Here is a 113,305-nt window from a genome sequence, read left to right on the forward strand (position 1 = left end):
CGGTCGCCCGCCTGGCCGGCCTGCTGGACGGCAGCCCGGACGAAGCACCGGCCGGCGGCCCGGCGGCCCCGGCCGCGGTGCCCGTTCCGGCGGACCCGGAGACCGAGCGGCTGCTCGCCGGCTTCGGGGCGGCCGGCCACCTCGGCGACCCCGACGTGTGGCCCGGCGACCGGCGCACCGTGCTCGTCCTCGGCGACGAGGAACTCACCGGCCCCCTCGCCGATTTCCTCCGCGCGGCCGGGGCGCGCCCCCGGAACGCGGAACCGCGCGAGGTCGCCGGGCTCGCGGACCCGCGGACGCGGCCGGACGCGTCCGCCGTCGTGTGGTGCCTGGACCGGCCCGTGCCCCCGGGGCTGTGGGACGACGCCGACCGCCTCCCCGCACGCGGCATCGCCTGGATCCGCTGCCACCGCGAAGGACGGCAGGCGTGGATCGAGCCCACGGCGGCCGCCCCCGGGGACGTCCTCGCGGCGCACGTGAGGGCCCGCCGCCTGGCGGCCACCCCCGCGCACCGCGAACTCGCCGCCCACTGGGCCGCCCGGCCCGCCTCCGCAAAGCCACCGACGGGCGGCACCGCCGCCGGCGCGTCGTTCGTCGCGGCGCTGGTCGCGTACCAGGTGCACGCCTGGGCCACCGGCCGCGACACCTCCGCGGCCCGGCCGGCGCCCTGCCGGCCGGACGCCGCCTGCGCCGCGTCGACCTGCGAGACCTGGAAGTCTCCGAGCACCCCGTCCTCCCCGTCCCGGCCGTCGCGCCCCTGCCCGCCCCGCCCGCATGAGCCCCGTCAGCACCACGGCACTGGCCGTCCGGGGAGCCGTCCTCGCCACGGACCTCTGCCTGCCCGACGGGCCCGGGCCGCACCCGGCCGTGCTCGTCCGCACCCCCTACGACCGGCGGGCCCACCACGCCGAGCTGCGCTCCTGGGCCCGGCACGGCTTCGCCGCCGTCGCCCAGGACGTGCGCGGACGCCACGGCTCGACGGGGGAGTGGCACCCCTACCGGCACGAGGCGCAGGACGGGGCCGCCACCCTGCGATGGTTGCGCGGCCGTCCCTGGAGCGACGGCCGGGTCGTCGCCTGCGGGGCCTCCTACGCGGCCCACTGCGCCCTCGCACCCGCCCTCGGCCCCCGGAGTGCCCACGGCTCCCGGACCGTCCACGGGCCGGGAGCCGCCGGACCCGCGCCGGCCGGCGCGGCCGGGCCCGCCCGGGGCCCCGACGCTGTCATCGCCGCCGTCCCCGCCCTCGGCCCGGCCGAGACCGCCCGCGAACCCTGCGGCGCGGAACGGCTGCACGCGCGGGCCGGCTGGTGGGCCGCCCACGGCGACCGCCCCGACAGCGACCCCGGCGCCCTCAACAGGATCCTCGCCGCCGACCCGCACGCCCTCGAGCACCTGCCGGTCGCCGACCTGCCCGGCAGGCTCCGGCTCGCCCTGCCGTCCTGGCCGCTGCTGTGGGCGGCCGGCAGGACCGGCGGCGAGGAGTACGCCGACGCCGCGGTGCCGCTGCTGGCCGTCGGCGGCACCCACGACCCCTTCGCGGCCGAGACCGTGGAACTCTGGCGGCGCTGGGCACGCGCACCGGCGCACCCGCCCGGCTGCTCCTGGGCCCCTGGGGCACGCGCTGACCGCGCAGCCGGGACCGGACGCGGGCGGGGGACACCGCATCGACCTGGGGCGGGCCTACGCGGAGTTCGCCCGGGCCACCCTCGCCGGCGCCCGCCCCGACGGTCCGGCCCTCCGGGGCGGGGCGTTCGCCCTCGGCGGCACCCCCGGGCACTGGCTCGACGCACGGCACTGGGACCCGGCGCCCGCCGAGGTGCCGCTCCTCGGCGGCCCCCTGCGGATGCGCGTGCTGCGCGGGGAGCGCTTCACCGCCGACCCGGCCGACCCCGTGCGCTCCGACCGCCTGGCCGTGCCCGCCTCGGGCACGGCCGACCGCTGCCTTGCCGTCTCCGCCCCGCTCGACGCGCCCCTGCACCTCGCCGGACCGGTCGCGGCAAGGCTGCACGGCACCGCGGACACCCCGCCGCCGACTGGATCGTCCGCCTGGTGGCACTCGGCCCGGGCGGCCGGGCCGCCCACCTCGCCACCGGCGTCGCCCGCACCACCGCCCCGCCCGGCACCGGGCGGGACGTCACCGTCCGGCTGGGGCCCGTCGCCCGGCGGCTGCCCGCCGGCGCCCGGCTGCGCGTCGAGATCGCCGGACACCACTTCCCCGCCCACGCCCGCAACCCGCACACCGGCGAGGACCCCGTGCACGCGAAGGTCCTGCACCCCTCGCGGCGGACCGTCCTGCCCGCGCGCAGCAGCCTGAACCTGCCCGTGCTCGACCCGGACACCGCCGCCCGGACCACCGCCCGACCAGCCCAGGAGGCATCCAGGTGACCCCGCCGCTCCCGCTCGACGCACTCGTCGACCCGGTGTGCGGACCGATCAGGTCCGTCGCCCCGGTCGAGCACCCCGACGGCACCCCCGCCCGCTACACCGCCATGACCGCCGACGTCTCCGACGCCCGGCGGCTCGGCGCCTGGCCCGCGGACCGGGTCTCCCTCGGCACCACCTTCGGCGACCCGCAGGGCGCACGGACCGCCGCGATCGCCGAGGCCGTGGAACGCTACTGCGGCAACCGCGTCCCGCCGCCCGGCGACCCCTGCGCCCCCGTCCGCACGGACGCCGACGGCCTCGCGGCCCGCGGCGCCACGCTCCTGACCCCGGCCGAACTCCCCTCCTGCGCCGACTGGCAGTACGACCGCCCCCGCTTCCCGTACCGGCGGTTCACCGGCTCCACCGAGGCCCTGTGGACCCCGGGCCGCGAACTCCTCCCCGACGGCGGGACCCGGGAGTGCTGGGCCCCGGTCTCCCTCACCCACCTCAACTGGCGGCAGGGCGGGCTGAAGTCCCTGCCCCGGACCCACCACCTGAACTACGCGGGGATCGCCACGGGCCAGGGCACGGACGACGCCGTCGACCGGGCCCTGCTGGAGATCGTCGAGCGCGACGCCCTCGAACTGTGGTGGCACCTGGACGGGCCGGCCCGCGGGATCGACCTCGGCAGCGTGCCGGGGCTCGCCGCGGACCTGGCCGGGTCGCCGCTGAAGGTGTGGGCCGTGCAGATGCCGTCGGAGTTCGCCCCCACGGCGGCGGCCCTGGTGCACGACGAGGAACGGGGCCTGTACGCGGCGGGCTTCGCCTGCCGGTACGACCCGGCGGAGGCGGTGCGCAAGGCCGTCCTCGAGGCGGTGCACACCTGGGTCTTCACCCAGGGCCTGACCGACGCCGACGGCTGGGTCTTCCGGGCGGTCGAGAGCGGACTGCTCGCCCGCGGCCTCTACCTCGACCACCGCGCCGACCGGCGCTACCTCGACGACGCGGGGGAGGACTTCGCCCGGGTGCGGGACCTCGGGGCGCACGTGCAGGTGTGGCTCGACGACCGCCTCGCCCCGCTCGCCCGCCGCTTCACCGAACCCGGCACCACGGTCCCGGTCGACGCGATCCCGCACGGCTCGCCGGAGCAGCTGCGCGCACGGCTCGCCGAGGGCGGCCACCGCGTCGTCACCTTCGACCTGACCACGCCCGACATCGCGGAGACGGCACTGCGCGTGGCCCGCGTCCTGGTCACCGGCCTGGTCCCCAACGCGCCCGCGGCCTTCGCCTACCTGGGCTGCCCGCGCTTCGCCGACGCGGCCGCGGCCCGCGGCTGGCGCACCACCGCACCCACCGGCCCGGGCGACTTCACCCTCGCACCGCCCCCGCACATGTGAGGCCGCCCATGACACCCTCCACGCCTCGGCCGGGCACGCCTCCCGGCCCGCACCGCCCCCCGCGCCGGCTTCCGAGGTCCCCGGGCCCGAGGTCCCCGGGCCCGGGACTCCCGGCCCGAGGGTCGGGAGGCACGGTCCCGGGGCCCGTGTCTCCCGGGAGCCTCGTCGCGCAGGCGCTCGCCGAGGTGCGCTCCGACCGGCCCGTGGGGCCCGACACCCCCGCCGGGCCGGCCCGCACGCGCTGGCCCGCACACCGCACCGGCGGCTGCGGCCGCCGCTCGGCGCGCCGGCCGCCCACAGCGGACAGGCGGCCCTGGAGGAGGTCCTGGCACTCGGCCTGGCCGCGCAGCCGCACGGCGACACGGCCGGGACCGGCAGCGCCCCCGCGCGGCTGCGTCCCGCCGCCTCCGCGGGCGGCCGACACCCCGTCAACGCACACCTGCTCGTCGGCCCCGGCTGCTCGGTGCCGCCCGGCCTCTACGCCTACGACCCGCTCGGCCACCGGCTGGCCCCGCGCGGTCCCGCGCCCGGGGACGCGGCACCCGGCGCGGTGGCCGTCCTGACCCTGAGCCCCGGGCGCACCGCCTCCCACTACGGCCACCGCTCCTGGCCGCTGCTCCTCCTCGACGCCGGCCACACGGTCGCGGCCCTCGTGCTCGCGGCCCTCGCACTCGACCTGCACGCCCCGGTCTGCCTCGACGCCGACGCGGCGCTCCTCGCCGCGGCCGCGGGACTGCCGCGTTCCGGCCGGTGGGACCGCACGTGGCCGGGCACCGCGCCCGAGTACCCGGTGGCCGCGGTCCACCTGGTGCCCCCGGGCGCCGGGCCCCTGCCCGGAGGCCCGCTCGCGTCATGGGCGGCCCTGCCCCTCGGAACGGCGCCGCGTCCCGGCCCGGCACCGCACGAGGAGGGCCGCCGGGCGGGGTTGGTGCTCGAAGCACTCACGACGGACGGGCCCCCCGGCACGTGGTGGCCGGCGCGCCCCCCGCGCGCCCTGTCCTCGGCCGGAGCGCTCCGCGCCGCGCTGCGCGTCCGCCGCAGCGCCCCGCCGCCCCTGGAGGGAGTGCCCGGGGACGAGGAGTTGGCAGCGGTGCTGGAAGCGGCGGTCACGGCCGCCCCGCAGTCGACCGCATGGTGCGCCGCGGTCGGCGGCGAGCGCCCGGGCCTGCTGGAACAGCGGCCGGAGGCCTCCCGTCCCGCGGCCACCGCGGCCACCGCGGCCACGGGCGCGCCCGACAGCCCGGACCCCGGCGGCGCGGCGGCGTCACCCGACTTCCGGCACCCCGACTTCCGGCACCCCGACTTCCGGCACCCCGACTTCCGGCAGCCCGGCTCCGGCAGCCCGGCTCCCGACGGCCCGCCCGCCCGCGGCGTGCCGGGCCCGGAGGCCGCCCTGCCGCCGGGGGCTGCGCCTGCTCGCGGAGGGCGAGGCCCGCCCCACCCTCGCCGTGTGGGCGGCGGGCCAGAGCTGGCTGGCCGACTGCGGCGCCGTGCTGCTCGCGCACGGCGTCCCCGACGACGCCCCGCCCCCACGTCCGCACCGCGCACCTCGCCGCCGGCTGTGCCGCGGGCTTCGCGCAGACCGTCGCGGGCGCGCTGGGCCTGCGCAGCCGGCCCGTCGGGTCGTGGCAGCGGGCCGACCTGGGGCGCGGCCCTGGGGCGCGAGCCCGCCGGGACGGGTCGTGCACGGCCTCGCATCGGCACGGGCCGCACGGGCCGCACGAACCGCACGGGCCGCCCGGGCCGGCGGCCCGGCGGCGAGGACCACGACCGCCGCCCGGGAGGCGAAACCCGATGATGCTCCACCCCGAATGCTGCGAGCGGCCCGTGCCGCGCCCGGCCCCCTGGCCGGGCCACCGGCCTGCTCCGCGCCTCACCGCGGGCCACGCGGCCCAGGCCGCGCTGCTCGCCACCGCGCTCGCCGACCTCGCCGCCGACCGGACCGACCGCCTGCCGTCCCTGCTCGCCGCGGTCCTGGCCGTGCTGGCGCTCAGGGCCGTGCTCACCGTCCGGCAGAAGGCCGCCGCGGCCGACGCCGGTGCGCACATCCGCATCCGGTTGCGGGACGAACTCCTCGCCCGGCTCGGCCGCCTCGGCGCTTCCACCGGGCCGGTGCCCGCGTCGGCGCGGTCCGCGCCACCGTCGTCGACGGCGTCGAGGGCGCCAACACCTACCTGTCCGCTACCTGCCCCAGTTCGCGGTGCTCTGCCTCGCCACCCCCGTCTGCTCGTGTGGATCGCGGTCCTGCAACCGGCCGCCGCCGCCGTACTGGCCCTGGCGGTCTGCCTCGCGCTGCTGGCCCCCGGCTGTGGGACCGGGCCCTGGCGGGCCGCAGGAGAGAGCACTGGGACACTACGAGCACCTGGCCGCCGACTACCTCGAAGCGCTCCCAGCATGCCCGCGCTGCGCGCCGCCGGTGCCGCGGGCCGCCGCCGCGCCCTCCTCGAACGCCGCTCGGCCGCGCTGCACAGGGCCACCGTCGCCGAACTGCGGGTCTCGCTCGTGGACACCGCGCTCACCGACCTGGCCGTCCAGGCCGGAACGGCGCGGCGGTCCTGCTGGCCTGCTGGTCGTCCGTCACCGGCAGGACGACGGGGACGGAGACGTACCTGCTGGTGCTGGCGTCCGAGTGCTTCCGGCCGCTGCGGGACCTCTCCCGCGAGTGGCACGCGGGCCACCTGGGCGTCTCCGCCGCCGACGGCATCGCCGCGCTGCGCACCGCCGAGCCGTCCGTGGCCGACACCGGCGTCCGGCACCCGGACCGCACGGCCGCTCCCGGGCTGGTCTTCGACGACGTGTCCTTCACCTATCCGGGAACGACAGCCCGGCCCTGGAGCACGTCTCCTTCACCTGCGAGGCGGGGCGGACCACGGCGGTGGTCGGCCCCTCGGGAGCGGGGAAGTCCACCCTGCTCGCCCTCCTGCAGCGCCACTACGACCGCAGGGCGGCGCCGTCCTCCTGGGCGGCACGGACCTGCGCGACCTGGCCCTGAGGGGCTGCGGTCGGCGGTCGCCGTCGTCTCCCAGGACACCTACCTCTTCCACGCGACGATCGCCGAGAACCTGCGCCTGGCCCGTCCCGGCGCGACGGACGAGCAGTTGCGCGCCGCCTGCCGGGACGCCGGGGTGCACCACGAGATCGCGGCCCTGCCGGACGCCTACGACACCGTGCTCGGGAGCGCGGGGCCACGCTCTCCGGCGGCCAGCGGCAGCGCCTGTCCCTGGCCAGGGCGCTGCTGTCCGACGCTCCGGTCCTCGTGCTGGACGAGGCGACGAGCTCGGTCGACGAGCACCGGGAGGCGCAGATCACCCGGGCGCTGCGCCGGGCGGCCCGCGGCCGGACCTGCGTGGTGGTCGCCCACCGGCTGGCCGCGGTCCGGCACGCGGACCGCATCGTCGTCCTGGACCGCGGCCGGGTGGAGGCGGTCGGCGGCCACCGGGCCCTCGCGGAGTCGGGCGGCACCTACGGGGCACTGGCCGGTGCGGACCTGGCGCCGTGGCGGGCCGCGTCCGGCGCTCCGCAGGGAGAGACCCCGGAGAAGGCCGTGGAAGAGACCGGACCACCTCCGACACCCCAGGGAGCACCATGACCGCCGAGCCCCGCGCCGCCGCCCCGCACGCCGCCGAGCCGCCTGCCGCCGGCCGAGGACGCGGCACGCTGCGGCGCCTGCTGCCCGCCGTGCTGCCGCACCGCAGGACCGCCGCGCACACCGCCGCCGCGTGCCTGGTCGACCAGGCGGCCTCGTGCTCCTCGTCACCTGGCTCGCCCACACCGTCGGCCGGGCGGTGACCGAGCGCACGGCCCCGGGGCGGGCACGCTCGCCTGCCTCGCCGGGCTCGTGCTGCTGCGCTCCGCCGCCACCTGGCGGCAGATGGACCTCTCCCACGACCTGGCCTACCGCATCCTCGCCGAGCTCCGGGTCCGCGTCTACGACGGGACGGCGCGCAGCGCACCCGCCCGCATCGCTGGTCGGCGCAGCGGCGACCTGGCCGCGACCGCGATGAGCGACATCGAGGCGCTGGAGTTCTTCTACGCCCACGCGGTCGCCCAGCTCCTGGCCTCCGCGGCCGTCTTCGCCGCCGGATCGGCCGTGCTCGCACGGCTGGAGCCGTGGCTGCTCGCCGCCGTCCTGCCCGCGGCGGGGGCGCTCGTGCTGCACACCCTCCTCGGCACCCGGGCCCGCACGGCCCGCGGCGACCGCACCCGGGCCGCCGCGGCCGCGCTGTCCGCGGATTCCGTCGACACCGTCGACGGAATCCGCGAACTGCTGGCGTACGGGGCGCTGCCCGGGCGCCGCGCCCGGCTCGCGGACCGGGGCGCCGCGCTGGCCGCCGCGCAGCGGGACGAGGCCCGGCACGACGGGGTGTTCGCCGCGGTCCAGGACGTCCTGGTCGCACTCGCGCTCGTCGGCGTGGTCGGCTGCGCCGCGCACCTGGGCGACGGCAGCCTGGGCGGGGCGTGGACCCCGGCCGTGCCGGCCCTCGCCCTCGCCGTCCTCGCACCGGTCGCCTCCTGCGCGGACGCCCTGCGGCAGGCGGGCACCCTGCGCGCCTCGGCGGCCCGGGTCCTCGCCGCAGCCGGGGCCCCCTGCAGCGCGCCGCCCGCCGTCGACCCCGTCCCCCTCCCCGCCGGACCGCTGGGTCTGCGCCTGCGGGACGTGCACTTCGACTACGGGGGGCGGCCCGTCCTGCGGGGGGTGGACCTCACCGTCCCGCCCGGCCGCACGCTCGCCCTCGTCGGCGCGTCGGGTGCGGGCAAGACCAGCCTCGCCCACCTCGTGGCCCGCTTCTGGGACCCCTCCCGCGGAACCGTCGAACTGCTGCCCGCCGACGGCGGCGACGCGGTGGACGTCCGGCGGGTCGCCGACGGCGAACTGCGCCGGGCCGTCGCCCTGGTCGGCCAGGACAACGCGCTCCTGCACGGCACGCTCCGCGACAACCTGCTGCTGGCCGCGCCCGAAGCCGACGAGGCGCTCCTCGACCGGGTGGTCCGCCGGTGCGGCGTCGACCGGACGGCGGCGGCCCTGCCGGAGGGCCTGGACAGCCCGGTCGGCGAGCGCGGCGCCACGCTTTCGGGCGGCCAGCGGGCCCGGATCGCCCTGGCCCGCGCCCTCCTGACCGGCCCCAGGGTCCTGGTGCTGGACGAGGCCACCGCGCACGTCGACGCCGCCGGCGACGCCGAACTGGCCGAGGCGCTCGCGGGGACCGACGAGGGCCGCACCACGGTGGTCGTCGCCCACCGGCCGGCGACGATCCGGCGCGCCGGGCACATCGCCGTGCTGGAGGGCGGGCGCGTCGTGGAGCAGGGGACCTGGGACGAACTGCGGGGGAGCGGAGGGGCGTTGGACCGGGTCCTCGGCGCCGTGGTCCCCGGCGCCCGCACCGGCGGATGAACGCGCCCGCCCGGGGCGCGCGCCCGGGCGGGCGCACCCTGCGGCCGGTCAGCACCCTGCGGCCGGTCCGGCCCGCCCGCGTCCGGCTTCTTCGCCGGGCGCCCGTCCGCCGGGGCGCCCGTCCGCCGGACGCCCCGGCATCGTGCGGCGGCGTGCCGGGCAGGAGATGCTGATCCGGGCCGCCCGCGGGCGGCTGCCGAACCGGCCGGGCACGGGGAGGGCGCGCGGGCCTGCTCCGCGTCTCCGTGCCGTTCCCGTGCCGCCACCGTGAAAGGAACCAGCGTGTCGTTGACCTTCCGCAAGAGCATCCGGATCCTCCCCGGCGTCCGCCTGAACCTGAACCGCAGGTCCTGGTCGGTCACCCTCGGCGGCCGGAGGGGGCCGCGCCGCACGATCAGCTCCACCGGGCACCGCACCACCTCCGTGGACCTGCCGGGGCCGTTCGGGTTCCGCCGCACCACCACCCGCCGCCGCTGACGCCCCTCACCGCCCTTCCCCGCCCGGTGAGGGACACCGCGCAGAGGCCCTCCGAACTGCCCGGTCCCGGATCCGGATCCGGGACCGGGACCGGACCCGGTCCTGCGCGGGCCGGACCCGGCCCGTCCTCCTCGGCGACGGCCGGGTCCGCGGCCGTCCGCCCGGTCCCGGGAGGAACCCCGCGCACCCCGACGCCGGGGCGGAAGCCGCTGCCGGACTCCGTCCACGGCCGATGTGAACCGGTCGCCGGTGCGCCGACGTGCGGCAGCGGCGGCACGGGCGGTTTCGCCGTGCGCGCAAAGCGCTTGCGGGGCCGGCCGGCCTCCGTACCCTCCCGGCATGAAACCACCTGCCTTCTCCGTCCAGGCCCAGCCCCGGGACGCCGCTTCCTGGACCGCTCTGGCCCGGCGCCTGGAAGCCGGCGGATACGATGCGCTGCTGACGGCCGATCACCCGGGCGCCACGGCCTCCCCCTTCGTCGCGCTGGCGGCCGCGGCGGCGGTCACCGAGCGCATCGGCCTCGGCTCCTACGTCTCCCAGGCGGGCGTCCGCGAGCCGCTGCTGCTCGCGTCGGACGTCGCCACCCTCGACCTGGTGTCCGACGGGCGTGCGCGTTTGGCACTGGGCGCCGGCCACACCCCGGCCGAATGGGACATGGTGGGGGAGGAACGCCCCGACGTCGCGGGGCGCGTCCGCCGCTTCCGGGCCGTGGCCGAGGCCTGCCGCGCGCTCCTCGCGGGCGAGACGGTCACCCTCGACGGCCCCGAGGTACGGGCCTCCCGGGCGCGGCTCACCGCCCCCCGCCCGGTCCAGCACCGGGTGCCCTTCACCTTCGGGGGCGGCAACACGGCGCTGCTGCGCTGGGCCGGGGCCCATGCTGACGTCGTGGGGCTGAGCGGGCTGGGACGCACCCTGCCGGACGGCTACATGCACGAGGTGCGCTGGAACGGCGCGGACATCGACCGCCAGGTCGATCTCGTCGAGCAGGGAGCCGCGGGCCGGGCCGACGCACCGGCCCGCGAAGCGCTCGTCCAAATGGTGGAGGTCACCGACGACGCCGAGGGCGCGGCACACGAGATCGCCCGGCGGCTCGACTGCGACGCGGCCGAGGTGCTCGCCTCTCCCTACGCGTGGGTCGGCACGGTGGAGGAGATCGCGGCCGCGACGGCCGAACACGAGCGCCGCTGGGGCATTACCCGCTACGTCGTCCGCGAGGCGCACCTGGACATGGTCGACCAAGTGCGCGCGCACTTGTCGGAGGCCGGTTCGTGAGCTGACGCCCTTCCCGGGCGGGGCGGGGCAGGGTGGGGCGGGGCCGGGGAAGAGGCTGCCTGCCGGTGCGTGTCCCGGCTGCTGCTTCTTCGCGGTCCCGCCGGTCCCGCCCTGCCCCGCCGGTCCCTCCAGGCCCGCCGGCCGTGTCGCCGGGGTCGGCTACGGCCGAGTGGGCGGCAGGGTGTCGCCGAGGGACAGCAGAAGCTTGCGGAGCAGTCTTTCCATCTCCTCGCGCTCCGAGGGGTCCAGGCCCTCGAGGAGGCGCCGTTCGTTGGCCACGTGCCCCTCGACCACGTGGTTGACGAGGGCGAGGCCCTCCGGGGTGAGCGAGACGAGGAGTCTGCGGCGGTTGCCCGGGTCGACCTCGCGGGTGACCAGGTTCCGGGCCACGAGCCGGTCGACGCGGTTGGTCATCGCGGCCGACCCGGCCATGGTGGCGGCCACCAGGTCCTTGGGGGACAGGGTGTGGGGCGGGCCGGAGCGGAGCAGCGTGGCGAGGACGTCGAACTCCCACGACTCCAGGCCCTCCGCGGCGAAGTGGTCCTTCAGGCCGCGTCCCAGGAGCCGGGAGGCCCTGGAGAGCCGTCCGATCACTCCCATGGGGGAGACGTCCAGGTCGGGGCGCTGCTTCGCCCACTGGGCCAGGAACCCGTCGACCGCGTCAGCCGTCATGCTCCCCAACCTTTCGACATCGAACTGTTTGACAGACCCTAGCATCCTGCCTAATGTCTCGATGTCTGAAAGTTCGTTGTCGAAATGTTTGGGGGCGAGCAATGAACCACCCGGTCCGTGTCTCGGTGGCGGAGGCCATCCGGTCCCGCCGCAGCATCCGCCACTACCGGCCCGATCCCGTCCCGCCGGAGCAGTTGCGCGAACTGCTCGATCTCGCGCTGGAGGCTCCCTCCAGCTGGAATTTCCAGGCCCGGTCGATCGTCGTGGTATCCGACGACGAGGGTCGCGAGGGCCTCACCAGGGCCACCGGCGGCCAGCCGCAGCCGCGCGAGGCGCCGGTGACGCTGGTGTTCGTCGCCGAGAGCGAGGCCTGGCGGCAGGACCGGTCCGACATCTTCGACCGGGCCCGCAGGAACGGGGCGTGGAGCGAGGAGTTCATCGCCGTGTCGGAGCAGGGGGCCCAGGAGTTCCAGCGCGGCCTGGCCGCCCGCGGCCTGCTGCGCGAGTACGCGGTGAAGGACGCCGTGATCGCCGCGTCCTTCTTCATGCTCGCGGCGGCCGGGGCCGGCCTGGCCACGTCCCCGATGAACGGGTGGGACGAGGACGAGGTCAAGAAGGTCATCGGGATCGACGGCCGCGACGACCTCGCCGTCGCACTGCTGGTCTCCGTGGGCACTCCCGCCGAGCGGCGCAGGCACCCCGGCCGCAGGCCCCGCGGGCGCAACGTCTTCCACCGACGCCACGGAGCCCGGTGAAGAGGCGCGGGGCCGTGCTCGACCCGGTCCTGACCTCCGTGGCCCCGGCGGTCTGGGGCAGCACCTACCTGGTGACGACGGAACTGCTGCCGCCCGGCCGGCCGCTCCTGGCCTCCGCCGCACGGGCCCTGCCCGCGGGGCTGGTGCTGCTCGCGGCGGGCCGCGTGCTGCCGCGCGGAGTGTGGTGGTGGCGCGTCCTGGCCCTGGGGGTGCTGAACATGGGCGCCTTCTTCTACCTGCTGTTCGTCGCCGCCTACCGCCTGCCCGGCGGCGTGGCGGCCCTGGTGATGTCGGTCCAGCCGATGCTGGTGCTGCTGCTGGGGGCCGTGCTGCTGAAGGAGAGGGTCCGGGCGGTCCAGGTGGCCGCGTGCCTGCTCGGCGCTCTGGGAGTGGCGCTGCTGGTCCTGCGGCCGCAGGCGGCCCTGGACACCGTCGGCGTCCTGGCCGGACTGGCGGCGGCGGCCTGCATGGCCTCCGGCATCGTGCTCACCAAGCGCTGGGGCCGCCCGGAGGGCGTGGGCGTCCTGACGTTCACCGGCTGGCAGCTGACCGCCGCGGGCCTCCTCCTGGCTCCGGCGACGCTGCTCGCCGAGGGACTTCCCGGACGGATCACCGCCGCGAACGTCGCCGGGTTCGGGTACCTGGGGATGGTCGGCGCCCTGCTCGCCTACGCGATCTGGTTCCGGGGCATCGAGCGCCTGCCCGCGTCGGCCGTGTCGTTCCTGGCCTTCGCCAGCCCCCTGGCCGCGACGGTCCTCGGGTACGTCTTCCTCGGCCAGGGACTGTCGCTGCTCCAGGCGGCCGGCGCCCTGGCGGTCGTCGCCGCCGCCTGCCTGGCCCAGACCGGACCGCGGCGGCGGACGGCCCAGGAACCGGCGGAGAGACGGACGGCCGGCCTCCCGTGACCGCGCGGCGCGCCAGGGCCCGGGGTCAGGGCACGGCGCGCCGGGTGCGTTCCGTCCCGAAGACGACGGACGCGTCCTCCAGCGCCAGGCTCAGCCAGGGCCTGCGGCCGGCGAGGTGCCCCAGCGGCCCGGACGGGGCGAAGGACCACGAGACGCGGGCCGCGTGCGGCCGGAAGGCCGCCCGGCTGCGGGCGCGGACCTCCTGCCCGCCGAGGCGCTGCAGCGTCGTGAGCGCCGCCCCCCACCTGCCGGGCGGCAGGCGGGCGCCGACCTCGGCGCGCAGCGAGGCGATCGGCGCGCCGTCCGCGTACGCCGCGGCACGCACCGCCGCACCCCGCCCGGAGCGGGTGAGGACGGCGAGGTCCTTGGGGATCGCCCACAGCTCCCTCCCTCCCGCGCGGGACTGCGGGCTGTCGACCCAGATGTGCGGCACGGTCACGGCGAGCCGACGGCCGTACCGGACCGGCACCGCGGTCAGCAGCTCGTCGTACTGCAGGACGCCGCCCGGTGCGTAGTGCGCGAAGGCCGCGGCCACCAGGGTGCTGCCGGCCACCGTCACCGGGCGGGCCCCGGCCGGGATCCTCGCGCCCACCGCGTCCGGCAGCGCGCCGGCCGGCACGCGGAAGAACGAGACGACCAGCGAACCGACCAGCCGCCACGGCTCCGCGGGGCAGAGGACGCCCGACGGGCCGGCGGCCCGGTCGTCGCGGGGTGCTGCGGACATCGGCGGCTGTTCCCTCCGGTCGTGGCCGTGCGGCGCCGGTCGTGGCCGTGCGGCGCGCCCGGCGTCACCGGACGCGGCCCCTGCCACCACGCGTACCCGCGGGCCGGTAGGTACGCACGGCCGCAGGCCGGGACGAGGGAACGGCCGCGGGCCGGGGCCGGCAGGGCGACGGGCGCGGGCCGCACACCGGGGCCGGCGGGGGGTGCGGCGGGGGCCAGGCGGGGCCGCGGCGGGCCCCGCTGCCGTTGCGGCCACGGGCGGGGCCTCGCACGATGAAGGCATGAGCACCGCCCGCCCCCCGGGGCGTTCCGCCTCCCGGCAGGCGGGAGCGCCGTGCGCGGCCGGAGCGCCGCAGCCGGACGGCGCCCGGACGCCTGCACCGCAGGCCGCCCCCCGAGTCCCCCGCACCCCCCGCACCCCGCGCCACGGACGCGGAACGGCCCCCGGCCACGGGGCCGCCGGCCCGCGGACGGCCACCGTCCGCGGCGTCCGTAACGTCCGCGGCGTCCGCGACATCCGTAACGTCCGCGAGCGCGGGGCGCGGGAGGCCGGGGGCGAGTGATGGGCTCCCTGGACCCGGTGGGGGCCACGGACGTCGAATCCCCCGCAACGGCCGCAGCCGCACCGCCCGGCCCGGCGGACAGACCCGCCGGGCCGGGCGGCCCGGCGGTTCAGAGCCTGCCCCCGCAGGAGGTCTTCGCGGCGCTGGGCACCTCCCCGCGCGGGCTCGCGCCCGAACGGGCGGCGGAGCTGCGCGGGCTCCACGGCACCAACGAACTGCCCCGCGCGGGCCGGCGCGGCGCCTGGCGGATGCTGGCGTCGCAGTTCACCGACCTGTTCGCGGTCGTGCTGCTGATCGCCTCGGGCATCACCTTCCTGGCGTACACCCTGGAGGAACCCCGGACCACGGGCACCCTGTACCTGGCGATCTCGATCCTGTGCGTGGTCGCCCTCAACGCGGTCATCGGCTTCGCTCAGGAGTACTCCGCCGAACGCACCGCCGAGGCGCTGCAGGCGATGGTGCCCCACACCTGCCGGGTCCTGCGCGGCGGGACGCCGGCGGAGCTGCCGGTTTGGGAGCTGGTGCCGGGGGACGTCGTCATGCTGGAGGCCGGCGACGCGGTGCCGGCGGACTGCCGCCTGGTCGAGGCGCACGACGTCGCGGTGAACAACGCGGCGCTGACCGGGGAGAGCGACGCCGTGGCCCGCATCGCCGAACCGGTGGCGGCCGGGCCGCCCCTGGAGGCGCGCAACCTCGTCTTCATGGGGACCGACGCCGTGGCCGGCTCCGGCAGGGCGGTCGTCCTCACCACCGGCCAGGCCACCGAGTTCGGCCGCATCTTCCGCCTCACCGCCGCGGCCCCGCGGCAGAAGACGCCCCTGCAGCGCGAGGTCGCCTCGATGGCCCGCCGGGTCTCGGGCGCGGCCCTGGCGATCGGCGCGGTCATGTTCGCGCTGCGCACGGCCGGCGGGCAGCCGCTCGTGCCCTCGTTCGTCTTCGCCCTCGGGGTGATGGTCGCGCTCGTGCCCGAGGGGCTGCCGGCCACCCTGTCGGTGTCGCTGGCCATCGGGGTGCGGCGCATGGCCCGGCACAACGCCCTGATCAAACGGCTGGTGGCGGTGGAGGCCCTCGGCTCCACCACCGTGGTGTGCACGGACAAGACCGGCACGCTCACCCAGGCGGAGATGACCGTCGTGAACCTGTGGGCGGACGGCTCCCGGCACGCCGTCACTGGCGTGGGATACGCCCCGGTCGGGGCGGTGGAGGACCCCGGGCCGGTGCTGGGGCTGCTGAGGGCCGCCGGCCTGTGCAACAACGCCCGGACGGTTCCGCCGAACGGCCGCAACGGGTGGCGTGTGCTCGGCGACACCACCGAGGGCGCGCTGCTGGTCGCCGCGGAGAAGGCCGGGATCGACACGGCGGCCGCTCAGGCCGCCGCCCCGCGCACGGCGGAGTTCCCGTTCGACTCCGACCGCAAGCTGATGAGCACCGTGCACGAGACCCCCGACGGCCACCTGGCCTGCGTCAAGGGGGCGCCGCAGGAACTGCTGGACCGCTGCGACCGGATCCACCGGGGCGGCGGGCCCCGGCCGCTGACCGGGGAGCAGCGCGCGGAGGTCCTCGCCGCGGGCGACGCCATGGCCGCGCAGGGGCTGCGCGTGCTGGCGGTGGCGCAGCGCAGCGTCGGCACGGCCCGGCCCGCGCAGCAGGAGGCGGAGTCCGGCCTGGTCCTGCTGGGCCTGGCGGGCATGCTCGACCCCCCGCGGCCGGAGGTCGTCGCGTCCGTCGACGCCTGCCGCCGGGCCGGCATCCGCATCGTCATGGTCACCGGCGACCACCCGCTGACCGCCGAGGCCATCGCCCGCCGGGTGGGCATCGTGCGCCGCCCCGACCCGCTCGTGGTCACCGGCGCGCAGATCGACGCCCTGGACGAGCACGGGATGGACACCCTCCTCGCCCGCCCCGGCGAACTCCTGCTGTGCCGGGTCAGCCCCGAGCACAAGATGCGCACCGTGGCCGCCCTGCAGCGGCGCGGCGAGGTCGTCGCCGTCACCGGCGACGGCGCCAACGACGCTCCCGCGCTCAAGCACGCCGACATCGGGGTCGCCATGGGGGTGACCGGCACCGACGTCGCCCGCGAGGCCGCGGACATGGTGCTGCTGGACGACTCCTTCGCCTCCATCGCCCGCGCAGTCGAGCAGGGACGGGCGGTCTACCGCAACATCCGCAAGTTCCTCGTCTACGTCTTCACCTCCAACGTCGGCGAACTCGTCCCCATCCTGGCCGCCACGTTCACCGGGTTCCCCCTGGTGCCCATCAACGCCGTGCAGGTCCTCGCGGTCGACCTGGGCTCCGACGTCCTGCCCGCCCTGGCCCTGGGCGCCGAGCGCCCCGAGCCCGACGTCATGGACCGCCCGCCCCGCCCCCGCGGCGAGCGGCTGTTCTCCTGGGAGGTCGTGCGGCGCATCCTGTTCCTCGGCGCCTTCCAGTCCCTGGGGGCGTGCGCCGTCTTCTTCTGGTACGTCAACGGCTCCGGGATCCCGTACGCCGACTTCACCGCGGACAGCCCGGTCTACCGCGAGGCGATCACCATGACCCACGCCGGGATCGTGCTCAGCCAGTTCTTCGCCTCCCTGGCCGTGCGCACCGACCGCGAGAGCGTCCTCCGGGTCGGCCTGCTGTCCAACCGCCGCCTGCTGGCCGCCGGGTTCCTGAGCATCGCCTTCATGGCCGCCGTCAGCTACCTGCCCGTGCTGCAGACGGTGTTCAACACCGCGCCGCTGGACGCGGTCCACTGGGCGGTCCTGGCCGCCTTCGGCGCCCTGCTGCTGGCTGCCGACGAGACCCGCAAGTGGGCCCTGCGCCACCGCGCCGCGCGGAAGGAGGCCGGACGGTGAGGGTGATCGTCGTCGGCTGCGGACAGGTGGGCTCCGCCCTCGCCGTCCGGCTGGCCGCCGAGGGCCACGACGTGCACGTCGTCGACCGCAGCCCCAAGGCCCGCCGGCTCCTCCCCGAGGCCTTCACCGGCCGCTTCCACGACGGCAACGGCTTCGACCGCACCGTCCTGGAGGGCGCCGGGATCGCCCGCGCCGACGCCCTCGTCGCGGTCACCTCGCGGGACAACAGCAACATCGTCACCGCCCGCACCGCCAAGGAGACCTACCGGGTCCCGATCGTCCTCTCCCGGGTCCACGACCCCCGCCGCGCCGACCTCTCCCACGAACTGGGCATCCCCACGATCGCCGAGGCCCACTGGGTGGTGCAGCAGCTGCACCGCATGCTGCTGCACCGCCACCTCGCGCCCGAACTCAGCTTCGGCAGCGGGGAGACCCTCCTGGTCCGCTCCCGGCTGCCCGCCCACCTGAGCGGCCGGCGGCTGTTCGACCTCGACGTGGACGGCGAGATCCGCGTCGTCGAGGCCACCCGCTCCGGCCGGTCCTTCCTGCCCGCCCGCACCACCGCGGCGGAACCGGGGGACCTGGTCACCTTCGCCGTCGCGGCCACCGCCCTGCAGCGGTTGCGCGGCTTCCTCGACAAGGAGCTCGGCACGTGAGAGTCGTCGTCGCCGGGGCCGGACGCCTCGGCAGCCAGACCGCCCGGGCCCTCGCTGCCGCGCACAACGACGTCACCCTCGTCGACATCGACGACGACCGCCTCGCCGCGCTCGCGGACCGCTTCCCGGCCCGCCTGGTGGCCGGGGACGCCGGCGACCCCGCCCTGCTCGAACGCGCCGGCGCGTACACCGCCGACCTGCTGATCGCCACCACCGGCAACGACGACGACAACCTCGTCATCAGTCTGCTGGCCAAACGCCGCTTCGCCGTCCCCCGGGTCGCGGCCCGGGTCAACGACACCGAGAACACCTGGCTGTTCGACCACCGGTGGGGCGTCGACACCGCCGTCCCCACCGCGGCCCCGCTGATCTCCCTCATCGAGGAGGCCACCGAGGCCGCCGACACCGTCGCCCTGCTGCGCCTGAGCAGGGCGGGCGTCACCGTGATCGAGACCGCCATCACCGCGCACTCGCGCACCGCCGGCCGGCCCCTCGCCGAGGTCCGCCTGCCGTCCGGGACCGTCGTCGCCACCGTCGTCCGCGGCGGCCGCCCCACCGTGCCCGACCCGCGGCTGCGCCTGGCCCCCGGCGACGAACTCCTCCTGGTCTCCCACTCCGCCACCGAGGACGAGGTCCGCGCCGCCTTCCAGTAGCCGCGTGCCGGCCCGCGGGCGGTCCCGGGCCGGCAGCGGCCCCCGGGGGAGGGACGGCGGGGCGCCGGGTGTCCCGCTGAACGGGCCGTGCAGACCTCTTCCGTCCCCGGGGAGCGCCTGCTACGTTTCAAACCAGAATTCATTTCATTTTTGCGAGCTTCTGCCGCCCTGGCGATGGATCCGGAGGCCCCGATGACACTCGTCGACTCGACCCAGCCCGTGACCGGAACGCCCGAAAAGGGCCCCCTCCCGCTGTCCATGGTCGAGCGCATGACGCTGATCATCGACGCCTTCGAACGCCGGTCCTCGCGGCTGACGCTGGAGGAGGTGGCGTGCCGCACCGGGCTGCCCCGGTCGACCGCGCACCGCATCCTGGACCAGCTCGTGCGCTGCCAGTGGCTGAACCACACCCCGTACGGGTACGGGCTGGGACGCCGGGTGCTGGGACCGGAGGGGCAGGACGGCCTGCAGACGGAGATCCGCACCGCGGCCGCCCCGCTGCTGCACGAACTCCACCTGCGCACCAACATGGTGGTGCACCTGGCGGTGCTGGACGGCGCCGAGGTGGTCTACCTGGACAAGGTGGGGGGCCGGTTCGCCAGCGGACTGCCGTCCCGGGTCGGCGGACGGGCCCTCGCCCACGCCACCGGCGTGGGCAAGGCGATCCTGGCCCGGCTGGAGCCGGAGCGCGTGGACGAGCTGCTGCCGGCCCGGCTGCCCCGGAGCACCGGCCGCACCATCGGCGACCTGGCCACCCTGCGGCAGGAACTGGACCGCATCCGGCGGCGGCACGGACTGGCCTTCGAACGCGGCGAGGCGTCCGCCGGAGTGGCCTGCGTGGCGGCGGCACTGCGCGGGCCGGAGGGGCCGGTGGCGGCCCTGTCGCTGTGCGGGGACGAGCGGACGGCCCCCCTGGAGCGGGTCGCGCCACTGGTGGTCGACGCCGCCCGGGAGGCGTCCCGGATCCTCTTCCCCGACGCGGGGACGGCCCGCCGGCCCCGCAGGGCGCCGCAGCCGCCGGGGCGCACCTGGTCCCCCGAGACCATGGTGCGACTGGTCTCCGCCGGCCACGACGACACGTGGATGTGACCGCCGCGGACGCACCCGGGACCCGCGCCGGCCGCGCCCCGCGCGGCGGCGCTCAGCCCCAGTGGTCGCCCCAGCCCCAGGACGGCGGCGGCAGCGTGCCGGCGTCGGGCTCGTCCAGGCCGAAGCGGCCCCGGTAGAACAGCATGGGCCGCCCGTCGCCGTCGGCCTCCAGCTCCAGCACCCTGCCGATCACCACGTCGTGGTCGCCGGCCGTGTGCACCGTCTCCACCTGCGCGTGCACCCGCATCAGCACCTCGCGCAGGGACGGCGTCCCCCAGCGCGACACGTCCCACTCCAGCCCCTCGTACTTCAGGCCCCGGCCGGAGCCGAACCGCGCGCAGACGTCGCCCTGGTGCTCGGCGAGCACGTTGACGCAGAAGCGCCCCGCGGCGCGGATCCGCGGCCAGGCCCGTCCCCGGTGGTCGGCGCAGAACAGCACCAGCGGCGGGTCCAGCGAGACCGACGCGAACGACTGGCAGGCGAACCCGACCGGCCCGTCCCCGTCAGCCCCCGTCACCACCGTGACGCCGGTGGCGAACCTCCCCATGACCGCACGCATCCGCGCGGGAGTGGGGATGCGGGGGTCCGCGGACTCCACCAGGGAGAGCGCATCGGTCGACATGCGGGTCCACCTCCGATCGCGGCCGCCGGCGGGCGCCGGCGGCGTCGTCCCACGAACGTAGGGCCCGGGGCGACGGCCGCCCCCGGGGCGGTCCCGTTCAGTGGAAGCGTGTTCAGTTCCGGGAGCGGGCCGGCCGCCCCGCCCCGCGGCCGCCCCGCCCGGTCCCGCTGATCGGGACGGCACCCGCGGCGCCCGCCGGGCCGGGGCTAGCGTCCCGGCACCGGCCGCGCACCGCACCCCGCGCACCGGCCCCTCCCGACCGTGCTTCCCCGACCGAGGCGGACGATGACGACTGACCCGAGCCACCAGGACACCCTCCGCGAGCTGGCCACGGACCGCGGCGTCCTGCGGTACCACGAGGCCGGCCAGGGCCCGCCGCTGCTGCTGCTGCACGGCTCCGGCCCCGGCGTCACCGGCTGGCGCAACTACCGCGGCAACCTGCCCGCCCTCGCCGAGCACTTCCGCTGCCTGGTGCTGGAGTTCCCCGGCTTCGGGGTCAGCGACCCCGTGGACGGCCACCCGATGGCGACGGCGCTGGACTCCGCGGTCCGCTTCCTCGACGGGCTGGGCCTGGACCGGGTGCGGGTGATCGGCAACTCGATGGGCGGCATCGTCGCCACCCGGCTGGCGATCGAGCACCCCGGGCGCGTGGAGCGGCTGGTCACCATCGGCGGCATGGGCAAGAACCTGTGGAGCACGGACACCTCCGAGGGCATCAACCTGCTGATGGAGTTCACCGAGAACCCCACCCGCGAGGCCCTGGTCCGCTGGCTGCGCTCCATGGTCCACGACCCGGCCCTGGTCACCGAGGAACTGATCGAGGAACGCTGGGCCCAGGCCACCGAGCCGGCCACGCTCGCCGCCGCCCGCAGGATGTACGGCAGGGCCGCGTTCGCCGCCCGCGCCGCCGCGGCGCGCACCTCCGACGCCACCCCCTACTGGGCGGAGCTCCACAGGGTGAAGGCCCCCACCCTGCTCACCTGGGGCCGCGACGACCGGGTCAGCCCGGTCGACATGTCCGTCCTGCCGATGCGCACCCTCCCCAAGGGCGAACTGCACGTCTTTCCCGACTGCGGGCACTGGGTCATGATCGAACAGAAGGCCGCCTTCGAAAGCGCCGTGCTCGCGTTCCTCACCCGCACCGACGAGAACGGGCACTGAACGATGAACCGGCCACCGAACCGAACCACCGGGCAGTCCCCGAACCGGGACTGGGACCACGAGGTCGACTTCCTGATCGTCGGCAGCGGCGGCGGGGGGATGGCCGCCGCCCTCAGCGCCGCCGACGCCGGACTGGACACCCTGATCGTCGAGAAGGGCCGCAAGTTCGGCGGCTCCACCGCGATCTCCGGCGGCGGTATCTGGATCCCGAACAACCCCACCCTGCGCCGCGCGGGCGCCGGCGACGACCCCGACTCCGTCCTGCGCTACCTGCGCGCCATCACCGCGGGCGAGGTGCCCGAGGCACGGCTCCGGGCCTTCGTCCACCAGGGCCCGGTGCTGATGGACATGCTCGACCGCAGCAGGCACCTGAAGTTCTTCTGGGTCAAGGGGTACGCCGACTACCACCCCGAGGAGGAGGGCGGCCGGCCCCTGGGCCGCACCGTCGAGGCGCGCCCCTTCAACACCCGCAGGCTGCGCGAGGACGAGGCCTTCCAGCGGCCCAACACCATGAAGGGCCCCCTGGGCCTGTGGGTGACCGCCAAGGACTACCACGACCTGGCCATGGTCAAGCGCACCTGGAGGGGCCGCCGCGCCTCCCTGGTCGCCGCCTGGCGGGTCTCCTCCAACCTGGTCGCCCGCCGCCACATGGCCACCGGCGGACGCGCCCTGGTGGCCCGGCTGCGGATGGCGCTCAAGGACGCCGGCGTACCCCTGTGGCTGAAGTCCCCCATGCGCGAACTGGTCCAGGACGCCTCCGGGGCGGTCACCGGCGCCGTCGTCGAACGAGATGGCCGCACCGTGCGGATCGGCGCCCGCCGCGGCGTGCTCCTGGCCACCGGAGGCTTCGACCACAACCAGCGGATGCGCGACGCCCACCTGCCCGAGGGCGGCACGGAGGACATCAGCGCCGGCGCCCGGGAGATCACCGGCGACGGCATCCTGGCCGGGCAGGCGGCCGGCGCCGCACTGGACCTGATGGACGACGCCTGGTGGATGCCCTCGGTCAGGCACCCGGCCGGCGCGGTGATCCCCCTGGTCTCCGAGCGCTGCATCCCCCCGTCGGTGATCGTCTCCGCCCGGGGCGAGCGGTTCACCAACGAGTCGGCGCCCTACGTCAACTTCGTCCACGACCAGCTCGCCGGCGGCCACGTCCCCGCCTGGTTCGTCATGGACGCCAAGGCCCGCTCCCGCTACCCGTTCGCCCAGGTCCTGCCCGGCGCGCCGTTCCCCGCCGCGTTCTACGACAAGGGCATCGTGCACCGGGCCGACACCCTCGCCGGGCTCGCCGACGCCATCTGCGTCCCCGCGGACGCCCTGCAGCGCACCGTGGAGCGGTTCAACGGCTTCGCCCGCGCCGGCCGGGACGAGGACTTCGGCCGCGGCGACAGCGCCTACGACCGCTACTACGGCGACCCCACCCTGAAGAACCCCAACCTGGACGAGATCACCAGGGCGCCCTTCTACGCCGTCCGCATCGAGGCCGGCGACCTGGGCACCAAGGGCGGCCTGGTGTGCGACGAGCACAGCCGGGTGCTGCGCCCCGACGGCAGCACCGTCCCCGGCCTGTACGCCACCGGCAACACCTCCGCCTCGGTGATGGGCCGCGAGTACGCCGGGGCCGGCGCCACCATCGGCCCGTCGATGGTCTTCGGCCACATCGCGGCCCGGCACGCCGCAGGCCTCCCGCACCCGCAGTGAGCTCAGGAGTACTCCCCATGCCCCACCCCCACGCGCTGCGCGTCCGGGTCGCCGAGGTGATCGCCGAGACCGCCGACGCCCGCTCGCTGGTCCTGCAGCCCGTCGACCCGGCCGACGCCGGCCGCCTCGTCCACCGCCCCGGCCAGTTCCTCACCCTGAGGGTGCCGACCCCCGACGGCGGCCGCACCGCCCGCTGCTACTCGCTGGCCAGCTCCCCGGAGGCCGGCGAACCGCCGAAGGTCACCGTCAAACGGGTCGCCGGCGGGATCGGCTCCAACTGGATCTGCGACGAGGTCGGGGAGGGGACGGAACTGGAGGTGCTGCGCCCCGGCGGCACCTTCACCCCCGCCTCCCTCGACGACGACCTGCTCCTCTTCGCCGGCGGCAGCGGCATCACCCCGGTGATGTCCATCCTCAAGTCGGTGCTGCACGCCGGCACCGGACGGGTGGCGCTGGTGTACGCCAACCGCGACGAGCGCTCGGTGATCTTCCGCGACGAACTGGCCGCCCTGACGGCCCGCGACCCCGACCGGCTCCACGTCGTCCACCTGCTGGAGTCCGTCCAGGGACTGCCCACCCCGGCCGTACTGCGCGCCCTGGCCGCACCCCTGACCGACCGCCGGGCGTTCGTGTGCGGCCCGGGCCCCTTCATGGACGCGGTCTCCGGCGTGCTCGCCGGACTGGGCGTGCCGGCCGGCCGGGTGCACGTCGAGAAGTACGCCTCCCTGACCGGGGACCCCTTCGCCGAACCGGAACCGTCCCCGGCCGGCCCGGCCGGGGACGCGGGCCCGGCCGGCACCGTCGAGGTGACCCTCGACGGCGGGACCACCACGGTGGACTGGCCGGCCGGCGCCACCCTGCTGGACACCCTGCTGGCCGCCGGCCTGGAGGCGCCGTACTCCTGCCGCGAGGGCGCCTGCAGCGCCTGCGCCTGCCGGGTGCTCTCCGGCGAGGTGGACATGGCCCGCAACGAGGTCCTGGAGAAGGAGGACCTCGACGACGGCTACGTCCTCGCCTGCCAGGCCACCGCCCGCACCCCGCGGGTCACCGTCAGCTACGACGAGTAGCCGCGCCCTGCCGCGTCCCGCGGGCACTCCCGCTGAGCGGGAACGGCACCGCCGCACCCCCGCCCGCACTGACAGCTTTGCACCGCACCCGGTGCGCACCGCGCCCGGCGCGCACCGCACCCGAAGAACACGGACCGAGCCCAGGAGGGCCAGATGCTGGACCCCGCGCAGCGCGCCGCAGCAGCCGAGCTGCTGTGGCACGCCGAGCAGGACCGCACCCCGGTGGACCCGCTGACCGACGCCTTCCCCGGCATCGACGTGACGGACGCCTACGAGATCCAGCTGGCCAACATCCGCCGCCGGGTCGCCGCCGGGGCGACGGTCCGGGGCCACAAGGTGGGCCTGTCCTCGGAGGCCATGCAGCAGATGATGGGCGTGGACGAGCCCGACTACGGCCACCTGCTCTCCGACATGGTCCTCGACCAGGACACCCCGGTGGACACCTCCCGCTACCTCCGGCCCCGGATCGAGGTGGAGATCGGCTTCGTCCTCGGCGAGTCCCTCCCCGGCGAGGGCTGCACCGAGGCCGACGTCCTGGCCGCCACCGAGTACGTCGTCCCCTCGATCGAGCTGATCGACAGCCGCATCAGGGACTGGCGGATCCGGCTGGCCGACACCGTCGCCGACAACGCCTCCTCCGCCGGAGTGGTGCTGGGCTCCGCACAGGTGCCGGCGGCCGACCTGGACGTCGCCGACATCGAGGCGGTGCTGTACCGGGGCGCGCAGGAGGTCGCCCGCGGCAACACCGGCGCAGTGCTGGGCAACCCCGTCACCGCCGTCGCCTGGCTGGCCCGCAAGGTCGCCTCCTTCGGCGTCCGGCTCGAGGCCGGGCACCTCGTCCTGCCGGGGTCGTGCACCCGGGCGTTCGACGTCCGCCCCGGCGACGACTTCCGCGCCGAGTTCGCCGGACTCGGCCCCGTTTCCGTCCGATTCACGTGAGGCGAGAACCAGTGACCAAGGCCAGTGCCGCCATCGTCGGTCCGGGGAACATCGGAACCGACCTGATGTACAAACTGCTCCGCTCCGACGCCATCGAGCCGCGCTGGATGATCGGCGTGGACCCGGACAGCCCCGGGCTCAAGCGCGCCGCCGACCACGGCCTGACCGCCAGCGCCGAAGGCGTGGACTGGCTGCTGTCCCGGGACGAGCTCCCCGACATCGTCTTCGAGGCCACCTCGGCGTACGTGCACCGGGCCAACGCCCCCCGCTACGCCGAACTCGGCATCCAGACGGTCGACCTGACCCCCGCCGCGATCGGCCCCGCCGTGGTGCCGGCCGTCAACCTGGGCGAGCACCTGGACACGCCCAACGTCTCCCTGATCACCTGCGGCGGCCAGGCCACCATCCCGATCGTGCACGCCGTCTCCCGCGTGGTGGACGTCGACTACGCCGAGATCGTCGCCAGCGTCGCCTCCCCGTCGGCCGGCCCCGGCACCCGCAACAACATCGACGAGTTCACCATCGCCACCAGCCGCGGCATCGAGCGGATCGGCGGCGCCCGCAAGGGCAAGGCCATCATCATCCTCAACCCGGCCGAACCGCCGATGCTGATGCAGGACACGATCTTCTGCGCCGTCCCCGCCGACGCCGACCGGGACGCGATCACCGCCTCCGTCCACCGCACGGTCGCCGAGGTGGCCTCCTACGTGCCCGGCTACCGGCTGCGCGCCGAGCCGCAGTTCGACGACCCCGCCCCGGGCAGCGGCGGGCGGGCCAGGGTCGCGGTGTTCGTCGAGGTCGAGGGCGCCGGCGACTTCCTGCCGCCGTACTCCGGGAACCTCGACATCATGACCGCCGCCGCGACCAGGGTCGGCGAGGGCTTCGCCCGGAAGATCACCGCCGCGCGGGCCTGACCCCGCCACCCCTCGCCAACCGCACACCCCACCAGGGAGACCCCTCCATGCCCTACAGCGCAGACCTGGACGTCCGGGTCACCGACTCCTCGCTGCGGGACGGTTCCCACGCGAAGCAGCACCAGTTCACCGTGGAGCACGTCCGCTCGATCGTGGCCGCACTGGACGACGCCGGGGTGCCAGTCATCGAGGTGACCCACGGCGACGGCCTCGGCGGCTCCTCCTTCAACTACGGCTTCAGCCACACCCCCGAGCAGGAACTGATCAAGGCCGCGGTGGAGACCGCGAAACGGGCCAGGATCGCCTTCCTGATGCTCCCCGGGCTCGGCGTGCGCGACGACATCCGCCGGGCCGCCGACAACGGCGCGGGCATCTGCCGCATCGCCACCCACTGCACCGAGGCCGACATCTCCGTCCAGCACTTCGGGCTCGCCCGCGACCTCGGACTGGAGACCGTCGGCTTCCTGATGATGTCGCACAGCCAGCCGCCGGAGGTGCTCGCCCGGCAGGCCCGCATCATGGCCGACGCCGGCTGCCAGTGCGTCTACGTCGTCGACTCCGCCGGCGCACTGATCCTGGAGGAGACCGGCGACCGCGTCGCCGCGCTCGTCGCCGAACTCGGCGACGACGCCCAGGTGGGCTTCCACGGCCACGAGAACCTGGGCCTGGGCGTGGCCAACTCGGTGATCGCCGTGCGCGCCGGCGCCCTGCAGATCGACGGCTCCACCCGCCGCTTCGGCGCCGGCGCGGGCAACACCCCGGTCGAGGGCTTCGCCGCCGTCGCCGAGAAGCTGGGCATCCGCACCGGCATCGACACACTGAAGATCATCGACGCCGCCGAGGACGTGGTGCGCCCCGTCATGGACGGCGAGTGCCTGCTCGACCGGCTCTCGCTGACCATGGGCTACGCCGGCGTCTACTCGTCCTTCCTCAAGCACGCCGACCGGCAGGCCCGCCGCTACGGCGTCTCGGGCGCCGAGATCCTCGTCGAGGCCGGCCGCCGCCGCCTCGTCGGCGGCCAGGAGGACCAGCTCATCGAGATCGCCGTCGGCCTGGCCGAACGGAACAAGGCCGCGGCCGGCGCCTGAACGGCAGCCCGGGACCGCGAAGAGACGAGGAAGAGATGGCCGACACGGTACTGGACAGGATCAACGCCGTCGCGGACGGGATCCGCGCACAGGCACCGCACAACGAGAAGCTGGGCAGGCTCAGCGACACCGCCGCCGGACTGCTCCGCGAGGCGGGCGCCATCCGGATGCTCCAGCCGAAGAAGCACGGCGGACTGGAGGTCCACCCCCGCGAGTTCGCCGAGACCGTCATGGCGATCGCCGCCCTGGACGGCTCCACCGGATGGGTCAGCGGCGTGGTCGGCGTGCACCCCTGGGAGATGGCCTACGCCGACCCCCGGGTGCAGGAGGAGATCTGGGGCGAGGACCAGGACACCTGGATCGCCTCCCCCTACGCCCCCATGGGCATTGCCCGCCCCGTCGACGGCGGCTACGTCTTCAACGGCCGCTGGCAGTTCTCCTCCGGGACCGACCACTGCAAGTGGATCTTCCTGGGCGGCCTGCTGGGCGACGCCGACGGCAAGCCGGTCCAGCCCGTGGAGACGCTCCACCTGATCCTGCCGCGCTCCGACTACGAGATCGTCGACGGCACCTGGGACGTCGTCGGCCTGCGCGGCACCGGCAGCAAGGACGTCGTCGTCCGCGACGCCTTCGTCCCCGACCACCGGGTGATCCCGTACAACAAGGTGGTCGACGGCACCGCGGCCAAGGAGGCCGGGCTCACCAACCCCGCCTACCACCTGCCGTTCTCCGCCGCCTTCCCGCTCGGCATCACCGCCGCCGTGATCGGCATCTGCGAGGGCGGCCTGGCCCACCACGCCGAGTACCAGCGCGGCCGGGTCTCGATCACCGGCACCCAGGTGCGCAACGACCCGCACGCGATGTACGCGCTCAGCGAGGCCGCGGCCGAGATCTCCGCCTCCCGCACGGCGCTGCTGGACAACATCTGCCGGATGTACGACCTGGTGGCCGCCGGCCGCGAGGTGACCTTCGAGCAGCGCGCCGCCGGCCGCCGCATCCAGGTGCAGGCCGCCTGGCGCGCGGTCCGCGCCCTCAACGAGGTCTTCGTCCGCTCCGGCGGCAACGGGCTGCGCATGGACAACCCGCTGCAGCGCTTCTGGCGCGACGCCAACAACGGCCTGGTGCACGCCATCCACCAGCCCGGCGGGGTCTTCCAGGCCGCCGCGCTCACCCAGCTGGGCATCGACCCGCCGCAGGGCCCGATGCGCTCGATGATCTGAAACGGGAAGGGCAGAAATGACCCACATCCGCGGACTGGGATACCTCAGGGTCCAGAGCCGTCACCTGGACCGCTGGCGCGAACTGGCCGTCGACGGGCTGGGCTTCGCGACCGGATCGGGCCCCGACCCCGAGGGGCTGTACCTGCGCATGGACGAACGCCGCGCCCGGCTGGTCCTGCTGCCGGGCGACACGGACCGCGTCCTCGCGGTGGGCTGGGAAGTGCGCGACCGGTTCGCGCTCGCCGAGGTCCGCCGCGCGGTCGAGGAGTCCGGCAGGACGGTGCGGGAACTGACCGCCGAGGAGGTGCGGGAGCGGGACGTGGAGGCGGCCGTCGCCTTCGAGGACCCGGCCGGCACCCGGCTGGAGGTCTTCTTCGGCCCCGTCCTCGACCACAGCCCGGTGATCACCGGCCTCGGCCAGCGGTTCGTCACCGACGGCCTGGGCATGGGCCACGTGGTGCTGCCCACCACCCGGCCGGAGGAGACCGTCGACTTCTACACCGAGGTGCTCGGCTTCCTGCCGCGCGGCGCCATCCGGGTCGGCGGCCCGGACGCCGACCCGCCGCGGCGGGTGCGCTTCATGGGCGTCAACCGGCGGCACCACAGCCTCGCCGTCTGCCCCGCTCCGCACGGGCAGGCCCCCGGCCTGGTCCACCTGATGGTCGAGGTCGACACCCTGGACGCGGTCGGCACGGCCCTGGACAGGGTGCGCAAGCTGGACTTCTCGATCTCCTCCACGCTGGGCCGGCACACCAACGACAAGATGGTCTCCTTCTACGTCCGCGCCCCCGGCGGCTGGGACGTCGAGTACGGCACCGAGGGGATGCTCGTCGACGAGTCCACCTACACCGCCGAGGAGATCACCGCGGACAGCTACTGGGGCCACGACTGGTCGGGCTCCGAACCGCTGGCCGCATTCGTCCCGCCGAAGAAGTGACACCGAGCCGGTGACACCGCGCCAGCACCGCCGCACCCCCCCGACGCGGCGTCACCGGCACCACCGGGCCGGATCCGGGACCTCCCGGATCCGGCCCTCTTCGCGTTCCGCCCCCAGCACCGCAGCACCCCAGCCCCCAGCCCCCAGCACCCCAGGACCGCAGGAGCAAAGGAGACCTCCGATGAACCGCAACGCCCCCGCCGCCCCGCGCGCGGCCGAGCAGGTGCAGTCCTACGACCACGAGGCCGACGTCCTCGTGCTCGGTTTCGGCTGCGCGGGAGCCGCAGCCGCCCACGAGGCCGCCGCGGCCGGCGCCGAGGTGCTGCTGATCGAGAGGGCCGGCGGCCCCGGCGGCTCCTCCGCCCTGTCCGGCGGGAGATCTACCTCGGCGGCGGGACCCCGGTGCAGCGGGCCTGCGGCTTCGACGACACCCCGCCGAGATGGAGGCCTTCCTCACCGCCGCCCTGGGCCCGCACGCGGACGGGGCCAAGATCCGCCTCTACTGCGAGGGCAGCACCGAGCACTACCAGTGGCTGGTCGACCGCGGGGTCTCCTTCAACGCCTCGCTGTGGGACGCTCCCACCTGGATGCCGCTCACCGAGGACGGCCTGATGTGGCTGGGGGAGAACAGCTGGCCCTTCGACCGGATCGCCAAGCCCGCCCCCCGCGGCCACCGCCCCGGCACCTCCTCCTTCGGCGGCTGGCTGCTGATGGAGAAGCTCTCCGCCGCCGTCGTCGACGCCGGCGTCGGCGTGCACACCGACACCCTCGCGACGTCGCTGGTCGTCGACGCCGGCGGCCGGGTCGTCGGCGTCGCCGCCCGCCGCTACGGCGAGGAACTGCTGTACCGCGCCCGCCGCGGGGTGGTGGTCACCACCGGCGGCTTCGTCGACAACGAGGAGATGCTCGCCCAGCACGCCCCGCAGCTCCTCGGCCACGACAAGGTCAGCGACGGACTGGACGACGGCAGCGGCATCACGATGGCCGCCGCGGCAGGCGCCGCCACCCGCAGGATGTCCGTGGTGGAGACCGCCCTGTCGGTGGTCCCCGGCCTGATCGCCCGCGGCATGCTGGTCGACGCGCTCGGCCAACGGTTCGTCAACGAGGACACCTATCCCGGCCTGATCAGCCACGCGGCGGTGCACCGCCGGCCGGGACCGGTCTGGACGATCGTCGACGAGGAGGGCTACGAGTCGCTCGACGAGCGCGAACGCTGGGGCGTGCGGCCGCACCACGTCGCCGAAACCCTGGCCGAACTGGAGAAGGAGACCGGCATGCCGGCCGGTTCCCTGCAGGCCACCGTCGCCGCCTACAACGAGGCCGCCGAACGCGGAGAGGACCCGTACTTCCACAAGGCCGCCCGCTGGCTGCGCCCGCTGAGCCCCCCGTACGCCGCGATCGACAGCCGGATCCGCTTCCACGCCGACCGGCCGGAGCGTGCCGGCAGCACCACCGGGGTGGCCGGCTTCACCCTGGGCGGCCTGCACACCACGGTGGACGGGGAAGTCCTCGACCTGGCCGGGCAGCCGATCGAGGGCCTGTACGCGGCCGGCCGGGCCTCCTCGGGGATGCACGGCGAGAACTACATCAGCGGCACCTCGCTCGGCGACGGCACCTTCTTCGGCCGCCGGGCCGGCCGGGCCGCCGCAGCGGCCGGCCGCTGAACCGCGCACCCGGAACGGCGAGGGGGCGCCGGTGTCGCAGGACACCGGCGCCCCCTCGCCGTGTTCGATGCGTCCGGGGCGGGCCGGCCCCTCGGCCGACCCGCCCCGGACGCTTCCGCAGCGGCCTCTCAGTAGCCTCTCAGCGGCCCGTCAGCCGCCTCGAGGCGTCCGCGTTGCGCTGCACCACCCGGTCGCGGGGGAACCCGCTGCGGGACTCGGCGGTCGACTGGTTGCCGCCCGCCACGTGCACCGGGCCGTGCGGCAGGTGCTCCAGGCCCTCGGCCGCCACGTCGTCGGGCTCGGCGACCTTCAGGCCCGGCAGGTCCATCCGCAGGCCGGCCCGTTCCATCGCGGGGGTGCGGGTCACCCCCAGGACCAGTTCCAGCACGTGCACGCCGTGCGGCTTCAGCTCCAGCCACAGTCCCTCGGCGAAGATCCGGCCGAACGCCTTGGCCGCCGCGTAGATGCTCATGTTCTCGTGGCCGAGGTAGCCGGCCAGCGAGCCCACCAGCATCAGGCCGCCGCGCCCCCGGGCCTTGAGCCGGGCCCCGAAGTGCCGGGACAGCTGCAACTGGGAGGTGATGTTGAGGTCGATGACCTTCTGCACGTCCGCCGGGTCGGACTCGACGAACTCGCCGCCGTGGGTGTTGGCCCCGGCGTTGAAGATCAGCAGGCCCACGTCCAGGTCGGCGGTGGCCTGCGCGATCGTCTCCGGGGCGCCGGGGGAGAGCAGGTCCAGCGACAGGGTGCGGACCTCCACGCCCAGCGCCCTCACCTTCGCCGCGGTCTGCTCCAGGGGCCCGGGCTTGCGGGCGATCAGCACCAGGTTGATGCCGGACTGCGCGAGGAGGCGGGCGAACGAGGCGCCCACCCCCTCCGAGCCCCCGGCGACGACCGCCCACGGGCCGTAGAACTCCCGATCGATCACCGGGCTCCCTCCTCTTCCTCTTTTCCTTCCCCGTCCGGGTCGGGAACCGTGATCAGTCCGTCCAGGGCCGCCCGCCGGATCGACTCCCGCAGTGCCCCGCAGGAGCCGGCCGAGCCGCCACCGGCCCCGCGCAGCTCGGCACAGCCGGCCCGGGAGGCCGCCGTCCACTGCACGCTGGTGTGCTGCCAGCTGTACTTCTCCACCTGCACCCGGCCGCCGCACCGGCCGCACTCCAACGGCTGCATGCCGCGCTCCTCCCTGCTCCCCTCCGCGATCAGGAGGCGCCGTCGCCGGCGGCAGCGGCCGCCGAGGCCTTGCGGGCGATGTTGTCCGCCACCTCCTGCCTCCAGGCCTCCAGCGGGCGGGTGGTGTCCAGCTCGTACTCGAACCGGTCGGTCATCTGCGGGGTGACGTCGGCGACGTCCACGTAGAACTGCTCGTACCAGCGGCGCAGCTGGTAGACAGGGCCGTCCTCCTCGCACAGCAGCGGGTTCTCGATCCGGGTCTTGTTCCGCCAGATCTCGATGTCCTGCTCGAAGCCCTTGGCGATGTAGTTGCCCATGCCCTCGGCCTGGCGGTCGGCGGCCTCGCCCGGCATGTGCTGCGACTTCTTCACCACGATGCCGTACATCAGCACGAACTTGTTCTCGGTGACGGGGTAGTGGCAGTTGATCAGCACCGACTCGATGTCCATCGTGTCGTACTTGTAGACCAGGTCGTCGATCATGAACGACGGGCCGTGGTAGGCGGCCATGGACGTGTTGCCCTGCAGCTGCGGCTCGCCGTCCTCGGCCGGCGGGCGGACGTCCACCCGGGACAGGCCCTCCTGGTACTGGGTGGCGACGTGCCCCTCGAAGACGTTCTTGAAGTACGTCGGGAAGGAGTAGTGGACGTAGAAGAAGTGCGCCATGTCCACGACGTTGTCGATGATCTCGCGGCAGTTGGTGTCCACCACAACGGAGTTCCAGACCCAGTCGCTCCACTCGTCGCTCAGGCCGCCCTCGATCCGCGGGATCGCCTGCTCCGGGATCGGCGGGTTGCCCTCCGGGTCGTGCCAGACGAACAGCAGCCCGTCCTGGTCCAGCGTCGGCCAGGAGCGGGTGCGGGCCCGCGGGGGCACCCGGCGCGAGTAGGGGATGCCCGCGCAGCGGCCGTTGCCCGCCCACCTCCAGTCGTGGAACGGGCAGGCCACGTTGTTCCCCTTGACGGTGCCCTGGGAGAGGTCGCCGCCCATGTGCCGGCAGTACGCGTCCAGCACGGAGATCTCGCCGTTCTCCCCCTGGAAGACGACGAGTTTCTGGCCGAAGGCGTGGACGGGGTGCGGCTTCCCGTCCTTGAAGGACTTCGACAGGCCCAGGCAGTGCCAGCCTCGGGCGAATCGGGTGGGAACCGTCCCGGCGTCGATGATGCGGACCTCGTCCTGCTCGGACTGAGTGGTGGTCACGGCCATCCGCTCCCTTCGTGTCTCGATCGCGCACACGCTAGGGCGGGCGCACGCCCCGGCGGCCGGACAGTCCCGCTGGCCGGGACGCGCGGTGCCGGTGCCGCCGGGGCGCAACTAGGTTCGCGGCCTGCCGGGACGGAAGAACTGCAAAGGACGGCACGGATGAGCAACCAGGTCTTGGAGTCGGTGCGGGCACTGCTCCCCGCCATCGCCGAGCGGGCGGGACGGACCGACGAGTCCGGACGGGTCCCCGACGAGACGGTCCGCGACCTCGCCGCCGCGGGCGTCTTCCGGATGCTCCAGCCCGGGCGCCACGGCGGACTGGAGGGCGACCCGGTGGACTTCTTCCGGGTGGTGCGCGAGATCGCCGCGGCCTGCGCCTCCACCGGCTGGGTGGCCTCGGTGCTGGGCGTCCACCCGTGGCACGTGGGCCTCTTCGACGACCGGGCGCAGACGGAGGTGTGGGGCCGGGACCGGGACACCCGGATCTCCTCCTCCTACGCGCCCGTCGGCCGGCTCGTCCCGGACGGCGACGGCGGCCACCGGCTCTCCGGCCGGTGGCGGTTCTCCTCCGGCTGCGAGCACGCCGACTGGGCGCTGCTGGGCGCGCTGGCGGTCGGCGCCGAGGGCCGCCCGGTGGACTTCCTGACGGTGCTGGTGCCCCGCTCCGACTACCGGATCGAGCAGGTGTGGGACGTGGTCGGGCTGCGCGGCACGGCCAGCAACGACATCGTCGTCGAGGACGCGGTCGTCCCCGCCCACCGGGTGATGCGCAACTACGAGCAGGCGCAGCTGCGCGGCCCGGGCCAGAAGGCCAACACCGGGCCGCTGTACCGGCTGCCGTTCGCCGCGGTGTTCACCCACGCCATCACCGCCCCGCTGATCGGTGCCGCGGCAGGCGCCCACGACCACTACACGGGCGTCATGAGGGAGCGGGTCCGGCTCAGCCTGGGCGGCGGACGCTTCACCGAGGACCCGTACGCGCAGGTCGCGGTGGCCCGCGCGGCCTGCGAGATCGACGCCGCCGTGCTGCAGACCGAGCGCAACCTCGCCGAGCTGGCCGAGTGCGCCGCCGCGCGGGGGCCGATCCCCGTCGAACTGAGGCTGCGCACCCGCCGCGACCAGGTCCGCGCCACCGAGCGGGCCGTCGAGGCCGTCGACCTGCTGTTCAGGACGGCGGGCGGGATGTCGCTGCGCCGCGGCCACCCCCTCGAGCGGGCCTGGCGCGACGTGCACGCGGGCAGCGTGCACGTGGCCAACGACGTCGAACGGACCCTGGCGATGTACGGCCGCAACGCCTTCGGCGCGACGGTGGAGGACCACCTGGTCTGACCGCGCGCCGCGGCGCGGACTGCGACGGACGGTGACGGGCGGCGGCCCGCAGCCCCGGGGAGGGGCTGCGGGCCGCCGCCCGTCACCGTCCGGCCCGTCCGGGCTCAGGCGCCCGGTGCGGGGCCGGACGCCAGGTGGCGCACCGCCGGTACGCGAACGCGTCATCATCGCGGTGCCCAGCGGGATGCCCGGCCCCGGGTAGACGGCGCCGCTGAGCGAGGCACCGGTGTTGCCGGCCGCGTACAGCCCCTCGATCGCGGTGCCGTCCTCGCGCAGCACCCGGGCGTCGGCGTCGGTGCGCAGCCCGCCCTTGGTGCCCAGGTCGCCCGGGAGGATCCGGGCCGCGTAGTACGGCGGCTGCTCCAGCGGCTGCAGGCAGTGGTTGGGGGTGGTCGCCCGGCGGTCCGCGAAGTAGCGGTCGTAGGCGTCCTCGCCCCGGTGGAAGGCGCGGTCGGCGCCCTCGGCGGCGAAGCGGTTGAACTCCTCCACCGTCCCGGCCAGCGCCTGCCCGTCCACGCCGATCAGCTCCGCCAGTTCGGGCACCGTGTCCGCCCGGACCCACGCGCCCGACTCCAGGCAGGCCTGCGGGTCCAGGTCGGGCACGCAGACGGCGGGGAGCCGGCCGCCGTACCGGGAGTCGAAGACGAAGTGGGCCGGGACGCGGTTGCCCGGGTCGGCGTTCAGCTCCCTGCCCATCCGGTCGTAGGGCAGCGACTCGTTGGCGAACCGCCGGCCGTCGGCGCCGACGAACAGGCCGCCGCGCAGGCCGAGCACGAACGACGGCGAGCCGTCCGGCTGCGGCGACACCGGGCACCACCATGCCTGGTCCATCAGCTCGGTGGCCGCCCCGACCGCCGTCGCGGCCCGGATCGCCCCTCCGGTGTTGCTGCCGTCCGGCGCCATCGACCAGTCGGCCGAGCCGGGAACGTTCCGGGCCCGGCGCCCGGCGGCGTCGCGCTCGAAGCCGCCGGCGGCCAGCAGCACGCCGCGCCGCGCCCGCACCGCCGGCACGCCGTCGGCCGTCACCGCCCGGACGCCGACCACCCGGCCGCCGTCGACCACCAGTTCCGTCACGTCGGTGCCGGTGCGCACCTCGCCCCGGCCGGTGCGGTGCAGGGCCAGCAGCAGCCGTCCGATCAGCGCCCGTCCCGCCGACAGGACCGGGCCGTTGCCCTGCCCGGCGCGGTCGAGGTCCACCGGCGGCCGGACCAGCGCGGCCAGCTCGCCCAGCTGTTCGGCGGGCAGGTCCCGGGCGACGAGGGAGCGCCCCAGGTCCAGGCGCCCGGGGGCGTCGAAGTAGTCCGGGAACGGCTGCCAGGCGAACTCCACGTCCGGGGTCGACTCCAGCATCTCCACCACGGCGGGCGCGGTGTCGACGAAGGCGTCCTGCCGCTCGGCCGTGCCCTCGCCGAGCAGCGACCGCAGGTAGGTGCGGGCCAGCTCGGTGGAGTCGGCGACGCCCTCCCGCTCCTGCACCCGGCTGCCGGAGCCAGCAGGCCCCCGGTAGGAGGAGGTGCCGCCGACCAGGGCGGTCCGCTCCAGCACCACCGTCTCCAGCCCTTCGAGGGCGGCCGTGCAGGCGCCGGTGAGCGCCCCCGCCCCCGAGCCCACCAGTACGTCGCATTCCGCGTCCCATGTCATCGGGGTCCCGCTCACCGTGCCTCCTGTGTCGTCCGTGGGCGTGCAGGGCAGACGCAACCGCACGGAGGGGGCCCGGGGCACGTCCGGTCCCGCTCACCGGAAGGGGAACTGGCGCCCGGCGGCCCGGAGGCGGTGGGATCACCTCCCGTGCGAACGCCCCGGGCTGTGTATTGTCGAGGCGTTCCGAACCCCGAGGGAGTGAGGCAGCAGTGGCCAGAGTCGCCGAGGGCCGGGCGGCGGCCGAACCCACCTCCGCCGAGCAACGGGCCCGCTACCTGCGGATCCTGGAGGTGGCGGCGGAACTCGCCTCCGACAAGGGCCTGGAGCGGTCCAGATGCACGAGGTCGCCAAGGGCGCCGGGTCGCCATCGGGACGCTCTACCGGTACTTCCCCTCCAAGACGCACCTGTTCGTCGGCGTGATGGCCGACCAGATGGAGCGCCTGTCGGAGCGGCTGGCCAAGCGCCCAGGGCCGACCTGCGGCCCGACGAGGCCGCGTTCGCGGTCCTGCAGAAGTCCACGCACGCCCTGATGCGGCGCCCGGCCCTCGCGATGGCGATGATCTCCTCGTCCAACGCGGCCAACGCGGCCACGGTGACCGACGTCGGCCGCATCGACCGCGGGTTCCGCAAGATCCTGCTGGACGCGATGGGCCTGGAGCACCCCACCGCCCACGACATCACGCTCCTGCGGCTGCTGCTGCAACTGTGGTACGGGGTACTGCAGTCCAGCCTCAACGGCCGCATCTCCATGCCGGACGCCGAGTCCGACGTCCGGCTCGCCTGCCGGCTGCTGCTGGCCGGCCTGTCCAACGCGGCACCGGGAAGCCCCCCGCCCGCCCAGGACTGACCCGGGCCTCCCTCGTCCTCCGCGCCCGCCCCCGCCTTCCCCGTCGCCCGCTCCTCCTGTTCCTCCCGGTCACCGGGAGCGGGAGCCCCCGCACCCGGGCCCGCGGCTAGCGTGCCCGGCGACCCGGGCTCCACCGGGCACGTATCGGGAGGAGAACCATGGCACGGCGTGTGGTCGTCACCGGCTCCGCATCCGGCATCGGGAGGGCGGCGGCAGACATGCTCCGCGCCCGGGGCGACCGGGTCGTCGGAGTGGACCTGAAGGAGGCCGAGGTGTGCGCCGACCTGTCCGCCCCCGAGGGGCGGCGGGCGGCACTGGAGGCGCTGACCGCGCTGTTCGGCGACGGACTGGACGCGGTGGTCGCCTGCGCCGGGATCGCCGAGCCGGTCCCGAAGGCCGTCGGCGTCAACTACTTCGGCGTCACCGAACTGCTCACCGGGCTGCGGCCGCTGCTGGCCCGGGGCACCGATCCGCGAGCCGTGACGGTGGGCTCCATCACCGTCACCCAGCCCTTCGACGCGGAGCTGGTCGAGGCGTGCCTGGCCGGGGACGAGCCGTCGGCGCTGCGGCTGGCGCAGGGGGCGGTCGAGCGCGGCGAGCAGCGCCGGCTCTACCCCTCCTCCAAGAACGCGCTGGTCCGCTGGGTGCGCCGCACCTGCGTGGCGCCGGGCTGGGCCGACGCCGGCATTCCGCTGAACGCGGTCGGCCCCGGCACCGTCCGCACCCCGATGACCGACTGGATCTTCGCCGACCCCGCGATGAAGGCGGTCATGGACGCGGCGGTGCCGATGCCGCTCAACGGCTACGCCTCGCCCGAGGCGGTCGCCAAGGCGCTGCTGTGGCTGGCGGCCCGGACAACACCCACGTCACCGGCCAGCTGGTCTACGTGGACGGTGGCGCGGAGGCCGTGCTGCGCGGCGACGCCGCGCCGTAGCGCCGCCGCGACGGCCCCGGGACCGTCGGTCCCGGGGCCGACGGGCGGATGAACCGCGGCGGCGAACCGTAGAGCGAAAAGGGCAGACCGGGCAGGTTTTCTGCGTTTTGCCCCCGGGGTCGGCCCGGGGTCGGCCCGCCGCTTCCTCACACGGTGAGGTTCTGCACGCCGGTGGTGTCCAGTTCCGCCACGCTGTAGGCCGCGTAGTTGTGGTAGGGGTTGCGGCCCTCGAAGTACGGGGTGAGCTGCTCGTCGAGCTCCGCGGGGGTGAAGACGCCGTCGGCGGCCTCGAACTTCTTCTCCACGGTGGGGGCGGCCATCAGCGCGACCATGTCGCCGTAGACCACGAACACCTGGCCGTTGATGCCGTCCGCGGCGGGCGAGGCGAGGTAGGAGACGAAGGCGCCCACCCGCTCCGGGGCCAGGATGTCCAGCCGGCTGCCGGCCGGGTCGTCGCCGAAGACGTGCTCCGTCATCCCGGTGCGGGCGCGGGGGCAGATGGCGTTGGCCCGCACGCCGTAGCGGCTCAGGCCCTGCGCGGTGGACAGCGTCAGCGCGGTGATGCCGGCCTTGGCCGCCGCGTAGTTCGGCTGCCCGGGGGCGCCGAAGAGGAACGCCTCCGACGAGGTGTTGACGACCCGGCCGTAGACCGGGCCGCCGGCCGCCTTGGAGGCGGCCCGCCAGTGCACGGCCGCGGCGCGGGAGACGGCCGCGTGGCCCTTGAGGTGGACCCGCAGGACGTCGTCCCAGGCCTTCTCCGTCAGGTTGAACAGCATCGTGTCGCGCAGCACGCCCGCGTTGTTGACCACGATGTCCAGGCTGCCGAAGTGCTCCACGGCGGTGCCCACCAGCCGCTCGCCCAGCGACCAGTCGCCGACGTCGCCCAGGACGGCGACGGCCTCGCCGCCGGCGCCGCGGATCTCCTCCACGACCTTGTGCGCGGCCTCGCCCATGTCGTTGACGACGACCCGTGCGCCCGCGGCGGCCAGCGCCAGTGCCTCGGCCCGGCCGAGGCCGCCGCCCGCGCCCGTGACGACGGCGGCCCGCCCCTCCAGGCTGACTGTTCCACCCATGGTTCGCTCCTGAGATGTCTCGGCGGGGCCTCGGCTGCGGGCACCCGGTGGCCGCGAAACTAGTATGTATTCTAATTTTGAGCAAGGGTCGACCCGGCCCGACGCATCGTGGAGGTGGAGCCGTGGGACCACTGGCAGGACTGGCCGTCGTCGAGATGGCGGGCATCGGACCGGGGCCGTTCGCGGGGATGGTGCTCGCCGACCTCGGCGCCGACGTGGTGCGGATCGACCGGCTGACCCCCGGGTGGGGCGGCACGCCGGACCCGGCCGCCGTCCGCGCCGACGTGGTCTCCCGGGGCCGCCGCTCGGTGGCCGTGAACCTCAAGGCGCCGGAGGGGGTCGAGCTGGTCCTGGACCTGCTGGCCGGCGCGGACGCCCTGATCGAGGGCTACCGGCCCGGAGTCATGGAGCGGCTGGGACTCGGCCCCGACGTCTGCCTGGAGCGCAACCCCCGCCTGGTGTACGGCCGGATGACCGGCTGGGGGCAGGACGGGCCGCTCGCGGACCGGGCCGGGCACGACATCAACTACATCTCGCTGTCCGGTGCGCTCGGCTCCGTCGGCCGCGCGGGGGAGCCGCCCGTCCCCCCGCTGAACCTGGTCGGCGACTACGGCGGCGGCGGGCTGCTGCTGGCCTGCGGCATGGTGGCGGCGCTGCTCTCCGTCGCCCGCGGCGGCACCGGGCAGGTGGTCGACGCGGCGATGACCGACGGCTCGGCGCTGCTCATGGCGCAGTTCTACGGCATGCGCGCGGCGGGCCTGTGGGGCGGCGAGCGGGGGACCAACCTGCTGGACACCGGGGCTCCCTTCTACGACGTCTACGCCACCGCCGACGGCGGCCACGTCTCGGTCGGCCCGATCGAGCCCGCGTTCTTCGCCGAACTGCTGGACCGGCTGGGCGCGGACGGCACGGACGGCGAGGCCGCCGCCGGACAGTACGACCCGGCCGCCTGGCCGGCGCTGCGCGAGCGGCTGCGGGCCGCCTTCGCGACCCGCACCCGCGACGAGTGGGAGGAGGTCTTCGCCGGGAGCGACGCCTGCGTGGCACCGGTGCTGTCGATGGAGGAGGCGCCCGGGCATCCGCACAACGCGGCCCGGGGGACCTTCGTCACCCGCGACGGCGTCGTGCAGCCCGCCCCGGCCCCGCGCTTCTCCGCCACGCCCGCCGAGGTGCGGCTCCCCCCGCCGGTCGTCGGCCGGCACACCGACGAGGTGCTGGCCGGTGCCGGTGTCACCCCCGACCGGCTGGCAGCCCTCCGGGAGTCAGGGGTCGTCGGCTGAAGCCGCGCCCTCCCGGGCGCTCCCGGCCAGTGGGACGAAGCCTTGTGCGGCGCGGGAACGCCCTCTAATTTTCGAGCCCCGACATGAAGCCCTGCGCGGCCCCGCGCCACCTTCCGGCCGCGTCACCCTTTTGAAGGGCCCCACCATGCTCCTCAATCTCGCCCATGTCTTCGAAGCGGTATCGGCCGCCGTCCCCGACCGGACGGCCGTGGTGTGCGAGCAGGACCGCCTCACCTACGCCGAGCTCGACGCCCGGGCCAACCGGCTGGCCCACCACCTGGCCGCGGCCGGTGTCCGGCCCGGGCAGCACGTGGCCCTGCACCTGCTCAACGGCGTCGAGTTCGTCGAGGCGCTGCTCGGCTGCCTGAAGATCCGGGCGGTCCCGGTCAACGTCAACTACCGCTACACCGACCGCGAACTCGTCCACCTCTACACCGACTCCGACTCGGTGGCCCTGGTGGTGGACGAGGAGTTCGCCGCGGCGGCGGCCGGGGCGCTGGACCGCTGCCCGCTCCTGCGCCGGGTCGTGGTGGTCCGCGGCCGGGGCGGCGCCGGCGCCGCGGCGCCGGAATGGCCGTCCGGCGTCCGGGCCGCCGACTACGAGGAGGCGCTGGCCGCCGCGAGCCCGGTGGCCGACTTCGCCGGCCGCAGCAACGACGACCTGTACATCGTCTACACCGGCGGCACCACCGGAAACCCCAAGGGGGTGATGTGGCGGCACGAGGACTTCTTCTTCGCCGCGCTGGGCGGGGGCAACCCGTTCGGTGAGCCGCACCGCTCCGCCGAGGCGGTGGCGGCCGGCGCCGCCGCGATGCCGGAAATGGGCTTCCTGGTCCCGATCCCGCTGATGCACGGTGCTGCCTCCTACACCCTCTTCACAGCCCTCTTCATGGGCTTCAAGGTGGTGCTGCAGCGGCGCTTCGACCCGGTGGACTGCCTGCGGCTGGTCCAGGAGGAGAAGACGTTCACCCTCGCCGTGGTCGGCGACGCCATCGCCCGGCCGCTGGCCGACGCGATCGCAGCCCACGGGGCCGAGTACGACCTGTCCGCCCTCACCCACGTCGCCTCCGGCGGCGCGCTGTTCTCGCGGAGCGTGCGCGAGGAACTGCGGCGGCTGCTGCCGAACGTCACGCTGCGGGACGGCTTCGGCGCCTCCGAGTCCGGCGTCGACGGCTCCGTGGTGGTGGGCGAGGACGGCCGGCCGCGGCTGACCGTCGGCCCCGCCGTCCAGGTGGTCGGCCCGGATTTCAGGCCCGTGGCACCGGGGTCCGGGGAGCCCGGCTGGGTGGCCCGCCGCGGCCACGTCCCCCTGGGGTACTACAACGACGAGAGGAAGACCGCCGAGACCTTCCGCACGGTGGACGGCGTCCGCTGGGTGATGCCCGGCGACATGGCCGTCGTCGAGGAGGACGGCTCGATCGTGCTGCTGGGCCGCGGCTCGCAGTGCATCAACACCGGCGGGGAGAAGGTGTTCCCCGAGGAGGTCGAGGAGGCGCTGAAGGCGCACCCGGCCGTGCTGGACGCGCTGGTGGCCGGGGTGCCCGACCCCCGGTTCGGCCAGCGGGTCGCGGCGGTGGTCGAGCTGCGCCGGACGCGCCCGAGCCGGGGGCGGCGGATCTGCAGGCGCACTGCCGGGGCCTGATCGCCGGCTACAAGGTGCCGGCCGCGCTGACCGTGGTGCCCTCCGTGGTGCGCTCGCCGAGCGGCAAGGCCGACTACCGGTGGGCGCGAAAGGTGCTGTCCGGAGAGCAGCAGGACTGAGGGGGTACCCGGCGGCCGTGGCCGTCGGGTATTTTTCCGCCCAATGAACTGAAATCAATTTCACCGATCTTGGAGAGAGTCGAAATGGCCCGAGCCGTCATCGTCGAAGCAGTGCGCACCCCCATCGGCCGCCGCGGGGGCGCCCTGGCCGGGCTGCACCCCGCGCAGCTGCTCGGCCTCGCCCAGCGCGGGGTGCTGGAGCGGGCCGGGCTGGCCCCCGAGGAGGTGGGGCAGGCCGTCGGCGGCTGCGTCACCCAGGCCGGGGAGCAGTCCAACAACGTCACCCGGGGCGCCTGGCTGCACGCCGGACTGCCGTACACCACCGCCGCCACCACAGTCGACTGCGCCTGCGGATCCTCCCAGCAGGCCGTCCACCTGGTGGCGGGCCTGATCGCCTCCGGCACCGTCACCGCCGGCATCGGCTGCGGCGTGGAGTCCATGAGCCGGGTCTTCCTGGGCAAGGCGCTCACCCCCGAGACCGGCAGCCCCCAGCCGCCCGGCTGGTCGGTGGACATGGCCGACCAGTTCACCTCCGCCGAGCGCATCGCGAAGAACCGCGGCATCACCCGGGCCGACGTCGACGCCCTCGGCCTGCTCTCGCAGCAGCGGGCCGCCGCGGCCTGGGCGGAGCGCCGCTTCGACCGCGAGATCCTGCCCGTCCGGGCCCCCGGCGCCGACGGCACCGAGACCACCGTCACCACCGACGGAGGGCTGCGCGAGACCTCCGCGGAGAAGCTGGCCGCGCTCAAGCCGGTGCTGCCCGACGGCATCCACACCGCCGGCAACTCCTCCCAGATCAGCGACGGCGCCGCCGCCGTGCTGCTGATGGACGAGGACCGCGCCCGCGCCCTGGGCCTGCGCCCCCGCGCCCGGATCGTCTCCTCCGCCCTGGTCGGCGCCGACCCCTACTACCACCTGGACGGGCCCGTGGACTCCACCGCCCACGTCCTGGAGCGGGCCGGCATGACCATGGACGACATCGACCTGGTGGAGATCAACGAGGCGTTCGCCTCGGTCGTCCTGTCCTGGGCCCGGGTGCACAAGGCCGACATGGACAAGGTCAACGTCAACGGCGGCGCCATCGCCCTGGGCCACCCGGTGGGCTCCACCGGTGCCCGCCTGATCACCTCCGCCCTGCACGAGCTGGAGCGCAGCGACCGCTCCACCGCCCTGATCACCATGTGCGCGGGCGGCGCCCTGTCCACCGCCACCGTCATCGAGCGCGTGTGAACCCCCCCGCCGACGCACGGAACCAGCACCACGAAGCCCTGTGAGGACGTCATGACCATTGGACTGACCGAGGAACACCGCGACCTGCGGGACTCCGTCCGCGGCTGGGCCGCCCGCCACGTCACCCCCGAGGTGGTGCGCGCGGCGGTGGACGCGGACACCGAGACGCTCCCCGGCTTCTGGCCGCTGCTGGCCGAGCAGGGCCTGCTCGGCCTGCACCTGCCCGAGGAGGCCGGCGGCGCGGGCTACGGCCTGGTCGAACTCGCCGTCGTCGTCGAGGAACTGGGACGCGCCCTGGTGCCCGGCCCGTTCCTGCCGACGGTGCTCGCCGCCGCGGTGCTGGACGGGGCCGGCCGCGCCGACCTCGTGCCCGCGCTCGCCGACGGCTCCGCCGTCGCCGCCGTCGGCCTCGGCCCCGGCACCCTGACCCTGACCCGCGACCCGGCCGGGCGGGCCGTGCTCGACGGGCAGTCCGAGTCGGTGCTCGGCGGCCACCTGGCCGAACTCCTGGTCCTGCCGGCGCGCGAGGGCGACCGGACCGTCTGGACGGTGGTCCGCCGCGCGGCCCTGACCGCCACCGACCTGGGCAGCCACGACCGCACCCGGCGCAACTCCCGCTTCCGCGCCGACGCCGTGGCCCTCGACGACACTGACGTGCTCTCCCTCCTCGGCGAGCGGCGCCCGCTGGACCTGGCCGCGGCGCTCTTCGCCGCCGAGGCGTCCGGCCTGGCCGAGTGGGCCACCGCCACCGCCGCCGAGTACGCCCGGGTCCGCGAGCAGTTCGGCCGGAGGATCGGCCAGTTCCAGGGCGTCAAGCACCGCTGCGCCAGGATGCTCGCCCAGGCCGAGCAGGGCCGCGCCTGCGCCTGGGACGCCGCCCGCGCCCTGGTGCCCGGCGCGGTCGCCGACCCCCGCGAGGCCGAGCTGGCCGCGGCGGTCGCCGCGGCCGTCACGGTGGACGCGGGCTTCGCCACCGCCAAGGACTGCGTCCAGACCCTCGGCGGCATCGGCTTCACCTGGGAGCACGACGCCCACCTGTACCTGCGGCGCGCCCAGAGCCTGCGGCTGCTGCTCGGCCCGTCCGCCGCCTGGCGCCGCCGGGTCGCCTCGCTCACCCTGGAGGGCGCCCGCCGCACGCTGGACGTCGAGCTGCCCGAGCACGCCGAGCAGGTCCGCGCCGAGGTCCGCGCCGTCCTGGAGCCCGCCCGCGAGCTCCAGGGCCCCGAGCGGCTCTCCTACCTCGCCGAGCACGGCTTCACCGCCCCCCACCTGCCGGCCCCCTGGGGCCGCGGCGCCGACGCCGTCACCCAGCTGGTCATCGCCGAGGAGATGCGCGCGGCCGAACTGCGCGCGGCCGACCTGGTCATCGGCGCCTGGGTGGTGCCCACCCTGATCAGCCACGGAAGCCCCGAGCAGCACCGGCGGTTCCTGCCGCCGACGCTGCGCGGCGACACGGTGTGGTGCCAGCTGTTCAGCGAGCCCGGCGCCGGCTCCGACCTGGCGGCCCTGTCCACCCGCGCGGAGAAGGTCGAGGGCGGCTGGAGGCTGAACGGCCAGAAAGTGTGGACCTCCATGGCCCGCGAGGCCGACTGGGGGATCTGCCTGGCCCGCACCGACGCCGGCGCCCCCAAGCACAAGGGCCTGTCCTACTTCCTGGTCGACATGAGGAGCGCCGGCCTGGACGTCCGCCCGCTGCGCGAGATCACCGGCGACGCCCTGTTCAACGAGGTCTTCCTCGACGACGTCTTCGTCCCCGACGAGCTCCTGGTCGGCCGTCCCGGCGACGGCTGGAAGCTGGCCCGCACCACCCTCGCCAACGAACGGGTCTCGCTCTCCCACGACTCCTCGCTCGGCAGCGGCGGCGAGGCCCTGCTCACCCTGGCCGCCGAGCACCCCGGGCCATGGACGACGAGCGGCTCTCGCTGCTCGGGAAGATCCTCTCCGACGCCCAGTCCGGCGGACTGCTCGGCCTGCGCACCACGCTGCGCTCGCTGTCCGGGGCACAGCCCGGCGCCGAGTCCAGCATCGCCAAGCTGATCGGCGTCGAGCACGTCCAGCAGGTGTGGGAGACCGCCATGGACTGGTCCGGGCCGGAGTCGCTCGACGGCGCCTCCGGGGAGGCGTTCGGCCGGCGGAACGCGACCTGGATGTTCCTCAACTCCCGCTGCCTGTCCATCGCCGGGGGCACCACCGACGTGCAGCTGAACATCATCGGCGAGCGGCTGCTCGGCCTGCCCCGCGACCCCGAGCCGGTCCCCGGCCCCGCCCGGTCCTGAACTCCCCAGGAGAGGAACCCCCCATGGACAGGACGTTCGTCATCGGCGTCGGCATGACCAGGTTCGAGAAGCCGGAGACCCGCGACTGGGAGTATCCCGACATGGTCCGCGAGGCCGTCACCGGCGCCCTCGCCGACGCGGGCGTGGAGTACGCGCAGGTGCGGCGCGCCGCCGTCGGCTACGTCTTCGAGCAGTCCACCGCCGGCCAGCGGGCGCTGTACGACATCGGCCTCACCGGCATCCCCGTGGTCAACCTCAACAACAACTGCGCCACCGGTTCCACCGCCCTGCTGACCGCCCGCGACTGGGTGCGCACCGGGCTCGCCGACTGCGCCCTGGCCGTCGGCTTCGAGAAGATGAACAAGGGCGTGCTCTCCCCGGGCGCCGGCGGCCTGCCCAAGGTCACCCCGCTCGACCGCCAGCTGGGCATCATGGTGGAGAAGTACGGCTGGGAGCAGTCCCCGATGACCGCCCAGCTGTTCGGCAACGCCGCCCGCGAGCACATGGAGCGGTACGGCACCACCGTCGAGCAGCTCGCGGCCGTCTCGGTGAAGAACCACCGCCACTCCGTCGACAACCCGTACGCCCAGTTCCAGGTGGAGTACACCCTGGAGCAGGTGCTCGGCGACAAGCCGATCCACGCCCCGCTGACCCGCAGCCAGTGCTCGCCCACCTCCGACGGGGCCGGCGCGGTGGTGGTGGCGAGCGAGCGGTTCGTCCGCGAGCACGGGCTGGAGGACCGGGCGGTGGAGATCGTCGGCCAGGCGCTCACCACCGACACCGGGGCGGCGTTCGCCGACCGCTCCGCGATCGACGTCGTCGGCGTCGGGATGACCCGCGCCGCGGGCCGGCAGGCACTCGCCGAGGCGGGCCTGACCGTCGAGGACGTCGACGTGATCGAGCTGCACGACTGCTTCTCCGTCAACGAGATCCTCACCTACGAGGCGCTGGGCATGTGCGAGGAGGGCAAGGGCGGTGAGCTGGTGGAGTCCGGTGCCACCACCCACGGCGGCCGGTGGGTCGTCAACCCCTCCGGCGGCCTGATCTCCAAGGGCCACCCGCTGGGCGCCACCGGCCTGGCCCAGGCCGCCGAACTCACCTGGCAGCTGCGCGGCACCGCCGGGGCCCGGCAGGTGCCGGGCGCCACCGTGGGCCTGCAGCACAACGTCGGCCTCGGCGGCGCCTGCGTCGTCACCGTCCTGCGCTCCGGCACCCTCACCCGGGAAGGCTGAACCACCGTGCCCATCGACGTCACCACCGCACTCGCCGCCGAACCGTCCGTCACCCGGATCTCCTGGACCGACCGCGACGTGCTGCTGTACCACCTGAGCCTGGGCGCCGGCGCCGCCGACGCCACCGACCCCGCCGAGCTGCGCTGGGCCTACGAGCGCGGCCTGCGGGTGCTGCCCACCTTCGCGCTGGTCGCCGGCCAGGGCATCTCCTCCGGCGCCGCCGGGCCCGCCTCCATGTCGATGCCCGGCGTCGACGTCGACCTGCGCCGCATCCTGCACGGCGGCCAGCGGCTCCGGGTCAACGGCCCCCTCCCGACGGCCGGGACCGCCACCGTCGCCTCCCGCGTCTCCGACGTGTGGGACAAGGGCAAGGCCGCCGTCGTCGTCCTGGAGCAGCGGGCCACCGCCGACGACGGCACCGAACTGTGGACCACCTCCATGCAGATCTGGGCGCGCGGCGAGGGCGGCTTCGGGGGCGACCCGGGGCCGGCCGCCGAGGCCGGGCTGCCCGACCGCGCCCCCGACCACGTCCTCACCTCGCCCACCGGCCCGCAGCAGGCCCTGCTCTACCGCCTCAACGGCGACCTCAACCCGCTGCACGCCGACCCGAAGTTCGCCGCCGCGGCCGGCTTCGACCGGCCGATCCTGCACGGCCTGGCCTCCTACGGCATCGTCTGCCGCGCCGTGGTCGACGGGGTGCTCGGCGGCGACCCCGCCGCGGTGCGCGACTACGAGGTGCGGTTCGCCGGCACGCTGCTGCCCGGCGAGACCGTCCGCACCTCGGTGTGGGAGGACGGCGACCGGCTCCACCTGCTGGCCGTCTGCCCCGAGCGCGGCGACGCCCCGGTGCTCACCCACGCCACGATGGAGGTCGCCCGATGAGCGCCACCACCGGTACCCCGCTGTCCGCCGTCTCCGCCGACGCGGCCGTCGACGCCGCCGCCGCGGCGGCCCGCAGGGTGACGGTCGCCCTGCTGCGGGCCGGGGGAGCCGCCCCCGGACTGGAGGAGATCACCGCCCGCCTGGAGGAGGTCGCCGAGCGGCTCGAGGCCGCCGCGCCCCCGCTGGACGAGCGCCAGGCCCAACTGTGGGAGGGAGGGGGCGCCCACCGCCACGACCCGGTGACCGGCACGGAGAACGCGATCGCCCCGCCGCTGGTCCTGCACGGCCAGGAGGACGGCTCCGTCGAGGGCACGGTCACCCTCGACCTGCCCTACCAGGGCCCGCCCGGCCACGTGCACGGGGGAGTCTCCGCGCTGCTGCTGGACCACACCCTGGGCGTGGCCAACGGCTGGGCGGGGACCTCCGGGATGACCGCCGAGCTGACCCTGCGCTACCACCGGCCGACCCCGCTGTTCGAGCCCCTGGTGGTGACCGGCCGTCAGGTCTTCGTCGAGGGGCGGAAGATCCGCACCGAGGGCGCCATCACGGCCGGCGGCAGGCTGTGCGTCTCGGCCGAGGGCCTGTTCATCGACAAGCACCTGCCCCGTCCGGGCCGCGGAGCCACCACCGGCTGAGCGCACCCGTGCACCCCGCCCGCGGCGGACCGGGGTGCACGACAAGTGGGAGGGCGGACTCCGCGATGCGGAGTCCGCCCTCCCACTTGTCTTTGCGCCCCCGTCGCCGTCCCGCCCGCCCGCAGCGGTTTCCCCCGGTCCCGGACCGAGGCCGCGCAGAGCGGTGTTCCCGGACCCTTGACCCCCTCCTGGCCGACTCCTAGCATCCCGTAGCAAGCGCTTGGTTGATGCGGGAACGACCCCTCCGAACCCGCCGGAGCGCCCTCCGTCGTCGTGCCCCGGGCCGGGTGGATCCCCCCTCCGTACGGCACGCGCCCCTTCACCACCCGCTGCGGTCGGACATCCGCAACCCATGACCCCGGTGCACCGCCGCGCCGGGAGGAGGAGGCTGGTCGTGCTGTACAGGAAAACGGTCCGGGGAGCGGCGCTGGTCGCGCTCCTGGCACTGACGGTCCCGGCGTGCGCCACCGACCGGGGCGGCTCCGACGCCGTGCCGGGCAACGCGGCCGGCGACTCCGCCACCGCCGCCGCCGAGAAGTTCGGCACCCTCGACTCGCCCTGCGGCGAGGGCGACGCCAAGGGCGCGACCGACAAGGGGGTCACCGACACCGAGATACGCATCGGCTACGGCGACGACCGCGGCTTCTCCCAGTCCCCGGGCCTGAACAAGGAGATGGGCGACGCGGTCGAGGCGCTCGTCGCCTGGTGCAACGAGCAGGGCGGCATCAACGGCCGCAAGGTCGTCGGCAACCTCCACGACGCCGCCATGACGCAGGCCAACACCGCCATGCAGGACGCCTGCAGGTCCGACTTCATGCTGGTCGGCCACGGCTTCGCCTACGACGGCGCCGCCGAACAGACCCGCATCGCCTGCAAGCTGCCCATGGTCCCCGGCTTCACGGTCAGCCCCCACGTGGCCAACGCCCCCATGTCCTACCAGGCGATGCCCTTCCCGGCCGACTACGTCAACACCGGCATCTGGCACAACGCCGTCAAGCTCTACCCCGAGCTGAAGAAGGGACTGGCCGTCGTCAACCACACCTCGCCGGCGCTGGTCTCCGCCAACGCCAAGTCCGTCGAGGGCTGGAAGTCGGCCGGCGTCAAGCCGCTGGACTGCGGGGTGACGCTCAACTACGCGGGCGAGTCCAGCTACGTGCCGTTCGCCGAGAAGTACAAGTCCTGCGGCGCCGACGGACTGTGGAACAGCCGCTCCGCCACCCCGTCGCAGTTCAACCTGCTGCAGGCCGTCGACCAGGTCGGCCTCGACCCGGTGCTGTTCTTCGAGGCCACCTGGTACACCGACGCCGTCGCCAAGTGGAACACCGCCGGACTGGCGGACAAGCTCCACGTCGGCATGCAGTACCAGCCCTTCGAGAACGCCTCCGAGGTCCCGGCCGTGAAGGCCTACACCGACCTGGTCACCGCCGAGGGCGGCAAGACCTCCCTGCTCGGCATGCAGGCCGCCTCCTCCTTCCTGCTGTGGGCCACCGCCGCCGAGCAGTGCGGCTCCGAACTGACCCGCCAGTGCGTGGTCGACAAGCTCTCCGCCGTCCACGAGTGGACCGGCGGCGGCCTGCACGCCGCCACCGACCCCGGGGCCAACCTGCCCTCCGAGTGCGTCGTGGTGCTCCGCCTCACCAAGAACACGTGGAAGCAGACCCGCCCCGCCGAGGCCGGCGAGTTCGACTGCGACGACTCCTACCTGTTCCGGCTCAGCAAGAAGAACTGGGGCACCGAGCTCAACAAGGACCGGATCTCCACCGAGTTCCTGACCGACGACGTGATCGAACCGCAGGCCTGACCCACGACCCGCAGCCGGGGGCGCGGCCGACCGCGCCCCCGGCCCTCGCCAAGGGTGTCCCCATGACCGCATTCATCACGTTCACCCTGCTCGGGCTCGTCCTGGGCGCCGTGTACGCGATCGCCGCCTCCGGGCTGGTACTGACCTACACCACGTCGGGCATCTTCAACTTCGCGCACGGCGCGCAGGCCATGCTCGGCGCCTTCCTCTACTGGCAGCTGCGAACCGGCTGGAACTGGCCGACCCCGCTCGCCCTCCTCGCCGTCCTGGGCGTCGCCGGCCCGCTGATGGGCGGCCTGATGTACGCCCTGGTCATGCGGGGGCTGCGCAACACCGCGGAAGTGACCAGGATCGTCGTCACCGTCTCCCTCATGCTGGGGATGCTCTACCTCTCCCAGTGGCTGTGGCACCCGGAGGAGCCCCGCGTCTCCGAGATGTTCTTCGGCGTCGACGCCACGGTCCCCGTCCTCGGCGCCACCCTGCGCGTGCACGAGCTGATCGCCCTGGCCACCGCCGCCGCCCTCGCCCTCGCCCTGCGGCTGCTGTTCACCCGCACCCGCACCGGGGTGGCCATGCGCGGCGCGGTCGACGACCCCGACCTGCTGCGCCTGAACGGCCACGACCCCGAGCGGATCGCCCTGCTCTCCTGGGCCGCGGGCTCCACCCTCGCCGTGCTCGCCGGCATCCTGATCACCCCCGTCGGCGGCGGGGCGCTGGAGGCCACCGCGCTCACCCTGCTGGTCATCGACGCCTTCGCGGCGGCGATGTTCGGCCGGCTGCGCAGCATCCCGCGCACCTTCGCCGGGGCCGTGATCCTCGGCCTGGCCGGCAGCTACGTCCTGGCCTACTTCCCCTCCGCCTGGTCGTGGACCAGCAACTTCCGCGTCTCGCTGCCGATGATCGCCCTCTTCGCCGTGCTGGTCGCGCTGCCCCAGGACCGGCTGCGCGGCGCCGCGGTGCGCACCCGGGAGCGCTACCGCGTCCCGTCCGTGCGCTCCGCCGCCGCCTGGGGGGCGGTGCTGGTCGCCTCCGTGGCGCTGCTGCTGCCCCTGATGGAGGACACCGCCGTCACCACCTCACCCTCGGCCTCACCTTCGCCGTCGTCGCCCTGTCCCTGACCCTGCTCACCGGCTACGCCGGCGAGATGAACCTGGCGGCCTGCTCCTTCGGCGCGGTCGGCACCCTGGTCGCCTTCCACACCGGCATCGCGGGCAGCGGCCTGGACTCCCGGCTCACGGTGCAGGGCGTGCTGCTGGGCGTCGCGGCGGCCGCCGTCGTCGGCGGCCTGGTGGCCCTGCCCGCCCTGCGGCTGCGCGGCCTGTACCTGGCGCTGGCGACCATGGCGTTCGGCGTCTTCCTCAGCACCATGGTGCTGCGCGACACCACCGAGCACCACGTCCTCGGCCACACCTTCACGATCTTCCCCACCGGCAGCATCACCGTGCCGGCGATCAGGGTCGGCCCCCTCGACCTGCGCGACGGCCCCGCCTTCCTGATCACCGTCGCCGTGCTGTTCGCGGCGATCGGCACCGGCCTGGTGGCGCTGCGCAACAGCGGCTACGGCAGGCGGCTGGTGGCCATGAAGGACAGCCCGGCGGCCTCGGCGATGCTGGGGCAGAACCTGGTCCGCCTCAAGCTCTCCGTCTTCGTGCTCTCGGCGGCCATTGCCGGCCTCGGCGGCATCCTGATGTCCAGCGCCCTGGGCGCGGTGGACACCGACACCTACTCCATCGTGGTCAGCCTCTCCCTGCTGATGCTCACCGTGGTGGCCGGCATCGGCTACGTCAGCGGCGCCCTCTTCGGGGGACTGCTGGCCGGCGTCGGGTTCTCCCTCCTCGTCACCACCTTCAACGACCTGGCCGCGGCCGACCCCGACCTGGCGGGCCTCTACCGGCTGCTCGGCCACCTGGTCACCGTCAGCCCGGCCCTGATCGGCGTCGGCGTGGGCCACAACCCCAGCGGAACCGTCCACCAGGTCGTCGAGGGCTACCGCTCGCTGCGCCGCGCCCGCCCGGTGCTCGTCGGCGGCGCGGTCCTGGAGGCCGTGCTCTACCTGCTCACCCTGTCCGGCGCGATGGACCGGTGGTGGTTCGGCATCCTCACCGTGGTGCTGGTCATGATGCTCCCGCTCCTCGGCCGGATGCTGATGCCCGCGGCCGTCCTCGGCCCCGAGGAGCACGCCCGCCAACGCCGCGCACTGTCGGAGCCGGCCGACGACGACGTGCCCCGGACCGAACGGGACCTGCGCGCCCTCGACCGCGCGCTGGGCCTGCCCGCCCCGACCACCGCCGCACCGGGAGTCCGCCGTGGCACTGCTTGAGACCCGCGGGATCACCGTCCGCTTCGGCGGCCGCACCGCCGTCGACGACGTCGGCCTCGGCGTCGCCCCCGGCACCGTCACCGGCCTGATCGGGCCCAACGGCGCCGGAAAGACCACCTTGTTCAACACCGTCACCGGGCTGCAGCGCCCCACGGCCGGCCGCATCCTGCTGGACGGCACCGACATCACCCGGCTGCCGCCCGCCCGCCGCGCCCACCAGGGCCTGGGCCGGACCTTCCAGCGCCTGGAACTGTTCATGTCCCTGTCGGTGCGGGAGAACGTCCGCGTCGCGGGGGAGATCCACCGCTCCGGGGCGCGCCGGAACCGCGGGGCCGGCGGCGGGGCCCGTCCCGACCTCGGCCGGGAGACCGACCGGGTGCTGGAACTCACCGGCCTGACCGACATCGCCGACCAGGACGTCTCCGGCATCCCCACCGGCCGCGCCCGCGTCGTCGAACTCGCCCGCGCCCTGATGGCCTCCCCCCGGGTGCTGCTGCTGGACGAGCCGGCCTCCGGCCAGACCGAGCAGGAGACCGGGGAGTTCGGCGAACTGCTGCTGCGGCTGGCGGCGGACGGCCTGGCGATCTGCCTCGTCGAGCACGACATCCCGCTGGTGATGAAGCTCTGCTCGACCGTCCACGTCCTCGACCGCGGAAGGCTGCTGGCCTCCGGGACGCCCGAGCAGATCCGGGCCGACCCCGCCGTCGTCGCCGCCTACATCGGCACCGAGGAGCACCCCCGATGAACCCACCGGACCCCACCGTGAAGAACCCCGCCGCGCCGGACCCCGCCGCGCCGGACCCCGCCGCGCCCGGGCCCCTCCTCGAACTGGCCGGGGTGCGCGCCGGCTACGGCAGCATCGACGTGCTGCACGGCGTCGACCTCGCGGTGCTCCCCGGAACCGTGGTCGCCCTCCTCGGGCCCAACGGCGGCGGCAAGACCACCACCCTCAAGGTCTGCTCCGGGCTGCTGCCGGTCACCGGCGGCGAACTGCGCCTCGCCGGGCGGTGCGTCAACGGCGCCCCGGCCTCCGCCCTGGCCCGGCTCGGCGTGTGCTCCGTCCCCGAGGGTCGCGGCGTCTTCCCCAACCTGACGGTCCGGGAGAACCTGTGGCTGGCCACCGGCACCGGCACCCCCCTCGCCGACCTGGAGGAGGCCGCCTACGGCCGCTTCCCGGTCCTGGGGCGGCGCCGCGGCCAGCTCGCCGGGTCGATGTCCGGCGGCGAGCAGCAGATGCTCGCCCTCGCCCGGGCCCTGGGGACCGACCCGGCCGTGCTGCTCCTCGACGAGCTGTCCATGGGGCTGGCCCCGCTCGTCGTCTCGCAGATGTACGACACCGTCGGCCGGCTGGCCGACGAGGGACTGACCATCCTGGTGGCGGAGCAGTTCGCCCGGGTGGTCCTGCCCGTCGCGGACTCGGCGGCGCTGATGCTGCAGGGCCGCGTCGTCCGGACCGGCCGTCCGGACGAGATCGAGGCCGAACTGTCGGCCGGTTACCTGGGAGGATGACCCATGCCCGTGGAAGAGCGACGTGAGCGGTTCACGACGGACGTCTCCGCACTCAGGCTCAGGACCGGACGGTCGCGCCGCGACGGCGTGCTGCGCGGCCTCGGCGCGCTGCTGATGGCGGCCGGCGTCGTCACCGCCCTCGTGGCGTACGCGGGCTCGCTGGCCCAGGAGGACCTGCGCGACATCGCCTCCTCCCAGGTCCTGGCCACCGCGATGCTCGCCCTCGCCGTCACCGGGGCCGCCCTCTACCTGGCCGCGGCGGTCACCGCGGTGCTGCGCCTGTCGCTGCTGCGCCTGCTGCACGAGGGCCGCGAGCAGACGGACCGGACCGTCGCGGCCCTCGAGGACCGCAGGCCCTGACCCCCGGCCGCCCGGAAAAACGCCCCGCCCGGGGACCCCAGGTCCCCGGGCGGGGCGCTGCTTGCCGTCCTGCGGGCCTGCCGTCCTGCGGGCCTGCGGGCGTGCGGGCGTGCGGGCGTGCGGGAGCGCCGCGGGGGGCCGGGCCGACGGCCGGCCCGGCCCCCCGCGGCGCTCACCGGCCGGTCACAGCGTCACGGCGCGGCGGACCACCTTGCCGGTGGCGTTGCGCGGCAGCCGCTCGGTGGTGACCTTCCACCGCGCGGGCACCTTGAAGTAGGCCAGCCGCTCCACGAGGAAGGCGCGCAGCTCCTCCTCCGTGGCCGGGGAGCCCTCCCGCAGCACCACCACGGCGGCCACCTCCTGGCCCAGGTCGGCGTGGGGGACGCCCATCACGACGCACTCGGCGACGTCCGGGTGCTCGTCCAGGGCGTGCTCGACCTCGGCCGGGTAGACGTTCTCGCCGCCGCGCAGGATCAGGTCCGAGCGGCGGCTGGTCAGGTACAGCATCCCGCCGCGCATCGTGCCGATGTCGCCGGTGCGCAGCCAGCCGTCCGGGCCGATCGCGGCCTCGGTGGCCTCCGGGTCCTCCCAGTAGCCCAGCATGTTGAACGGGCTGCGCAGGTGGATCTCGCCCTCCTCGCCCTCCGGCAGCACCTGCCCGAGCGGGTCGCGGACCTCGACGGAGACCGTGACCGTGGGGTACCCCAGTGTGCCGGGGAAGCGTTCGAGCAGGTCGGCGGTGGCGACGGCCGCCGAGGTGCAGGACTCGGTGAGGCCGTAGCTGTCCACCAGGGACCGGCGGGCCACCGGCAGGGCCTCCCGCAGCCGCTCCTTCAGCGCCGCCGAGGACGGCGCCGAGGCCAGCGCGAACGCGGTCAGGGAGGACAGGTCGTAGCGGTCCAGGCCGCCGTGCTCCAGCAGGCGGGCGGCCATGGTCGGCACCGCCCCCCAGTGGGTGACCCGCTCCCGCTCGACCAGCCGCAGCACCCGGTCGGCGTCGAAGGCGCCCTGGTACATCACCACCGTCGAGCCGGTGGCCAGCCGCGGCACCGCCAGGTTGTGCAGAGAGGCGATGTGGAACAGGGGCAGCGCCAGCAGGTAGCGGTTCGGGCCGGGCGCGCCGAGGGCGGCGGCCAGCGCGTCGTTGAGGCGGTGGTAGCCGATCACCGCCACCAGGTTGCGGTGCGAGTGCACGGCGCCCTTGGGCCGGCCCGTCGTGCCGCTGGTGTACAGGATCGCCGCGGGGTCGTCCTCGTCCACCTCGACCCGCGGCAGTTCCACACCGGGGTCCGCCGACAGCCGCGGCACGTCCTCCTCCATCGACAGCACCGGCACGTCCGCGCCCTCCAGCGCCGCGGCGCGCCGGGCGTCGGCGAACACCACCGACGGCCTGCTGTGCCCCAGCGCGTACGCCACCTCCCGCGGGGACCACCAGGAGTTGAAGGCGACAGTGACGGCGCCCAGGCTCTGCGCCGCCCAGAAGGCGATCACCCACTCGGGGCTGTTCGCCGCCAGCAGCGCCACCCGGTCGCCCCTGCCGACGCCGTGCTGCTCCCGCAGGGCGCGGGCCAGGGACGCCACCTGCGCGGCGTGCCGGGCGAAGGTGATCCGCCGGTCCTCGGTGACGATGTACTCGGCGTCGCCGTGGCGCACGGAGTCGGCGAGCACCCGGCCCAGGGATCGTTCGCGGTCGCGGAAGACGGGCATGCGCGTGCCGCGCACCTCCTCCTCGTGGATCTCGAACTCGCCTCCTGGGCCGGTGAGTCGGGCGAGCACCTCGGCGGGGCTGGTCTGCTGGGGCATTCGGACACCTCTCGGGCGGTGGCGTCTGCAGGGTAGGTGGCGGGAAGGTCTCACGCGCACGCCGGGGTCCTCCGGGCCGTTCCCGGTGAGCGGGACGCTGCGGGGCGGCCCCCCGCCGGGCCGGTTAGCGTCCGGCGCACAAGCACCGGAGCAGCACGGGACCACCGCTGCCGCCGGGCCGTGCCGTAGGAGGAGGCTCCCCGTGAACAACCCCGCCCCGCCGCCCGCAGAGGTCCCCGACCCGCTGGCGCCCGCCAGGCTCGGACCGATCACCCTGCGCAACCGGGTCATCAAGGCGGCGACCTACGAGGGGCTCAGCCGCAGGGGGCTGGTGACGGAGGAGCTGATCGAGTTCCACCGCCGCCCGGCGGCCGGGGGAGTGGGCATGACGACCGTCGCGTACTGCGCGGTCGCCCCCGACGGGCGCACCGACGCCCACCAGATCCTGTGGCGCCCCGAGGCGGCCGCCGGCCTGCGCAGGCTCACCGACGCCGTGCACGCCGAGGGCGCCGCGGCCTCCGCGCAGATCGGCCACGCCGGCCCGGTCGCCAACCCCAAGGCCAACAAGGCCCCGGCCCTGGCCCCCAGCCGGCACTTCCACAAGACCACCATGAGCTTCGCCCGCCCGGCCACCGCCGACGACCTCGCCCGGGTGGTCGCCGCGCACGCCGACGCGGCCCGCATGGCGATCGAGACCGGCTTCGACGCCGTCGAGGTCCACCTGGGCCACAACTACCTGGCCAGCTCCTTCCTCAGCCCCAGGCTCAACCGCCGCAAGGACGGCTACGGCGGCTCCCTGGAGAACCGCGCCCGCCTGTGCCGCGAGATCATGCGCGCGGTCCGCGACGCCGTCGGCGACCGGATCGCCGTCCTCGCCAAGCTCAACATGGACGACGGCGCCCCCGGCGGCTTCTGGCTCGACGAGGCGATCCAGGTCGCCCAGTGGCTGGAGCAGGACGGCACCGTCGACGCCCTGGAGCTGACCGCCGGAAGCTCCCTGCTCAACCCGATGTACCTGTTCAAGGGCGACGCCCCGCTGGAGGACTTCGCCGCCGTGATGCCGCAGCCGATCAAGCTGGGCGTCAAGCTCGTCGGCAAGTACATGCTGCACAGCTACCCCTACCGCGACGGCTACCTCCTCGAGGACGCCCGGCAGGTCCGCAGCGCCGTGAAGCTGCCGCTGGTCCTGCTCGGCGGCATCACCGACAAGGCGGTCATGGACCGGGCCATGGCCGAGGGCTTCCAGTTCGTCGCCATGGCCCGGGCGCTGCTGCGCGAGCCCGACCTGGTCAACCGCATCGCGGAGAACGGGCGCACCCGCTCCCTGTGCATCCACTGCAACAAGTGCATGCCGACCAACTTCACCGGTACCCGCTGCGTCGTCATCGACCGCGAGGGCCCCCGCGGCAAGGACTGGTACGCGGGCCGCACCACCGTCTGACCGACCCACGAACACCACCTGCGAGGAGAGACCCCCTTGGACCGCGACACGATCGCCGGCCTGCTGCTGGCACGGCTGGGGGACGACCGGCCGGGCGTGCGCACCCGCGAGCGGACCTGGACCTGGGACGAGACCGTGCGCGAGAGCGCGGCCCGCGGCGCGTACGCCTCCGCCCTGGGCGGCGACGGCCCCTTCCACATCGGGGTGCTGCTGGAGAACGTGCCCGAGTTCCTCTTCTGGCTCGGCGGCGCCGCCCTGGCCGGCGCCACCGTCGTCGGCATCAACAACACCCGGCGCGGCCCCGACCTCGCCCGGGAGATCCGGCACACCGAGGTCCGGGTGATCGTCACCGACCGGGCCGGCCTCGCCCTGCTGGACGGCCTCGACGTGGGTGTCCCCCCGGAGCGGATCGTGCTCGTCGACGACCCCGGCCACCTCGACCGGGTCGCCGCGCACGCCTGCGAGCCGGCCGCCGACCCCTCGGTGACCGCCGCCACGCAGATGCTGCTGCTGCTCACCTCCGGCACCACCGGCACCTCCAAGGCCGCCCGCTGCTCCCAGGGCCGGCTGGCGGCCCTGGGGCACGCCAACAGCGCCAAGTACGGCATCGGCCGCGACGACGTCTGCTACTGCTGCATGCCGCTGTTCCACGGCAACGCCCTGATGGGGCTGTGGGCGCCGGCGCTGGCCTCCGGCGCCACCGTCGCCCTGGCCCGCAAGTTCACCGCCTCCGGCTTCCTGCCCGACGTGCGGTTCCACCGGGCCACCTACTTCACCTACGTCGGCAAGGCCCTCGGCTACGTCATGGCCACCCCCGAGCGGCCCGACGACGCCGACAACACCCTCACCCACGGCTTCGGCACCGAGGCGTCCCCCGACGACAAGGCCGAGTTCGCCCGCCGCTTCGGCTGCCGCCTCATCGAGGTCTACGGCTCCAGCGAGGGCAGCGGCATGATCGCGCAGGACCCGCAGGCCCCGCCCGCGGCCCTGGGCCGCCCGGCCCGCGAGGCCGTCCGCATCGTCGACCCGGAGACCCTGCGGCCCTGCCCGCCGGCCGTCCTCGACGAGCACGGCCGGGTCCTCAACCCCGAGGAGGCCGTCGGCGAACTGGTCGACCAGGAGGGCGCCGCCCGGTTCGAGGGCTACTGGAAGAACGAGGAGGCCGACGCCCAGCGGGTGCGGCACGGCTGGTACTGGACCGGCGACCTCGGCTACACCGACCGCGACGGCTTCCTCTACTTCGCCGGACGCTCCGGCGACTGGATCCGGGTGGACGGCGAGAACATCTCCGCGCTGCTCGTCGAGCGCATCCTGCGCCGCCACCCCGACGTGGTCGCCGCAGCGGTCTTCGGCGTCCCCGACCCGCGCTCCGGCGACCAGGTGATGGCCGCCGTCGAACTGGCCGAGGGCGCGGAGTTCGACGGCGACGGCCTCAGGGACTTCCTCGCCGCCCAGCCCGACCTGGGCACCAAGTCCGCCCCCGGTTCGTCCGGGTCTCCCGGCACCTGCCCACCACCGGGTCCAACAAGGTCCGCAAGAACCTGCTCCAGGCCCAGGCGTGGGACTGCGCCGACCCGGTCCACCGCTGGACCGGCCGCGGCGCCCCCGAGTACCGGCCGATGACCGAGGCGGACAGGGAGGCCCTGCGCGCCGAGTTCACCGCCCACGGCCGGCAGCGCTTCCTGCCCGCCTGACCCACCCGAAGCACTAGGAGGAAGCAGCGATGCAGCTGCGCGAGACACCGGAGCAGCTCGAGCTCCGCAAGGAGCTGCGGGAGTACTTCTCCCGCCTGCTCCCGCCCGACGAGCGGCGCCGGGTCGGCGAGGAGGGCGTGGGCGGCAGCCGCTTCCGCGAGATCGTCCACCGCCTCGGCGCCGACGGCTGGCTGGGCCTGGGCTGGCCCGTCGAGTACGGCGGCCAGGGCCGCTCCGCCGAGGACCAGTTCGTCTTCTTCGACGAGGTGCAGCAGGCCGGACTGCCGTTCCCCTTCGTCACCGTCAACACCGTCGGCCCCACCCTGATGAAGCACGGCACCGAGGAGCAGCGCAGGCGCTACCTGCCGGGCATCCTCTCCGGCGACACCGTCTTCGCCATCGGCTACACCGAGCCGGACGCCGGCACCGACCTGGCCTCGCTGCGCACCCGCGCGGTGCGCGACGGCGACGGCTGGGTGGTCAACGGCAACAAGGTCTTCACCAGCGGCGCCAACACCGCCGACCACATCTGGCTGGCCTGCCGCACCGACCCCGGGGCGCCCAAGCACAAGGGCATCTCCATCCTGATCGCCGACACCGACGACCCCGGCTTCTCCTGGACGCCGATCCCCACCGTCGGCGGCCTGTCGGTCACCGCCACCCACTACAGCGACGTGCGGGTGCCCGCCGGGAACCTGGTGGGGGAGGAGAACGGCGGCTGGAAACTGATCACCGACCAGCTCAACCACGAGCGGATCGGCCTCGCCGCCCTCGGCGGCCGCACCATCGGCCTGTGGGAGAAGGCCCTGGAGCACGCCCGCGACACCGGCGCCCTGGACCTGCCCTGGGTGCGGCAGGACTTCGCCCGCACCCACGCCCGGCTGGAGGCCATGCGGCTGCTCAACTGGAAGATGGCCGCGGCCGTCTCCCGCGACACCCTCTCCGCCGCCGACGCCGGCGCGGCCAAGGTCTACGGCACCGAGACCCACCTGGAGGTCTACCGCACCCTGCTGGGCACCCTCGGCGCCGCAGGACGCGTCCGCCCCGACTCGCCCGGCGCGGTGATCGCCGGGCAGCTGGAGCAGATCTCCCGCCAGGGCGTGGTCAACACCTTCGGCGGCGGCGTCAACGAGGTGCTGCGCGACATGGTCGCCACCGTCGGCGTCGGCCTGCCCCGGCAGAGGAGGGCGTGATGGGCGGCTCCCTCACCGAGCGGCTGCAGGCCCTGGCCGGCCGCGAACTGACCGCCGAGACGTGGGCGCAGGACGCCGTCAACCAGCCGATGATCCGCCACTGGGCCGAGGCGATGGGCGACCGCAACCCGATCCACCTGGACGAGGACGCGGCCCGCGCCGCCGGCCGGGACGGCGTCGTCGCCCCCGCCACCATGCTCCAGGCCTGGACCATGCGCGGCTACGCGGCCACCGTCGCGGGCGGCCCGGCAAGCCCGGCCGCCGCCGAACTCGCGGCGCTGCTGGAGGAGGGCGGCCTCACCTCCGTGGTGGCCACCGACAGCGAGCTGGAGTTCGCCCGCGAACTGCGGCTCGGCGACCGGATCAGCGTCACCGAGACCGTCGAGTCGGTCTCCCCCGAGAAGCGCACGGCCCTGGGCACCGGGCACTTCGTCACCACCGTCAAGACCTACCGCGACCAGGACGGAGAGGTGGTCGGCACCCAGCGCTGGCGCCTCCTGCGCTTCCGCCCCGAGCGGCCGGCCGCCCCCGGCACCGCCGAACAGCCCGAACCCACCGCCGGCACCGAGGCCGAACCCGCAGCGCAGGCCGAACCCGCCGTACAGCCGGAGCCGGCGGAGAAGCCCCGCCCGCTGCGCCCCAGGCCCGCGACCAACCGGGACAACGCCTTCTGGTTCGAGGCGTGCCTGGAGCACCGGCTGCTGATCCAGCGCTGCACCGCCTGCGGCACGCTGCGCCACCCCCCGGGCCCCTGCTGCGGGGTCTGCCGGTCCTTCGACTGGGACACCGTGGAGGCGTCCGGCCGGGGCGAGGTGTACAGCTTCGTCGTCAACCACCACCCCCGCGTCCCCGCCTTCGACTACCCGCTGGTGGTCGCCGTCGTGGAGCTCGCCGAGGGCACCCGGCTGATCGCCAACCTGGTGGACGTGGAGCCCGACCGGATCCGGATCGGCATGCCCGTCGTCCTGGAGTGGATCGACGCCGACCCGCAGCTGTCACTGCCGGCCTTCCGGCCGGCCGGAACGGAGAAGAACTGATGGACTTCGACCTCAGCGAGGAGCAGGAGGCGGTCCGGGGCCTGGCCGAGCAGGTCTTCGCCGGATGCGCCGGCATCGACCGGGTGCGGGCGGTGGAGCAGACCGAGGACCGCATCGACGAGGAGCTGTGGAAGGAGCTGGCCGGCACCGGCCTGCTCTCCCTCGCCCTGCCGGAGCGGTTCGGCGGCGCCGGCCTGGGCCTGGTGGAACTGTGCGTGCTGCTGCGCGAGCAGGGCCGCACGGTGGCCCCCGTGCCGCTGTGGCCGGCGCTGCTCGGCGCGCTCGCGGTGGCCGGGCACGGCAGCCCCGAGCAGCAGCAGGCGTGGCTGCCGCGCACCGCCGACGGCTCGCTGCGGCTGACCCTGGCCCTGGAGGAGTTCGGCCCCGCCGACCCGGCCGCGCCCGCCACCGTGGCGGTCCGCGACGGCGACCTGTGGCGGCTGACCGGAAGCAAGGCCGCCGTCCCCGCGCTGCACGGCGCCCGGCGGGTCGTGGTCTCCGCCACCGGTCCGGACGGCCCGGCGCTCTTCCTGCTCGACCCGGCGGAGCGGGGCGTCACCGCGGAGCGGGCCGAGACCACCACCCGCGAGATCAGCAGCCACCTCGCCCTGGACGGCGCCGTCGCCGAGCCGCTGGGCGGCCCCGGCGCCCTCGCCGCGCTGCTGGACCGCGTCCGCACCGCGCTGGCCGCGGTGCAGGTCGGGGTCGCCGAGGGCGCCCTGCGGCAGGCCGCAACCTATCTGGCCGAACGGGAGCAGTTCGGCCGCCCGCTGGCCACCTTCCAGGCCGTCGCCCACCAGGTCGCCGACTGCTACATCGACATCGAGGCGATGCGGGTCACCCTCTGGCAGGCCGCCTGGCTGATCGACCGGGGCGAGGACCCGGGCACGGCCGTGCTGGTCGCCAAGTGGTGGGCGGACGACGCCGGCCAGCGGGTGGTGCACCGGGTGGTGCACCTGCACGGCGGCATGGGCGTCGACGTGGACTACCCCGTCCACCGCCACCTGCTGTGGGGCAAGCAGATCGCCGGCACCCTCGGCAGCGCCGGAGCCGACCTGGACCGCCTGGGCGCCCTGCTCGCCGCCGGCACGGGGGCCGCCTCGTGACGACCGCCCCCGCCCCCGCGCCCACCGCAGGCACGGTCGCCGTCGGCGACCGGCTGCCGGAGCTGGAGATCCCGGTCACCCGCACCCTGATCGTGGCCACCGCGATCGCGAGCCGGGACTACCAGGACGTGCACCACGACCCCGAACTGGCCCGGACGCGCGGCTCCCGGGACGTGTTCATGAACATCCTCACCACCAACGGGCTGGTCGGCCGCTTCGTCACCGACTGGGCCGGGCCCCGGGCGGTGCTGCGCGCGGTGCGCGTCCGGCTGGGCGCGCCCAATTACCCCGGCGACACCATGACGCTCACCGGCGAGGTCACCGCCGTGGCGGACGACGGCCTGGTCGAGGTGCGCGTCCGGGGCGCCAACGGGCTCGGCGACCACGTCACCGGCACGGTCGCCGTCCGCCTCGCGAAGGAAGAGGGAGGGGAGTCCTGATGGCCTCTTCGCCGACCAGTCCGCTCTCCGGTGCCGCCGCCATCGTCGGCATCGGGGCCACCGAGTTCTCCAAGGACTCCGGGCGCAGCGAGCTCCAGCTCGCCTGCGAGGCCGTGCTCGCCGCCCTCGACGACGCCGGGATCGGCCCGGAGGAGGTGGACGGCCTGACCACCTTCACCATGGAGGGCAACCCGGAGATCGCCGTCGCCCGCTCCTGCGGCATCGGCGAACTGTCCTTCTTCTCCCGCGTCGGCTACGGCGGCGGCGCGGCCTGCGCCACCGTGCAGCAGGCCGCGATGGCGGTGGCCACCGGCGCCGCGCAGGTGGTGGTCTGCTACCGGGCGTTCAACGAGCGCTCCGGGGAGCGGTTCGGCACCGGCATGCAGGACCGGCCGATGGCCTCCACCGCCGACCGGGCGCAGTACTCCTGGTTCACCCCCTTCGGGCTGCTCACCCCCGCCCAGTGGGTGGCGATGTTCGCCCGCCGCTACATGCACCGGTACGGCGCCACCGGCGACGACTTCGGGAGAGTGGCGGTGGTGGCGCGCAAGCACGCCGCGAACAACCCGGCGGCCTGGTTCCACGGCAGGCCGATCACGCTGGAGGACCACCGGAACTCCCGCTGGATCGCCGAGCCGCTGCGCCTGCTGGACTGCTGCCAGGAGACCGACGGCGGCCAGGCCCTGGTCGTCGTCTCCGCCGAACGCGCCCGCGACCTGCGGCACAAGCCCGCGATCGTCCGGGCCGCAGCCCAGGGGTCCGGCGAGGACCAGCAGATGATGACCAGCTACTACCGTCCCGACATCACCGGCATCCCCGAGATGGGCCTGGTGGGCCGCCAGCTGTACGCGCAGAGCGGCCTGACCCCGAACGACGTCCAGGCGGCGGTGCTCTACGACCACTTCACCCCGCTGGTGCTGCCCCAACTGGAGGAACTGGGCTTCTGCAAGCCCGGCGAGGCCAAGGACTTCATCGCCGACGGTCACCTGGAACTCGGCGGCCGGCTGCCGTCCAACACCCACGGCGGCCAGATCGGCGAGGCCTACCTGCACGGCGTCAACGGCATCGCCGAGGGCGTCCGGCTGATCCGCGGCACCTCGTACAACCAGCCCGAGGACGTGCACAACGTCCTCGTCACCGCCGGCACCGCGGTGCCCACCAGCGCGCTGATCCTCGGCGCCGAATGACCGCGCACGGCGGGCCCCGGCAGCCTTTCACTGCCGTCCCGGCTCCGGGGCCCGCCGTGCGCAGCCGGTCGCGTGCAGCCGGCCGTGCGAGGGCGTGCCGCGCACCGCAGCCCGCCCGGTCGACCGGCTCCGGCGAGAGGCGGCGGGCGCGAACGCGCACCACGCTGGAAGGACGACCCACCGACCGGAACCGGACCCCGCGCCCCGGCCGGCCGCCGAGGAGCACCACCGCATGGTGCAACCGCTGCCCGGCCCGTTGGCGGAGACGCTCTCGCTGCTGGACCACTACGGCTACCCGGCCCTGGGCGGGCTGGTCTTCGCGGAGGACTTCGGCCTGCCTGTGCCGGGAGAGACCGCGCTGATCGCCGCGGCCGTGTCCGCGGGAGCCGGACGGCTGAACGTCGTGGCCGTGGGCGTCGTCGCGGCGGTCGCCGCGATCGCCGGGGACAACGTCGGCTACCTCATCGGCCGCCTCGGCGGCCCTCCCTTCGTCCACCGCTGGGGCCGCTACGTCCTGCTCACTCCCGAGCGCTTCCGGCGCGCCGAGGCGTTCTTCGACCGGCACGGCGGCGCGGTCGTCGCCGGGGCCCGCTTCGTCGAGGGGCTGCGCCAGACCAACGGCATCGTGGCCGGTGCCGTCGGCATGCCGTGGAAGCGGTTCCTGGCCTTCAACGCCCTGGGCGCCGCCCTGTGGGCCGGGGTGTGGACGGTCGTCGGCTACACCGCGGGGACCCGCATCGCCACCCTCCACCGCTACCTCACCCGCTGGCACACCTTCGCGCTCGCCGCCCTGGCGGCCGCGGCCGCGGTGCTCCTCGTCCGGGCCCTGATCCGCCGACGGCGGCGACCCCGCACCTGAAGCGGAGCCGCCGCCCCGCGCCGAGATTCCCGACGGTCCCTGCAGCCCCGGCCGGGCTGCGTGCGGGTCAGGCCCCGACCGTCCCGTCGATGCCCTCGCGCAGGAAATCGGCGTGTCCGTTGTGCCGGGCGTACTCGTGGATCAGGTGGAGCATCACCAGCCGCAGCGAGACGTCCTCGCCCCACCGGGGCTGGTGGCCGGTCACGTCGAGCGACTCGGCCTCCCGCTCGATCCTGCGCGCGTGCTCCACCTCCCCCCGCCAGGCGTCGAAAGCCTCCGAACGGGTGGACGAGGACGCGTCGTACGCCGCCTGGTAGTCGCCCTCGTCCGACCACACCAGCGGAACGTCCTCCCCGTTGATCACGCGGCGGAACCACGCGCGCTCCACCTCGGCCATGTGCCGCACCAGGCCCAGCAGGGAGAGCGTCGAGGGCGGCATGGAGCGGCGGCGCAGTTCCTCGTCGGAGAGGCCGTCGCACTTCATGGCGAGGGTGGCGCGGTGGTATTCGAGGAAGGCGCGCAGCGTCTCGCGCTCGCCCCCGCGCAGGGGCGGGCCGACGCGTTCGGCGGCCGCCGTGGTCTGTTCCGGGTCCTTGTGCACGCCGACGATGGTGCCCCGCCGAAGGGCCCCGCCGCAGCGGTCCGGCGCAATCCGCCACGGACCCGCGGCGACGGGGCCGTGCACTGCGGGGCGTTCGCCCGGGAGCACCGGGCCGGGGCAGGGGGAGTGGCGGGCCGGCGCCGGGGGAGGGGCGGAGCGGGCCCGCCCTGCCCCTGCCGCCGGCGCCGGAACGGCTACTTCGCCACGAACTGCGCCAGGACCGCCTGGACCTCGTAGATGTCGACGCTCTTGGTGAAGGTCTTCCGTACCGGAACGGGGTTGCCGGAGATCCAGATGTTGAGCTCCGCCTCCAGGTCGAAGGTGCCGGCGGTCTCCACCGAGAAGTGCGTGATGCTCTTGTAGGGAAGGGAGTGGTACTCCACCTTCTTGCCCGTGATCCCCTGCTTGTCGACGAGGATGAGGCGCCGGTCGGTGAAGAGCATGGTGTCGCGCACCAACAGGTAAGCGGCGTGCACCTGTTCGTCCTGCCCCAGCAGCCGCGCGTAGTCCTGCTGCGCCGCGACCGGATCGACGGTGTGTGCGTCCCCGAAGAGCCCCATGGCATCCCCCATCTGTTTCGAAGTCGTGCAGTCCTCGCACCCTATAACGGCAGTTGACGCCGTATCCGGCAAAGCAATGGGCGCTGCGCGCCGCGCCCCGGGAGTACCGCGGCGGTCGCGACTGCCGGCCAACGTCCCGGGCGTGGACATCAGAGGGAGGCTTGTGGGTCTTTGCATGGTTCTGGGTCGACAGTGAACCCACGCCGGCCCCGCGTCGGAACGCTCTTCATGAGCGGGGTGGTGGCACGGGGTGGGTGGCGAGGTGGTCCTGGAGTTCACGATGGCGGAACTGCCATGCGGTCCCGGACACGCGCAGGATGCCCAGTTCGTAGCAGACGTCGAGGAAGCGCCCCAGCCGCCACGGCAGTTTCCTGCGTGTGTACAGGAGGAGCGCGAAATACCGCAGGGCTGCCGAGCCGCCTGCGACAGGGATACCAAAAATGAACGCCCCGATCATTAACCCGAAAAAGGACACCGTCAAAAAGGGAAGATCCCCAAAACTGGTTCCGTAAATGGTGTTGAACGCGAGCAGGCTTACGAGCCCGGACAAGAACGTGGCCGCGACCGCTGTCACGGGTCCGAACACGACTGCAGCCGTGAGGTCCATGCGGATGAGGTGATGGGGAAGGACTCCCGCTTGCTCCTGTTTACTCATGAGTCCGCGCGCGAGACCGACCGCGAGCCCTGTCGCGAGCCCGAACCCCAGGCCCACCACGAGGCTGTCCTGGAGCAGCCGCGGGGCACTGGCCTCATCCGTCTCGTAGAAGAGGCCGAAGATGCTGTAGAACAGGCCGAAGAAGATCAGGAAACCGATCGAGAAACCGACCGTGGAACCCAGTGCGAGAGCGCGTCGGCCGGTAGGGGTGCGAAGGCGGCCAAGGTCGATCCGCCATGGCTTCGGCCATGCTGGACGGTAGAGCACCGTGAAACAGAGGAGGAACGCCCATAGCACCACCAGTTCGAAGTCGTCACCCGGCACCAGAAGCCCGGCAGGACTGACCAGTAGGAGTGGCGCCGCCACGGCCAGAACACGTTCGGTCCACCGTGTCCGATGCTTCCCGCCCAAGGGCCACAGTTCGTGGAGAACCAGGTCGGTGCTGCTCAGCGCATGCCCTGCGACGCATCGGGGTGGGCCGTCTTGAGGGCCGCTGTTGTCATTGAGGTAGCGGGCGAGGAAGGCCAAGCGGCGCCAGACGGCGTCGGCGGTGTCAGTGCCCGACGGCCGGGGGGTGCCGTCCGATCCCCAGTGGCGTGCGGCCACCGCGGCGCCGATGTACCGGTCCAAGAGGTACTCGTAAAGATGCCCGCCGAGGGCCAGCACGAGGAGATCACCGGGGTCACGCAGGTATCCCCCGTCGGCGGTGCGTTCCTCGAAGACGGTGGCGGCCAGGGTCAGGCGCCAGGGTGTGTCCAGTGTCTCGGCCAGCAGGGTGTGTTCCGGCTGAACGGTGCCGGCCGGACCCGCCGTCACCGTGTCCAGGGCGGAGAGAACCGGCTGCCAGCGGGCTCGACCCCGCTCCGTGCCGGCGACGCGTTGGGACAAGTAGCGGTGAGCGCGGGAGGCGTCGACGCGGGCCACGGCAATGTGTGCCACGATTCGGGGTTCCGTTCCTGCTTCCACCAGGGCCTGATAGTGGGCGTGCCGGCAGGTCACGACGACCGGGCAGTGTTCGCCACCGTGCTCGAACCGTTCGACGCAGCGAAGGAGGGCGGCGGCGCGTGAGGTGTAGCCGGGGGTCGTGCCCGGGTCCATTTCGTCCAGACCGTCGATGACCGGCAGAACGAGATTGGCGTCCACCAGGCGGGCGGCTTCGCGGCGGGGAAGACGGTAGACGTCGGTCAGGTGTGTCCGTAGCCAGTCACGTATGTCGCTGCCGGGCCAGGATGCCGCGGTCAGTCGTACCGGCACCGGCTCCTGCGGGGAACGTTCCTTGGCCAAGCCCAGAATCAGGGACAGGGCAAGCACGGTTTTGCCTGTTCCCGCGTCACCGCCGCTCTGCCCGTCCCGGCCCTCGGACGGCGTACCGGTGATGACCACCCGCCCGGGCCGCAGGCCCCGGTAGTAGTCGGCGACCCCCTCCAACGTTCCGTCGGCGCGCGGACTGCTCATCCCTGTGGCCGTGACCGTGAAAGCGAGGTCGATCCGCCCGTCCGGCGCTGCCCGTCCACTGCCGAGCAACTGCCGGTACTGCGCGCCCTCCACCCGCGCCACCAGTCCGGCGAGTTCCTCCGCGATCACCGAGGCCGTGTGCTGGTTCTGCAGGGCCTGGATTCCCGCCCACGCTCCCCATCCCCCGAGGACCACACCCACCAGGCTGGGCAGGAGGGCAAGCACCCCCGCCGGGTCGGGCTTCTCCCCCTTGGTCTGCGGCAGCGCATCCACCGTCCACCACAGGCCGACCAAGCACACCGCAACGCTTAACACCACTGCCGAGACTCCCCCGGCCCGCCCTCGACGCATCATGGGCACATCATGACTCAGGGAACGGTCACGATCCTCTGGCTCACCGGAGTGAAGCAGCCCGGGCCTGTTGGAGGCTCGACCCCGAGCGGGCGATTATGAGATATGGGCGATTCCGTTATCACCTGATGGTGCAGAGGGGGCGGTTTCTTCCGGGCCGGGGGGTGTAGTTCGATGGGCTGGCCGGGTGAGTGAACGGAAGCCGTATCCGAGTGAATCGTCGGACGAGCAGTGGGCTTGTCTCCCGCGCGACCTGCCGCCCAAGAGCGCGACGTATTGCTACTTCGCAGCCTGGCGGGACGACGGAACCGCCCAGGTCATTCACGAGCTCCTGTGCGGCCAGATCCGTGAACGCGCCCGGCAATCAGAGGACCCGACCCTGGTGGTCCTGGACACCCAGAGTGTCCACGTGGCCACTGGGGTCCCTGCCCGCCCACCTGCGCGGCTCCCTCACCTGGGACCAGGGCAGCGAGATGGCACGCCACCAGCAGTTCAGCATGGCCACCGGCATGCCCGTCCACTTCTGCGACCCGGCCTCGCCCTGGCAACGCGGCTCGAACGAGAACACCAACGGACTCCTGCGCCAGTACTTCCCCAAGGGCACCGACCTGAGCGTCCACAGTCCCGAAGACCTCGAACACGTCGCCCAGGAACTCAACGGCCGCCCACGCAAGACGCTCGGCTGGGACACCCCAGCCGAGCGTCTACGTGATCTACTCACCACCTGAAACCAAGTGGTGTTGCGACGACCCCTTGAACCCAAGAGAGAGGTGCCGGGGGCCGCCGTGTGCGTTGTGCCGTTTCGCCGGTCCGGCCGGGCCGGGCCGAGTGCGGCGTGGTCGCACGGGAGGTCCGGGGGTCAGAGGCCGGTGCGGGAGGGTGCCGCTGCCGGTGACCCGCGGTCGGTGCGGGGGCCGGGTGCCGCTCGCGGCGCGGCCCGTGGAGCGGGCGGGATCACATCACCCACTCGATCCTCTCCACTGTGTCGTTCTCCTGCGAGGGCTCTTCCATGCTCTCGCCGGCCCGCAGGACCCGGGTCTTCGTGCGGCTGATCAGCTTCGCGTCGCTCTGCGTCATGTTGACCCAGGAGGACACGTTCCTGGCCATGCTGCTGCTGCCCACGGGCAGCCGGGAGAGGTCGACGTCGTACCCCGCGCCGACTCCGTAGGCCGGGCCCTGACGCCTGTAGTCGCGCCACATGCCGAGGGTTCCCGGAGGGCACTCGCTGCCGGTGATCTCGACGACGCCGGGGGGCAGCTGAGTGTGCTGAGTGGTCATGCTCGTACTCCGTTCCTGCGTCCCGCCGCTTCAGGGGCGGGAGCGGTCTCCCTCAACTTCCCCCCGCACGGGGGAAACCGCCTTCCGAACGGGGGACGGGCAGGGCCGTTCGGAGTACCACTGACTCGATGGTGTGAACCGTGCGTACGGGCGGGCCGGGGCCCCGCCGAGGAGAGGGGGGAGAGGCCCTGCCGGATCCCCGGCCGCGGGCCGCCGGACGGAACCTGTGCCCGGTCGGTCTCCGAGGCGCGGTCGTGGGACGCCGCCGGCAGCGCGAGGACCTTGCCGAGCTGCTCGCGCGCCCCTTCGTCGGCGATGGTTCCGTCCGCGCCGGTGTGGCCGAGCACCGTCCGCAGCGTGGCCTCCGCACCCCGCCCCCGGCCGGGGGGCGGCCGCGTTGACCCGGGCGGCCCGGTGCTCCGTAGGATTTCCGGGGACTCCGGGGGACCCGAACCGCACGGCCCGGGGGCGGTGCGCGCGCCCTGCGGCGCGCGGCCCGTCCGGCGTCTCCGTCCCGTACCGGGCGGGGTCGTGGGGCGTGGCACGGGCCCGCCGCACGCCATCGGGAAGGATGCGATGACCGCCGACCGAACACGCCGCCGGCTCCAGGTGCCCGCAGCGCTGGCCGCCTCGCTGGCCGAGGACGGCCGGCGGGCCTGGGCCGAGGCGCTGCCCGATCTGGCCGAGCGGTTTCTGGACCGCTGGGACCTGCGCCCGGACGGCCCTGCCATGCACGGTGCCGTGGCGCTGGTCCTCCCGGTCCTGCGGCCGGACGGCACCCCCGCCGTCCTCAAGCTCCAGCCCGTCGACGAGGAGACCCGCGGCGAGCCCGCCGCCCTGCGCACGTGGGGCAACCGCCTCGCCGTCGGCCTCCTCGACCACGACCCCGCCACCGGGACCATGCTCCTGGAACGCCTCGACGCTTCCCGGACGCTGGAGACGGTGCCGGACGGCATGCGGGCCCTGCGCGTCCTGTCGGAACTCCTCGCCCGGCTGACCGCGTCCCCGGCTCCTCCCGGTCTGCCGGGGCTGGCCGACATCGCACAGGACATGCTCGACCGGTCGCCCGGCAGCGCGGACCGCCTGGCGGACCCGGCCGACCGGCGCCTGCTCGCCGCCTGCGCCGCCGCGACGAGGGAGGTGATGGACGAACCCGGCGACCGCCTCCTGCACTGGGACCTCCACTACGCCAACGTCCTCGCCCCGCTCCCCGGGACGCCGGTGCAGGGGCGGGCCGACTGGGTCGCCATCGACCCCAAGCCCCTCGCCGGCGACCCCGGGTTCGAACTGCTGCCCGCCCTGCGCAACCGCTGGGACGACGTCGCCGGCGCCGCGGACGTCCCCCGGGCGGTGCGCCGCCGCTTCGACCTCATGACCGAGGTGGCGGGACTCGACCGCCGCCGCGCCGCCGCGTGGACCCTCGCCCGCGTCCTGCAGGACGCGCTCTGGGACATCGAGGACGGGGCCACCGCGCTCGACGAGCAGCAGACCGCGGTCGCCGAGGCGCTGCTCGGGGGATGACGGCGACCCCGGCGACCCCGGCGGGCCCGGCGGGCCCGGTGGCCCCGGCTCCCGGCCGCCCGGCACCTTCTCAGGCGGGCCGGCTGCGGGCGCACTCCAGGGCGAACAGGACGGTGGCGGCCTCCGCGGGCCTGACGGGGTGGTAGCCGGTGAGTTCGGCGAACCGGCCCAGCCGCTTGAGCACCGTGTTGCGGTGGCAGTACAGCGTGCGGGTGGTCTCGGTGATCGACCCGGTCGCGCAGTAGGCGGTGACGGTCTCCACCAGGCGTTCCCGGTCGTGCGGTGCCAGGGGTTCCAGCCCGGCGAGCACGGAGTCGGCCAGGACGTCGGCGAACGGGCCCAGTCGGGCGGCGGCCACCGGCATCCACGCGTCCTCCGGGCGGACCGGCCCGTCCGCCCGGCCGTCCATGGTCGCCGCGACCGCCTCGGCGACCCGCACGGCGTCGGGGACGCGGGACAGGCCGCGCGCCACCGGGCCGACCGCGCACGCCACCCCGTCCAGCCACGGCTCCGGCACGGCGTGCGCCCCGTGCGGCAGTTGGACCACGAGCACCAGCATGCCGTTGTGCTGCTGCAGGTGGGACACCCGGCCCGTCAGCCGCGCGGAGACCGCCCGGCGCATCTTCTGCTGGGAGTCGGGGTGCGCCACCGCGACGGCGAAGTCCGACTGGGCGCCCACCTGCAGCAGGGTCGCGGCCTGGGCGACGAGCTGCTGGTCGCGGCCGTCCGAGGACAGCAGCCTGCCCATGAGCGCGGTCCGCTCCCGCTCCTGCTCGCGGGCGAGCACGGCGACCTGGTCCAGGTAAGCGGCGTGCACGTGCACCGTGTGGAACTCCACGGCCTCCCACACCCGCACCGCGCCCCGGGTCAGCTGCGTCAGCTCCGCCGGTCCGGTGCGTTCCAGGAACGCGGTCCACAGCACGCGGAAGTCCATGCGCACCGCCTGCAGCAGCCGCTCGAGGGGCATGCCCTGGCGGGCCCGGCGGCGCCCGAGCCGTTCGGGGACCCCGCGCTGCTCCTCGGACAGCGGCAGGCCGCCGATCAGGCGCAGGAGCAGCTCGAAGCAGTCGCGGGCGGTCTCGCGCAGGTCGTCGGGGGCGACGGTGGTGCCGTCGTAGCCCTCCAGGGCGGTGACCTCGGTGAGGTAGCGCCCGACGAGGGTGTCCAGGTCGTCGAGGCAGGTGCGGACCAGGGCGCGCAGTTCCGGGGAAACGGGCGCTCCCGTGCCCGGCGCCGCGGGGGCGGGCGGCACGGAGAGGGCGGCGGGGTCGGCGGCCTCGGTGGAGTCGGTGGGGACGACGGAGGCGGCGGGGTCGGTGGGGTCGACGGGGTCGGAGGGGCCCGCCGGGGCGGGGCGGGGAGTGTCGGAGACCGGCGGAGTGTGCATGTGCACATTGTGGGGGCTCGGAGGGAGAGCATTTCGTCATTGTTCACCGCCACTCCACCCGGCATGGTGTGTGCATGCCCTCGCACGGTCACCGGACCGTGCGCGTTCCCGAGGGGGATTCCCATGCACCTGACCCCGCGCGAGCAGGAGAGGCTCACCCTCTTCTCCGCGGCCGGGCTCGCCCGCCGCCGGCTGGCGCGCGGCGCGCTGCTCGGCGCGACGGAGGCCGTCGCCCTGGTGTGCGACGAGATCCTGGAGGCGGCCTGGGACGGCACCCCTCTGGAGGCCGTCGTCGAACTCGCCCGGGACGTCGTCCCGCGGGAGCGGCTGCTGCCGGGCGTCGCGGAGGCCGTGCCCGCGATCCAGGTCGAGGCGCTGTTCCCGCACGGATCCTCCCTGGTGCACGTCGACGAGCCGTTCGGCCCCGCGGACCCGGCCGGGCCCGGCGGGGTGCTGGTCGCCGAGGGGGACGTGGAGCTCGCCCCCGGCCGCCCCCGCACCGAACTGCGGGTCGTCAACCGGGGCCGCCGACCGGTGTGGGTGTCCTCCCACTTCCCCCTGGAGGAGGCCAACGCCGTGCTGGAGTTCGACCGGGCGGCCGCCCGCGGGCACCGGCTGGACGTCCCCGCGGGGACGTCGGTGCGGTTCGACCCCGACGAGCCCCGGACCGTCACCGCGGTGGCACGAGGAGGAGAGCGATGAGCCGGATGTCCCGGCGCGCGTACGCGTCCCTGTACGGCCCGACCACCGGGGACCGGATCCGGCTCGCCGACACCGACCTGTGGGTGCGGGTCGAGGCCGACGACACCGAGCCCGGCGAGGAGATGCTGGGCGGCTGCGGCAAGACCGCCCGCGACGGACTGCTGGTGGCCGGCCGCGCCCCGCGCGACAGCGCACTGGACATGGTGGTCCTCGGCGTCGTCGTCATCGACCCGCTGATCGGCGTCCGCAAGACCAACATCGGCATCAAGGACGGCCGGATCGTCGGCATCGGCCGGGCGGGCAACCCGCACACCGCCGACGGGGTGGAACTGGTCGTCGACTCCCACACCGCGATGGTCACCGGCGAGGGGATGATCGCCACGCCGGGCGTGGTGGACTCCCACGTCCACCTGTCCAGCCCCGAGGTGGTGCCCGCGGCCCTGGCGGCCGGCGTGACCTCGCTGGTCGGCATGGGCATCGGCGGGGTGTGGGACGTGGGCGCCAACCCCGCCCACAACCTGCACAGCCTCATCGAGGGCTGGCGCGACACCCCGGTCAACGTGGCCTTCCTGGCCCGCGGCTCCTCCTCCTCGCAGGAGCTGCTGGAACGCGCGGTCCTCGCCGGGGCCGGCGGCTTCAAGATCCACGAGGACTGGGGGGCCACCCCCCGGATCGTCGACACCTGCCTGGGCGTGGCAGAGCAGGCCGACCTGCCGGTGGCCCTGCACACCGACACCCTCAACGAGTCCGGCTACCTGGCCGACACCCTCTCGGCCACCCGCTGCCGCACCGTGCACGCCTACCACGTCGAGGGCGGCGGCGGGCACCCCGACCTGCTGGAGATCGTCTCCCAGCCGCACGTGCTGCCCTCCTCGACCACGCCGACGCTGCCGCTGACCCCGGCCACCGTCGCCGAGCTGCTGCCGATGACGCTGACCGTCCACCGCGGCCACCACGGCCTCGACAGCGACCTCTCGATCGCCGCCGGGCGGGTGCGCGAGCACGCCGTTGCCGCGGAGAACGCCCTGCACGACCTGGGCGCGATCAGCATCGTCAACTCCGACTCCATGGGCATGGGCCGCATCGCCGAGACCGCCCGCCGAACCTGGCAGCTGGCCCACGTCCAGGCCCACCTGGCCGGGGAGGCCGGCCCGGACGCGGACAACAACGCGCGGGTGCTGCGCTACCTCGCCAAGATCACGCTGAACCCGGCCGTCGCCCACGGCATGGCCGCCGAGGTCGGCTCCCTGCGCCCCGGGCGCCTCGCCGACATCGTGCTGTGGCGCCCGGCGACCTTCGGCGCCCAGCCCGAACTGGTCCTGAAGTCCGGCTTCGTGGCCTGGGGCCTGTCCGGCTCCGGGTCCGGCTCCACGCGGCTGACCCAGCCGCGGGTGATGCGGCCCTACTTCGGCGGACTGGGCGGGGCGCCGCGCAGGCTGTCCACGGTCTTCGTCTCCCGGGAGTGCCTGGACGACAGTGCCGCGGCCGGAGCCCTGCCCCGGGGGGTGCGCTACACGGCGCTGCGCGACAGCCGCGGCCTGACCCGGGCCGACATGGTCGCCAACACCGCCGTGCCGCACGTGCAGGTGCCCACCACCCCCGACGCGGTGCTGGTCGACGGCCGGCCGGTCCCCGTCCACCACGCCGCCGAACTGCCCCTGACCCGGCTGCAGAACCTGGCCTGAACGCGCCGCCGCGCCGCCGCGCGGCCCGGCCGCGGCTGCCGCGCGGCCCGGCCGCGATGCCGCTCCCGTCCCCTCCCACCGCTCCCGCCCACTCGCCCGCACACCCGAAAGCCGACGCATGCTCGACCTGAAACTGCGCAACGCCCGCATCCGCACGGTGGACGACGACCGGCCGCACGCCCGCACCCTGGGCGTCCTGCACGGCCGCGTCGTCGGCCTCGACGAGGACGTCGAGGGCCTGCCGTCGCGCACCGTGCTGGACTGCCGCGGCGCCGTCGCCGTCCCCGGCTTCGGCGACGCCCACAACCACATGGCGTGGTTCGGCCAGTCCCTGGACGAGCTCGACCTGGAGCCTGCGGCCACCGTCGAGGAGGTGTACGACGCCGTCGCACGCCGGGCCGCCGCCCTGCCGGCCGACGCCTGGATCGTGGGCTCCGGCTACGACGACACCGTCCTGGGCGCCCACCCGCACCGCCACGGCCTGGACCGGGCCGCGGGCGGGCGGGCGGTGTGGCTCAAGCACCGCTCCGGCCACATGTGCACGGTCAGCAGCCGGGTGCTGCACCTCGCCGGGGTGCTGGACGGCCGCGCCGACGCCCCCGAGGGCGGGGCCGTGGTGCGCGACGCCGACGGCGCCCCCACCGGACTCCTCCAGGAACGCGCCCAGGAACTGGTCACCGCCCTGGTCATGCCCTACCCGGTGGACGGCCTGGCCGACGCCCTGGGCCGGGCCAGCGCCGTCTACGCCGCCGAGGGGCTCACTCACGTCGTCGAGGCCGGCATCGGCCTCGGCCTGATCGGCCGCAGCCCCGTCGAGGCCGCCGCCTACCAGCTGGCCCGCGAACGCGGCACCCTGCTCAACCGGGTCGAGCTGATGGTCGCCGCGGACAACATGCACCCCCTGCGCGCCCACGCCGACGACGCCATCGCCACCGGCATCGACCTTGGGCTGCGCACCGGCTTCGGCGACGACCGGCTGCGGATCGGCCCGATGAAGATCTGGCTGGACGGCTCCCTGATCGGCCGCACCGCGGCGGTCTCCGAGCCCTTCTGCGGGCACGCCCACGGCGGCGCCGTCCTCCAGGACGACCCGGGGCGCATGCGCCGCCTGGTGGTCGACGCCCATCGCGCCGGCTGGCGGGTGGCCGCCCACGCCATCGGCGACAGCGCCGTCGACCTGGCGCTGGACGCCTTCGCCGAGGCCCAGCGCCTCGCCCCGCGGGCCGACGTGCGGCACCGCGTCGAGCACTCCGGGGTCGTCCGCCCCGACCAGCTCGACCGCTACGCCGAGCTCGGCGCGGTACCGGTGCCCCAGCCGCGGTTCCTGCACGCCGTCGGCGACGGCATGGCCCGCAGCCTCGGGCCCGAGCGCACCCGGTGGATGTACCGCCACCGGTCCTTCCTGGACCGGGGGGTCCGCGTCCCGGGCAGCTCCGACCGGCCGGTCGCCCCGGGCGCCCCGCTGCTCGGCATGCAGTCCATGGTCGAGCGCCTCAGCCGCGACGGCGTCGTCCTCGCCCCCGACGAGCGGGTGAGCGCCGAGCAGGCCCTGCGCGCCTACACGGTCGACGCGGCCTGGGCCAGCCACGACGAGCACCGCCGCGGCAGCATCACGCCGGGCAAGTACGCCGACTTCGTCCTGCTGTCCGACGACCCCGTCACCGTCGGCAGCGGTCGGATCGGGGCCCTGGACGTCCTCGCCACCTTCGTGGAGGGCGAGTGCGTCCACGGCTCCGGCACCCTGGGGGACGTCACAGCAGTGACAGGTCCCCTCCCCACGGCCGGATCCCCGCGGCCGCACGCAAGGAGACACGGATGAGCAAGAACGACCAGGCCACCGCCGCCGCCCCGCCGGGTTCCGCGGTCGTGGTCACCGGCCAGGACGCGGGGCGCGTCGCCTTCGCCGCCTTCGTCGGCACGGCGCTGGAGTGGTACGACTACTTCCTGTTCGGCACCGCCGCGGCCATCGTCTTCAACCGCCTGTACTTCACCACCCTGGACCCGGCCGCGGCCACCCTCGCCGCCTTCGCCACCTTCGGCGTCGGCTTCGCCGCCCGCCCGGTCGGAGCGCTGATCTTCGGCTGGCTCGGCGACCGCATAGGCCGCCGCCCCGCGCTGCTGATCACCGTGGTGATGATCGGCGCGGCCACCGGACTGATCGGCCTGCTGCCCGGCTACGAGGCCATCGGCGTGGCCGCGCCGCTGCTGCTGGTGCTGCTGCGCCTGCTGCAGGGCATCGCGGTCGGCGGGGAGTGGGGCGGCGCGGTCACCCTGGCCGTCGAGCACGCCCCGCCAGGCCGGCGCGAGCGGTACGCGGCCCTGCCGCAGGTCGGCTCGCCCGTCGGCACCCTGATGTCCTCCGGCGTCTTCGCCCTGGTCCTCCTGCTGCCGTCCGAGTCCTTCGACGCCTGGGGCTGGCGCATCCCCTTCCTCCTCGCCTTCCCGCTGCTGATCGTCGCGGTCTACATCCGCCGCAGGGTGGAGGAGTCGCCGCTGTTCGACGAGATGCTCAAGCAGGACGAGCGCGCCAAGGTCCCCGCCCTGGAGGTCTTCCGCACGGCCTGGGGCAGGCTGCTGGTCGCCATGGCGTCGGCGGTGCTGGGCGTCGGCGGCTTCTACATACTGACCACCTTCATGATCAGCTACGGTGCCGACACCCTGGGGCTGTCCCGCACCCTGATGGTCAACGGCACCCTGGTCGCGGCGGTCGTCGAGATCGCGGTGATCCTGGTCGTCGGACGGATGGCGGAGCGCCTCGGCGCGGGACGCGTGACCCTCTGGGGCGGCCTGGCCACCGCCGCGCTCGCCTTCCCGGTCTTCTGGATGGTCGACACCAGGAACCCCGTCCTGGTCGTCCTGGCCATGGCCCTCGGCATCGCCTTCCTGTCCGTCGCCTACGCAGTCTCCGGCGCCCTGCTGGCCGAGCTGTTCCCGGCCCGCCTGCGCTACAGCGGCGTGGCCCTGGCCTACAACCTCGCGGGCGCCCTCACCGGCTTCCTGCCGTTCGCGGCCACCGCCCTGCTGGACGTCGGCGGCGGCGCCTCCTGGCCCGCGGCCCTGCTCCTGATGGGGCTGTCGCTGATCACCGCCCTCGGCGGCTTCCTCGGGCAGCGGATGCGCGTGAAGGACAACGTCGTCGCCGCCTGACCGCACCCCCGCCCGCACCCCCTCCCGCGGCCGCGGGCCCCGGCATCCGCCCGGGGCCCGCGGCCGTTCCCGTGCGCGGTGCCGGGGAGGCTCCGGCCCCGCCGGATCCAGTGCCCGTCGTCACCGGTGTCGGCCCTGCGCGGCCCGAGGGCCCCGTTCGGTCGGAGGGTCACCCGAGGACGAACGGGAGCCTCGCGGCCAGCCCGCCCGGCCCGCCCAGTTCGGCCTTCTCGGCGGCGGTCGGGGCGCGCCGTCCGGTGCCGACCAGCAACGCCGCCTCGTCGGAGAACGAGGCGGGGAACGCGGCCCGGGCGATCCTCTCCAGCATCTCGCGCGACCGGGCAAGCCCCTCCGCGGGCGGTCCCGCCACGTTCGGGAGGTGCGCGACCAGGTCGAGGTGGTGCAGCGTCCACTCCAGGACGTACGCGGAGAGGTAGTCGCCCGCGGTGAGGACCTCCCCGCGGGTGGCGACCCGAAGGCCCGGGTCGGCGAGTTCGGCGGCGCGGCCGGCGGCGGAGCCGACGTCGTCCAGGTGGAACTTGAGCAGCCGCGGCTCCCGGTAGGCGGCGGCCAGCCGGACGGTCAGCGCGTCGAGCGGGTCGTCACCGGCCGGCGGCGTCCCGGTGACCTCCCAGTAGGTCACCGCGTCGCGGGTCGGTTCCGCCTCGGCGGGGGTCACGAGGGTGATCAGGACGTCCTGCGAGTCGACGACCAAGTGGCACGCCAGGTCCCGTACGAGCCAGCCGGTACAGCCGGACGGCTGCGCGAAGTCCTCGTCCGGCAGTTCGGCGACCGCCGTGCGCAGCGCCGTCCACGAGCGTGAGAAGAGATCCACATCCGGCAAGGTAGTGCGGTGCCGGAACGACGGACAAGCACATTCCGGACGGCCGACTCATGTGCCTGGACGCCCGGCCCGAGCCGTCGGCGCGGAGAAGCCCGCGCGCCGCGCGGGGCCGAACCGACGGCAGGCGGTGGTCCGGTACCGGTGGACTGCCGGTACCGGACCGTCGTGCGTTCCGGCCGGGGGGCTCCGTGGGCTCCGGGGGCTCCGGGGGCTTCGGGGTGAGACCGGTGAGCTCACACGGTGGGGTGCCGCGTGTTCCTCGGGGGAGACGGGTGGTTCACCCGACCTCAGTCACAGGTGCGGGGGTTCGTCCACAGCTGCCGGAACTGGTCGATGTACCGGTTGGTGACCCACCCGTCGACGATGCGCAGCATCGCGTCGTTGGCGCGGGTCGCCGAGTTCTCGGTGAGGTTGTAGGAACCGACGAACACGGCCTTGCGCCACTCGCCGGCGTACTTCGCGTCGAGCAGGAGCAGCTTGTTGTGGTTCCAGCCGTCGCAACTGACGTTGGTGGGGTCGATGCCGCCGGCCACCAGGGCGTCCCAGCCGGCCCCCTTCTGCACGACGACCTTGACGTCGCAGCCGAGCGCTTCCAGCCGGTTCAGCTGGGCGACGATGCCGTCGGAGTAGGAGCTGGAGTCGAGCAGACTGGCCTCCATCCAGACGCGGTCGTTGCCGTCCGCGCACGCGCTGACGTTGCCCAGGACGTCGGCCACCCGTGTGCTGGAGGGCTGCGGGTAGAAGTACGCCTTGGACAGGTCGTTGCTGCCGTCGATGGTCCGCGATGCGTCCGTGCTCCAGGTGACGCCGTCGTAGGTCCAGCTCTTGGCGTACAGGCGGCGCCAGTAGTTGACGTACGCCGAGAACAGGGCGTCGTCGTCCCGGACGATCAGCATGTTCTGCGCGTGCTGGGCCTGCGTCGCGCCCAGGTTGCTGGACGACTGCAGGACCAGCTTCGTGGCGCCCTTCTTGATCAGGAAGAACTTGTTGTGCATCGCGCCGGAGCCGGCGGTCATGCAGGCGTCGGCGCAGTAGGTGATGTCGATGTCGGCCTTGGCGAGTTCCGTCTTGATGCCGGCCTCGGCGGTGCCGACGACCAGGCGGACGCTCACACCGCTCCTCGCGGCGTTCACCAGGGAACTGGCCAGGGACAGCCCGCCGCCGTCGACGTCCCAGTCGTAGAGGGCGACCCGTACGTAGTTGCCCGTCTCCCCGGCCGCCGCCGCGTCGGCGGTCGCGTCGATCTTGCCCTTGATCTTGGAGACGAGCAGGGTGTTCTCGGTCTCGCCGTAGATGAAGCAGGTCTCGTAGTTCCCGTACTCGTCGCAGCCCGCGGTGGCGGCCGACGCGCGCGGCACGACCACCACCGTGAGCAGCAGCGAGAGGACGAGCAGCAGGACCGGTCTCAGCGAACGCGATCTGTGAGTAAACCAGTTGACGATCATTCGACTGATGATAGGAGAGCGTGTCCGCGTCAACTCCGTCTCTGCGCCCCTCCGTTTTCCGCAGCTCTGCCGCCGGCGGCCTCCGGGCAGCGGATGGCGCGGAACGGCCGGACGGGCCGGTGGACGTCCTGCGCCCTCTCGCACGGGTAATGGTTGTAGGGCTGCGCGGGGCGGTTTGTCGGGGGTGTAGGGCGCGTGGGGCGTGTGTTCTCGGTGGGTGAGGTCGTTAGTCGTGGGGGAGGCCGTGCGAGGGAGCGCGGTCGGGATGCGACGGAGGTGAAGGGCTGTGGCGGGTGCGGGACGACCCGATCAGCCGGAGGGGGACGGCTCGGGGGCCTTCCTGAGGTGTTTCGGCCGGCAGGTGAAGCTCTTCCGGGAGCGCGCCGGGTGGACGCAGGGCCAGCTGGGTGCACGGATGGGCTATGGGGAGGACATGGTCTCGGCGGTGGAGCAGGCCCGCCGTATCCCGAAGCCGGAGTTCGTCGACCGGGCGGACGAGGCCCTGGGCGCCGGCGGAGTGCTGTCCGCGATGAAGGAGGAAGTGGCCCGGGCCCGCTACCCGGCGTTCTTCCGGGACGCCGCGCGTCTGGAGGAAGAAGCGGTCGAGGTGCACGTCTACGCCAACCATGTCGTGCCCGGTCTTCTCCAGACCGAGGAGTATGCGCGGGCGGTCTTCGCGATGTGGCGTCCGCGACTGGACGAGGAAACGCTGGAACGGCGTGTGGCGGCGCGGCTTGCGCGGCAGGACGTCTTCACCCGCCGGCCTGCTCCACTGGTGAGCTTCGTCGTCGAAGAGGTCGTCCTCCAGCGCCCCATCGGTGGAGCCGCGGTTCTGCGCGGGCAGTTGGAAAAGATCCTGCAGGCCGGGCGGGAACGCAACGTGGAGATCCAGGTCATGCCCACCGGACGGGAGGAGCACGCCGGGCTGGGCGGCCCCCTGACGTTGATCGAGACGAAGACGCAGCAGCGAATCGCGTACGTGGAGGTGCAGGAGGACAGCCGCCTGCTCACCGAACGCGCATCGGTACGCCCGTTGGAGGCGCGGTACGGCATCATTCGAGCTCAGGCTCTCACCCCCTGGGAGTCGTTGGCGCCCATCGAGGAGCTGTTGGGAGCGGTATGAACGTCGAGGAACCGTTCAAAGCGGAGTCGGGGCTCACCTGGTTCAAGAGCAGCTACAGCAGCGGTGCGGGCGGCGAGTGCGTCGAGGTGGCCGCCGGGCCCGGCGCCGTCCGTGTCCGGGACTCGAAGGACAAGGCGGGGCCGGTGCTCTCCTTCTCCCCGGAGGAGTGGGCCGCGTTCGTGGAGTTCGCCGCGCGGGGCTGAACCGACGGCAGTCGGCGGGCCGGTACCGGCAGGCTGCCGGTACCGGCCCGCCGTGCGTTCCGGCCGGGGTCCCCGACGGGGGATTCGCCGGAGGGCTTCCCGGTGCGGCCCGTCATGGGTGAGCGGTGGGGGATATTCCTTTGTGGGGCCGAAAGCACGGCCATAAGGTCCTGGCATGTCCCTACGTACTCGTATGCGTCAGGCCCTCCCGGAAGCGATGCGCGCCCGCGACAAGGCCGCGGTGAGCGCCCTGCGCTCGACGCTCGCCGCACTGGACAACGCGGAAGCGGTGCCGGTGGGCGAAGCCGGGGCGCGCGGCTCGGCCCTCGAACAGTCACCGGTCGGCGCCGGTGCCACCGAGATGGCGCGACGTGAACTGAGCGAGTGCGGCGTGGTGGACATCGTGCGGGCCGAGGTCGCCGAACGGCTCGAAGCCGCGGAGCAGTTGACCGCACCCGTCCACGCCGACCGAGTCGCGCGGCTCCGGGCGGAGGCCGCTGTGCTGCTTCGCTTCCTCGACGACCACGGCACCCCGTAGGGCACGGCGGATCCGTTAGTGAACGGGAACGACCACCGTTTGAGCATCGGGGGCTGTGCGGACTCCTGAAGGCCGTGCTGCGGCCGAACAGCCGTGCGCCCTCCCGCCGGCCCGGTGCGACGCGGGGGAGGGTGGGGGGCGGCCCCGGGCCGGGAATCACTTGCCTCCGGCAGCCTTGAACATGTGGCCCTCGGTCTTCTCGCGGCCAGGAGCGTGGGCCGGTGAACAACTCCAGGAATGCCGCGCCTCGTAGTGGAGCGGGGCTGTCGGGCGCTGCTGTTGAAAAGGCGTGGCTGCCCGTCAGTCGTGGTGCGACAATCCGTCCGCATCTTGATCCAAATCCGCGTCCCGGAGGTTCGCATGGACATCGCCTCGCTGCTGCCGATGACCACGCCCCGATTGTCGCTGCGTCTGTTCACTCCCGACGACGCCGACGACCTGTACGCCTACCAGAGCCTGCCGAGCGTGGCGCGCTACTTGTACCGGCCGGCGCACACGCGGGAGCGCAGCGAACAGGTTGCGGCCGAGCGCGCGGCGCACTCGGTCTGGTGCGCCGACGGGGACAAGCTGGCGCTTGCAGTGTGCCGACGCGATGAGCCCGGCCTACTTGGCGAGGTGACGCTCACCCTGGCCGACGCCCGCGCCGCCCAGGCCGAGATCGGCTGGACCCTCGACCCACGTCACCAGGGGCACGGCTATGCGACCGAGGCGGCCGCAGCGCTGGCCGGGTTTGCCTTCGACAGGCTGGGCGTGCACCGGCTCTACGCACGGCTGGATGTGGAGAACACCGGGTCTGTGCGGGTTTGTGAGCGCCTCGGGATGCGTCGGGAGGCGCACCTGGTCGAGAACGACCTCGACGGGGATCGCTGGGGCAGCGAGTACATCTACGCGGCGCTGGCCGCGGACATCGGCGGTCGATCAGGCAGTTGAGCCCGGTGAACGGGGCTGTCCAGGACGGCTCCGACGCCGTGATCACACCAGCCCCAACCAAATCGTCCCAGCCGTCCTGTCATCCGATCCAAAGAGACGAGTGACCGTCGAGGGGGTAGACAGGGGTGGCCGCAGCACGCATGGCAGCAGCTGTGCTGGTGACATGGGCAGCGCTGATCGTGCTCCTGCTCGCGCCGTCGCCCCTGCCGGAGCAGTGGCGCTACCACATCCACTCTCCAGCGAGCGTGGGCCTGTGGCTGCTGGCCATGTTTGTCGCGCCCGTCGTGGTCTGTACAGTCAAATGGCCATGGATCAAGTCGGGCGGTAGGTGAGCCCTCGACCTGCGTACAAGCTTGCGGACTACCCCGTAACGGCTGGTCATCGATAACGGGTCAGCTCGTTAGGACTTGTCCGGGCGATCATGTGACTGCTTCGTGCCCGAATCGCTGATGCAGGCATGGGGCGGGGTGATTTGACGGACATGGGATGGGAATGGCTTCGGCCGTTTCTGCCGGTCGGCAACGGCCGTTGCGGTCGGTGGCGGGATCACCGGCAGGTGATCGACGGGATCTTGTACCGGGTGCGGACCGGGGTGCAGTGGCGTGACCTGCCCGCGTGGCGACGCCGGCCACCACCTTGCGGCCGCGACGGCGCTTCCGGCACCACGCGCTGGAACAACTGCCACAACTCGTCCGGCACCAGCCGCTCAACGATCCCCACGCCGGAAGGCTACCGACCGCAAGGGGAAGGGCCGTAGTCAGCGGCCCATTCGGCGCTGCTTGTCGAACCGAAGCAACACCCGTACCAGACGCCACAGTCCGGCCACTGCTCCGAGCAGTGCGCCCCCCGCCAACACGTCCTTCTCCGCTGGACCAGAGAGGTCGACGACCTGGACGAGAGTCCAGGCGACAACAAAGATCACCCCGGCCAGCGCGGCGGCAGTCACCAGGGCAAAAACGATTTCCACCGTCATTGCGTCCTTTTCCCACCGTGACTCACGCCCCCTGTTCATGCTGCAAGTCTCACAGCACGGTCAAGTCCACCGCGTCTGCGCCTGACCGCTGACTCTCACAGGCGGCTCGATCATCAATTGAGATGACGTCTGGTCCAGAGATGACGCAGCGAGGAGACCGCTGGAATCCCGTCCGTGCGTAATCGTGACGACACGCGCACATGGAGATCATGATTCCGTTTCGCAGGCGCAGGGTTTGCCCTGGAGCCCCCTCAGCTTCCTGGGACGGCGGCCGGGCACCCGTCCGGGGCGTCGGAGTCGGCCTGCGACCGTATCGGGGCGGGGGTGCGGGTGATGGTTGTAGGGGGCGCACGCCGGGTTGTCGGGGTTGTGGGGCGTGTGTTCTCGGCGGGTGAGGTCGTTGGTCGTGGGGGAGGCCGTGCGAGGGAGCGCGGCCGGGATGCGACGGAGGTGGAGCTGTGGCGGGTGCGGGACGCCCCGACCAGCCGGAGGGGGACGGCTCGGGGGCCTTCCTGAGGTGTTTCGGCCGGCAGGTGAAGCTCTTCCGGGAGCGGGCCGGATGGACACAGGGCCAGTTGGGGGCCCGGGTGGGGTACGGGGAGGACATGGTCGCTGCGGTGGAGCAGGCCCGCCGTATCCCGAAGCCGGAGTTCGTCGATCGGGCGGACGAGGTACTGGGCGCCGGCGGCGTGCTGTCCGCGATGAAGGAGGAAGTGGCACGGGCGCGTTACCCGGCCTTCTTTCGGGATTACGCGCGAATCGAGACGGAAGCCGTGGAGCTGCACGCGTACGCCGGCCAAGCTGTTCCCGGTCTGCTGCAGACCGAGGAGTACGCGCGAGCGGTCTTTCAGATGTGGCGTCCCCAGTTGGACGAGGCGACGGTGGAGCAGCGGGTGGCCGCTCGCCTGGCGCGCCAAGAGCTCTTCTCCCGGCGAGCAGTCCCGTTCCTGAGCTTCGTGATCGAAGAGGTGGTTCTGAAGCGACCGTTCGGCGGAAGGCAGGTCCTGAAAGGCCAGCTGGAACAGGTGTTGGAGGCGGCTCGGCGGCGCAATGTCGAGGTCCAGGTCATGCCTACGGACCGGGAGGACAACGCCGGAGTGGACGGGCCGTTCACCTTGGTGACTCCCAGCGACGGAGAGCAACTCGCCTACCTTGAAGGGCAAGGACGTAGCACTCTGGTCACGAGGCGGGAAGAAGTCCGTGGGATTGCTCTCCGGTATGGAATCATCCGGGCGCAGGCTCTCACTCCCCGGGAGTCACTCGTCCTCATCGAGAAGTTGCTGGGAGAACGATGAACATCGAGGAATCCGCGGTCCATGGGGCGGAGTCGGCCTGGTTCAAGAGCAGCTACAGCGGCGGTGCGGGTGGCGAGTGCATAGAGGTAGCCGCTGATTCCTCCACCGTCCGTGTCCGGGATTCGAAGGACACGGCGGGGCCGGTGCTCTCCTTCTCCCCGGAGGAGTGGGCCGCGTTCGTGGAGTTCGCCGCACGGGACTGAACCGCCGGTAGGCAGTGGGCCGGTACCAGTGATCCGCCAGTACCGGCCCACCGAGGTCTTCCGTTCCGCAGGCCGGCCCCCTGTCGCGCGGACGAATCCCACTGAGGCTTGTTCCGTAAAAGGGTTTTCGGGCGAACAGGGGCGTGACCAGCCAGTTTTTGCCCGCTTGTCCGTTCGGTGAGGGTGAGGTTGTGCAAGCGAACGGTGCCGCTCATCGCATGGTGGACGCTGTCGCCCTTCAATCGGCGGTCAACGAACTGGGCTGTCCAGGACGGGGCCAACGCCGTGATCACGCCAGTCGCATCATGATCATTTCACCTGCACGGCCAGGCCGGAGCAATGTCAGGGCTCCGGGATGATGGCGGGGTCAACACCCATCGCGGTAACGCCCTCGCGCACGGAGCGATCGAACTGCTTGATCTCCGCGACGAGAACATCCCAGGCGACGGGTGAGGTCCAGAGGTCCGGTGTGAAGATGGAGCCCATCCGCCAGCCCCCATCGGAGCTCACGATACGGATCAGCCTTTCCTCCGCCTGCATCGAGTCGAGCTCGAAGTCCTCATGGCCGGCAGTTGGGCTCTGGAGCCAGAGCGCCAGGTGGTACGCCAACTCGGCCACGGGGAACGCCTCCTCGGACCACGCCTTTCGCCCCTGCTCCCAGACGGACAGCTCTGCCTCGATATCGAGGAGCAGTGCCGCCAGGGGTGCCTCCTGCGGGGTGAGGCCGCGCCGCGGCAAGTCCGACAGCCCAAAGTTGCTGCAGACGAACAGCACCGCCCGGCCCCCATGAGATCTGAGGCCCCTGACCATCCAGGCAGCCTAATGCGGACAACCCTGGCAACCGTTACAAGGCATCCTGAACCGCTCCGGGATCGGTGGAGGCTCTATGCGTTGACTCCAGCCGCCGGTTGGGGCTGGTGCTGAGCGTAGTGGTTGGTCTCGTGCTCGTGGGGCGGGATGTCGCCGATGGCGGTGTGGAGGCGCTGGTTGTTGAACCAGTCGACCCATTCCGCGGTGGCGAGTTCGACGTCGGCGAGGCCGTACCAGGGCCTGCGGGGCTTGATCAGCTCCATTTTGTAAAGGCCGATCTGGGACTCCATGAGCGCGTTGTCCAGGGCATCACCGACGGTGCCGATCGAGGCGTCGATGCCGGCCTCGATGAGGTGGGCGGTGAACGCGAAAGACGTGTATTGACTGCCCGCGTCCGAGTGATGAATGAGCCCGGGGCCTGTGGGAATGCCGGCCCGGTCTCGGCGCCACAGGGCCATGTGGAGGGCGTCGAGAACGAGCTTGGCCCGCTTGCTGTTGGCGGCCGACCAGCCGACGATCGCCCGGGAGAACACGTCCACGACGAAGGCGACGTAGACGATGCCGGACCAGGTCGCGACATAGGTGAAGTCTGCGACTTCACCGCTCATTGGGGCGAGAAGCGGTGAAGTCGCGCCGCAGCAGGTCAGTGGCTCGTTCGTGGCCGTCGTCCCGGACGGTGGTACGGACTTTCTTTCCGCGTCGGACGCCCTCAAGGCCGAGGTCGCGCATCAGCCGGGCGACCGTGCAGCGGGCCACCGGGATGCCCTCGCGGTGCAGCTGCCGCCAGACTTTCCGCACTCCGTAGACACCGAAGTTGTCCGCGTGGACGCGACTGATCTGCGTCTTCAGCTCCGCGTCGCGGACCGCCCTGGCGCTGGGGGTGCGGTTCTTGGCGGCGTAGTAGGTGCTCGTCGCGATCTTCAGTCCGTGGCTGGTCAGGACTGTGCAGATCGGCTCGACTCCGAACACCTGCCGGTGGGCGTCGATGAACGCTACGAGCGCTTCGACGGCCGGTCGAGCTCGGCCGCGAAGAAAGCCGAGGCTGCCTTGAGGATCTCGTTGGCTCGGCGCAGCTCGGCGTTCTCGGCCTTCAGCCGCTTGATCTCCGCGGCCTCCTCCGAGGTGACACCCGGGGGCCGGCCAGTGTCGACCTCCGCTTTGCGGACCCACGTCCGCACGGTCTCGGCGGCACCGATGCCCAGCTTCGCGGCCACTGCTTTCATCGCCGCCCATTCGGTCGGGTAGTTGGAGCGGATCTCCGCGACCATGCGCACCGCACGCTCGCGAAGCTCGACAGGGTAAGGGGACGGACGGGCCATGACTCGATCCTCTCAGGGAATCGAGCCTCCATCAGGCCCGGAGCGGTTCAGTCAGTCCTGATCTTGGCTGTACTGGGCCGCGTACCAACTGGAGTCGATGGCGGGGTTGCGCAGCGCCCCCCAAAATCGGTCGTCCGGTATCGGTGGCAGTGGCGGATGGCCCAGGTCCGCATGCAGATCCGCACGCCAGTCGAGAGTGAAGTGACTCCGGGTCTCCGCGCTCTCGCACACAGACCTGTACGGGGACCCCCAGATCCCGAGGGCTATCTGCTCCGCAGCCCACCTGCGCGTGCGGTCTCGGCCGGTGTCGGCCTGTGCGAGCACCGCGCGGAGTCGCAAGGCGAGCGGGCCGGTCTGGTCAGGCTGCGGCAGGGCCACACCGCACTCCCACGCGTCCAGGGCTGCCTTGACCTCCGGGTAGTTGTTCAGGCCCGTTTCGACCGCCAGTCTGCGCAACTGCTTCCGCGCGGCCTCGACCACCTGCTCATACGGCAGGGTCGCGATCAGTGCACCGAGTTCCTCATGTCCGTCCAGGTTGCTCACGTGGAGGAGGTCGGTGGGACTGTAGGAGAGGTCCAGCTCTGGCAGCTGCTCATCCGGTGCGGGAAGGGGCTCGTCGGCACTGTACTGCGGCCTGGCAGGCGGACGCGCCTCCCAGAACAGCCGGCCGTTGAAGGTGACGACACCGGCGTCCTGGCCGCGCTCAAGCGTGCCGGCCAGTTCGGCCAGATACTCACCCAGCGAGTCGGCCTCTCCGAAACTGGTGCCGGTCTCGTCGAAGAACCGCCCGATCGCGCCGAAGGAGTCCCGCCCAGTACGGCAATCCATCAGAAGACCGTCCGACGTCACGTCGTAAGAACCGAACTTCACGTAATCGTGAAGCCAGTAGCCCCCGGTCTCCCCGTCGAGGCCCTGGTCGATGCCGCGCATGAACCCGGTGTCCCCGAGGATTCCGCTCACTCCGAGCAGCCGATCGCCCGTGCTGAACCGGAAAGCTTCAGGTCCCTCCAGCGCCCCGTTGTGCCGTTGGAGTGAAGCGACCAGGTCCGGAGGAAAGGTGACCCCCAGTTCCTGTTGCGCTGCTGCGATCTCCTCGTCTCCTGCGGGCGGCCGAAGCGTGGCAAAAGTGCGGGGCGCGTGCTCGCGCAGCCACGCGTTGATGCGATTCCATGAGTCCTGGACCAGGTCTGATGTCATAGGGCGGACCTTAGAGCCAGCGGCTGACAACAGCTTGATCGTCGCTCACCGGCCTTGCCGCCGGGTTGGCGTTCAGGCCGGCAAGCTCGAGTAGACCCTTGTCCCGGCTCACCAAGCTGCTGGCACCGGACGCTGCAGCCGCCCGCTCGACACTGAAGCGCTCAGTCGCAATCACCCGATCGGTGGCCAACTCGAAGAAGCTAGAGGTTGTCCCGCAAAGAGAACAGGCTCAGCCACGATGACGTTCCGAATCACGGAGGCTGAGTCTCCCGTGGCCTCCCACCTGCAGTGAACACATGGGCCACCGGCATGATGAACCCGTGACAAACAGCGCAGAGACGCACCTGGACCAGATCCCGGGCTACCCGGGCGGCCCGCTTGTCCACCTTCCAGAGCTTCTCGACGAGCCCTTGTTCTGGTTGGGACACCTCTACCCCTGCGTGCTGCACAGCGAGGAGGCCGAGGAGCTCTTGTTCGGTGCGGACTACAAATCCGCGGAGGACTTCCATCGCCAGTTGTCCGGGCGCCCGGACTGGCCGACCTTCACCGTCCCCGTGGCCGTCGGCCGTCTGCACATCGTCCACCGCAACCTCAAGGGCGACGCGGGCACCGACTACCTCCTGCACCACCCCGACTGGGACCGTGCCGAACTTCTCGCCCGCAACGACGGCCACTTCATGGGCCCCGGCCTGTCCTGGCTCGAGTTGACAGCAGCTGCAGGCAACAGCCTGCCCGGTGGCTCCACCACCGACCCTGACAGCCGGCTGCTTCTTCTGTTGCCCGCGTTCGGAGACTTGGCCGTGCCCGACGCGGCAGCCGAGCGTCTTGCAGCCGCGCTACGCGCCCGCACCGCAGTCGAGAACCCCGAACAACTCGCTGCCATCCTGCTGGAAGACCAGGGTCCCTGTGGTCCCGCCCACTGGACCACAACCAACGATGGACAACGGGTCAACGACGGCCACTACTCATACCGCAACCCCACCAACAACTTCGCCCTGCCGACGGAGCGGCTCGCCCGTGTGACGGCCGCGCTGGCTTCCTGATCACACTGCCCTGGGACCATCCTGCGGTGCGTACCGTGATCACCGCCTCGCAGTCGTTCTGGACAGCCCGCTTTCAGCGGACTGAGAACTCCTGACGGAATGATCTTCGAGGTGGTTGGATCACTCCGGAACCGACGATCCGGGGGTGTGGGGTGGCGCGGCCGAAGCCGTGGGAAGTCGACGACTAGCTGTGGGCGGTGATCGAGCCGCTGCTGCCGAAGGCCGAGCGCCGAGCCCGGCACCCTGGGCGCCCGACGTGCCGTCCTGCGCTGCACGCCGTCGCTTCATCGGGAGGCCGTCCGTTCACCGCGGACGGCAAAAGCCAAAGGCAAGGAGGTTCCCACTCCTTGCCGTGCTCAACGTACAGCGCACCGGGGGGCTTGCGGCAAGGCCCCCGTCAGGCCGCAGAATCGCCGACCGAGGCCAGTACCTGCAGAAACGGGAGTCGCGTAGTGCGTGTGTTGTTGTCGACGTATGGGTCGCGCGGGGATGTCGAACCGCTGGTGGCGCTGGCGGTGCGGTTACGGGAACTCGGCGCGCAGGTGAGGGTCTGTGCGCCGCCGGACGAGGTCTTCGCCCGGCTGCTGGCCAGGGTCGGCGTGGAACTGGTGGCGGTCGGCAGGCCGATGGGCACGATGACGGCGCCGTCGACAGAATCGGCGGCCTCCCGGCGTGTGACCGAGCTGGCCGCGCAGTTCGGCACGGTCGCCGCAGCCGCCGAGGGATGCGACGTCCTGCTGGCGACCGGTCTCGCTCACTTCTCCTCGCGGTCGGCGGCCGGGAAACTCGGTATCCCCTACGTGTACGCGACCTTCTGCCCGTTCCTGCTGCGGTCGCCGCACCAAGCGCCCCCCGCGCTGCTGGCGGGTCAGTCGTTCCCGCCGGAGGTGACCGACAACCGGGCGCTGTGGGACCTGAACGCCCGGACCTTCAACGCGCTGCACGGCGGGGCGCTCAACGCCCACCGGGCCTCGGTCGGTCTGCCGCCGGTGGACGACGTCTACGGTTTCATCTTCACCGACCGGCCGTGGCTGGCGTCGGACCCGGTCCTGGGTCCGTGGCGGGAGACCCCGGAGCTCGACGTCGTGCACACCGGGGCGTGGATCCTGCCGGACGAACGCCCGTTGGCGGACGACCTGCTGGAGTTCCTGGACACGGGCACACCTCCGGTGTTCGTCGGCTACGGCAGCATGCGCGGCGTCTCCGCGGACATCGCCCGGGTGTCCATCGAGGCGATCCGCGCGCACGGCCGCCGCGCACTCGTCGGCCGCGGCTGGGCCGAACTGGCTCTGATTGACGACCGGGACGACTGTTTCGTCGTCGGCGAAGTCAACCAGCAGGCACTGTTCGGCAGGGTGGCCGCCGTCGTGCACCACGGCGGCGCGGGCACGACGACGACGGCCGCCCGGGCCGGAGCGCCGCAGGTGGTAGTGCCCCAGGCGGCGGACCAGCCCTACTGGGCCGGCCGGGTGGCCGCCCTGGGCATCGGTGCGGCACACGACGGCTCGGCTCCGACCCCCCAGTCCCTGTCAGCCGCACTCGGGACGGCCCTCGGCCCCGAGACCCTCGCACGGGCACGGGCCGTGGCCGACGGCATCCGCACCGACGGAGCAGCAGTGGCCGCGAAACTACTGCTCGACACCGTCAGCCGAGAAAGGCCGTCGGTGCCCGCGTGAACCCCCCCACGGGATCACCGAGCCGGGAAAGTGCCCAGCGCCGGGCTGCACCGCCGACGCGGCATGCTCGAAGAGACCGGGTCTCCGCAGGGGCACGACCGCGGAGCGAGCAGGTGCCCGGCGAGCCTGGTACTGCGCACATCCGCCACTACGCGCTGACCGGCTTCGCCCAAACAGTCCTGGAGGCCGGCGAGAGCTGACAGCGGCCCCGTCGCAAGGCGGACCCGGACGGAACGGCGCAGGGCGCGGGGCGCAGGCGTGCGGCGGGGCGAGGGCCGCGGGCCGCGGGGCGCCGGTCCGGTCCCGGCCCGGGCGCCGGCGATTTGTGGCGCCGGACGCGCGGGCGGACGATGGGTGGGGAGCCGGCGCGACCGGCCGACGGCTCCTGCCGGTGCCGGCGAGGTGAGCGATGGCGACACCCGAATCGGGCAGTTTCCCGCCCCGGTCCACCCCGGGGCAGGCCGTCCCGCCCCTGCCCGATACGGGGGAGGTCGCCTCTGGGCAGGCCGTTCCGTGGCAGCCCGCCCCGAGGGAGTACGGCGCGGTGCCCGCGGTCCGCACCGCCGGCCTGACGAAGGTCTATCCGAAGGCGGACTTCGCGGCGGTGGACGGCGTCGACCTGCTTGTGCGGCAGGGGGAGGTCTTCGGGCTGCTGGGGCCCAACGGGGCGGGAAAGTCCACCATGGTCGGGATGCTGACCACCCGCGTGGTGCCCACCTCGGGATCCGCCCGCATCGGGGACATCGACGTCGTCCGGCACCCGACGTTGGCCAAGCAGGTCATCGCCGTGGTCACCCAGCAGAACACCCTGGACCGCTCGCTGACGGTCTGGGAGAACCTCTACTTCCACGGGCTGCTGTTCGGCATCCCCCGACGCCGGTCGCGCCGCATCGCCGACGAACTCCTCGAGCGGTTCCACCTGTCGCGGTGGCGGGACTCCTCGGTGAACGCCCTGTCCGGCGGTATGGCGCAGCGCCTCTCGGTGGCGCGGGCGATCTTCCACCGCCCGGCGGTGCTCTTCCTCGACGAGCCGACCGCCGGCCTGGACCCGCAGAGCCGGCTGGCCCTGTGGGACGTGCTGGCCCCCTTGGCCGCCGAGGGCCGGACCGTCTTCCTCACCACGCACAACATGGAGGAGGCCGACCAGCACTGCGACCGCGTGGCGATCATCGACCACGGCCGGATCCTGGCCCTGGGCACCCCCGCCGAACTCAAGCACGGCCTCGGCTCCGACACCGTCGTCACGGTCGTCGCCCGCGGCCGCCCGGAGGAGCTCGCCGCCCGGCTGCGCCGGGACGTCGGCGGCGTCGTCCGCACCCGCCTCGCCGGCGACGCGGTCGAGCTCCAGGTCAAGGGCGGCGACCGGCTGCTGCCCCGGGTCGTGCACAGCGCCGAGTCCGGCGGCTTCGACCTGGTCGACCTCTCGGTCGCCGAGAGCACCCTGGAGACGGTGTTCATCAGCCTCACCGGAAAGGAGCTGAGGGACTGATGGCCGCATTCGACACCTTCCCTCCGCCCGCCGGCCCGGCGGCGCACCGGGTCGGCGTGCTGCCGACGAGGTCCGCGGTGGCCTCGAGCCGCTCGGCGCTGGCCGCGCTCGTCCTCCGGGACCTGACCGTGCTGAGGAAGAACTTCGGCGAGTTCGCCCTCCGGGCCCTCATGCAGCCCTTCCTGCTCGTCTTCGTGTTCCTCTACGTCTTCCCCACTATCGGGCAGAGCGTGGGGGGTGGCGGGAGCACGGGCGGGGAGTCGCAGTTCGCCACCGTCCTGGTGCCGGGGGTGGTGTCCGTCGCGATCATGTTCCAGGGCATCCAGGCGGTCGCCGTCCAGATGTCCCAGGAGTTCGGCTTCACCCGGGAGATCGAGGACCGGGTGCAGGCTCCCTGCCCCATCTGGCTGGTGGCGGTGGCCAAGGTGCTCTCGGGAGCCGCCCAGGGGCTGACCTCGGCGCTCATCGTGCTGCCGATCGCGGCGGTGGTGCACGCGCCGGGCGTGCACCCGGACCTGTCGGTCCACTGGTGGGTCCTGGTCACCCTGGTCCCCCTGGGGTGCGTCGCGATGACCTCCCTCGGGCTGCTCCTGGGCACCTCGTTCCAGCCCCGCAACATCGGCGTCATGTTCGGGTTCGTGGTGCTGCCGATCGTCTTCCTCGGCGGCACCTACTACCAGTGGACCAGGCTGGCGCCGGTGGAGGTGGGAGGGTTCCCCTGGCTCCAGGTCCTGGTCAACCCGCTGATCTACCTCAGCGAGGGCATGCGGGCCGCGTTCACCGACCTCTCGCACATGTCCCTGTACGTCGTCTACCCGGCGCTCCTGGGGTTCTGCGTGCTCTTCCTCGGCCTGGGGCTGCGCAACTTCCGCCGCCGCGTGCTGTCCTGAACGCGGCGGCCGGAGCCGCGGCCCCGGCCCGGCCCGCCCCGGTCCCGCCCGGTCCGGCGGTCAGTACGTCACGGTGATCCGGCGGGCCGGGCCGTCCACCCGCACCTCGCCGCCGTACGGGATCACCAGCTGCGGATCGGTGTGCCCGAGGTCCACGTCGAAGACGGCCGTGGTGTCCGGGGCGTAGGCCGCCAGGGCACGCAGCACCGCCTCGCGCTGCCCGTCGGCGTAGCGCCGCTTCGCCCCGGCGTCGTTGGGCTGCTCGAAGGACCACGCCTTGGGGCGGCCCATCAGCAGCGCGGGGAAACGGGAGAGCAGGCCGCGCTCGCCCATGCATCGCAGGACGCGGAACACCTCCTCGGCGCGGGGCAGCTCCTCGGAGGTCTCCAGGAACAGGACACCGCCCTCGTACGCGGCGGGGTCGCGTTCGATCTCGCGGTCGGCCATCAGCAGCCAGGACAGGATCTCGAGGTTGCCGCCCCAGGCGCGGCCCTCGACGACCCGCTCCGGCCCGTGCCAGGTCCAGCCCTCGGCGGGCTGCGAGTCCGGTTCGGCGTCGAAGGTGGCCGGGTCGGCCCAGTCGCGGTCGGTGTCGCGGTAGCGCGCGGCGGGGCGCAGCTCGTACGGGCCCGGGGTGAACAGCGCCGCGCGCAGCGAGTCCGCGGTCATCGGGTGGAGCGAGTGCGGGCGGCCGAGCTCGGTCATCACGCAGGCGCCGTGGTAGCCGACGATCCCCAGATTGCGCAGGAGGAGCAGCAGGTTGGTGTTGTCGCTGTAGCCGAAGAACGGCTTGGGGTTGGCGCGGATCAGCTCCCGGTCCAGCAGCGGCAGCACGGTGATCTGGTCGTCGCCGCCGACGGTGGCGATCACCGCCTTGACCGTGGGGTCGGCGAACGCGGCGTGCAGGTCGTCGGCTCGCTCCTGCGGCGTGGAGCCCGCCCTGCGCGTCGCCGGGTACTCCACCGGCTCCAGGCCGAACTCCTCGCGCAGCCGCACGAGCCCCAGCTCGTACGGGCGCGGGAGGACCCCGGCGAGCCCCGAGGAGGGGGAGACGACCGCCACGCGGTCGCCGGGCACGGGCTTGGACGGGTACACGGGCGGCCTCATGGGGGCGAGGGTAGGGGGCGCGGCCGGTCCCGGGCATCCCGGTTTCCGCCGGGGCGCCCCCGCGGTGCCGCCGGCCGGCCGCGTGCACCGGCCCGGTCCCGGAGGACCGCCCGGCCGCGATGTCGTGGGTGTGCGCGACCTGTGCCGGCCTCGTCGTCCGTGGTGGGCGTGCGCGTCGGCCCGCCCGGCCGGACCGGATGTGGCCGGTCAGCGTCTGACGATCCGGTCGAGGACGGTGGCGACGGCGGACTTGACCGCGTCGCGGTGGTGGAGGGGCTGTGCGGGCAGTTCGCTGGTGGGGCGCACGCCGCGGTCGGCGAGGATGTAGAGCAGGCGCAGGGTGCGCAGGCAGTTGCTGATGTGGGCGGGCACCGGGACGCTGATGCGGTCGGCCCCGAAGCGGTCGGCGATCGGGTCCAGCCAGCCGACGGCGTCGCGTTCGCTCAGGTCGGTGCGGGTGAGAACACGGGCAATCGCCCGGGCCAGGCGGTCGTCCTCCAGCTGGTCGTAGACGTGGTCGGTGGGCGCCGTCAGCCGCGCGGCGGCGAGGTCCAGCATCCGCACCGGTGCCACCTCGGGGTGGTGGCCGAAGCCGGCGAGCAGGTCCGCGCCGTGGGCCACCGCGTGCAGCCAGCCGAGCTTCTCGTCGTGGCCGCGCAGATCCCGCTCGGCCGGGTACCAGCGCTCGAACGCGTCCACCCAGCCGGCCTTGAAGTCCCCCGCGGTCACCAGCATGTTGAGCACGAGTGGGGCGAAAGTACGGGCCTCGACCCGCGGGTCGGTGAACCGGAGGGCCATCTCGTCGCCCAGCTCCAGCCGCCGGGACTTCCCGATCACGCCTCGGGCGATCCAGGTCGCGAGGACGGTGTGGGGCGCGCCGTCCCGGACCAGCGGATCGGGATCCGCCAGCGCGCGGGACAGCTCGCGGACGAGGTCGTCCATGGGCCGGTCTGCGGGCACGGCGCAGTCGGCGGCCTCGATGCTCTTCCAGTTGATCATGACGGGCAGGATAGGTCCTTGCCGTTGCCGCGCACCTGCGAATTATGTCCAGGCAACCACCTCAATCCGTCGGTTCCCCGACCGGACCCGACAGTTCTGGCGTTTGTATCATGCTGCCCGCCGGAGCCGGACAGCATGACGCGCGGCGGCTCGGTCCAGCGCGCCGCCGCCGCGGGTTCGTGACCGGCCGAAGCCGGACCGCTGGTCACGCGGTGGTCTGCTGGTGAGGACGCGTAGTCAACTGTCGCGTGTTCCCGGTGTTGGTGAGCCTGGCAGTGACTTTTCGTGATCTCGGGGCGTGTCGGCTCCATGTCCCGCTGGCCTCGTTAAGGAGCCGACTTCCAGGCCGATGCTGGCAGCCACCTGGGGGTAACACGGCAAAAACCTTGCGTCGGCCGTGCCTGGTCAGGGTTGAATGATGACCATGGTCAGGGGGACATCCCGGGGAGGGACTCACAGCGCTCGACTTCGGCGCATTGGTTCCAGGCTCCAGTCAGGCACTCGCGTGACCGACACGGCAGCCGTCGCGTCAGATGAGGCAACGGCGGTCGGGCCACCAGGTCAGGGCGTCGACTGGGTGCGACGGGTCGAATTAGCGGGCGTGCTGGTGGCAATGATCGTGGGCATCGTGTCCATCTGGCATACCGAGAGATCGGTAAATCAGGTGCAGGAGGAGTTGAGTATCAGCCGGGAGGAGTTGCGCGCTACTCGGGAAGGGCAGATCACTGACCGCTACACGGCCGCAGTAGAGAATCTCGGTGATGATTCCCTTGATGTACGACTTGGTGGTATCTACGCGTTGAAGCGCATCATGCAGGACTCGCCACGGGATCAGGGCACCGTGGTAGATGTGTTGGCCGCGTATGTCCGCGCGCATGCGGTGCCGCCGAAGTCTGGGCAGAAGAGCCCTGAGTATCTGGACCGAGACGTGGCTGCTGCTGTCACAGTACTTGCGACGAGAGACCAGAGCCACGACCCACAGTCCCAGCTATACGATGGACTGTACCTCATCGACTTGAGTGGAACATGGCTGAAGGGCCTTGTCCTGCGCAAGGCCGACCTGCGTGGCGTGTACCTGAGGAATTCGAACCTCAGCGGCTCAGAACTACATGACGTCGACCTGGGCGGAGCTACCCTCATCGGGTCAAACATGCGCAATGTGAACTTCTTTAAAGTAAATCTGGAAGATGCGGTGATGGACGGCGCCGACCTTCAGAACGCCAAATTGACTGCGAATCTGCAAGCAGCGGCACTGCGAGGTGCGAATCTCCGCCATGCCTACCTAGAATCGGCCATGCTACAAGGTGCAAACCTGGACAGGGCCGACCTGCGCGACACGCGAATGTGCACGACAACGTGCACATTCGAGGAACACTCCATTCAGGATGCCTGGCTGGTTGGGGCCGACCTCCGAGGGTCGAACATCAACGCAAAGAAACTTCTCAACGCAGCTTTCAACCACACGACTCGGCTGCCGGATTCGCTGGCGAACCACCCGAAAATCAAGCAGAGATTGGCCCAGTTGCACGGGCGACTACCCGAGTGGAACAAGTCGGAGTGGGACGACTCGCCGGGCTGACAGCGTTCGATGCAAGGCAGCCCGCGCCCTGGCCCGCCGCATGCGCAGATTCCGACTCCACTTCAAGGTCGAGTGCACCCTCGGTGGCAGCACCGCCATGCCCATGAAAATCGTGTCACCCGCTGCGAACAGGACTCGGCGGCTTACTGGTGGGCTCGCGGATTCAACTGTCGCCGGTTCCCCAGGGAGTCCAGCCCGTTGGTGACCTTCCGTGATCTCCGGGGGCGTATCGGCTCCATGTGCCGCCGGTCTCGTTGCGGAGTCGGGTGGTGGCCTTGTGGTGGTAGCCGAGCGCGTTCGCGACCACGGGGGCGGGCATGTCGAGGAGCGGATGGCGGCGCCGCGGGCAGCTGAGGCCGGGACCCCGATCTCGTTCAGCAGAGCGGACAGGTGATCGGGGCGGGTTGGCTGGTCGGCCCTGCGGCCGGGGAAGAGCAGGCGGGACGCCGGGTTGGTCGCGGTGTTCATGTTGCCGCGGTTCGCGATGTGCTTCAGCAGCAGGTCAGCGACCGGCTCGGGGCTCGGTGCGGGTGACTCCCCGAGCCGTAGCAGCACCGTGTCGCCGTCGCGGATGATGTCGTCGAGGGTGAGTCGGACGATGCGGCTCACGGGCTGCGCGTAGAGGAACACAATGATTCCGGCGACCCGGAGCCGCGTCGGTGTCTCCGTGTCGGTCAGCAGTCGGCCGAGGACTTCGAGGCGCTCCTCGTCGCTCATTGCGGCCCGCCAGGAGACCTTCATGGCCAGGATGGAGAGGAAGCCTGGGCAGTGGCGGGTCTGCGTGGCCCAGTTGAGGAAGGCTCGCAAGCAGGTGCGGCCGTGTTCGGTGTTCTCGGCCCACCACGCGTCGATGTCGAGCTGGCCGCAGGATGCGAGGGTGGTGTTCCGCTCGCCGAGCCAGTGCAGGAATGCGGTCGCGTACTTGATCTGTTCGGCGGCGAACCGTCGGATGCTCGTTGTGATGTGGCTCCGTTCGGCGCGAGCCCTCAGCCGAGGGAGAACGCGCCAGGTTGCGTAGAGCTTGATCGTTTTGGCGTGCTCGGGGTCGGCGATGCCAGCCGGATGCCCGGGAAGCCAGCGCTGAAAGGAGCAGAGGTACTTGTCGGCCGCGGTAAGGACTCCGCACGCCATCAGGAGTTCTTCCAGGTGGGCGGCGGCCCGCCAGGGCTGGAGCTCGTGAAGGGCGTCGTGGGTCAGGGGGATTTCGCCGAGGCCGAGCCGATGCAGGAGTTGTGAGGCGTTTCCAGGCTGGCTGCGGCGCACCTCCAGCCAGGCCAGCCCGCTCCTGGGCTTGTCCATTGCCACCAGCAGGTCGAACAGCGGGACCAGCGCGGGACGGATGCGGCCGGTGCCGTCGTCCAGGAGCGCGGTGAGGCGGTCGGTGAGCGTGCAACGTTCGCAGAGCCGTCCGCGCAGGAGCTTGCCCTCGAAGCCGCAGCGTGAGCAGCCGAAGGTCTGGGAGAAGCCGGCGCAGGTGGTGCAGATCGCTGCCCCATCACCGGGGCGGAGCCCGGGAAGGGCTCGGGCCTGGCCGCATCGTGGGCAAGTACCGCGTGTCCGGACGGCGTGGTCCGAGCAGGTTCGGCAGACGTATCCGTCCGGCCAGGTGCCGGCTTTGTGCCTGCGGCGGCCGCAGCGGCAGCACTCGGCCATGTACCAACGTTCGTACTGTTTGTCGGTGGCGTAGGTGCGGGTCATGCGTCGGGCAGGATGCGAGCGGCGCGGGGCCGCAGCTTCGCGACGTTCGCGGGCGGGGCGGGCAGGTCGCCGGTGGCGGTCTTGCGGACTCCGGCGTTCTCGGCGGTGGTGACCACCAGGTCAGCCGGGGTGCAGGAGAGGATGTCGCAGAGCGCGGCCATGACCTGCAACGACAGACGTTCCGGGGTGCCGGAGACCAGGCGGTGGACCTGGGAGGCGGACAGGTCGATGCCGCGCTCGCGCAGCAGTGGCACCAGCTCGGTCGTGGTGAAGATCTGGTGCTGGGCCATGACCTCGCGCAGCCGCCAGGTGTAGCCGACCTTGCGTTTCATGCGTGCTTCCCGGGCTGGGTCTCAAGGGCCGCGGCGATGGTGGAGTCCAGGTGCCGCCGCAGGGTGCGGGTGCGGAAGCCCGAGGACACGCAGGTGTAGAGCGAGGTGGTGCCGGCGTGCTCATGACCGACCTGCTCCTGGACGAAGCGCGGGTCCCAGCCGTCCTCGAGCAGGTGGGTGACGTAGGACCTGCGGAGAAAGTGGAAGTCGAGTCCGTCGTCCAGGCCGAGGGCCTTGCGGTAGGCGATGAAGCGGGAGTTGATCTGCTGGCATCCGAGCCGCAGGCCCCGTTCGGAAGGCCAGGCTGCCGGGTTGTTGTCGGTGCCGAACAGCGGGCGAACCTTGGTGAACCACTTGTTCAGGACGTCCGGGGTCCAGTCGAAGACGGTCAGCACCCCGCGGCGTTTGGGCGGGGATCCCTTCTTGGCCTTGCCGAATCGGACCTGGCCGCGGCCGTACTGGCCGAACTCGCCGCCGTGCGGGTTGCGGCCGAAGTCGGCGGCGTCGAGCATGCGCGTCTCGTTGCGTCGCAGACCGTAGGCGTAGGCGGTCTTGAACAGGGTCGCGTCGCGGAAGGCGGGGAGCCAGCCCTTGCGGCCGAAGGCTCGGATGCGGGCTACCTCATCGTCGCAGTGTGCAAAGAAGGCGTGCAGCTCGGCCTTGGTGAATGCGCGCTTCTTCGCGTCCGCCTCGTTGTCCTGGACGTGCACCGCGGTGTTCCACTCGTGCACCACTTGGACCGGGTGGGTGCTGAACCGCTCCTCGCAGGTCGCCGTCCACTCGTAGAGCGGATCGGTGATGAAGTGGCAGAAAGCCCGCACGGCCTCGGAGCGCGAGCGGATCGTCGAGCGCTTCAGGTCCCGCAGGGAGCGATGGTCACCGAGCCACTCGTCGACCATCGCCGGCGTCCACAGTCACGGGTGGGCGTTCACGTAGGTCGCGAATGCCTTCACCGTGTTCTCCCGGCCCTCCACAGTTGTCCGGGCCAGATTTCGGGAGAGCTGCTGGTTAGCGAAGCCGGTCAGCATCGCCGCGAAGACCTGTTCCTCCGGCCGCAGCAGAGGCACCCTGTCGACCAGGTGCAGTCCCGCCGCCCCTGGCACCGGCCCGCTGAACCCCACCATTCCGCCACCCTCCGTCACTCGCATTAGGTGCGAGAAAACCGCATCCGATGCGAGAGGGCGGCAAATCCGCAGGCCAGCCATCCATACGAGTGACACAGCTGGCAACCACGATCCGAGCCCCGGTAGCGTCAGGTCCTGCTTCGAGCTCGTAACACGATCATGAGTTGGCCTTCTTGAGGCGTCTCCAGCAGATGAGGCTGCAGGCGAGGGAGACGAAGGCGTCGTGGAGCTCGGTGCGGCGTTCCCAGCGGACGGCGAGGCGCTTGAACTGGTGGAGGAGGGCGAAGGTCTGCTCGACGACGTAGCGGAGCTTGCCCAGGCCCTTGATGTTAGGCCTGCCCTTGCGGGAGATGACCGGCAGGATCCGGCGTTTGCGCAGTTCGCGGCGGTTGGGGTTGGAGTCGTAGCCCTTGTCTCCGAGGAGGGCCTCGGGGCGCCGGCGGGGTCGGCCCGGGCGGCCGGCGACGGGTGGGACTCCGTCGACCAGGGCGAGGGTCTGGGTGACGTCGTTGACGTTGGCCGCGGTGGTGATGACCTTGAGCGGGGTGCCGCGTCCGTCGCAGATCAGGTGGTGTTTGCTGCCCGTCTTCCGCCGGTCGACCGGCGACGGACCGGTGTCGGCTCCCCCTTTTTGGCGCGGACGTGGGAACCGTCGACGCATGCTCTGGACCAGTCCAGCTCGCCGGCCGCGTGCAGCCTGGCGAGCAGGACGCGGTGCAGTTGGTCGAAGACTCCGGCCTGTTGCCAGCGCTCGAGGCGCCGCCAGCAGGTCTGACCAGAGCCGAACCCCAGCTCAAGGGGGAGCAGTTGCCAGGCGATGTCGTTGTACAGGACGTAGAGGATGCCCTGCAGGCACAACCGGTCCGACACGGGCCGTGGACCGGGAGCCTTCTCGGGCCAGGGTGGCAGGAGCGGCTCGATCAGCGCCCACAGGTCATCGTCCACGATCCACGGCCGGGTAGTCACACCCTCTCGAACGGCCGAATCGTCACACCGGGCACGGCCTACCAGGGCAGTTCAACAAGATCGTGTTACGAGCTCTTCAGGACCACAATCACCCTGGTTACGGCGATGAATTCGGCATCCTGCCAGGTCAAATCACCGACCATCGCGAGTTCGCATCCGATGCAATTGGCGGGGCTCGGCACATCGGTACAGCGGTTGACGCCAAGCCGGTGATCATGGGCTTGGGGACCGCTGTTGACGGGCCTACCGCAGCTTGGTGTTCGGGCGGGGCTGGACTTGGAGGCAGTCGCGGAGGTCGATCTCCTCAGGAGTGAGCGGGGCCTCGGCCCGGCGGATGTGGACGGGCTTGGGGCGCAGCGGCAGGCCGTCGTCCACCGTGGCGGCATCGGTATCGGCGAGGGCTCGGTAGAGCTGGGCAACCGAAGGGGACTTGCCCGCGTTCTTCCCGGTCTTGGCGGTGAGCTTCTTGGCGATCTCGGGGACGGGGACGCCCTTGTCCTTGAGCGCGACGGCGAAGGTCAGCATGTCATCGTCGATGACCTTCGGGCGTCCGCCGTGGTTGCCCTTCCTTGGAGGCGGCGATGACCTGGCCTTCAAAAGTCTTCTCCCGGATGTAGTTGCGCCCGATCTGCCCGGCGACGGCGAGCACAGCGAAAAAAACATGGCGCCCATGCCGTTGGGGTCGTAGATCCCGGTGAGGGGGGCCGGTGAGGAGTTCGAGCTGGATGCCGCCGGCCTGGAGCTCGGCGGACAGCGTCATCGGCTCGGCCGCGTTGCGCGCGAGGCGCTTATGAGAATGTCCGTGTGTGACGCCCGTGGCTCTGGGGTCGCCGGTGGCGCCGGATTTCGTTTCGATGTACTGCGGGCCCCGTTTGGGCAGGTTGGGATGTGGTGCGTGCGGCAGGCCAAATTCTGTTGTCGGTCATTCGATCACGCTGTTACGCTCCGCTCGCGTCCTCGACTGCAAAAAGGAGGTGGGAACCGTGAGTCAGCTGACTCTCATGCGCTCCCACCCCGTTCCGAGGACGCCGAGGATCTGAAGGGGAGCGCGTCGCTACCCGGAAGGACCTCTCACGTGACCGATCTGGTCATCCGCCCCCTCGCCACAGGCGAGGAAGCACTTTTCGAATCCCTGCCCGATCCTGGCCTGGTCGGCTTCGCCGCCTTCGGCGACACCTACAGCGGGATGGCCGCCGCCGGTGAGTACCGCCCTGAGTGGACCTGGGTGGCTCTGCGTGACAGCGTCGTCGTTGCGCGGGCAGCTTGGTGGGCCGGGCCCAAGGACGACAAGCCGGTCGCTCTGGACTGGTTCGACTTCACGGACGCCAGTGCGGCCGTACAACTGCTCCGCGACTCGCCGCTGCAGGCCGAGTACTCACTCAAACTGCCGCCCGGCTGGCGCGATGTCCCCGCAGTCCGGGAGCAGGCCCAGGCCCGGATCGACGCGGTCATCGCCGCAGGAATGTCTCCTCTGGTCGAGCGGTTCCGCTACCGCTGGACACCGGACTGCGGCGTGCCCGCGCGCCCGGGCCGCCTCGAATTCCGTCCCGAGCCCGACGACGCGGCGATCCTCGACGTCTTCCGTCGTATTCACCAGGGCAGTCTCGACGCCCATGTGCGCCGCACCGTCGCCGCATCCGGGCTGGAGGTGGCCGCCCAGGAAGAACTGGACTATCTGCGCTGGTTGCCGAGCCCGCGCGAGTGGTGACGCCTTGCCTACAACCCTGCCGGGGAACTCGTCGGCCTGAGCGTCCCCGCCCGCAGCTACGGAGATCCTCTCATCGGCTACATCGGTGTCGTTCCCGAGTATCGCGGCCACGGATACGCCTATGACCTGCTCGTCGAGGCCACTCATAAGCTCGCTGACGAGGGTGTGGACCGCATCGTGGCCGGGACGGACCAGACCAACGTTCCGATGGCCGCCCACTTCGCGAGGGTCGGCTACCCCATCGCCCAGGAACGCATCGATCTGATCTGCCCCAGAGACAGGAATCAGTGTGGGGCTCGGGGTGTGACAACCGAGCCCCACAGCTCGCTCCTGCGACTCCTGCCGGGCTACCCACGGGTGAGCTCCGCGCCGTCCTCGTCGTCGAGTTCCAGTGCCTCCGGGTTGCGCAGGGGCCGCAGTGCGTCGGCGGCTGGGGTGGAGGCGGTGAAGCTGTAGCGGTCGAGCACGTTGAGGTTGCGTGCTTGAGCGGGGACAACCGGGCGATGTCCCAGTCCTGGATCTCGTGACCCTCGGCACGGAGTCGGGCGACGGCGGCGTCGATGTAGCGAGTCGCCCGGGGCACGATGGCGTTGAGGGCCAGGCCGAGCGAGCCGAGTTGGTCTTATCCGAACTAGCCCAGCCGACGGCCCGGCAGGGGTATGCGCGGGTCGATCCACTGAAAGTAATTGTCTGAAACCTTGGAGCCCTGGAGTGTCCGGGTGTGTCGCGCGCCGCTGCGTTCTGCATGTTCACCTGTGACAAGGCGTCCGGGACCAGGCGACAATCCCGCATATGGATGACGCGTTCACACTCCTTCGCCAAGCCGTTGACGTACTGCCGGAGGACGCCATGGCAGAGAACGGCCAGACGGTTGGAGATGTTCGCAAGGAGATCGAGCTCCAGGAGTGGGAGATGGCGCTCGATGTGCTCATCGAGATCGCGGATGTCCATCCGGTATCCCTCACGTTCTGGGAGATGCTCTCCGAGGCTGCTGGGCAGATGATGCTCGACCGCAGCCGCCGTTGGTGCGAGTGGCGGGGCTGGGAAGTCAAGCACGGCACGATCCGTGCCACCTTGACCTTTCTGGAAGCCGACGAGAGCGGACGCCAGAGTGCCTTCTCAGGGGACGGCCAGCTCAGACCTCTGTGGGACATCGGTCACCGCACCGCAGACGGACAGCAAGATCTGAACATCGCGCGCCTCTGGGTGGAGTTCGAGCTGCAGCTCGGCCCTGGAGAGACAGCCGACGTTCGCCTGGCTCCGCTGCAGCCCGAGCAATGGCAGCATCTGAAGCCCGGTGACGTGATCACCATGCACGAGGCCCAACCGGCCGCTGGCATCGCCGAAATCATCGAAGTCCTGCCGCCTCGCGCCTGAGACCAGGGCAGCCGGGGCGGAGGGCCCTTGGTCGGACGGCTGTCAGCCGCTGCGAGAGCTGTCGGTGAGTCGGCCGGCGCTGGTGCGGAAGTCGGGCATGCCGAGGTGGACTTTGGTATGCCGGGCTGCGAGGGCCCGCAGCAGCTCGCCCCGCTCGTCCTGCCTGCCCTGTACCGCGTTCTCCGAGGTTGTCACGGCCGAACGACAGGGCGCGTCGAGGACGGTTCCGGTCCTCGGCGAGGGGACTCTCCGCCTCCTCCGCCCCGCCGTCCGAGAGAGCGGAACGCCGCGTGGAAGGCCCAGGCCACTGCGGCCCCCGCGGAGGGCACCGTGAACGCCCAGAGGGCCTGGCTGCCGGAGGGGTGCACCCGGCACGGGCCCGTGCCCACCAGGCAGCTCGTGAGAGCCTGCGCGACCGTGAACATGACCAGCCCGGCCGTCGCCCCCGCGCCGTACGCGGCGAGCACGCCCCGGGCCAGGGACAGCGGCGCGTAGCCCCGGCCGGCCCACAGGGCGGCGATCACCTGGCCCGCACAGATCAGCACCACGGCACCCCAGGAGGGGACGACCAGCAGCGCCGGCACGCAGACGAGGGCCACCGCGAGGCCCGCGGGCAGACCGAGGCGGACGACGCGCCCGGCCGCCGGCCGGAGCGGCCCGAAACCCGTGAAGGTGCGCTCCATGCCCCTGCGCCATGCGACGCGCTGCCCGACGAGCGGCACCGCCGCGGCGGTCAGGACCAGCGGTGTCAGCAGGGAGCCCGCCCGGTTCACGGCCAGGTAGGCGGTACCGGCGACGAACACCAGCGCTCCCGGGAAGGAGGGGGCGATGAAGGACGCCGCGTACAGCGTCATGGACGGCAGGGTCATCAGGAAGTCGAACGCGGGGACGAGACCGGCGGCGGACGCCCCCAGGACCGCGCAGAGCACCGGTCGCGGGCGGCGGTTGCGGGCCACGACCGGCGTCCACGTCCGGGCGGCCAGGGTCAGCCACCGCGCCAGGGCCCAGCCGCACAGGCACATCAGCGCGGCGTAGGGGAAGACCAGCGTGAGCCCCCTGCCCCCCAGCATCACGGCACTGGACGCGCCCGTCGGCGACAGCAGGCGCACCGCGCACAACCCCAGGCCGAGGCCGACCCCCGCCTGCCGCACCTGCGCGGGGGAGGGGCCGCCGAAGGGCTGTGCCGACGCCCGCCACAGCACCGTCCCCGCCGCACCGACGAGCAGCGCGGTCCCCAGCACGGCCGCCACCGTCTCCGTGACGGGAGACGCCAGGCTGCCCCCGCCGATCGGCCCCAGCCGCACGACGTCGTAGAGGAACGCCACCGCCGCCCCCACCGCGCACATGTCCCAGAAGCCCGTGCCGGACAGGAGGCGGTCGTCGCCCAGTGCCCTGACGCGCAGGGCGAGCGGCGGATGGACGCGCAGTACGGCCGGCCGTCCGCCCGCAGCCGTGTGCGGGGCGGAGCCCAGGCCGTAGCCGGCGAACAGCCGGTGCAGCGGCTCCGCGGAGCCCTCCCACTGCTTCACGCGTGCGTCCGCGTACAGCTCGCGGCTGCGCAGCACGGCGTTCTTGAGAAGGGTGACCAGCACGGCCAGGAGGACCGTCCCGACGCAGAAGGCGAGGACGGCGGCCGTGAGGGCCGGTTGGACGGGCAGGAGGAGGAGGCCGGCCGGGGCGGCCACGGCCGATGCGACCAGCAGGGGCGGTCCGCTCATCCGCCACACGATCATGGTGAGGAAGGCGATGTCCAGGTCCCGGTTGCGGATGTGCGCGAGCTCGTGGAGGACGACGGTGCGGAACGCGCCGCGGTCGCGGGCGAAGAGCGTGAGCAGCCCGCCGCTGAGCACCACCCGCCGCTGCCGCACGCGCCCGAAGGCCAGCGCGGCGACCTTGGGGTTGAGGGGCTCCACGAGGAACGTGACCTTGGTGCGCACGCCCGACTCGTCCAGCAGGCCCTCCAGGCAGGCGGACAGCTGCGGCATGCCGGCCGGCTCGCGGTAGCCGCGCCGCCGCGTCCGCCACGCGGGCAGCCAGGCGTAGACGCAGGCGACGACCGCCAGGAGGCACGCCGAGGCGACGGAGGGGATCACCCAGCCCGTGCCGGCCCGCGGATCACGGCAGTCGGCCGCGAACGAGGGAGGGATGCCCACGGTCGGGTCCGCGGCCCGGCGGCGGGCCGCGTCCGCCGTCGCGCGGGCCATGCACTCGTAGTACTCCCCGGCCTCCAACGGGTTCACCGAGGTGAAGACCATGGCCGAGACCCCGTTCACCAGGATCGCCGTCACCGCGGCCACCGCCGTGATCAGCAGCACGAAACGCACCGTGGTGCCGGAGGGCAGCTCCAGAGGGTCCGGGCCCTCCCGCCGTCCGGACGGTGACGCGGGCACGGTCACTGCCCGGCTTCGTCCGGCTCCTCCTCCGAGCCGTCCCGTTCGGCAGGGCCCCGGGTCATGGTGGCCAGCTCCGCCACGATCCCGTCCGCGATCGTCCGGGCCTGCGCCTCGGAGACCTGCAACCGCATCGCCGCCTGCACGGCGACCAGTCGCACCTCGGCCAACTGCTCGGCGGACAGCCGCTCGACCGCTGCCCCGACGGCCGCGGCCCCGGTGATCGCGGCCCCGCCTGCCGCGGCCTCGCGGCGGCGCCGCCGGAACCGGGGCAGCACACGCCGCTGCACGGTCTCGACGGCACGCCCGGCGGCCTGCTGGGAGATGTGGTCAAGGACCTGGACCGCCGCGGCGAGCGCGGCGGCGCTGAGCAGGGCGGCGACCGTCTCCAGCCCGAGCCCCAGCGGCTCGTCCCGCGTACCGACCATGAGCCGCCGGTACGGAGAGGTGCTGTGGAACGCCTCGGCCGTCATCGCGAACTGCGGCAGCTCCTGCGGCGCGGCCTGCTCCACCGCGCGCCGCGCGAGCCGGTCCGCCACGGCCCTGTCGTACTCGTGCATGCCGAATTCCCCCGTTCAGCAGCGGCCCCGCCGTGTCCCCGGGCGCAGGGCACTCGTCCTCGTCGAGGCTAACCGGCGGCCGCGCCCCGGGTGGCGGCCTTGTCCGTCCTGTGACCGCGGAGGCCGTCCGCGTGCCCGGAGCGCGCGGCGTGCCCGGAGCGTGCGACGCGGAAGCCCACGTCCTCGACGCGGAAGGTGGGATGGCTGCGGCGCCGCGCGGAGGCCCGGCAGCTCCAGTGCTCGTCGAACCAGCCGCCGCCGCGCAGCACCCGGTAACTCCCGTAGACCTCGGGGTCGTAGAGGTCCCAGCACCAGTCCCAGACGTTGCCGAGCATGTCGTACAGGCCCCACGCGTTGGGCCGCCTGCCTCCCACGTCGTGGATCCGCTCGTGCGAGTTGCCGCGGTACCAGGCGATCTCGTCGAGCGGCCCGTAGCGCGGTCCGGTCGTACCGGCACGGCAGGCGTGCTCCCACTCGGCCTCGGTCGGCAGCCGGTACCCGTCGGCGGAGGCGTCCCACTCGACGTCGGCGCCCTCGGCGTCGCAGCCTTCGGAGTCGGAGCCGATGCGGTAGGCGGGCGTCAGCCCGTCGCACAGGGACAGGGCGTTGCAGAACCGGACCGCGTCCCCCCAGGAGACGCCCTCGACGGGCAGCCGGTCGCCCCGGGCCGTGCTCGGCCGCTCACCGGTGACCCGGGTGTACAGGGCCTGGGTGACGGGGAACGGGGAGAGCTCGTAGGGCGCGAGGTCGACCGTCCAGCTGCGCTGCGTCCGCCGGTCCGACAGCGTCACCCGCCCGGGCGGGACGGCGACCGTCTCGATGTGTTCCTGTAAGTCCATGATCGGGCGATCCTACCGGCGGCCGTGCGCCACAGGGCCCCTTCGGGTCACAGGTCGGGGTAGGGCATCGGCAGGTTGGAGGCGAGCAGCCCGCCGTCGACCGCCAGGACCTGGCCGGTGACGTAGGAGGAGGCGGGGGAGGCGAGGTAGAGCACGGCGGCCGCGATGTCCTCCGGGGTGCCGATGCGGCGCAGCTGCGCGGCGCGTTCCATGGCCGTCCCGGCGGAGGGGTCGGCGGCGGTGAAGGCGTCCAGGGCCTCGGTGCGGACGGCGCCCGGCGCGATCGCGTTGATCCTGATCCTCGGGTTGAGCTCGTCGGCGAGGAGGCGCACCGCGTGGTCCAGGGCCGCCTTGCCGGCGCCGTAGGCGACGTAGCCGCGCCCGACGAGGTGGCCGATGGCGCTGGAGATCATCACGACCGAGGCGCCGTCGGAGTGCACCAGGTGCGGCACGGCCTCGCGCACCAGGCGCAGTCCGTGCACCACGTTGCGGTCGAAGGCGTCGCGCAGCGCGTCGTCGCCCGTCCTGAGGAACGGCTTCGGGCCGGAGCCGCCGGTGACGCAGACGACGGTGTCCAGCCGGCCGAGTTCGCGCACGGCGGTGGCGACGGCCTCCGCGGTGTCCTCGGGGCTGCCCGCGTCGGCGCGGACCGCCACGGCGCGGCGGCCCAGGGCCCGTACCCGGTCGGCGATGTCGTCGATCTGCTCCTGGGTGCGGGCCAGGACGGCGACGTCCGCGCCGGCCTCGGCCAGGGCCAGGGCGCTGGCGGCGCCGATGCCGCGGCCGGCGCCGGAGACCAGCGCCACCCGGCCGTCGAGCCGGAAGTGGGAGAGGACGCTCATGGAAAGCCTGCCTTGTCCGGTAGGGGTGGTCGGGGCGCGGTCCGGCGCGCGGCGAACACCCCGGCGGAGCGGGGCGGGCGGCTCAGGTGCCGGAGCCGGGGCCGGTCGCGCGGACCGTGGCGTAGCCGTCGAGGAAGGTGCTCAGCAGTTCCTCGGCGAGCTTGTCGACGGGACGTTCGGGAGTGGGCCGGTACCAGCGCACCGAGAGGAACACGGCGTCGCGCAGCAGCCGGTGGAACAGTTTGGCGTCGAGGTCGGAGCGGAACTCGCCCGCGGCGACACCGCTGTCGATGACCTCCGCCCAGGAGCGGTGGACGTCGCCCGCGGCCTGCCCGATCGACTCGTACCGGGGCAGGGTGCGCAGGAAGACGAGTTCGTTCTGGTAGATCTGCGTGGCGTTGGGGTGGGCCTCGGCCACCTCCAGCGAGGCGGTGACCAGCCGGCGCAGGCGCTCGCGGGCGGTCCCGGCCAGGGCGGCCGACTCCCGGGACCGTTCGCGCAGGTCCTGCAGGTAGTTCATGACGATCTCCTGGACCATCGAGTCCTTGGAGTCGAAGTGGTGGTAGAGACTGCCGGAGAGGATTCCCACCTCGTCGGCGATCTCGCGCACCGTGGTCGAGGCGACGCCGTTGCGGGCGAACAGTGCGGCCGCCTGCTGGAGGATGACCCCTCGACGCGTTGTGCTGCCGGCCACCGTCACCCTCGTCCTCCCGCTCTCGCTGCCGCGCTCACGATAGCCGAACGGGGGCGCCCGTCCGCCCGGTCCGGGCTCGCGGACAGCCGTTGACTCCGGTCTGCCGGAGGCCTAGCCTCCCCACCAAGCTAGCGCTTGGTAGGAGGTATGGCAATGGACACGGAAGAGTTCCGGAAGCTCCCGGCACGGGAGTCCGCGGACCACTGGCGGGGCCGCCGGCTGGGCACCCGCACGGTGGCCTACGAGGAGAAGGACGCGATCCTCTACGCCCTCGCGGTGGGCGCCCGCCCCACCGACCTGGACCTGGTCTTCGAACGCGGCCTGAGGGTGCTGCCCACCTTCGCCCTCACCCTCGCCCAGTGGGCCCCGGACGTCCTCGCCGCAGAGGGCGCCTTCGACACGGCCACCGCCCTGCACGGCTCCCAGCGGCTCGCCGTCAAACGGCCGCTGCCGCCCGCCGGCGAGCTGACCTGCTCCGCGAGCGTCACCGACGTGTGGGACAAGGGCGGCGCCGCGGTCTTCGACGTCACCGTGGACAGCGAGTACTTCACCGCCGTCTGGTCGATCTTCGCCCCCGGCCGCGGAGGCTTCGGCGGGGAGCGCGGACCGGGCCGCCCCGCCGCGCCCCAGGGCGGTCCCACCCACCGGGAGCAGGTGGAGACCCGCCCGGAGCAGGCGGCCCTGTACCGGCTCACCGGGGACCGGCACCTCATCCACATCGACCCGGAGGCCGCCGCCGCCATCGGGCAGCCCCGGCCGATCCTGCACGGCCTGTGCACCCTGGCCGCCGCCGTGCTGCGCCTCGCCGACACCCTCGGCGCCCACCCCGCCGACCTGGCCGAACTCGACGGCCGGTTCGCCGCCCCCGTCCTGCCCGGCGAGGTCCTCGACCTCGCCGCGTGGCAGGACGCTCCGGGCGGGGCCGCCTTCGAGGTCACCGCGGCCGGCCGGCCCGTCCTCTCCGGCGGCCGGGCCCGTTTCGGGCGGTCCCACTGAGCGGGAACGGCCCACGGGCCCCCTACCAAGCGCTTGTTAACGTCCCGGACGTGGACCGGACAAAGAGTGGACGAACCGTGATCGACAAGCGGATGACGGAGGACCAGGTCGTCGCGGAGCTGCGCTCCGGAATGACGATCGGCATCGGGGGCTGGGGCTCGCGGCGCAAGCCCATGTCCCTGGTGCGGGCCATCCTACGGTCCGACCTCACCGACCTGACCGTGGTCACCTACGGCGGACCCGACGTGGGCCTGCTGTGCGCGGCCGGCAAGGTCTCCCGCCTGGTGTACGGCTTCGTCTCGCTGGACTCGATCCCGCTGGAGCCGCACTTCCGGGCCGCCCGCCAGAGCGGCGCGGTCGAGGTCACCGAGTGGGACGAGGGCATGCTGCAGGCAGGCCTGTACGCCGCCGCCCAGCGGCTGCCGTTCCTGCCCCTGCGGGCCGGACTCGGCTCCGACGTGATGCGGTTCGACCCCGGACTGCGCACCGTCACCTCCCCCTACGCGGACGGCGAGGAACTGGTCGCGGTGCCCGCGCTGCACCTGGACGCCGCCCTGGTGCACCTCAACCGGGCCGACGCCGCCGGCAACGCCCAGTTCCTCGGCCCCGACCCGTACTTCGACGACCTGTACTGCCAGGCCGCCGACCGGGCCTACGTCTCCTGCGAGCAGATCGTCCCCACCGAGGAACTGACCGCACGGACCGACGTCACCCGGCTGCGGATCCACCGCTGGATGGTCTCCGGAGTCGTCGAGGCCCCCAACGGCGCCCACTTCACCTCCTGCGCCCCCGACTACGGCCGCGACGAGTCCTTCCAGCGCGAGTACGCCGCCGCGGCCGGGGACCCCGAGGCCTGGGAGCGGTTCCGCGCCACCTACCTGTCCGGCACCGAGCAGGACTACCAGCGCGCCGTGGAGGCCCGCGGCGCGACGACGGGAGTGCAGGCATGAGCGAGTTCACCAGGGCCGAGGTCTGCGCCGCGGCCTGCGCCGACGCCTGGCGCGGCGACGGCGAGATCATGGCCGGCCCCATGGGGCTGACCCCCTCCATCGGCGCCCGCCTGGCCCGCGCCACCTTCGAGCCCGGCCTGCTGCTCTCCGACGGCGAGGCCACCCTGGTCGCCGGCGTCTGGGCGGTCGACGCGCCGCCGCCGGCCACCGCCGAGGGCTGGGTGCCCTTCCGCACCATCTTCGACCTGCTGGCCACCGGCCGCCGCCACGTGATGATGGGCCCCAGCCAGATCGACCGGTACGGCAACGCCAACATCTCCGCCATCGGCGACTTCGCCCGCCCGAAGCGGCAACTGCTCGGCGTGCGCGGCGCCCCCGGCAACACCGTCAACCACCCCACCAGCTACTGGGTGCCCAAGCACACCACCCGCACCTTCGTCGAGCGCGTCGACGTGGTCTGCGGCGTCGGCAACGACAGCGCCGCGGCGGCCGGCCCGTCCGCCTCCCGCT

Annotated in this window: 100 protein-coding genes and 10 pseudogenes (1 of these 110 only partly in view); 74 read left to right on the plus strand and 36 right to left on the minus strand. The window is 73.4% G+C overall.

What is annotated here, in order from left to right; genetic code table 11:
* Positions 1-774 precede the first annotated feature (774 nt).
* The 9 genes and pseudogenes from GQS52_RS25770 (at position 775) to GQS52_RS25800 (ending at position 10,902) form a co-directional block, all read left to right on the plus strand.
* Positions 775-2,385 (plus strand): annotated as a pseudogene (locus GQS52_RS25770) (CocE/NonD family hydrolase).
* Entirely contained in the window at positions 2,382-3,761 is a 1,380-nt protein-coding gene (locus GQS52_RS25775) for a YcaO-like family protein (RefSeq protein WP_182315951.1), read from the plus strand. The pseudogene GQS52_RS25770 and the gene GQS52_RS25775 overlap by 4 nt, the downstream one beginning before the upstream one ends.
* A gap of 463 nt (positions 3,762-4,224) precedes the next feature.
* Positions 4,225-5,559, plus strand: a complete 1,335-nt coding sequence (locus GQS52_RS28475; RefSeq protein WP_182315952.1) for a hypothetical protein — start codon at positions 4,225-4,227, stop codon at positions 5,557-5,559.
* A gap of 1,077 nt (positions 5,560-6,636) precedes the next feature.
* Positions 6,637-6,753, plus strand: coding sequence for a hypothetical protein (locus tag GQS52_RS28100; RefSeq protein ID WP_259370984.1), 117 nt, complete (start codon positions 6,637-6,639; stop codon positions 6,751-6,753).
* A 264-nt stretch (positions 6,754-7,017) separates the two neighbouring features.
* The gene (locus GQS52_RS28105; protein ID WP_259370985.1) at positions 7,018-7,350 is read left to right on the plus strand and encodes a hypothetical protein; all 333 of its coding nucleotides are present in this window, start codon (positions 7,018-7,020) and stop codon (positions 7,348-7,350) included.
* Positions 7,347-7,550, plus strand: a complete 204-nt coding sequence (locus GQS52_RS28480) for a hypothetical protein (protein ID WP_346268263.1) — start codon at positions 7,347-7,349, stop codon at positions 7,548-7,550. The genes GQS52_RS28105 and GQS52_RS28480 overlap by 4 nt, the downstream gene beginning before the upstream one ends.
* Before the next feature lie 49 nt (positions 7,551-7,599).
* A complete protein-coding gene (locus GQS52_RS25790) occupies positions 7,600-9,153 on the plus strand; it encodes an ABC transporter ATP-binding protein (protein WP_346268264.1) in 1,554 nt (517 codons plus the stop codon).
* A 282-nt stretch (positions 9,154-9,435) separates the two neighbouring features.
* A complete protein-coding gene (locus GQS52_RS25795; RefSeq protein ID WP_182315953.1) occupies positions 9,436-9,630 on the plus strand; it encodes a DUF4236 domain-containing protein in 195 nt (64 codons plus the stop codon).
* A gap of 339 nt (positions 9,631-9,969) precedes the next feature.
* Positions 9,970-10,902 carry an LLM class flavin-dependent oxidoreductase gene (locus GQS52_RS25800; RefSeq protein WP_182315954.1) on the plus strand — a complete coding sequence of 311 codons (933 nt, stop codon included), beginning with the start codon at positions 9,970-9,972 and terminating at the stop codon, positions 10,900-10,902.
* 159 nt (positions 10,903-11,061) lie between these two features.
* Here GQS52_RS25800 and GQS52_RS25805 read toward each other — a convergent pair whose 3' ends face one another.
* Positions 11,062-11,574, minus strand: a complete 513-nt coding sequence (locus GQS52_RS25805) for a MarR family transcriptional regulator (protein WP_182315955.1) — start codon at positions 11,572-11,574, stop codon at positions 11,062-11,064.
* Between the two features lie 101 nt (positions 11,575-11,675).
* On the opposite strand from GQS52_RS25805, the gene GQS52_RS25810 reads away from it, so the two are divergent.
* Together GQS52_RS25810 and GQS52_RS25815 are read left to right on the plus strand one after the other, a co-directional pair.
* Positions 11,676-12,329 (plus strand): nitroreductase family protein, encoded by a 654-nt coding sequence (locus tag GQS52_RS25810; protein ID WP_182315956.1) that lies wholly within the window; start codon positions 11,676-11,678, stop codon positions 12,327-12,329.
* Positions 12,326-13,234: an EamA family transporter gene (locus GQS52_RS25815; RefSeq protein ID WP_182315957.1), complete on the plus strand. Its 909-nt coding sequence runs from the start codon at positions 12,326-12,328 to the stop codon at positions 13,232-13,234. The genes GQS52_RS25810 and GQS52_RS25815 overlap by 4 nt, the downstream gene beginning before the upstream one ends.
* Before the next feature lie 25 nt (positions 13,235-13,259).
* Here GQS52_RS25815 and GQS52_RS25820 read toward each other — a convergent pair whose 3' ends face one another.
* Entirely contained in the window at positions 13,260-13,958 is a 699-nt protein-coding gene (locus GQS52_RS25820) for an acetoacetate decarboxylase family protein (RefSeq protein WP_182315958.1), read from the minus strand.
* Between the two features lie 561 nt (positions 13,959-14,519).
* Between GQS52_RS25820 and GQS52_RS25825 the strand changes: the two genes are divergently transcribed.
* From GQS52_RS25825 to GQS52_RS25840, 4 genes are all read left to right on the plus strand, one after another.
* Positions 14,520-17,357 carry a cation-transporting P-type ATPase gene (locus GQS52_RS25825; RefSeq protein ID WP_182316737.1) on the plus strand — a complete coding sequence of 946 codons (2,838 nt, stop codon included), beginning with the start codon at positions 14,520-14,522 and terminating at the stop codon, positions 17,355-17,357.
* Complete coding sequence (locus GQS52_RS25830; protein WP_182315959.1) at positions 17,354-18,013, plus strand: TrkA family potassium uptake protein; 660 nt, start codon at positions 17,354-17,356, stop codon at positions 18,011-18,013. The genes GQS52_RS25825 and GQS52_RS25830 overlap by 4 nt, the downstream gene beginning before the upstream one ends.
* A complete protein-coding gene (locus GQS52_RS25835; protein ID WP_182315960.1) occupies positions 18,010-18,666 on the plus strand; it encodes a TrkA family potassium uptake protein in 657 nt (218 codons plus the stop codon). The genes GQS52_RS25830 and GQS52_RS25835 overlap by 4 nt, the downstream gene beginning before the upstream one ends.
* Before the next feature lie 192 nt (positions 18,667-18,858).
* On the plus strand, positions 18,859-19,755 hold the full coding sequence (locus tag GQS52_RS25840; RefSeq protein ID WP_182315961.1) for an IclR family transcriptional regulator: 897 nt from the start codon (positions 18,859-18,861) through the stop codon (positions 19,753-19,755).
* A 52-nt stretch (positions 19,756-19,807) separates the two neighbouring features.
* On the opposite strand, the gene GQS52_RS25845 is transcribed toward GQS52_RS25840, so the two are convergent.
* Positions 19,808-20,377 carry a flavin reductase family protein gene (locus GQS52_RS25845; protein ID WP_259370986.1) on the minus strand — a complete coding sequence of 190 codons (570 nt, stop codon included), beginning with the start codon at positions 20,375-20,377 and terminating at the stop codon, positions 19,808-19,810.
* Positions 20,378-20,662: 285 nt separating this feature from the next.
* On the opposite strand from GQS52_RS25845, the gene GQS52_RS25850 reads away from it, so the two are divergent.
* The 9 genes from GQS52_RS25850 (at position 20,663) to GQS52_RS25890 (ending at position 31,068) form a co-directional block, all read left to right on the plus strand.
* Entirely contained in the window at positions 20,663-21,538 is an 876-nt protein-coding gene (locus GQS52_RS25850) for an alpha/beta fold hydrolase (protein ID WP_182315962.1), read from the plus strand.
* Between the two features lie 3 nt (positions 21,539-21,541).
* Positions 21,542-23,239: an FAD-binding protein gene (locus tag GQS52_RS25855; protein WP_182315963.1), complete on the plus strand. Its 1,698-nt coding sequence runs from the start codon at positions 21,542-21,544 to the stop codon at positions 23,237-23,239.
* A gap of 17 nt (positions 23,240-23,256) precedes the next feature.
* Positions 23,257-24,306, plus strand: a complete 1,050-nt coding sequence (locus GQS52_RS25860) for a ferredoxin--NADP reductase (protein WP_182315964.1) — start codon at positions 23,257-23,259, stop codon at positions 24,304-24,306.
* Between the two features lie 153 nt (positions 24,307-24,459).
* Complete coding sequence (locus GQS52_RS25865; RefSeq protein WP_182315965.1) at positions 24,460-25,245, plus strand: 2-keto-4-pentenoate hydratase; 786 nt, start codon at positions 24,460-24,462, stop codon at positions 25,243-25,245.
* Positions 25,246-25,256: 11 nt separating this feature from the next.
* On the plus strand, positions 25,257-26,159 hold the full coding sequence (locus tag GQS52_RS25870; protein ID WP_182315966.1) for an acetaldehyde dehydrogenase (acetylating): 903 nt from the start codon (positions 25,257-25,259) through the stop codon (positions 26,157-26,159).
* Positions 26,160-26,206: 47 nt separating this feature from the next.
* Positions 26,207-27,247: a 4-hydroxy-2-oxovalerate aldolase gene (gene dmpG, locus GQS52_RS25875; RefSeq protein WP_182315967.1), complete on the plus strand. Its 1,041-nt coding sequence runs from the start codon at positions 26,207-26,209 to the stop codon at positions 27,245-27,247.
* Between the two features lie 35 nt (positions 27,248-27,282).
* Positions 27,283-28,467, plus strand: a complete 1,185-nt coding sequence (locus GQS52_RS25880; protein ID WP_182315968.1) for a hydroxylase — start codon at positions 27,283-27,285, stop codon at positions 28,465-28,467.
* A 16-nt stretch (positions 28,468-28,483) separates the two neighbouring features.
* Complete coding sequence (locus GQS52_RS25885) at positions 28,484-29,404, plus strand: VOC family protein (RefSeq protein WP_182315969.1); 921 nt, start codon at positions 28,484-28,486, stop codon at positions 29,402-29,404.
* A gap of 440 nt (positions 29,405-29,844) precedes the next feature.
* Complete coding sequence (locus GQS52_RS25890) at positions 29,845-31,068, plus strand: FAD-dependent oxidoreductase (RefSeq protein WP_259370987.1); 1,224 nt, start codon at positions 29,845-29,847, stop codon at positions 31,066-31,068.
* 139 nt (positions 31,069-31,207) lie between these two features.
* Here GQS52_RS25890 and GQS52_RS25895 read toward each other — a convergent pair whose 3' ends face one another.
* Genes GQS52_RS25895 through GQS52_RS25905 form a run of 3 tightly spaced genes read right to left on the minus strand, consistent with a single transcriptional unit; the run spans position 31,208 to position 33,446 of the window.
* Entirely contained in the window at positions 31,208-31,996 is a 789-nt protein-coding gene (locus GQS52_RS25895) for an SDR family NAD(P)-dependent oxidoreductase (RefSeq protein ID WP_182315970.1), read from the minus strand.
* A complete protein-coding gene (locus tag GQS52_RS25900; RefSeq protein ID WP_182315971.1) occupies positions 31,993-32,241 on the minus strand; it encodes a hypothetical protein in 249 nt (82 codons plus the stop codon). The genes GQS52_RS25895 and GQS52_RS25900 overlap by 4 nt, the downstream gene beginning before the upstream one ends.
* 29 nt (positions 32,242-32,270) lie before the next feature.
* Entirely contained in the window at positions 32,271-33,446 is a 1,176-nt protein-coding gene (locus GQS52_RS25905; protein ID WP_182315972.1) for a Rieske 2Fe-2S domain-containing protein, read from the minus strand.
* A 156-nt stretch (positions 33,447-33,602) separates the two neighbouring features.
* On the opposite strand from GQS52_RS25905, the gene hsaA reads away from it, so the two are divergent.
* Positions 33,603-34,772 (plus strand): 3-hydroxy-9,10-secoandrosta-1,3,5(10)-triene-9,17-dione monooxygenase oxygenase subunit, encoded by a 1,170-nt coding sequence (gene hsaA, locus GQS52_RS25910; protein ID WP_182316739.1) that lies wholly within the window; start codon positions 33,603-33,605, stop codon positions 34,770-34,772.
* A gap of 189 nt (positions 34,773-34,961) precedes the next feature.
* On the opposite strand, the pseudogene GQS52_RS25915 reads toward hsaA, so the two are convergent.
* Positions 34,962-36,413 (minus strand): annotated as a pseudogene (locus tag GQS52_RS25915) (FAD-binding protein); the annotation flags it as partial.
* Between GQS52_RS25915 and GQS52_RS25920 the strand changes: the two are divergent.
* Together GQS52_RS25920 and GQS52_RS25925 are read left to right on the plus strand one after the other, a co-directional pair.
* Entirely contained in the window at positions 36,407-37,261 is an 855-nt protein-coding gene (locus GQS52_RS25920) for a hypothetical protein (protein ID WP_259370988.1), read from the plus strand. The pseudogene GQS52_RS25915 and the gene GQS52_RS25920 overlap by 7 nt on opposite strands.
* A gap of 158 nt (positions 37,262-37,419) precedes the next feature.
* Positions 37,420-38,247 carry an SDR family oxidoreductase gene (locus tag GQS52_RS25925; protein ID WP_259370989.1) on the plus strand — a complete coding sequence of 276 codons (828 nt, stop codon included), beginning with the start codon at positions 37,420-37,422 and terminating at the stop codon, positions 38,245-38,247.
* Between the two features lie 94 nt (positions 38,248-38,341).
* On the opposite strand, the gene GQS52_RS25930 is transcribed toward GQS52_RS25925, so the two are convergent.
* Positions 38,342-39,268: a 3-oxoacyl-ACP reductase gene (locus GQS52_RS25930; protein ID WP_182315973.1), complete on the minus strand. Its 927-nt coding sequence runs from the start codon at positions 39,266-39,268 to the stop codon at positions 38,342-38,344.
* Positions 39,269-39,390: 122 nt separating this feature from the next.
* Here GQS52_RS25930 and GQS52_RS25935 point away from each other — a divergent pair, with 122 nt between their 5' ends.
* From GQS52_RS25935 to GQS52_RS25990, 14 genes and pseudogenes are all read left to right on the plus strand, one after another.
* A complete protein-coding gene (locus GQS52_RS25935; protein WP_275946489.1) occupies positions 39,391-40,548 on the plus strand; it encodes a CaiB/BaiF CoA-transferase family protein in 1,158 nt (385 codons plus the stop codon).
* A 145-nt stretch (positions 40,549-40,693) separates the two neighbouring features.
* A pseudogene (locus GQS52_RS25940) lies at positions 40,694-42,309 on the plus strand (acyl-CoA synthetase).
* Between the two features lie 84 nt (positions 42,310-42,393).
* Positions 42,394-43,539: a steroid 3-ketoacyl-CoA thiolase gene (locus GQS52_RS25945; protein ID WP_182315975.1), complete on the plus strand. Its 1,146-nt coding sequence runs from the start codon at positions 42,394-42,396 to the stop codon at positions 43,537-43,539.
* A 51-nt stretch (positions 43,540-43,590) separates the two neighbouring features.
* The gene (locus tag GQS52_RS25950; RefSeq protein ID WP_346268265.1) at positions 43,591-45,576 is read left to right on the plus strand and encodes an acyl-CoA dehydrogenase; all 1,986 of its coding nucleotides are present in this window, start codon (positions 43,591-43,593) and stop codon (positions 45,574-45,576) included.
* Complete coding sequence (locus GQS52_RS28485; protein WP_346268280.1) at positions 45,522-45,815, plus strand: acyl-CoA dehydrogenase family protein; 294 nt, start codon at positions 45,522-45,524, stop codon at positions 45,813-45,815. The genes GQS52_RS25950 and GQS52_RS28485 overlap by 55 nt, the downstream gene beginning before the upstream one ends.
* 23 nt (positions 45,816-45,838) lie before the next feature.
* Complete coding sequence (locus GQS52_RS25955) at positions 45,839-47,047, plus strand: lipid-transfer protein (RefSeq protein ID WP_182315976.1); 1,209 nt, start codon at positions 45,839-45,841, stop codon at positions 47,045-47,047.
* A gap of 6 nt (positions 47,048-47,053) precedes the next feature.
* Positions 47,054-47,929 carry a MaoC/PaaZ C-terminal domain-containing protein gene (locus tag GQS52_RS25960; RefSeq protein ID WP_182315977.1) on the plus strand — a complete coding sequence of 292 codons (876 nt, stop codon included), beginning with the start codon at positions 47,054-47,056 and terminating at the stop codon, positions 47,927-47,929.
* Positions 47,926-48,564: a PaaI family thioesterase gene (locus tag GQS52_RS25965; RefSeq protein ID WP_182315978.1), complete on the plus strand. Its 639-nt coding sequence runs from the start codon at positions 47,926-47,928 to the stop codon at positions 48,562-48,564. The genes GQS52_RS25960 and GQS52_RS25965 overlap by 4 nt, the downstream gene beginning before the upstream one ends.
* Positions 48,565-48,958: 394 nt before the next feature.
* Positions 48,959-50,365: an ABC transporter substrate-binding protein gene (locus GQS52_RS25970; RefSeq protein WP_220472805.1), complete on the plus strand. Its 1,407-nt coding sequence runs from the start codon at positions 48,959-48,961 to the stop codon at positions 50,363-50,365.
* 62 nt (positions 50,366-50,427) lie between these two features.
* Positions 50,428-51,483: a branched-chain amino acid ABC transporter permease gene (locus GQS52_RS27110; protein WP_220472806.1), complete on the plus strand. Its 1,056-nt coding sequence runs from the start codon at positions 50,428-50,430 to the stop codon at positions 51,481-51,483.
* 2 nt (positions 51,484-51,485) lie between these two features.
* On the plus strand, positions 51,486-52,685 hold the full coding sequence (locus tag GQS52_RS27115) for a branched-chain amino acid ABC transporter permease (RefSeq protein ID WP_259371203.1): 1,200 nt from the start codon (positions 51,486-51,488) through the stop codon (positions 52,683-52,685).
* Positions 52,672-53,430 (plus strand): ABC transporter ATP-binding protein, encoded by a 759-nt coding sequence (locus GQS52_RS25980; RefSeq protein ID WP_182315980.1) that lies wholly within the window; start codon positions 52,672-52,674, stop codon positions 53,428-53,430. Before GQS52_RS27115 ends, GQS52_RS25980 begins: the two co-directional genes overlap by 14 nt.
* Positions 53,427-54,194 (plus strand): ABC transporter ATP-binding protein, encoded by a 768-nt coding sequence (locus GQS52_RS25985; RefSeq protein WP_182315981.1) that lies wholly within the window; start codon positions 53,427-53,429, stop codon positions 54,192-54,194. Before GQS52_RS25980 ends, GQS52_RS25985 begins: the two co-directional genes overlap by 4 nt.
* A gap of 9 nt (positions 54,195-54,203) precedes the next feature.
* Positions 54,204-54,554 carry a hypothetical protein gene (locus GQS52_RS25990; protein ID WP_220472807.1) on the plus strand — a complete coding sequence of 117 codons (351 nt, stop codon included), beginning with the start codon at positions 54,204-54,206 and terminating at the stop codon, positions 54,552-54,554.
* Positions 54,555-54,737: 183 nt separating this feature from the next.
* Here GQS52_RS25990 and GQS52_RS25995 read toward each other — a convergent pair whose 3' ends face one another.
* Entirely contained in the window at positions 54,738-56,357 is a 1,620-nt protein-coding gene (locus tag GQS52_RS25995; protein WP_182315983.1) for an AMP-binding protein, read from the minus strand.
* Between the two features lie 202 nt (positions 56,358-56,559).
* Between GQS52_RS25995 and GQS52_RS26000 the strand changes: the two genes are divergently transcribed.
* The 8 genes from GQS52_RS26000 to GQS52_RS26035 all read left to right on the plus strand — a co-directional run bounded on the left by GQS52_RS26000 (position 56,560) and on the right by GQS52_RS26035 (position 65,314).
* Positions 56,560-57,798 (plus strand): NADH:flavin oxidoreductase, encoded by a 1,239-nt coding sequence (locus tag GQS52_RS26000; RefSeq protein ID WP_182315984.1) that lies wholly within the window; start codon positions 56,560-56,562, stop codon positions 57,796-57,798.
* A 36-nt stretch (positions 57,799-57,834) separates the two neighbouring features.
* Positions 57,835-59,421, plus strand: a complete 1,587-nt coding sequence (locus tag GQS52_RS26005; protein ID WP_259370990.1) for an AMP-binding protein — start codon at positions 57,835-57,837, stop codon at positions 59,419-59,421.
* A 100-nt stretch (positions 59,422-59,521) separates the two neighbouring features.
* The gene (locus GQS52_RS26010; protein ID WP_182315985.1) at positions 59,522-60,685 is read left to right on the plus strand and encodes an acyl-CoA dehydrogenase family protein; all 1,164 of its coding nucleotides are present in this window, start codon (positions 59,522-59,524) and stop codon (positions 60,683-60,685) included.
* Positions 60,685-61,722: a bifunctional MaoC family dehydratase N-terminal/OB-fold nucleic acid binding domain-containing protein gene (locus GQS52_RS26015; protein ID WP_182315986.1), complete on the plus strand. Its 1,038-nt coding sequence runs from the start codon at positions 60,685-60,687 to the stop codon at positions 61,720-61,722. Before GQS52_RS26010 ends, GQS52_RS26015 begins: the two co-directional genes overlap by 1 nt.
* Positions 61,722-62,828: an acyl-CoA dehydrogenase family protein gene (locus GQS52_RS26020; protein WP_182315987.1), complete on the plus strand. Its 1,107-nt coding sequence runs from the start codon at positions 61,722-61,724 to the stop codon at positions 62,826-62,828. The genes GQS52_RS26015 and GQS52_RS26020 overlap by 1 nt, the downstream gene beginning before the upstream one ends.
* The gene (locus GQS52_RS26025) at positions 62,825-63,268 is read left to right on the plus strand and encodes a MaoC family dehydratase (protein WP_182315988.1); all 444 of its coding nucleotides are present in this window, start codon (positions 62,825-62,827) and stop codon (positions 63,266-63,268) included. The genes GQS52_RS26020 and GQS52_RS26025 overlap by 4 nt, the downstream gene beginning before the upstream one ends.
* The gene (locus GQS52_RS26030) at positions 63,268-64,455 is read left to right on the plus strand and encodes a lipid-transfer protein (protein WP_182315989.1); all 1,188 of its coding nucleotides are present in this window, start codon (positions 63,268-63,270) and stop codon (positions 64,453-64,455) included. Before GQS52_RS26025 ends, GQS52_RS26030 begins: the two co-directional genes overlap by 1 nt.
* Before the next feature lie 232 nt (positions 64,456-64,687).
* Positions 64,688-65,314, plus strand: a complete 627-nt coding sequence (locus GQS52_RS26035) for a DedA family protein (RefSeq protein WP_182315990.1) — start codon at positions 64,688-64,690, stop codon at positions 65,312-65,314.
* Positions 65,315-65,381: 67 nt separating this feature from the next.
* On the opposite strand, the gene GQS52_RS26040 is transcribed toward GQS52_RS26035, so the two are convergent.
* The 3 genes from GQS52_RS26040 to GQS52_RS26050 form a co-directional block, all read right to left on the minus strand.
* Positions 65,382-65,915 carry a DinB family protein gene (locus tag GQS52_RS26040; protein ID WP_182315991.1) on the minus strand — a complete coding sequence of 178 codons (534 nt, stop codon included), beginning with the start codon at positions 65,913-65,915 and terminating at the stop codon, positions 65,382-65,384.
* A 194-nt stretch (positions 65,916-66,109) separates the two neighbouring features.
* A complete protein-coding gene (locus GQS52_RS26045) occupies positions 66,110-66,475 on the minus strand; it encodes a PH domain-containing protein (RefSeq protein WP_182316740.1) in 366 nt (121 codons plus the stop codon).
* Between the two features lie 226 nt (positions 66,476-66,701).
* On the minus strand, positions 66,702-68,903 hold the full coding sequence (locus GQS52_RS26050; protein ID WP_182315992.1) for an NACHT domain-containing protein: 2,202 nt from the start codon (positions 68,901-68,903) through the stop codon (positions 66,702-66,704).
* 220 nt (positions 68,904-69,123) lie between these two features.
* Here GQS52_RS26050 and GQS52_RS28490 point away from each other — a divergent pair.
* Positions 69,124-69,366 (plus strand): annotated as a pseudogene (locus GQS52_RS28490) (IS5/IS1182 family transposase); the annotation flags it as partial.
* A pseudogene (locus tag GQS52_RS26055) lies at positions 69,362-69,664 on the plus strand (IS30 family transposase); the annotation flags it as partial. The pseudogenes GQS52_RS28490 and GQS52_RS26055, both read left to right, overlap by 5 nt.
* 226 nt (positions 69,665-69,890) lie before the next feature.
* Here GQS52_RS26055 and GQS52_RS26060 read toward each other — a convergent pair.
* Positions 69,891-70,214, minus strand: a complete 324-nt coding sequence (locus tag GQS52_RS26060; protein ID WP_182315993.1) for a hypothetical protein — start codon at positions 70,212-70,214, stop codon at positions 69,891-69,893.
* A gap of 576 nt (positions 70,215-70,790) precedes the next feature.
* On the opposite strand from GQS52_RS26060, the gene GQS52_RS26065 reads away from it, so the two are divergent.
* On the plus strand, positions 70,791-71,735 hold the full coding sequence (locus GQS52_RS26065) for an aminoglycoside phosphotransferase family protein (protein WP_182315994.1): 945 nt from the start codon (positions 70,791-70,793) through the stop codon (positions 71,733-71,735).
* A gap of 70 nt (positions 71,736-71,805) precedes the next feature.
* Here GQS52_RS26065 and GQS52_RS26070 read toward each other — a convergent pair whose 3' ends face one another.
* A complete protein-coding gene (locus GQS52_RS26070; RefSeq protein ID WP_182315995.1) occupies positions 71,806-73,122 on the minus strand; it encodes a helix-turn-helix domain-containing protein in 1,317 nt (438 codons plus the stop codon).
* Positions 73,123-73,245: 123 nt separating this feature from the next.
* Here GQS52_RS26070 and GQS52_RS26075 point away from each other — a divergent pair, with 123 nt between their 5' ends.
* From GQS52_RS26075 to GQS52_RS26090, 4 genes are all read left to right on the plus strand, one after another.
* Positions 73,246-73,824, plus strand: a complete 579-nt coding sequence (locus GQS52_RS26075) for an urease subunit gamma (protein WP_182315996.1) — start codon at positions 73,246-73,248, stop codon at positions 73,822-73,824.
* Positions 73,821-75,509 (plus strand): urease subunit alpha, encoded by a 1,689-nt coding sequence (locus tag GQS52_RS26080; RefSeq protein ID WP_182315997.1) that lies wholly within the window; start codon positions 73,821-73,823, stop codon positions 75,507-75,509. The genes GQS52_RS26075 and GQS52_RS26080 overlap by 4 nt, the downstream gene beginning before the upstream one ends.
* Positions 75,510-75,627: 118 nt before the next feature.
* Entirely contained in the window at positions 75,628-77,328 is a 1,701-nt protein-coding gene (locus GQS52_RS26085; RefSeq protein ID WP_182315998.1) for an amidohydrolase, read from the plus strand.
* The gene (locus tag GQS52_RS26090) at positions 77,325-78,656 is read left to right on the plus strand and encodes an MFS transporter (protein WP_182315999.1); all 1,332 of its coding nucleotides are present in this window, start codon (positions 77,325-77,327) and stop codon (positions 78,654-78,656) included. The genes GQS52_RS26085 and GQS52_RS26090 overlap by 4 nt, the downstream gene beginning before the upstream one ends.
* A gap of 169 nt (positions 78,657-78,825) precedes the next feature.
* Here GQS52_RS26090 and GQS52_RS26095 read toward each other — a convergent pair whose 3' ends face one another.
* Positions 78,826-79,491: a maleylpyruvate isomerase N-terminal domain-containing protein gene (locus tag GQS52_RS26095; RefSeq protein WP_182316000.1), complete on the minus strand. Its 666-nt coding sequence runs from the start codon at positions 79,489-79,491 to the stop codon at positions 78,826-78,828.
* A gap of 296 nt (positions 79,492-79,787) precedes the next feature.
* On the minus strand, positions 79,788-80,945 hold the full coding sequence (locus GQS52_RS26100; RefSeq protein ID WP_182316001.1) for a phospholipase D-like domain-containing protein: 1,158 nt from the start codon (positions 80,943-80,945) through the stop codon (positions 79,788-79,790).
* Between the two features lie 340 nt (positions 80,946-81,285).
* On the opposite strand from GQS52_RS26100, the gene GQS52_RS26105 reads away from it, so the two are divergent.
* The 6 genes and pseudogenes from GQS52_RS26105 to GQS52_RS26130 all read left to right on the plus strand — a co-directional run.
* On the plus strand, positions 81,286-82,068 hold the full coding sequence (locus GQS52_RS26105; RefSeq protein WP_259371204.1) for a helix-turn-helix transcriptional regulator: 783 nt from the start codon (positions 81,286-81,288) through the stop codon (positions 82,066-82,068).
* Positions 82,065-82,271: a DUF397 domain-containing protein gene (locus GQS52_RS26110; protein ID WP_182316003.1), complete on the plus strand. Its 207-nt coding sequence runs from the start codon at positions 82,065-82,067 to the stop codon at positions 82,269-82,271. Before GQS52_RS26105 ends, GQS52_RS26110 begins: the two co-directional genes overlap by 4 nt.
* 217 nt (positions 82,272-82,488) lie before the next feature.
* The gene (locus GQS52_RS26115; RefSeq protein ID WP_182316741.1) at positions 82,489-82,809 is read left to right on the plus strand and encodes a hypothetical protein; all 321 of its coding nucleotides are present in this window, start codon (positions 82,489-82,491) and stop codon (positions 82,807-82,809) included.
* Positions 82,810-83,169: 360 nt separating this feature from the next.
* Entirely contained in the window at positions 83,170-83,739 is a 570-nt protein-coding gene (locus GQS52_RS26120) for a GNAT family N-acetyltransferase (protein WP_182316004.1), read from the plus strand.
* A 125-nt stretch (positions 83,740-83,864) separates the two neighbouring features.
* Entirely contained in the window at positions 83,865-84,071 is a 207-nt protein-coding gene (locus GQS52_RS26125; RefSeq protein WP_259370991.1) for a hypothetical protein, read from the plus strand.
* Between the two features lie 125 nt (positions 84,072-84,196).
* Positions 84,197-84,352, plus strand: a pseudogene (locus GQS52_RS26130) (transposase); the annotation flags it as partial.
* Between the two features lie 5 nt (positions 84,353-84,357).
* Here the strand turns inward: GQS52_RS26130 and GQS52_RS26135 are convergent.
* A pseudogene (locus tag GQS52_RS26135) lies at positions 84,358-84,459 on the minus strand (IS5/IS1182 family transposase); the annotation flags it as partial.
* A gap of 37 nt (positions 84,460-84,496) precedes the next feature.
* Positions 84,497-84,751 carry a DUF6332 family protein gene (locus GQS52_RS26140; protein WP_182316005.1) on the minus strand — a complete coding sequence of 85 codons (255 nt, stop codon included), beginning with the start codon at positions 84,749-84,751 and terminating at the stop codon, positions 84,497-84,499.
* Between the two features lie 473 nt (positions 84,752-85,224).
* On the opposite strand from GQS52_RS26140, the gene GQS52_RS26145 reads away from it, so the two are divergent.
* Entirely contained in the window at positions 85,225-86,007 is a 783-nt protein-coding gene (locus GQS52_RS26145) for a helix-turn-helix transcriptional regulator (RefSeq protein ID WP_259371205.1), read from the plus strand.
* Positions 86,004-86,210 carry a DUF397 domain-containing protein gene (locus tag GQS52_RS26150; protein ID WP_182316007.1) on the plus strand — a complete coding sequence of 69 codons (207 nt, stop codon included), beginning with the start codon at positions 86,004-86,006 and terminating at the stop codon, positions 86,208-86,210. The genes GQS52_RS26145 and GQS52_RS26150 overlap by 4 nt, the downstream gene beginning before the upstream one ends.
* Before the next feature lie 342 nt (positions 86,211-86,552).
* Here the strand turns inward: GQS52_RS26150 and GQS52_RS26155 are convergent, their stop codons facing one another.
* The 3 genes and pseudogenes from GQS52_RS26155 to GQS52_RS26165 all read right to left on the minus strand — a co-directional run bounded on the left by GQS52_RS26155 (position 86,553) and on the right by GQS52_RS26165 (position 89,536).
* A complete protein-coding gene (locus tag GQS52_RS26155) occupies positions 86,553-87,020 on the minus strand; it encodes a hypothetical protein (RefSeq protein ID WP_259370992.1) in 468 nt (155 codons plus the stop codon).
* 74 nt (positions 87,021-87,094) lie between these two features.
* Positions 87,095-88,339, minus strand: a pseudogene (locus GQS52_RS26160) (IS3 family transposase).
* A gap of 51 nt (positions 88,340-88,390) precedes the next feature.
* Entirely contained in the window at positions 88,391-89,536 is a 1,146-nt protein-coding gene (locus GQS52_RS26165) for an SMI1/KNR4 family protein (protein ID WP_182316008.1), read from the minus strand.
* Between the two features lie 320 nt (positions 89,537-89,856).
* Here GQS52_RS26165 and GQS52_RS26170 point away from each other — a divergent pair, with 320 nt between their 5' ends.
* The 4 genes from GQS52_RS26170 to GQS52_RS26185 all read left to right on the plus strand — a co-directional run bounded on the left by GQS52_RS26170 (position 89,857) and on the right by GQS52_RS26185 (position 94,634).
* Positions 89,857-90,579, plus strand: a complete 723-nt coding sequence (locus GQS52_RS26170; RefSeq protein ID WP_220472808.1) for a hypothetical protein — start codon at positions 89,857-89,859, stop codon at positions 90,577-90,579.
* 452 nt (positions 90,580-91,031) lie between these two features.
* Complete coding sequence (locus GQS52_RS26175; protein WP_182316010.1) at positions 91,032-92,255, plus strand: glycosyltransferase; 1,224 nt, start codon at positions 91,032-91,034, stop codon at positions 92,253-92,255.
* 409 nt (positions 92,256-92,664) lie between these two features.
* Positions 92,665-93,744, plus strand: a complete 1,080-nt coding sequence (locus GQS52_RS26180) for an ATP-binding cassette domain-containing protein (protein ID WP_182316011.1) — start codon at positions 92,665-92,667, stop codon at positions 93,742-93,744.
* Positions 93,744-94,634, plus strand: a complete 891-nt coding sequence (locus GQS52_RS26185; protein ID WP_182316012.1) for an ABC transporter permease — start codon at positions 93,744-93,746, stop codon at positions 94,632-94,634. The genes GQS52_RS26180 and GQS52_RS26185 overlap by 1 nt, the downstream gene beginning before the upstream one ends.
* A 60-nt stretch (positions 94,635-94,694) precedes the next feature.
* Here the strand turns inward: GQS52_RS26185 and GQS52_RS26190 are convergent, their stop codons facing one another.
* Both GQS52_RS26190 and GQS52_RS26195 read right to left on the minus strand, forming a co-directional pair.
* Positions 94,695-95,741, minus strand: a complete 1,047-nt coding sequence (locus GQS52_RS26190; protein ID WP_182316013.1) for a S66 peptidase family protein — start codon at positions 95,739-95,741, stop codon at positions 94,695-94,697.
* Between the two features lie 207 nt (positions 95,742-95,948).
* Positions 95,949-96,740, minus strand: coding sequence for a DUF2785 domain-containing protein (locus GQS52_RS26195; RefSeq protein ID WP_182316014.1), 792 nt, complete (start codon positions 96,738-96,740; stop codon positions 95,949-95,951).
* A 505-nt stretch (positions 96,741-97,245) separates the two neighbouring features.
* Here GQS52_RS26195 and GQS52_RS26200 point away from each other — a divergent pair.
* Entirely contained in the window at positions 97,246-98,319 is a 1,074-nt protein-coding gene (locus tag GQS52_RS26200) for a pentapeptide repeat-containing protein (protein ID WP_182316015.1), read from the plus strand.
* Here the strand turns inward: GQS52_RS26200 and GQS52_RS26205 are convergent.
* The 7 genes from GQS52_RS26205 to GQS52_RS26230 all read right to left on the minus strand — a co-directional run bounded on the left by GQS52_RS26205 (position 98,275) and on the right by GQS52_RS26230 (position 103,343).
* On the minus strand, positions 98,275-100,017 hold the full coding sequence (locus tag GQS52_RS26205; RefSeq protein WP_259370993.1) for a hypothetical protein: 1,743 nt from the start codon (positions 100,015-100,017) through the stop codon (positions 98,275-98,277). The genes GQS52_RS26200 and GQS52_RS26205 overlap by 45 nt on opposite strands.
* On the minus strand, positions 100,014-100,349 hold the full coding sequence (locus GQS52_RS26210) for a helix-turn-helix transcriptional regulator (RefSeq protein WP_182316016.1): 336 nt from the start codon (positions 100,347-100,349) through the stop codon (positions 100,014-100,016). Before GQS52_RS26210 ends, GQS52_RS26205 begins: the two co-directional genes overlap by 4 nt.
* Positions 100,346-101,248, minus strand: coding sequence for a site-specific integrase (locus GQS52_RS26215; RefSeq protein WP_259370994.1), 903 nt, complete (start codon positions 101,246-101,248; stop codon positions 100,346-100,348). The genes GQS52_RS26210 and GQS52_RS26215 overlap by 4 nt, the downstream gene beginning before the upstream one ends.
* Before the next feature lie 15 nt (positions 101,249-101,263).
* Complete coding sequence (locus GQS52_RS28110; protein WP_259370995.1) at positions 101,264-101,473, minus strand: hypothetical protein; 210 nt, start codon at positions 101,471-101,473, stop codon at positions 101,264-101,266.
* A gap of 157 nt (positions 101,474-101,630) precedes the next feature.
* Positions 101,631-102,439, minus strand: a protein-coding gene (locus GQS52_RS26220) for an IS5 family transposase (protein WP_182316017.1) whose coding sequence is annotated in 2 segments (ribosomal slippage) — positions 101,631-102,091 and positions 102,091-102,439 — 810 coding nt in all. Because the reading frame shifts where the segments join, the coding sequence is not laid out codon by codon here.
* Between the two features lie 243 nt (positions 102,440-102,682).
* Positions 102,683-102,964, minus strand: coding sequence for a hypothetical protein (locus tag GQS52_RS26225; RefSeq protein WP_182316018.1), 282 nt, complete (start codon positions 102,962-102,964; stop codon positions 102,683-102,685).
* A gap of 1 nt (position 102,965) precedes the next feature.
* Positions 102,966-103,343 (minus strand): recombinase family protein, encoded by a 378-nt coding sequence (locus GQS52_RS26230; protein ID WP_346268281.1) that lies wholly within the window; start codon positions 103,341-103,343, stop codon positions 102,966-102,968.
* Between the two features lie 171 nt (positions 103,344-103,514).
* On the opposite strand from GQS52_RS26230, the pseudogene GQS52_RS26235 reads away from it, so the two are divergent.
* Positions 103,515-104,414 (plus strand): annotated as a pseudogene (locus GQS52_RS26235) (GNAT family N-acetyltransferase); the annotation flags it as partial.
* Positions 104,415-104,494: 80 nt separating this feature from the next.
* On the opposite strand, the pseudogene GQS52_RS28495 reads toward GQS52_RS26235, so the two are convergent.
* Positions 104,495-104,769, minus strand: a pseudogene (locus GQS52_RS28495) (Tn3 family transposase); the annotation flags it as partial.
* A gap of 170 nt (positions 104,770-104,939) precedes the next feature.
* On the opposite strand from GQS52_RS28495, the gene GQS52_RS26245 reads away from it, so the two are divergent.
* On the plus strand, positions 104,940-105,524 hold the full coding sequence (locus tag GQS52_RS26245) for a hypothetical protein (protein ID WP_259370996.1): 585 nt from the start codon (positions 104,940-104,942) through the stop codon (positions 105,522-105,524).
* 191 nt (positions 105,525-105,715) lie between these two features.
* On the opposite strand, the gene GQS52_RS26250 is transcribed toward GQS52_RS26245, so the two are convergent.
* The 5 genes from GQS52_RS26250 to GQS52_RS26270 form a co-directional block, all read right to left on the minus strand.
* Positions 105,716-107,839 carry a M48 family metalloprotease gene (locus GQS52_RS26250; protein ID WP_182316020.1) on the minus strand — a complete coding sequence of 708 codons (2,124 nt, stop codon included), beginning with the start codon at positions 107,837-107,839 and terminating at the stop codon, positions 105,716-105,718.
* Between the two features lie 77 nt (positions 107,840-107,916).
* Positions 107,917-108,474: a hypothetical protein gene (locus GQS52_RS26255; RefSeq protein ID WP_182316021.1), complete on the minus strand. Its 558-nt coding sequence runs from the start codon at positions 108,472-108,474 to the stop codon at positions 107,917-107,919.
* 68 nt (positions 108,475-108,542) lie between these two features.
* The gene (locus GQS52_RS26260; RefSeq protein ID WP_182316022.1) at positions 108,543-109,313 is read right to left on the minus strand and encodes a formylglycine-generating enzyme family protein; all 771 of its coding nucleotides are present in this window, start codon (positions 109,311-109,313) and stop codon (positions 108,543-108,545) included.
* A 47-nt stretch (positions 109,314-109,360) separates the two neighbouring features.
* Positions 109,361-110,155, minus strand: a complete 795-nt coding sequence (locus GQS52_RS26265; protein ID WP_182316023.1) for an SDR family oxidoreductase — start codon at positions 110,153-110,155, stop codon at positions 109,361-109,363.
* A gap of 82 nt (positions 110,156-110,237) precedes the next feature.
* Positions 110,238-110,849, minus strand: a complete 612-nt coding sequence (locus GQS52_RS26270; RefSeq protein WP_182316024.1) for a TetR/AcrR family transcriptional regulator — start codon at positions 110,847-110,849, stop codon at positions 110,238-110,240.
* Between the two features lie 153 nt (positions 110,850-111,002).
* On the opposite strand from GQS52_RS26270, the gene GQS52_RS26275 reads away from it, so the two are divergent.
* The 3 genes from GQS52_RS26275 to GQS52_RS26285 all read left to right on the plus strand — a co-directional run.
* Entirely contained in the window at positions 111,003-111,845 is an 843-nt protein-coding gene (locus tag GQS52_RS26275) for a MaoC/PaaZ C-terminal domain-containing protein (RefSeq protein ID WP_182316025.1), read from the plus strand.
* 92 nt (positions 111,846-111,937) lie between these two features.
* Positions 111,938-112,795: a CoA-transferase gene (locus GQS52_RS26280; RefSeq protein WP_182316745.1), complete on the plus strand. Its 858-nt coding sequence runs from the start codon at positions 111,938-111,940 to the stop codon at positions 112,793-112,795.
* On the plus strand, positions 112,792-113,305 hold the 5' portion of the coding sequence (locus GQS52_RS26285; protein ID WP_182316026.1) for a CoA-transferase. 245 nt of this gene lie beyond the right edge of the window; the window shows 514 of its 759 coding nt (coding positions 1-514); the start codon lies at positions 112,792-112,794; its stop codon lies beyond the right edge, outside the window. The genes GQS52_RS26280 and GQS52_RS26285 overlap by 4 nt, the downstream gene beginning before the upstream one ends.

This window comes from Streptomyces sp. SCUT-3, assembly GCF_014083985.1.
In the GTDB taxonomy this organism is placed as follows: Bacteria; Actinomycetota; Actinomycetes; order Streptomycetales; family Streptomycetaceae; genus Streptomyces_H; species Streptomyces_H thermolineatus.

What these genes read in the sequence shown, in the direction of transcription:
- GQS52_RS27110 (WP_220472806.1), top strand. Translation starts at nt 50,428, where the DNA reads ATGACCGCATTCATCACGTTCACCCTGCTCGGGCTCGTCCTGGGCGCC.
- GQS52_RS26275 (WP_182316025.1), top strand. Translation starts at nt 111,003, where the DNA reads ATGGACACGGAAGAGTTCCGGAAGCTCCCGGCACGGGAGTCCGCGGAC.
- GQS52_RS25965 (WP_182315978.1), top strand. Translation starts at nt 47,926, where the DNA reads ATGAGCGCCACCACCGGTACCCCGCTGTCCGCCGTCTCCGCCGACGCG.
- GQS52_RS25825 (WP_182316737.1), top strand. Translation starts at nt 14,520, where the DNA reads ATGGGCTCCCTGGACCCGGTGGGGGCCACGGACGTCGAATCCCCCGCA.
- GQS52_RS26185 (WP_182316012.1), top strand. Translation starts at nt 93,744, where the DNA reads ATGGCCGCATTCGACACCTTCCCTCCGCCCGCCGGCCCGGCGGCGCAC.
- GQS52_RS26085 (WP_182315998.1), top strand. Translation starts at nt 75,628, where the DNA reads ATGCTCGACCTGAAACTGCGCAACGCCCGCATCCGCACGGTGGACGAC.
- GQS52_RS25900 (WP_182315971.1), bottom strand. Translation starts at nt 32,241, where the DNA reads ATGCAGCCGTTGGAGTGCGGCCGGTGCGGCGGCCGGGTGCAGGTGGAG.
- GQS52_RS26260 (WP_182316022.1), bottom strand. Translation starts at nt 109,313, where the DNA reads ATGGACTTACAGGAACACATCGAGACGGTCGCCGTCCCGCCCGGGCGG.
- GQS52_RS26190 (WP_182316013.1), bottom strand. Translation starts at nt 95,741, where the DNA reads ATGAGGCCGCCCGTGTACCCGTCCAAGCCCGTGCCCGGCGACCGCGTG.
- GQS52_RS25850 (WP_182315962.1), top strand. Translation starts at nt 20,663, where the DNA reads ATGACGACTGACCCGAGCCACCAGGACACCCTCCGCGAGCTGGCCACG.
- GQS52_RS26255 (WP_182316021.1), bottom strand. Translation starts at nt 108,474, where the DNA reads ATGCACGAGTACGACAGGGCCGTGGCGGACCGGCTCGCGCGGCGCGCG.
- GQS52_RS26075 (WP_182315996.1), top strand. Translation starts at nt 73,246, where the DNA reads ATGCACCTGACCCCGCGCGAGCAGGAGAGGCTCACCCTCTTCTCCGCG.
- GQS52_RS26115 (WP_182316741.1), top strand. Translation starts at nt 82,489, where the DNA reads ATGCGCGCCCGCGACAAGGCCGCGGTGAGCGCCCTGCGCTCGACGCTC.
- GQS52_RS25905 (WP_182315972.1), bottom strand. Translation starts at nt 33,446, where the DNA reads ATGGCCGTGACCACCACTCAGTCCGAGCAGGACGAGGTCCGCATCATC.
- GQS52_RS26045 (WP_182316740.1), bottom strand. Translation starts at nt 66,475, where the DNA reads ATGGGGCTCTTCGGGGACGCACACACCGTCGATCCGGTCGCGGCGCAG.
- GQS52_RS25855 (WP_182315963.1), top strand. Translation starts at nt 21,542, where the DNA reads ATGAACCGGCCACCGAACCGAACCACCGGGCAGTCCCCGAACCGGGAC.
- GQS52_RS25950 (WP_346268265.1), top strand. Translation starts at nt 43,591, where the DNA reads ATGACCATTGGACTGACCGAGGAACACCGCGACCTGCGGGACTCCGTC.
- GQS52_RS25890 (WP_259370987.1), top strand. Translation starts at nt 29,845, where the DNA reads ATGGAGGCCTTCCTCACCGCCGCCCTGGGCCCGCACGCGGACGGGGCC.
- GQS52_RS25985 (WP_182315981.1), top strand. Translation starts at nt 53,427, where the DNA reads ATGAACCCACCGGACCCCACCGTGAAGAACCCCGCCGCGCCGGACCCC.
- GQS52_RS25860 (WP_182315964.1), top strand. Translation starts at nt 23,257, where the DNA reads ATGCCCCACCCCCACGCGCTGCGCGTCCGGGTCGCCGAGGTGATCGCC.
- GQS52_RS26090 (WP_182315999.1), top strand. Translation starts at nt 77,325, where the DNA reads ATGAGCAAGAACGACCAGGCCACCGCCGCCGCCCCGCCGGGTTCCGCG.
- GQS52_RS26140 (WP_182316005.1), bottom strand. Translation starts at nt 84,751, where the DNA reads ATGAACAGGGGGCGTGAGTCACGGTGGGAAAAGGACGCAATGACGGTG.
- GQS52_RS26165 (WP_182316008.1), bottom strand. Translation starts at nt 89,536, where the DNA reads ATGACATCAGACCTGGTCCAGGACTCATGGAATCGCATCAACGCGTGG.
- GQS52_RS25995 (WP_182315983.1), bottom strand. Translation starts at nt 56,357, where the DNA reads ATGCCCCAGCAGACCAGCCCCGCCGAGGTGCTCGCCCGACTCACCGGC.
- GQS52_RS25955 (WP_182315976.1), top strand. Translation starts at nt 45,839, where the DNA reads ATGGACAGGACGTTCGTCATCGGCGTCGGCATGACCAGGTTCGAGAAG.
- GQS52_RS26215 (WP_259370994.1), bottom strand. Translation starts at nt 101,248, where the DNA reads ATGGTCGACGAGTGGCTCGGTGACCATCGCTCCCTGCGGGACCTGAAG.
- GQS52_RS26110 (WP_182316003.1), top strand. Translation starts at nt 82,065, where the DNA reads ATGAACGTCGAGGAACCGTTCAAAGCGGAGTCGGGGCTCACCTGGTTC.
- GQS52_RS26150 (WP_182316007.1), top strand. Translation starts at nt 86,004, where the DNA reads ATGAACATCGAGGAATCCGCGGTCCATGGGGCGGAGTCGGCCTGGTTC.
- GQS52_RS26020 (WP_182315987.1), top strand. Translation starts at nt 61,722, where the DNA reads ATGGACTTCGACCTCAGCGAGGAGCAGGAGGCGGTCCGGGGCCTGGCC.
- GQS52_RS26060 (WP_182315993.1), bottom strand. Translation starts at nt 70,214, where the DNA reads ATGACCACTCAGCACACTCAGCTGCCCCCCGGCGTCGTCGAGATCACC.
- GQS52_RS26180 (WP_182316011.1), top strand. Translation starts at nt 92,665, where the DNA reads ATGGCGACACCCGAATCGGGCAGTTTCCCGCCCCGGTCCACCCCGGGG.
- GQS52_RS26035 (WP_182315990.1), top strand. Translation starts at nt 64,688, where the DNA reads ATGGTGCAACCGCTGCCCGGCCCGTTGGCGGAGACGCTCTCGCTGCTG.
- GQS52_RS25820 (WP_182315958.1), bottom strand. Translation starts at nt 13,958, where the DNA reads ATGTCCGCAGCACCCCGCGACGACCGGGCCGCCGGCCCGTCGGGCGTC.
- GQS52_RS26080 (WP_182315997.1), top strand. Translation starts at nt 73,821, where the DNA reads ATGAGCCGGATGTCCCGGCGCGCGTACGCGTCCCTGTACGGCCCGACC.
- GQS52_RS25840 (WP_182315961.1), top strand. Translation starts at nt 18,859, where the DNA reads ATGACACTCGTCGACTCGACCCAGCCCGTGACCGGAACGCCCGAAAAG.
- GQS52_RS25865 (WP_182315965.1), top strand. Translation starts at nt 24,460, where the DNA reads ATGCTGGACCCCGCGCAGCGCGCCGCAGCAGCCGAGCTGCTGTGGCAC.
- GQS52_RS26100 (WP_182316001.1), bottom strand. Translation starts at nt 80,945, where the DNA reads ATGATCGTCAACTGGTTTACTCACAGATCGCGTTCGCTGAGACCGGTC.
- GQS52_RS26030 (WP_182315989.1), top strand. Translation starts at nt 63,268, where the DNA reads ATGGCCTCTTCGCCGACCAGTCCGCTCTCCGGTGCCGCCGCCATCGTC.
- GQS52_RS25810 (WP_182315956.1), top strand. Translation starts at nt 11,676, where the DNA reads ATGAACCACCCGGTCCGTGTCTCGGTGGCGGAGGCCATCCGGTCCCGC.
- GQS52_RS25805 (WP_182315955.1), bottom strand. Translation starts at nt 11,574, where the DNA reads ATGACGGCTGACGCGGTCGACGGGTTCCTGGCCCAGTGGGCGAAGCAG.
- GQS52_RS25800 (WP_182315954.1), top strand. Translation starts at nt 9,970, where the DNA reads ATGAAACCACCTGCCTTCTCCGTCCAGGCCCAGCCCCGGGACGCCGCT.
- GQS52_RS25930 (WP_182315973.1), bottom strand. Translation starts at nt 39,268, where the DNA reads ATGGGTGGAACAGTCAGCCTGGAGGGGCGGGCCGCCGTCGTCACGGGC.
- GQS52_RS28110 (WP_259370995.1), bottom strand. Translation starts at nt 101,473, where the DNA reads ATGGTGGGGTTCAGCGGGCCGGTGCCAGGGGCGGCGGGACTGCACCTG.
- GQS52_RS25945 (WP_182315975.1), top strand. Translation starts at nt 42,394, where the DNA reads ATGGCCCGAGCCGTCATCGTCGAAGCAGTGCGCACCCCCATCGGCCGC.
- GQS52_RS25920 (WP_259370988.1), top strand. Translation starts at nt 36,407, where the DNA reads ATGTCATCGGGGTCCCGCTCACCGTGCCTCCTGTGTCGTCCGTGGGCG.
- GQS52_RS26210 (WP_182316016.1), bottom strand. Translation starts at nt 100,349, where the DNA reads ATGAAACGCAAGGTCGGCTACACCTGGCGGCTGCGCGAGGTCATGGCC.
- GQS52_RS25885 (WP_182315969.1), top strand. Translation starts at nt 28,484, where the DNA reads ATGACCCACATCCGCGGACTGGGATACCTCAGGGTCCAGAGCCGTCAC.
- GQS52_RS26245 (WP_259370996.1), top strand. Translation starts at nt 104,940, where the DNA reads ATGGATGACGCGTTCACACTCCTTCGCCAAGCCGTTGACGTACTGCCG.
- GQS52_RS25880 (WP_182315968.1), top strand. Translation starts at nt 27,283, where the DNA reads ATGGCCGACACGGTACTGGACAGGATCAACGCCGTCGCGGACGGGATC.
- GQS52_RS26205 (WP_259370993.1), bottom strand. Translation starts at nt 100,017, where the DNA reads ATGACCCGCACCTACGCCACCGACAAACAGTACGAACGTTGGTACATG.
- GQS52_RS28480 (WP_346268263.1), top strand. Translation starts at nt 7,347, where the DNA reads ATGACCGCCGAGCCCCGCGCCGCCGCCCCGCACGCCGCCGAGCCGCCT.
- GQS52_RS26280 (WP_182316745.1), top strand. Translation starts at nt 111,938, where the DNA reads ATGACGGAGGACCAGGTCGTCGCGGAGCTGCGCTCCGGAATGACGATC.
- GQS52_RS26155 (WP_259370992.1), bottom strand. Translation starts at nt 87,020, where the DNA reads ATGGTCAGGGGCCTCAGATCTCATGGGGGCCGGGCGGTGCTGTTCGTC.
- GQS52_RS26120 (WP_182316004.1), top strand. Translation starts at nt 83,170, where the DNA reads ATGGACATCGCCTCGCTGCTGCCGATGACCACGCCCCGATTGTCGCTG.
- hsaA (WP_182316739.1), top strand. Translation starts at nt 33,603, where the DNA reads ATGAGCAACCAGGTCTTGGAGTCGGTGCGGGCACTGCTCCCCGCCATC.
- GQS52_RS26070 (WP_182315995.1), bottom strand. Translation starts at nt 73,122, where the DNA reads ATGCACACTCCGCCGGTCTCCGACACTCCCCGCCCCGCCCCGGCGGGC.
- GQS52_RS25925 (WP_259370989.1), top strand. Translation starts at nt 37,420, where the DNA reads ATGGCACGGCGTGTGGTCGTCACCGGCTCCGCATCCGGCATCGGGAGG.
- GQS52_RS26065 (WP_182315994.1), top strand. Translation starts at nt 70,791, where the DNA reads ATGACCGCCGACCGAACACGCCGCCGGCTCCAGGTGCCCGCAGCGCTG.
- dmpG (WP_182315967.1), top strand. Translation starts at nt 26,207, where the DNA reads ATGCCCTACAGCGCAGACCTGGACGTCCGGGTCACCGACTCCTCGCTG.
- GQS52_RS26225 (WP_182316018.1), bottom strand. Translation starts at nt 102,964, where the DNA reads ATGCTGACCTTCGCCGTCGCGCTCAAGGACAAGGGCGTCCCCGTCCCC.
- GQS52_RS26265 (WP_182316023.1), bottom strand. Translation starts at nt 110,155, where the DNA reads ATGAGCGTCCTCTCCCACTTCCGGCTCGACGGCCGGGTGGCGCTGGTC.
- GQS52_RS25845 (WP_259370986.1), bottom strand. Translation starts at nt 20,377, where the DNA reads ATGTCGACCGATGCGCTCTCCCTGGTGGAGTCCGCGGACCCCCGCATC.
- GQS52_RS26015 (WP_182315986.1), top strand. Translation starts at nt 60,685, where the DNA reads ATGGGCGGCTCCCTCACCGAGCGGCTGCAGGCCCTGGCCGGCCGCGAA.
- GQS52_RS26010 (WP_182315985.1), top strand. Translation starts at nt 59,522, where the DNA reads ATGCAGCTGCGCGAGACACCGGAGCAGCTCGAGCTCCGCAAGGAGCTG.
- GQS52_RS26195 (WP_182316014.1), bottom strand. Translation starts at nt 96,740, where the DNA reads ATGATCAACTGGAAGAGCATCGAGGCCGCCGACTGCGCCGTGCCCGCA.